This is a genomic window from Chryseobacterium sp. VAUSW3 (assembly GCF_002205795.1).
GTDB classification, from domain to species: domain Bacteria; phylum Bacteroidota; class Bacteroidia; order Flavobacteriales; family Weeksellaceae; genus Kaistella; species Kaistella yananensis.
Genome location: NZ_NIUY01000004.1, coordinates 1 through 115343, shown reverse-complemented (window position 1 = coordinate 115343; position 115343 = coordinate 1). Strand labels below are relative to the sequence as shown.

General features: G+C 40.8%; 107 protein-coding genes and 1 tRNA gene (1 of these 108 running past the window's edge). 49 read left to right on the top strand and 59 right to left on the bottom strand.

Annotated features, from left to right (window positions below):
- Window positions 1-912: the 3' portion of a type I glyceraldehyde-3-phosphate dehydrogenase gene (gene gap, locus CDW55_RS11780; RefSeq protein ID WP_088469970.1), read on the top strand. The gene continues 93 nt to the left of window position 1, outside the view; 912 of the gene's 1005 nt are visible here — the last part of the coding sequence; its start codon lies beyond the left edge, outside the window; the stop codon is at window positions 910-912.
- Between the two features lie 66 nt (window positions 913-978).
- Here the strand turns inward: gap and CDW55_RS11775 are convergent, their stop codons facing one another.
- The gene (locus tag CDW55_RS11775; protein ID WP_088469969.1) at window positions 979-2121 is read right to left on the bottom strand and encodes a DEAD/DEAH box helicase; all 1143 of its coding nucleotides are present in this window, start codon (window positions 2119-2121) and stop codon (window positions 979-981) included.
- A 160-nt stretch (window positions 2122-2281) separates the two neighbouring features.
- Here CDW55_RS11775 and CDW55_RS11770 point away from each other — a divergent pair, with 160 nt between their 5' ends.
- The gene (locus tag CDW55_RS11770; protein ID WP_088469968.1) at window positions 2282-3487 is read left to right on the top strand and encodes an oxygenase MpaB family protein; all 1206 of its coding nucleotides are present in this window, start codon (window positions 2282-2284) and stop codon (window positions 3485-3487) included.
- A 52-nt stretch (window positions 3488-3539) separates the two neighbouring features.
- Here the strand turns inward: CDW55_RS11770 and CDW55_RS11765 are convergent, their stop codons facing one another.
- The 8 genes from CDW55_RS11765 to aceB all read right to left on the bottom strand — a co-directional run bounded on the left by CDW55_RS11765 (window position 3540) and on the right by aceB (window position 13215).
- Window positions 3540-6410: an alpha-amylase family glycosyl hydrolase gene (locus CDW55_RS11765; protein ID WP_088469967.1), complete on the bottom strand. Its 2871-nt coding sequence runs from the start codon at window positions 6408-6410 to the stop codon at window positions 3540-3542.
- Between the two features lie 125 nt (window positions 6411-6535).
- The gene (locus CDW55_RS11760; RefSeq protein ID WP_088469966.1) at window positions 6536-7264 is read right to left on the bottom strand and encodes a DUF4230 domain-containing protein; all 729 of its coding nucleotides are present in this window, start codon (window positions 7262-7264) and stop codon (window positions 6536-6538) included.
- A 77-nt stretch (window positions 7265-7341) separates the two neighbouring features.
- Window positions 7342-7881 (bottom strand): hypothetical protein, encoded by a 540-nt coding sequence (locus CDW55_RS11755; RefSeq protein ID WP_088469965.1) that lies wholly within the window; start codon window positions 7879-7881, stop codon window positions 7342-7344.
- A 12-nt stretch (window positions 7882-7893) separates the two neighbouring features.
- Window positions 7894-8919, bottom strand: a complete 1026-nt coding sequence (locus CDW55_RS11750; protein ID WP_088469964.1) for an acyl transferase — start codon at window positions 8917-8919, stop codon at window positions 7894-7896.
- 4 nt (window positions 8920-8923) lie between these two features.
- The gene (locus CDW55_RS11745; RefSeq protein ID WP_088469963.1) at window positions 8924-9706 is read right to left on the bottom strand and encodes a UDP-2,3-diacylglucosamine diphosphatase; all 783 of its coding nucleotides are present in this window, start codon (window positions 9704-9706) and stop codon (window positions 8924-8926) included.
- A 30-nt stretch (window positions 9707-9736) separates the two neighbouring features.
- Window positions 9737-10183 carry a 6-pyruvoyl trahydropterin synthase family protein gene (locus CDW55_RS11740; RefSeq protein ID WP_088469962.1) on the bottom strand — a complete coding sequence of 149 codons (447 nt, stop codon included), beginning with the start codon at window positions 10181-10183 and terminating at the stop codon, window positions 9737-9739.
- Window positions 10184-10322: 139 nt separating this feature from the next.
- Complete coding sequence (aceA, locus tag CDW55_RS11735; protein ID WP_088469961.1) at window positions 10323-11609, bottom strand: isocitrate lyase; 1287 nt, start codon at window positions 11607-11609, stop codon at window positions 10323-10325.
- 28 nt (window positions 11610-11637) lie between these two features.
- Entirely contained in the window at window positions 11638-13215 is a 1578-nt protein-coding gene (gene aceB, locus CDW55_RS11730) for a malate synthase A (RefSeq protein WP_088469960.1), read from the bottom strand.
- 179 nt (window positions 13216-13394) lie between these two features.
- Between aceB and CDW55_RS11725 the strand changes: the two genes are divergently transcribed.
- Entirely contained in the window at window positions 13395-14864 is a 1470-nt protein-coding gene (locus CDW55_RS11725) for a helix-turn-helix domain-containing protein (RefSeq protein ID WP_088469959.1), read from the top strand.
- Window positions 14865-14912: 48 nt separating this feature from the next.
- Window positions 14913-15563 carry a ComF family protein gene (locus CDW55_RS11720; protein ID WP_179285946.1) on the top strand — a complete coding sequence of 217 codons (651 nt, stop codon included), beginning with the start codon at window positions 14913-14915 and terminating at the stop codon, window positions 15561-15563.
- A 19-nt stretch (window positions 15564-15582) separates the two neighbouring features.
- Here the strand turns inward: CDW55_RS11720 and upp are convergent, their stop codons facing one another.
- The 6 genes from upp to CDW55_RS11690 all read right to left on the bottom strand — a co-directional run bounded on the left by upp (window position 15583) and on the right by CDW55_RS11690 (window position 20878).
- Window positions 15583-16233: a uracil phosphoribosyltransferase gene (upp, locus tag CDW55_RS11715; protein WP_088469957.1), complete on the bottom strand. Its 651-nt coding sequence runs from the start codon at window positions 16231-16233 to the stop codon at window positions 15583-15585.
- A gap of 84 nt (window positions 16234-16317) precedes the next feature.
- On the bottom strand, window positions 16318-17628 hold the full coding sequence (gene der / locus CDW55_RS11710; RefSeq protein ID WP_088469956.1) for a ribosome biogenesis GTPase Der: 1311 nt from the start codon (window positions 17626-17628) through the stop codon (window positions 16318-16320).
- 292 nt (window positions 17629-17920) lie between these two features.
- Entirely contained in the window at window positions 17921-19228 is a 1308-nt protein-coding gene (gene murA / locus CDW55_RS11705; RefSeq protein ID WP_088469955.1) for a UDP-N-acetylglucosamine 1-carboxyvinyltransferase, read from the bottom strand.
- 3 nt (window positions 19229-19231) lie between these two features.
- Window positions 19232-19885 (bottom strand): DUF4290 domain-containing protein, encoded by a 654-nt coding sequence (locus tag CDW55_RS11700; protein WP_088469954.1) that lies wholly within the window; start codon window positions 19883-19885, stop codon window positions 19232-19234.
- Between the two features lie 106 nt (window positions 19886-19991).
- Complete coding sequence (locus CDW55_RS11695; protein WP_088469953.1) at window positions 19992-20399, bottom strand: thiol-disulfide oxidoreductase DCC family protein; 408 nt, start codon at window positions 20397-20399, stop codon at window positions 19992-19994.
- Entirely contained in the window at window positions 20396-20878 is a 483-nt protein-coding gene (locus CDW55_RS11690; RefSeq protein ID WP_088469952.1) for a heme-binding domain-containing protein, read from the bottom strand. Before CDW55_RS11690 ends, CDW55_RS11695 begins: the two co-directional genes overlap by 4 nt.
- A gap of 183 nt (window positions 20879-21061) precedes the next feature.
- On the opposite strand from CDW55_RS11690, the gene CDW55_RS11685 reads away from it, so the two are divergent.
- From CDW55_RS11685 to CDW55_RS11675, 3 genes are read left to right on the top strand one after another with little or no spacing between them, the layout of a single operon-like run.
- Window positions 21062-21700 (top strand): peroxiredoxin, encoded by a 639-nt coding sequence (locus CDW55_RS11685; protein ID WP_088469951.1) that lies wholly within the window; start codon window positions 21062-21064, stop codon window positions 21698-21700.
- Between the two features lie 16 nt (window positions 21701-21716).
- Window positions 21717-22025, top strand: a complete 309-nt coding sequence (locus CDW55_RS11680) for a thioredoxin family protein (protein ID WP_088469950.1) — start codon at window positions 21717-21719, stop codon at window positions 22023-22025.
- Window positions 22025-22273 (top strand): DUF6952 family protein, encoded by a 249-nt coding sequence (locus tag CDW55_RS11675; RefSeq protein ID WP_088469949.1) that lies wholly within the window; start codon window positions 22025-22027, stop codon window positions 22271-22273. The genes CDW55_RS11680 and CDW55_RS11675 overlap by 1 nt, the downstream gene beginning before the upstream one ends.
- 59 nt (window positions 22274-22332) lie before the next feature.
- Here CDW55_RS11675 and CDW55_RS12670 read toward each other — a convergent pair whose 3' ends face one another.
- From CDW55_RS12670 to CDW55_RS11630, 10 genes are all read right to left on the bottom strand, one after another.
- Window positions 22333-22842 carry a hypothetical protein gene (locus tag CDW55_RS12670; protein WP_228399650.1) on the bottom strand — a complete coding sequence of 170 codons (510 nt, stop codon included), beginning with the start codon at window positions 22840-22842 and terminating at the stop codon, window positions 22333-22335.
- 82 nt (window positions 22843-22924) lie between these two features.
- Complete coding sequence (locus CDW55_RS11665; protein ID WP_088469948.1) at window positions 22925-23422, bottom strand: GNAT family N-acetyltransferase; 498 nt, start codon at window positions 23420-23422, stop codon at window positions 22925-22927.
- Between the two features lie 99 nt (window positions 23423-23521).
- Window positions 23522-26353, bottom strand: coding sequence for an excinuclease ABC subunit UvrA (gene uvrA / locus CDW55_RS11660; RefSeq protein WP_088469947.1), 2832 nt, complete (start codon window positions 26351-26353; stop codon window positions 23522-23524).
- Window positions 26354-26661: 308 nt separating this feature from the next.
- Window positions 26662-26841 carry a transposase gene (locus tag CDW55_RS12665; RefSeq protein WP_410492783.1) on the bottom strand — a complete coding sequence of 60 codons (180 nt, stop codon included), beginning with the start codon at window positions 26839-26841 and terminating at the stop codon, window positions 26662-26664.
- Window positions 26842-27202: 361 nt separating this feature from the next.
- Window positions 27203-27276: transfer RNA gene (locus tag CDW55_RS11650), tRNA-Ala, on the bottom strand.
- 112 nt (window positions 27277-27388) lie between these two features.
- Entirely contained in the window at window positions 27389-28189 is an 801-nt protein-coding gene (locus CDW55_RS11645; protein WP_088469945.1) for a class I SAM-dependent methyltransferase, read from the bottom strand.
- 134 nt (window positions 28190-28323) lie between these two features.
- A complete protein-coding gene (locus CDW55_RS12515; RefSeq protein ID WP_179285945.1) occupies window positions 28324-28488 on the bottom strand; it encodes a hypothetical protein in 165 nt (54 codons plus the stop codon).
- 132 nt (window positions 28489-28620) lie between these two features.
- Window positions 28621-29976 carry a histidine--tRNA ligase gene (gene hisS / locus CDW55_RS11640; RefSeq protein ID WP_088469944.1) on the bottom strand — a complete coding sequence of 452 codons (1356 nt, stop codon included), beginning with the start codon at window positions 29974-29976 and terminating at the stop codon, window positions 28621-28623.
- 180 nt (window positions 29977-30156) lie between these two features.
- Complete coding sequence (locus CDW55_RS11635) at window positions 30157-30606, bottom strand: HRDC domain-containing protein (protein WP_088469943.1); 450 nt, start codon at window positions 30604-30606, stop codon at window positions 30157-30159.
- 77 nt (window positions 30607-30683) lie between these two features.
- Complete coding sequence (locus CDW55_RS11630; RefSeq protein ID WP_088469942.1) at window positions 30684-31013, bottom strand: single-stranded DNA-binding protein; 330 nt, start codon at window positions 31011-31013, stop codon at window positions 30684-30686.
- Window positions 31014-31333: 320 nt separating this feature from the next.
- Between CDW55_RS11630 and CDW55_RS11625 the strand changes: the two genes are divergently transcribed.
- The 8 genes from CDW55_RS11625 (at window position 31334) to CDW55_RS11590 (ending at window position 41028) form a co-directional block, all read left to right on the top strand.
- Window positions 31334-32461, top strand: a complete 1128-nt coding sequence (locus CDW55_RS11625) for a hybrid sensor histidine kinase/response regulator (RefSeq protein ID WP_088469941.1) — start codon at window positions 31334-31336, stop codon at window positions 32459-32461.
- Window positions 32462-32470: 9 nt separating this feature from the next.
- On the top strand, window positions 32471-36052 hold the full coding sequence (locus CDW55_RS11620; RefSeq protein WP_088469940.1) for a response regulator: 3582 nt from the start codon (window positions 32471-32473) through the stop codon (window positions 36050-36052).
- A gap of 15 nt (window positions 36053-36067) precedes the next feature.
- Entirely contained in the window at window positions 36068-36442 is a 375-nt protein-coding gene (locus CDW55_RS11615) for a response regulator (protein ID WP_088469939.1), read from the top strand.
- A 1-nt stretch (window position 36443) separates the two neighbouring features.
- Entirely contained in the window at window positions 36444-37274 is an 831-nt protein-coding gene (locus tag CDW55_RS11610) for a CheR family methyltransferase (protein WP_228399649.1), read from the top strand.
- A complete protein-coding gene (locus CDW55_RS11605) occupies window positions 37271-37834 on the top strand; it encodes a chemotaxis protein CheB (RefSeq protein ID WP_179285944.1) in 564 nt (187 codons plus the stop codon). The genes CDW55_RS11610 and CDW55_RS11605 overlap by 4 nt, the downstream gene beginning before the upstream one ends.
- 14 nt (window positions 37835-37848) lie before the next feature.
- On the top strand, window positions 37849-38211 hold the full coding sequence (locus tag CDW55_RS11600; RefSeq protein WP_088470025.1) for a response regulator: 363 nt from the start codon (window positions 37849-37851) through the stop codon (window positions 38209-38211).
- A 135-nt stretch (window positions 38212-38346) separates the two neighbouring features.
- A complete protein-coding gene (locus CDW55_RS11595) occupies window positions 38347-39486 on the top strand; it encodes a vWA domain-containing protein (protein WP_088470024.1) in 1140 nt (379 codons plus the stop codon).
- Window positions 39487-39573: 87 nt separating this feature from the next.
- On the top strand, window positions 39574-41028 hold the full coding sequence (locus CDW55_RS11590; protein ID WP_088469937.1) for a sigma 54-interacting transcriptional regulator: 1455 nt from the start codon (window positions 39574-39576) through the stop codon (window positions 41026-41028).
- A 23-nt stretch (window positions 41029-41051) separates the two neighbouring features.
- Here CDW55_RS11590 and CDW55_RS11585 read toward each other — a convergent pair whose 3' ends face one another.
- Window positions 41052-41834 carry a glycosyltransferase family 32 protein gene (locus tag CDW55_RS11585; protein WP_262484633.1) on the bottom strand — a complete coding sequence of 261 codons (783 nt, stop codon included), beginning with the start codon at window positions 41832-41834 and terminating at the stop codon, window positions 41052-41054.
- Window positions 41835-41972: 138 nt separating this feature from the next.
- On the opposite strand from CDW55_RS11585, the gene CDW55_RS11580 reads away from it, so the two are divergent.
- A complete protein-coding gene (locus tag CDW55_RS11580; RefSeq protein WP_088469935.1) occupies window positions 41973-43346 on the top strand; it encodes an alpha-amylase family glycosyl hydrolase in 1374 nt (457 codons plus the stop codon).
- A 110-nt stretch (window positions 43347-43456) separates the two neighbouring features.
- On the top strand, window positions 43457-44437 hold the full coding sequence (gene rlmF, locus CDW55_RS11575) for a 23S rRNA (adenine(1618)-N(6))-methyltransferase RlmF (RefSeq protein ID WP_088469934.1): 981 nt from the start codon (window positions 43457-43459) through the stop codon (window positions 44435-44437).
- A gap of 59 nt (window positions 44438-44496) precedes the next feature.
- Here the strand turns inward: rlmF and CDW55_RS11570 are convergent, their stop codons facing one another.
- Window positions 44497-44943, bottom strand: coding sequence for a KTSC domain-containing protein (locus CDW55_RS11570; protein WP_088469933.1), 447 nt, complete (start codon window positions 44941-44943; stop codon window positions 44497-44499).
- 234 nt (window positions 44944-45177) lie between these two features.
- Between CDW55_RS11570 and CDW55_RS11565 the strand changes: the two genes are divergently transcribed.
- The 7 genes from CDW55_RS11565 to CDW55_RS11535 all read left to right on the top strand — a co-directional run bounded on the left by CDW55_RS11565 (window position 45178) and on the right by CDW55_RS11535 (window position 53495).
- Window positions 45178-46626 carry an FAD-dependent oxidoreductase gene (locus CDW55_RS11565; protein ID WP_088469932.1) on the top strand — a complete coding sequence of 483 codons (1449 nt, stop codon included), beginning with the start codon at window positions 45178-45180 and terminating at the stop codon, window positions 46624-46626.
- Window positions 46627-46727: 101 nt separating this feature from the next.
- Window positions 46728-48023 carry a tyrosine--tRNA ligase gene (gene tyrS / locus CDW55_RS11560; RefSeq protein ID WP_088469931.1) on the top strand — a complete coding sequence of 432 codons (1296 nt, stop codon included), beginning with the start codon at window positions 46728-46730 and terminating at the stop codon, window positions 48021-48023.
- Between the two features lie 124 nt (window positions 48024-48147).
- Window positions 48148-48900: an acyl-CoA desaturase gene (locus CDW55_RS11555; RefSeq protein WP_088469930.1), complete on the top strand. Its 753-nt coding sequence runs from the start codon at window positions 48148-48150 to the stop codon at window positions 48898-48900.
- A gap of 599 nt (window positions 48901-49499) precedes the next feature.
- On the top strand, window positions 49500-50138 hold the full coding sequence (locus CDW55_RS11550; protein ID WP_088470023.1) for an alpha/beta hydrolase: 639 nt from the start codon (window positions 49500-49502) through the stop codon (window positions 50136-50138).
- Window positions 50139-50141: 3 nt separating this feature from the next.
- A complete protein-coding gene (locus CDW55_RS11545) occupies window positions 50142-51269 on the top strand; it encodes an alpha/beta hydrolase (protein WP_088469929.1) in 1128 nt (375 codons plus the stop codon).
- 208 nt (window positions 51270-51477) lie between these two features.
- Window positions 51478-52104: a hypothetical protein gene (locus tag CDW55_RS11540; RefSeq protein ID WP_088469928.1), complete on the top strand. Its 627-nt coding sequence runs from the start codon at window positions 51478-51480 to the stop codon at window positions 52102-52104.
- An 8-nt stretch (window positions 52105-52112) separates the two neighbouring features.
- Window positions 52113-53495 (top strand): lectin-like domain-containing protein, encoded by a 1383-nt coding sequence (locus tag CDW55_RS11535; protein ID WP_088469927.1) that lies wholly within the window; start codon window positions 52113-52115, stop codon window positions 53493-53495.
- A gap of 54 nt (window positions 53496-53549) precedes the next feature.
- Here CDW55_RS11535 and purE read toward each other — a convergent pair whose 3' ends face one another.
- Entirely contained in the window at window positions 53550-54050 is a 501-nt protein-coding gene (gene purE / locus CDW55_RS11530) for a 5-(carboxyamino)imidazole ribonucleotide mutase (RefSeq protein WP_088469926.1), read from the bottom strand.
- Between the two features lie 94 nt (window positions 54051-54144).
- Here purE and CDW55_RS11525 point away from each other — a divergent pair, with 94 nt between their 5' ends.
- Window positions 54145-55065 (top strand): DMT family transporter, encoded by a 921-nt coding sequence (locus CDW55_RS11525; RefSeq protein WP_088469925.1) that lies wholly within the window; start codon window positions 54145-54147, stop codon window positions 55063-55065.
- Between the two features lie 46 nt (window positions 55066-55111).
- Here CDW55_RS11525 and CDW55_RS11520 read toward each other — a convergent pair whose 3' ends face one another.
- Together CDW55_RS11520 and CDW55_RS11515 are read right to left on the bottom strand one after the other, a co-directional pair.
- A complete protein-coding gene (locus CDW55_RS11520; RefSeq protein WP_228399648.1) occupies window positions 55112-55489 on the bottom strand; it encodes a CBS domain-containing protein in 378 nt (125 codons plus the stop codon).
- Window positions 55490-55557: 68 nt separating this feature from the next.
- Window positions 55558-56670 carry a 5-(carboxyamino)imidazole ribonucleotide synthase gene (locus tag CDW55_RS11515; RefSeq protein WP_088469924.1) on the bottom strand — a complete coding sequence of 371 codons (1113 nt, stop codon included), beginning with the start codon at window positions 56668-56670 and terminating at the stop codon, window positions 55558-55560.
- 159 nt (window positions 56671-56829) lie between these two features.
- On the opposite strand from CDW55_RS11515, the gene CDW55_RS11510 reads away from it, so the two are divergent.
- Window positions 56830-57915, top strand: a complete 1086-nt coding sequence (locus CDW55_RS11510) for an endonuclease/exonuclease/phosphatase family protein (RefSeq protein WP_088469923.1) — start codon at window positions 56830-56832, stop codon at window positions 57913-57915.
- A 7-nt stretch (window positions 57916-57922) separates the two neighbouring features.
- Here CDW55_RS11510 and CDW55_RS11505 read toward each other — a convergent pair whose 3' ends face one another.
- The 10 genes from CDW55_RS11505 to CDW55_RS11460 all read right to left on the bottom strand — a co-directional run bounded on the left by CDW55_RS11505 (window position 57923) and on the right by CDW55_RS11460 (window position 67241).
- Entirely contained in the window at window positions 57923-58471 is a 549-nt protein-coding gene (locus tag CDW55_RS11505; RefSeq protein ID WP_088469922.1) for a DUF1543 domain-containing protein, read from the bottom strand.
- A 3-nt stretch (window positions 58472-58474) separates the two neighbouring features.
- Window positions 58475-58852 carry a VOC family protein gene (locus tag CDW55_RS11500; protein WP_088469921.1) on the bottom strand — a complete coding sequence of 126 codons (378 nt, stop codon included), beginning with the start codon at window positions 58850-58852 and terminating at the stop codon, window positions 58475-58477.
- 9 nt (window positions 58853-58861) lie between these two features.
- On the bottom strand, window positions 58862-59833 hold the full coding sequence (locus tag CDW55_RS11495; RefSeq protein ID WP_088469920.1) for a chorismate-binding protein: 972 nt from the start codon (window positions 59831-59833) through the stop codon (window positions 58862-58864).
- 2 nt (window positions 59834-59835) lie between these two features.
- On the bottom strand, window positions 59836-60264 hold the full coding sequence (locus tag CDW55_RS11490; RefSeq protein ID WP_088470022.1) for a PaaI family thioesterase: 429 nt from the start codon (window positions 60262-60264) through the stop codon (window positions 59836-59838).
- An 11-nt stretch (window positions 60265-60275) separates the two neighbouring features.
- Complete coding sequence (locus CDW55_RS11485; protein ID WP_088469919.1) at window positions 60276-60842, bottom strand: 1-acyl-sn-glycerol-3-phosphate acyltransferase; 567 nt, start codon at window positions 60840-60842, stop codon at window positions 60276-60278.
- A gap of 346 nt (window positions 60843-61188) precedes the next feature.
- Window positions 61189-62892 (bottom strand): PspC domain-containing protein, encoded by a 1704-nt coding sequence (locus CDW55_RS11480; protein WP_088469918.1) that lies wholly within the window; start codon window positions 62890-62892, stop codon window positions 61189-61191.
- Between the two features lie 4 nt (window positions 62893-62896).
- Window positions 62897-63268, bottom strand: a complete 372-nt coding sequence (locus CDW55_RS11475; protein WP_088469917.1) for a PadR family transcriptional regulator — start codon at window positions 63266-63268, stop codon at window positions 62897-62899.
- Between the two features lie 274 nt (window positions 63269-63542).
- On the bottom strand, window positions 63543-65897 hold the full coding sequence (locus CDW55_RS11470; protein WP_088469916.1) for a GEVED domain-containing protein: 2355 nt from the start codon (window positions 65895-65897) through the stop codon (window positions 63543-63545).
- A 139-nt stretch (window positions 65898-66036) separates the two neighbouring features.
- Window positions 66037-66324 (bottom strand): chaperone modulator CbpM, encoded by a 288-nt coding sequence (locus CDW55_RS11465; protein ID WP_088469915.1) that lies wholly within the window; start codon window positions 66322-66324, stop codon window positions 66037-66039.
- A complete protein-coding gene (locus CDW55_RS11460) occupies window positions 66321-67241 on the bottom strand; it encodes a DnaJ C-terminal domain-containing protein (protein WP_088469914.1) in 921 nt (306 codons plus the stop codon). Before CDW55_RS11460 ends, CDW55_RS11465 begins: the two co-directional genes overlap by 4 nt.
- 75 nt (window positions 67242-67316) lie before the next feature.
- Here CDW55_RS11460 and CDW55_RS11455 point away from each other — a divergent pair, with 75 nt between their 5' ends.
- The 5 genes from CDW55_RS11455 to CDW55_RS11435 all read left to right on the top strand — a co-directional run bounded on the left by CDW55_RS11455 (window position 67317) and on the right by CDW55_RS11435 (window position 72641).
- Complete coding sequence (locus CDW55_RS11455) at window positions 67317-69392, top strand: TonB-dependent receptor (RefSeq protein ID WP_088469913.1); 2076 nt, start codon at window positions 67317-67319, stop codon at window positions 69390-69392.
- The gene (locus CDW55_RS11450) at window positions 69389-70033 is read left to right on the top strand and encodes a hypothetical protein (protein WP_088469912.1); all 645 of its coding nucleotides are present in this window, start codon (window positions 69389-69391) and stop codon (window positions 70031-70033) included. The genes CDW55_RS11455 and CDW55_RS11450 overlap by 4 nt, the downstream gene beginning before the upstream one ends.
- A 48-nt stretch (window positions 70034-70081) precedes the next feature.
- On the top strand, window positions 70082-71311 hold the full coding sequence (locus CDW55_RS11445) for a dicarboxylate/amino acid:cation symporter (protein ID WP_088469911.1): 1230 nt from the start codon (window positions 70082-70084) through the stop codon (window positions 71309-71311).
- 110 nt (window positions 71312-71421) lie between these two features.
- Window positions 71422-72252, top strand: coding sequence for a hypothetical protein (locus CDW55_RS11440; RefSeq protein WP_088469910.1), 831 nt, complete (start codon window positions 71422-71424; stop codon window positions 72250-72252).
- A 23-nt stretch (window positions 72253-72275) separates the two neighbouring features.
- Window positions 72276-72641: a DUF2200 domain-containing protein gene (locus CDW55_RS11435; protein ID WP_088469909.1), complete on the top strand. Its 366-nt coding sequence runs from the start codon at window positions 72276-72278 to the stop codon at window positions 72639-72641.
- A gap of 53 nt (window positions 72642-72694) precedes the next feature.
- Here the strand turns inward: CDW55_RS11435 and CDW55_RS11430 are convergent, their stop codons facing one another.
- The 8 genes from CDW55_RS11430 to CDW55_RS11395 form a co-directional block, all read right to left on the bottom strand.
- Entirely contained in the window at window positions 72695-74020 is a 1326-nt protein-coding gene (locus CDW55_RS11430) for a hydroxymethylglutaryl-CoA synthase family protein (protein WP_088469908.1), read from the bottom strand.
- 101 nt (window positions 74021-74121) lie between these two features.
- Window positions 74122-76632 (bottom strand): M1 family metallopeptidase, encoded by a 2511-nt coding sequence (locus CDW55_RS11425; protein WP_088469907.1) that lies wholly within the window; start codon window positions 76630-76632, stop codon window positions 74122-74124.
- 114 nt (window positions 76633-76746) lie between these two features.
- Window positions 76747-77541, bottom strand: a complete 795-nt coding sequence (locus CDW55_RS11420; RefSeq protein ID WP_088469906.1) for a thymidylate synthase — start codon at window positions 77539-77541, stop codon at window positions 76747-76749.
- Between the two features lie 50 nt (window positions 77542-77591).
- Window positions 77592-78032 (bottom strand): hypothetical protein, encoded by a 441-nt coding sequence (locus CDW55_RS11415; RefSeq protein ID WP_088469905.1) that lies wholly within the window; start codon window positions 78030-78032, stop codon window positions 77592-77594.
- Window positions 78033-78122: 90 nt separating this feature from the next.
- A complete protein-coding gene (locus CDW55_RS11410; protein WP_088469904.1) occupies window positions 78123-79475 on the bottom strand; it encodes an alpha-amylase family glycosyl hydrolase in 1353 nt (450 codons plus the stop codon).
- Between the two features lie 122 nt (window positions 79476-79597).
- Window positions 79598-80176 (bottom strand): IS1096 element passenger TnpR family protein, encoded by a 579-nt coding sequence (locus CDW55_RS11405; RefSeq protein WP_088469903.1) that lies wholly within the window; start codon window positions 80174-80176, stop codon window positions 79598-79600.
- Window positions 80177-80301: 125 nt separating this feature from the next.
- Entirely contained in the window at window positions 80302-81336 is a 1035-nt protein-coding gene (locus CDW55_RS11400) for a sensor histidine kinase (protein WP_088469902.1), read from the bottom strand.
- A 9-nt stretch (window positions 81337-81345) separates the two neighbouring features.
- The gene (locus CDW55_RS11395; RefSeq protein WP_088469901.1) at window positions 81346-82023 is read right to left on the bottom strand and encodes a response regulator transcription factor; all 678 of its coding nucleotides are present in this window, start codon (window positions 82021-82023) and stop codon (window positions 81346-81348) included.
- Between the two features lie 192 nt (window positions 82024-82215).
- On the opposite strand from CDW55_RS11395, the gene CDW55_RS11390 reads away from it, so the two are divergent.
- Entirely contained in the window at window positions 82216-84816 is a 2601-nt protein-coding gene (locus tag CDW55_RS11390) for a TonB-dependent receptor plug domain-containing protein (protein ID WP_228399647.1), read from the top strand.
- Window positions 84817-84847: 31 nt separating this feature from the next.
- A complete protein-coding gene (locus CDW55_RS11385; protein WP_088469899.1) occupies window positions 84848-86068 on the top strand; it encodes a hypothetical protein in 1221 nt (406 codons plus the stop codon).
- Window positions 86069-86148: 80 nt separating this feature from the next.
- On the opposite strand, the gene CDW55_RS11380 is transcribed toward CDW55_RS11385, so the two are convergent.
- The 4 genes from CDW55_RS11380 to CDW55_RS11365 all read right to left on the bottom strand — a co-directional run bounded on the left by CDW55_RS11380 (window position 86149) and on the right by CDW55_RS11365 (window position 88518).
- Entirely contained in the window at window positions 86149-86448 is a 300-nt protein-coding gene (locus tag CDW55_RS11380) for a barstar family protein (RefSeq protein ID WP_088469898.1), read from the bottom strand.
- 71 nt (window positions 86449-86519) lie between these two features.
- Window positions 86520-87047 (bottom strand): ribonuclease domain-containing protein, encoded by a 528-nt coding sequence (locus CDW55_RS11375; RefSeq protein WP_088469897.1) that lies wholly within the window; start codon window positions 87045-87047, stop codon window positions 86520-86522.
- Window positions 87048-87145: 98 nt separating this feature from the next.
- A complete protein-coding gene (nadE, locus tag CDW55_RS11370) occupies window positions 87146-87934 on the bottom strand; it encodes an NAD(+) synthase (RefSeq protein WP_088469896.1) in 789 nt (262 codons plus the stop codon).
- A 41-nt stretch (window positions 87935-87975) separates the two neighbouring features.
- A complete protein-coding gene (locus CDW55_RS11365; RefSeq protein ID WP_088469895.1) occupies window positions 87976-88518 on the bottom strand; it encodes a GNAT family N-acetyltransferase in 543 nt (180 codons plus the stop codon).
- A 143-nt stretch (window positions 88519-88661) separates the two neighbouring features.
- Between CDW55_RS11365 and CDW55_RS11360 the strand changes: the two genes are divergently transcribed.
- The 5 genes from CDW55_RS11360 to CDW55_RS11340 all read left to right on the top strand — a co-directional run bounded on the left by CDW55_RS11360 (window position 88662) and on the right by CDW55_RS11340 (window position 92553).
- Entirely contained in the window at window positions 88662-89639 is a 978-nt protein-coding gene (locus CDW55_RS11360; RefSeq protein WP_088470021.1) for a gliding motility protein GldB, read from the top strand.
- Window positions 89640-89678: 39 nt separating this feature from the next.
- Entirely contained in the window at window positions 89679-90005 is a 327-nt protein-coding gene (gene gldC / locus CDW55_RS11355) for a gliding motility protein GldC (protein ID WP_088469894.1), read from the top strand.
- A gap of 132 nt (window positions 90006-90137) precedes the next feature.
- Complete coding sequence (locus CDW55_RS11350; protein ID WP_088469893.1) at window positions 90138-91277, top strand: cystathionine gamma-synthase; 1140 nt, start codon at window positions 90138-90140, stop codon at window positions 91275-91277.
- A 168-nt stretch (window positions 91278-91445) separates the two neighbouring features.
- A complete protein-coding gene (locus tag CDW55_RS11345) occupies window positions 91446-91949 on the top strand; it encodes a DinB family protein (RefSeq protein ID WP_088469892.1) in 504 nt (167 codons plus the stop codon).
- 229 nt (window positions 91950-92178) lie between these two features.
- Window positions 92179-92553 carry a YchJ family protein gene (locus tag CDW55_RS11340; RefSeq protein WP_088469891.1) on the top strand — a complete coding sequence of 125 codons (375 nt, stop codon included), beginning with the start codon at window positions 92179-92181 and terminating at the stop codon, window positions 92551-92553.
- A gap of 1 nt (window position 92554) precedes the next feature.
- Here the strand turns inward: CDW55_RS11340 and CDW55_RS11335 are convergent, their stop codons facing one another.
- Window positions 92555-92818, bottom strand: a complete 264-nt coding sequence (locus CDW55_RS11335; RefSeq protein ID WP_410492780.1) for a VF530 family DNA-binding protein — start codon at window positions 92816-92818, stop codon at window positions 92555-92557.
- Between the two features lie 106 nt (window positions 92819-92924).
- On the opposite strand from CDW55_RS11335, the gene CDW55_RS11330 reads away from it, so the two are divergent.
- From CDW55_RS11330 to CDW55_RS11320, 3 genes are all read left to right on the top strand, one after another.
- On the top strand, window positions 92925-94130 hold the full coding sequence (locus CDW55_RS11330; RefSeq protein WP_088469890.1) for an exonuclease SbcCD subunit D: 1206 nt from the start codon (window positions 92925-92927) through the stop codon (window positions 94128-94130).
- Window positions 94131-94133: 3 nt separating this feature from the next.
- The gene (locus tag CDW55_RS11325) at window positions 94134-97172 is read left to right on the top strand and encodes an AAA family ATPase (protein WP_088469889.1); all 3039 of its coding nucleotides are present in this window, start codon (window positions 94134-94136) and stop codon (window positions 97170-97172) included.
- Window positions 97173-97237: 65 nt separating this feature from the next.
- Complete coding sequence (locus tag CDW55_RS11320; RefSeq protein WP_088469888.1) at window positions 97238-97786, top strand: L-threonylcarbamoyladenylate synthase; 549 nt, start codon at window positions 97238-97240, stop codon at window positions 97784-97786.
- On the opposite strand, the gene CDW55_RS11315 is transcribed toward CDW55_RS11320, so the two are convergent.
- The 3 genes from CDW55_RS11315 to CDW55_RS11305 form a co-directional block, all read right to left on the bottom strand.
- Entirely contained in the window at window positions 97787-98248 is a 462-nt protein-coding gene (locus tag CDW55_RS11315; RefSeq protein WP_088469887.1) for a DUF1801 domain-containing protein, read from the bottom strand.
- Between the two features lie 76 nt (window positions 98249-98324).
- Complete coding sequence (locus tag CDW55_RS11310) at window positions 98325-100466, bottom strand: S9 family peptidase (protein WP_088469886.1); 2142 nt, start codon at window positions 100464-100466, stop codon at window positions 98325-98327.
- A gap of 67 nt (window positions 100467-100533) precedes the next feature.
- Complete coding sequence (locus CDW55_RS11305) at window positions 100534-101229, bottom strand: phosphatase PAP2 family protein (RefSeq protein WP_088469885.1); 696 nt, start codon at window positions 101227-101229, stop codon at window positions 100534-100536.
- A gap of 214 nt (window positions 101230-101443) precedes the next feature.
- Here CDW55_RS11305 and CDW55_RS11300 point away from each other — a divergent pair, with 214 nt between their 5' ends.
- A complete protein-coding gene (locus tag CDW55_RS11300; RefSeq protein ID WP_088469884.1) occupies window positions 101444-101953 on the top strand; it encodes a YceI family protein in 510 nt (169 codons plus the stop codon).
- Window positions 101954-102037: 84 nt separating this feature from the next.
- The gene (ygiD, locus tag CDW55_RS11295) at window positions 102038-102865 is read left to right on the top strand and encodes a 4,5-DOPA dioxygenase extradiol (protein WP_088469883.1); all 828 of its coding nucleotides are present in this window, start codon (window positions 102038-102040) and stop codon (window positions 102863-102865) included.
- A 101-nt stretch (window positions 102866-102966) separates the two neighbouring features.
- Here ygiD and CDW55_RS11290 read toward each other — a convergent pair whose 3' ends face one another.
- Together CDW55_RS11290 and CDW55_RS11285 are read right to left on the bottom strand one after the other, a co-directional pair.
- Window positions 102967-103572: a hypothetical protein gene (locus tag CDW55_RS11290; RefSeq protein ID WP_088469882.1), complete on the bottom strand. Its 606-nt coding sequence runs from the start codon at window positions 103570-103572 to the stop codon at window positions 102967-102969.
- Between the two features lie 22 nt (window positions 103573-103594).
- Window positions 103595-105223 (bottom strand): acyl-CoA carboxylase subunit beta, encoded by a 1629-nt coding sequence (locus CDW55_RS11285; RefSeq protein ID WP_088469881.1) that lies wholly within the window; start codon window positions 105221-105223, stop codon window positions 103595-103597.
- Window positions 105224-105576: 353 nt separating this feature from the next.
- Between CDW55_RS11285 and CDW55_RS11280 the strand changes: the two genes are divergently transcribed.
- From CDW55_RS11280 to CDW55_RS11265, 4 genes are read left to right on the top strand one after another with little or no spacing between them, the layout of a single operon-like run.
- Window positions 105577-106476 carry a DMT family transporter gene (locus tag CDW55_RS11280; RefSeq protein WP_088469880.1) on the top strand — a complete coding sequence of 300 codons (900 nt, stop codon included), beginning with the start codon at window positions 105577-105579 and terminating at the stop codon, window positions 106474-106476.
- The gene (locus CDW55_RS11275) at window positions 106476-107555 is read left to right on the top strand and encodes a PorV/PorQ family protein (RefSeq protein ID WP_088469879.1); all 1080 of its coding nucleotides are present in this window, start codon (window positions 106476-106478) and stop codon (window positions 107553-107555) included. The genes CDW55_RS11280 and CDW55_RS11275 overlap by 1 nt, the downstream gene beginning before the upstream one ends.
- Before the next feature lie 12 nt (window positions 107556-107567).
- The gene (locus tag CDW55_RS11270) at window positions 107568-110405 is read left to right on the top strand and encodes a T9SS type A sorting domain-containing protein (protein WP_088469878.1); all 2838 of its coding nucleotides are present in this window, start codon (window positions 107568-107570) and stop codon (window positions 110403-110405) included.
- Window positions 110406-110438: 33 nt separating this feature from the next.
- Window positions 110439-111227 (top strand): hypothetical protein, encoded by a 789-nt coding sequence (locus CDW55_RS11265; protein WP_088469877.1) that lies wholly within the window; start codon window positions 110439-110441, stop codon window positions 111225-111227.
- Here CDW55_RS11265 and uvrC read toward each other — a convergent pair.
- Entirely contained in the window at window positions 111214-113007 is a 1794-nt protein-coding gene (gene uvrC / locus CDW55_RS11260) for an excinuclease ABC subunit UvrC (RefSeq protein ID WP_088469876.1), read from the bottom strand. The genes CDW55_RS11265 and uvrC overlap by 14 nt on opposite strands.
- 161 nt (window positions 113008-113168) lie before the next feature.
- On the opposite strand from uvrC, the gene hutH reads away from it, so the two are divergent.
- Window positions 113169-114656: a histidine ammonia-lyase gene (gene hutH / locus CDW55_RS11255; protein ID WP_088469875.1), complete on the top strand. Its 1488-nt coding sequence runs from the start codon at window positions 113169-113171 to the stop codon at window positions 114654-114656.
- A 229-nt stretch (window positions 114657-114885) separates the two neighbouring features.
- Window positions 114886-115029, top strand: coding sequence for a DUF2059 domain-containing protein (locus CDW55_RS12660; RefSeq protein WP_410492782.1), 144 nt, complete (start codon window positions 114886-114888; stop codon window positions 115027-115029).
- Window positions 115030-115343 lie beyond the last annotated feature (314 nt).

Sequence of the window (115343 nt, the reverse complement as noted above, 5' to 3'; positions counted from 1 at the left end):
GGAATCAACGACCTTATCAATGCAGAATACATGGCTTATATGCTGAAGTATGATTCTGTACACGGCGAGTTTAAAGGGACTGTTTCTGTAGAAGGAAACGACCTTATCGTAAACGGTAAAAAAATTAGAGTTACCGCCGAGAAAGACCCTAACAACCTGAAATGGAACGAAGTAGGTGCAGAATATATCGTAGAATCTACAGGATTGTTCCTTTCTAAAGAATCTGCGCAGGCTCACATCAATGCAGGTGCAAAAAAAGTAATCCTTTCTGCTCCTTCAAAAGATGATACGCCGATGTTTGTGATGGGAGTAAATCACAAAGAATTAACAGACGATATCAAAATTTTCTCTAACGCTTCATGTACCACCAACTGTCTGGCTCCATTAGCAAAAGTAATTCACGATAATTTCGGAATTGTAGAAGGCTTAATGACAACCGTTCACGCAACTACAGCTACTCAGAAAACCGTTGACGGACCATCAATGAAAGACTGGAGAGGAGGCCGTTCTGCTTTGAACAACATTATTCCTTCTTCTACAGGTGCTGCAAAAGCAGTAGGAAAAGTAATTCCTTCACTAAATGGTAAACTTACAGGAATGTCTTTCAGAGTTCCTACCGCCGACGTTTCTGTTGTGGATTTAACAGTAAGATTAGAAAAACCAACTTCTTACGAAGAAATCTGTGCAGCAATGAAAGCCGCTTCTGAAGGCGAACTGAAAGGAATTTTAGGTTACACTGAAGACGCAGTGGTTTCTCAGGATTTCGTAGGAGAAAAAAGAACTTCTGTATTCGATAAAGACGCCGGAATTATGCTTTCACCAACTTTCGTGAAATTAGTTTCATGGTACGATAATGAAATGGGATATTCTAACAAATTGGTAGATATGCTGGTTCATTCCGCTTCTTTGTAAGAACTGAACAAACAATCCAAAACAATAAAAACCTCTCAGCTTTGAGAGGTTTTTTATGTTTTTCGGTTAATATCCGTGAAGATTAATGTCTTCCGTTCTTATAAGTTCTACCCGTTTGCCCATCTTTTTCTGGATCACCCGGAAATGCTGCAGTTCGTCGTCCGTCAGCAGAGTAATTGCAGTTCCGGACTCCAACGCACGGCCGGTTCTGCCGATACGGTGCACATAATCCAACGGTGAACGTGGTAGCTCGTAATTGATGACATATTCTAAAGACTCAATATGAATTCCACGCCCAATAAGATCTGTAGCGACAAGGATTTGAGTTTCGCCTTCTTTAAAATCTCTTAAATTTCCGGATCTCGAACCCTGGGATTTTTTACCGTGAACAGCGGTTGCAGGAATTTTATTTTTCTTGAGTTTTTCTGCCAGATTGTCGGCACTTCTTGTGGACGAAGTAAAAACTAAAGCCTGCCTGATATTTTTTTCTTTTAGTAAATATCTTAAAAACGGACCTTTTCTTTCTTCAGCAACATGATAAACAAGTTGCGTAATCTTATCGAGATCAACTTCTTCGGCTTTAATTTCTACGAGGACCGGATTGATGGTCAGACGTTTTTTGATTTCTTCGACTTTATCGTTGAGCGTTGCGGAAAATAAAACCGTCTGTTTTTTGGAAGGCATCATGGCGAAGAGCTTATTCATTTCCTCTTCAAATCCTAACTGGAACATTTTATCGGCTTCATCAATAACGAGGTGACTGATTTTAGAAATACTCAATGCTTTATGCTCAATTAAATCAAGCAATCTTCCCGGTGTTGCCACCAAAACCTCTACGCCGAACATTCCTTTCATTTGCGGATTGATTGAAACCCCGCCGAAAACTGCCATGGTACGGATTTCCCGCCTCAGATTTTCGGTAAAAGCCCTGAAAACCTCATCAATCTGAATCACCAGTTCCCGTGTCGGCGCTAAAACCAAAATCTGAATATTTCTGTCTTTTTTCACTTCTTCGTCCTGAAGTTTTTCCAGAATTGGCATTACAAAACAGGCCGTTTTACCCGATCCTGTTTGGGCAATTCCCATCAGGTCTTTCCCCGATAAGATCACCGGAACGGTTTGCTCCTGGATTGGAAAAGGTTTCAGAAAACCAAGTTTTCTTACCGATTTTATAATATTGTGTGACAAGCCTAAAGATTCAAAAGACATATAATTTTAGTTTAATTTGCAAAGATAACCTATTCAAAACAGCATTTCTGCTTTTAGCATTTTACTTTACTAGAGTATCAATAATTTGTAACTTTAATGGCTTGAAGATTGCAATCCTGTAATTTAATTTTTTGAACCGAAATTGTAAAAACACGAATTAATGAAGGCTGAACCCCGATTTCACAACGCTCCGCATTTCAAAAATTTTTGGGAAAAAGGCAATGGAAAAGAACTTTTGGATTGGGCAGATGTTACACCCGATCTCGGTAATTTTGAAAAATATGCGTCACTTTATCATGAGGTGGATGATTTGAGTGATGATCTGGTGAAAGAAACCTACCTGAAACTTCCTTATCCGGAAGCCAGTGCCCTGATTAAGAAATATTCAACCTCAAAGATCTCCGAAAACGCTGATGAGCCGGAAAGTTTAAAAAGATTTTTTCTCCAGATGCAGGAGGTCCCAAACTGGTTTGATGAAGATTTAGCCAACAACGGTGCAAGACTCTGCATGAGAAGCGGAACCAACGCACTGATTATTCTTCGCGATTTTGTCCTCATGGGCGGCTATGATTATGCTTATCTCAACAAACCCTTAATTTTTACGGGAGCACTTAAAAAAGGCGCCGTAAAACGTCTGAAAGATACGCTCGAATTCTGGGTTCATGTAACCCGGGAAGATGCTCTGAAAGTCAATTCTGAAGCCTACCAGCTCATTATAAGAACAAGACTCATGCATTCTTACGCAAGACTGAAAATTAAAGAAAAAGGAAAAGACTGGGATTACGAAATTTGGGGCGAACCGATCAACTTCTGGGACATGATTGCGACTTATACGGGCTTCAGCCTCGTCTTGATGCAGGGACTTAAGAAACTCGGCGTTAAGATTTCGGAAAAAGAAGAAGGAGGTGTTTTTCATCTCTGGAAATATATTGGTTATCTTCTCGGGATTCCCACGGAATACCTTCCGGAAAACAGGCAGCAGGCCGTGGAACAGCTCTATTTATGGAGCACCCTTCAGGATCAAGGCGACGAAGATTCTGTACAGCTTGCTCAGGCACTTCTGGCAGAAAACCTGGAAAGCACCATTTACAAATATCCTTTTCAGCGCAAACTTCTGCTGAATCTTCACCAGAGCATGAACTGGTTTCTGCTCGACAGGGAAATTAACGAAAGGCTGCAGATTCCAAAGGTGGCGGTGACTGCGGTTTTTCCTAAATTCATCATTAAAGCCAATCAGATTGCACAGCAGATTTATAATCTTGACGATCCCAGGAAAAACAGAAAACTGGTTGAAATTGGCCATAAAGACCAGATGAAAGTCCTGGAAGACTATATCAAACACACTCCAAAAGATTTTCAGTATTAAAAAAAACGGTCCGCAAATCTGCGAACCGTTTCTCTCTTTTATCTTAAGATGATTATTTCACCATCATTTTGGTAACAGCAACTCCTTTGTCGGATTTCAGCTGAATTAAATACATTCCTGATTTCAATCCGCTGATGGAAATAGCTTCATCACCGTTATCTTTCGTTACTTTCAGTGTTTTTACCAAAGCGCCGGTTAAGTCATAAATGGCCACTGTTCCGTTTTTCGCGTTGGTATATCTCAGGTTTGCTGTTCCGTTCGTTACCGGATTCTGAGTCAAGGTTAAAGAAACTTCATTTTTAACAGATCCGGCTTCATCCGTTGCCAAAGCAGAGGCATTTCCGAAAATCCTGAAACCTCCCGGCTCAATCGTAATCGGTGCCGTGGTACTTGAAACAGAAACTGAAGTATTGTCCATTAAATTCACCCAACTTCCGGTATAAGGAAAATCCGGAACGACGTTTTGCGGCGTTAAAGTAAAGTTGGCAAGGATCACTACATTTTTCAGCGCACTGGCTGCAGCGTTATTCCAGATATAAATCCGCGGCATAAGATTACCGGATTCTACCGTGAAAGTTTTTGTATTGAAAACTTCGTTGGCAAGTCTGAGTTCCAAAATTTTCGCCCAGGTATCGTAAACCGATTTTCTTGCAGCATCTGTATCATAACCCAAACCAAAAGCGGTGGGTTTCGGGCTTAGTTTACAGTCGCCGGGAATCGCATCGGATTCAGTGTTTACGGTAACGCCGTCTTCACAGGTATAGATGCTTTTATCAAAACCTAATTCAGCGAACTGCCAGATCATTTTCGGTCCCGGAACAGTTAAGAACACGGCACCATAAGCTTTCTGTCTTTCCAGCGCATTGTTAAGGTCTCTGGTGCTGTAACCCGCGGTAGAAGCGCCGAAATTGATGTTTTTGTACATGATTCTTTCTTCATCATGACTTTCGCCATAACTCATCGCTCTTCTCTCGGAGAAACCGTGGGCTTCAAAATCTACCCTGCTGAAATTGCTGCTTGCGGCAAATCCCATGGTATTCTGGTTATAAGCGTTCGTATGTTTATCCCACATCATCACTCCTTTTCCCTCTGCTATGCGGTAATTTGCCCATTGCGCTTCTTCAGAATCCGTTCCTAAATGTTCAAAAATAATATAGGAAGTAGGATCATAGCTCCACTGTTTGTCAGCATATCCTCTTAAAATATTCACCCTGTCCTGTTGGTAAGCGTTGGTACACGCATCATCACCTGCAGTACAGTTTTGCGTAAATCCTTTCGTTAAATCCCAACGGAATCCGTCAACTTTGTATTCTTTAATCCAATGTTCAATAACACGGTCTACATAATATTTGGTTTCAGCTTTTGAGTGGTTAAAGTCATTAAATACGCTGTAAGAATGTTTTGCTACCTGGTTGAAATAAGGATTATCCGCAGCAGGATCACCAAAACCGTCGCCATCAGGATCTACCATCCACATTCTTTCGATAGGGCTACGTCCGGTCGCATGATTCAATGCAATATCAAGAATAACTGCTATACCGTTCTGGTGGCATAGATCGATAAATTCTTTGAATTTTTCCGGAGTTCCGTACGCTTTGTCAAGGGCATAATGGAAACCGGTATTATAACCCCAGGAATTGTTCCCGTCGAATTCCATCACCGGCATCAGTTCCACTGCGTTAATTTTCAGGGATTTTAAATATGCAATTTTATCAATCAGAGACTGCCATGTTTTCTGAGTAGTGAAATCCCTTACCAGAAGTTCATATACAATTAAATTCTCTTTTGCAGGTTTATTGAAATTGTTTACGACCCACGGATAAGCCGGTTTTGCAGTCTGAATTACAGAAACTTCAAAACTTTGTCCGGCAGGATAAGCTGGTAAATCAGGATAAACCATCGCGTTCTGATTGATATACGGATCATCGTAAGGCGACAGCACCAAAGGTGAATAAGGATCCGCAACCTTAATTCCGTCGGCAGTTCTGTACTGGAACGTATAAATCTGCTGCGGTGTAAGACCGGTAATTTCAATCCAGTAAAGATTAGAATTGGTCGTATCTCTTTTCATGAGATAATTCGCACTCACCGTCCAGTTATTGAAACTTCCGATGACGTGGACATAAGCTTTGCCGGGAGCATAAAGCGCAAGACCAACTTTGGTGGGGTCTGCAGGATCATAACTGATTCCCTGTTTCATATACGCGGGAATTGGTGCCGTTTGCACCGGAAGCGCCAGCGAAACTGTAAAAGTTTTTGCAACAGAACTCGCGTCAACTGGATTGGTAGCGGTAACTTCCATTGTTGCATCCTGGGTAACAGTGTACGGAAAATTCAGTGTGGTAGATGGCGCAGCGCTGGTATAAACCACAGCACCATTAGCTTTTACCTGGTAATTCGCAGCCAGAGAAGAAGTTCCGGTGATATTAATCACGGTACCGGAATTTACAACATTGGTACTTCCCGGTTGCGGATTGGTAAGGTTAAACTGAAACTTTCCTACATTCAGCACGATATCCTGGGACTGAACCGACCCATCTACCGTTTTTACCAGAAAACCGATTTTTGAAAGTGGATTGGTACGGTTTCCATAAAAAGATTTCACGGTATTCATCGTGAAAGTATAAGTTCCTGTTGTTCCCGAACTCGAAACATACGTGAGTTTATTGGCAGGATTAGAGGCCGACCAGGTTCCGTTCGTCGGCGCATCAGCATTTACATTGTTCGAATCGTAAGACCACGCCCATAAGTAAAGCGCATGCGAAGTTCCTACGCCGAAATTGGCTTCATTTACCGTAAAAGTTACGGTAATCGCATCGGTTTCATCAAAAGTTGCCGGATTTACCGAATACGAAACAACTTGCTGTGCGACAGCAAAATACGGTAAAAGTAGGGCTAAAATGAGGGTGTAAAAATATTTCATTGTTGATAAAATTTTAGGATGTAAAAGTAGTGAAAGTTATGACAAAACAAGCATTTAAACATTAATATTCCAAAGCAGTTTAATACTGCTTTTCATCATCTAAATAAGTACGTACGCTGCTGCACTTACTGGCTGCCGTTCATCTTTCTGTAATCGATCAGATTCTTGGTTTCAGCGATTTTAGCAGGATTCTCCAGAACAAAATTTTTACCAGCCAACAGTTCGGTAAGCAACGTGCGCATCTGTTCGGCAGCGACCTCGGGAAGGTGAGATTTTTTCGCAGCTTCAATCACCTGCTGTTTGCCGTTTTGCTGAACTTTTGCGAGATCATCTTTGCTGAAAAGATTAAAGAACTGCTCTTCAATATTGTAATATTTGTAATCGGTTTCGGTAGAAATAATCTCTGGTGCAGGAAAATCCACAAGTTTCACGGTACGCTTCTGTTCATCGATCTGCCATTTGAATTTCTCGAAATCGTAACCTACCAGAACTTTAGCCTGAACAATGACCAGCGCTTTCTTTTTCGACGGTATAAAGTTGAAAATCTTCGAACTTTCTTCGTAATTGTAAATTTCATTAAAATGTCCCTCCGCAGAAACGATTTTGAAAACCTTTCGCATGCTTTCGGCAACCGTATGCGAACTTTCTTTTACTACAGCGGGATCGGCAGTTAATTTTTTAGAAGCCAGAAAAGCGATCACACCGCCAAGAATCAGTCCGAGAACCAACATCACCAAAGTCATCACTGAATTTACCGATTCGGCCTGCGTTAACTGATAAAGAAAAAAACCTAGAAAAATCAGCAGTAAAATCCCGACTGACCAAAGTATAATCCTGAATTTATTTGAAGCCATGCTGTGCGTTTTATTGTAAAGTTAGTAAATACATACTTTTAAACATCAAAAGCAGTGCTACATTTGCCTGGGAAAGTTTATTTTTTTCCGGAGACAGGAGGTGGCAAAATCAGTTCCTCCAGTTTCCCCTTCACTTCGAGCTTTTTGTAATAGTAATTACGCGCCATCATTTTAAGCATCAAATCTTTATCCACGAGATTCCAGAATTGTTCTTCGTGAACTTTTTTGGGTTTCCGGATTTCATGAAAAGTGGTTTTCCAACTGTCAGGATTGTGGTCAAATTCGATGATTCCGCAGTGTTCAGGAATCAAATCTGCATCAATCATTCCCATGGGCAAAAGGAAACTGAAGTGGTTGCAGATATAATCTCCACAAGAAATTTTATCGTGTTTCAGAAACTTTTCCTTTGTCTTGGCATTCTTGTAATGTTTTTTGAAATCATTTTTGAAATCGGCTTTCGAGAATTTAATTTCAAACTCATGACTGAAACCTTCGGAACTTACGACCATAATATCCGCTTCCCAATCGGAATGAAAATGATTGGTCAGCACCAAATCTTTCTCGAAATCATAAAATTGGGAAATGAAATTATAGGTAAGCTCTTCTATTTTAATCATCAAACTAAAGAATTAAGACACCAAAAGGCTGCACCCGCGAATATCCGAATGATCGATCCTTCCCAAAACCTGAAATTTGCCATTGCGAAGAAACGAAGTTGATGAAGCCATCTCAAAATCGTTTATGATTTTGCCTAAATCCTGGGTCGCAATAAAACTGCAGGAATGGATATTCGCCAGATCGATGATGTTGATAGCACCGGTTCGGCCCGCGTCAAGGTAAGAAAACGGATCTTCGGTGTTGCGGATTAAAATGCGAATCCATTTCGGACTTTCGTAGATATTTTCTCCCAGCGAATAAGCCTGCGACAATAATTCCGTCATCGAATACTCAGAATAAATCTTTTCGGTTCCGAAACCGTTCTGCAAAATCCGGAGCAGTTCGTCTTTCGTCATTTCCTCTTTACGGCCTTTCATTCCGCCCGTTTCAATAACGGTTAAATTCTCCGAGTTTATATGTTTAAGTAGTTCCGCATCACAAAAATCCAGATAATCGAGCAACGCGAAAGAAACTCCGAACAGAATAACTTTCTTGTTCTCGGTTGAAAGCTGCTTCAGCAAATCAAAAAGTTCCTGATGATTATACAGAAAGTAGCCGTTTTCCGGTTTAGCCGATTTCTTCATGAGAAAATCGACCATATAAATTAAGGAAGAATGCGGATTTTCAGAATAATTGGGCAGTAAACCCAGGAAAATATAGTCTTCCGGTTTACCGATAAACTGCGCGAAACTTTGGTAAATACTTTGTTCGTAAAGCCCAAAATCAGCAATAAAATGCCTGGAACGCGTCATTTGAGTCGTCCCGGAACTTTGAAAATAGTTTTCAGTCTTTGAATTTTTATCTAAAACCAAATGATTTTTGAACATCTCAATCGGCAGAAACGGAATTTTTTCCACGGCATCAATTTCCGCGGGATTAATGTTCAGATAATCGACAAATTTCCGGTAAACCTCCACGTTTTCATATTGATAACGGAAAGTTTCCAGACATTTTTTCTCAAAATCAGCTTCGGTTTGTATGTTGAAAACAGATGACATTAACTTAAACTTTGGTTATACTATCAAACGTTTTCAGTTCAAAATCCTCCTGAAACTCACCATAGGTAAAATACGAAATCCAGTCACCGAGGTTGATGTATTTTGCCGTCTTTTCATCAGATTTCAAATCCAGTATCATCGGTAAATGCCGGTGACCGTAGATGAAATAATCAATTTTTTCGGTTCTCAGTTTTTCTTTGGAGTAGATGATGAGAAACTCCTTGTCTTCTCCCATAAACTGCTTGTCTTCTTCCCCGGAAATCATTTTGTTTTTGGTAGAAAAATAAATCGCCACCTTCATCGCGATATCCGGATGAAGCCATTTGAATCCCCACTGCGCAAAAGGATTCGTGAACAGTTTCTTCATTCTCTTATAGCCTTTATCTCCCGGACCCAAACCGTCACCATGAGCAAGCAGGAAATTTTTTCCGTTAATCTCGAAGTACTGTTTTTCAAAAAAAACTTTGCAGCCAATTTCTTCTTCAAAGTAATTTTTCATCCAAAGATCGTGGTTACCGACGAACATATAAAGCTCAATCCCTGAATCTTTGAGTTCAGCCAGTTTGCCCAAAACCCGCACATAGCCTTTCGGGATTACGTGATTCCACTCGTGCCAGAAATCGAAAAGATCGCCCATGAGAAAAAGAACCTGTGCATCGGCTTTAATTTCATCGAGCCAGCGGATGAATTTTTCTTCCCGGATCTTGCTTTCTTTGGCTGTTGGCGCGCCGAAATGCTGATCGGATGCGAAATAAACTTTTTTATTGGGCTGTAAACTGATTTTCATACTTTTGATAATAGATCGAAATTTACCTTTTTAAGCTTGGTCTTCTGCAAACCATTCTCCATAGGAGTTTTCGGTTTCGTGAAGTTTGAGGTAAGCCAAAGTGACATCGCCCGAAAGTTTGTTCTTAATTTTTTCTGCAATATCGTAGAGCATATTCTCGCAGGTCGGCTGATAGTCGCAGAAAATTACTTTATGGCCTTTCTGTTGCAGATCTGAGCCCAGTTCTTGATGAGGAGAAGTACCGTTCACCAAAACTGCGTGATCCCAAACATCGATGATTTCAGATTTTACAATCTTCTTGATGTCGCCAAAATCCACAACCATTCCGTTTTTAGGATTTTCCAGATCGTTGATCGGCGTTCCTTTTACAGTAACAAAAAGCTTATAGGAATGTCCGTGCATATTTTTGCATTTACCGTCGTAATTGTAAAGGACATGTGCGGTTTCGAAGGTGAAAATTTTGGTAATTCTAATCATTTTGCAAAGATAAGATTTTGAGGTGATAATGTGATGATTTGGGATTTGATGATTTGTACAGGCAAGATTAAAGTCTAAAAAATCCTCCCACAAAAATGTGGGAGGATGAATTAACAATTACAAATTAAACGATAGTATCTTAATGGAACTGTGCTGTTTCGGTAGAATCTTTCATCGCAACTACAGAAGAATTTCCTGCTGTAATCACGGTTTGCAGTGCATCGAAATAGGAAGTTCCCACAAAATTCTGGTGTTTAACCGCACGGAAACCTTCTTTCTGCAACGCGAATTCTCTTTCCTGAAGTTCGCTGTAACCGGCCATTCCGCGTTTTTTGTATGCCAAAGCCAGCTCAAACATTGAAGTATTCAAGGCGTGGAAACCAGCAAGCGTAATGAACTGATATTTATACCCCATTTTCGCAAGTTCTTCGCGGAAGGTTTCCATTTCAGCAACAGAAAGTTTCGCAGCCCAGTTGAAAGATGGAGAACAGTTATAAGCTAACATTTTTCCCGGGAATTTGGCGTGGATTCCTTCGGCAAATCTTCTCGCATATTCCAAATCAGGATTCGACGTTTCCATCCAGATCAGATCCGCATAAGGTGCGTAAGAAAGACCTCTGTCAATACCCTGCTCTACACCGTTTTTCACTTCAAAAAAACCTTCCGTCGTTCTTTTCCCGGTTACAAATTTCTGGTCGCGTTCATCGATATCCGATGTCAGCAAATCAGCCGCATCAGCATCAGTTCTGGCTACCACAATCGTCGGAACTCCGCAAACATCTGCGGCCAAACGCGCAGCAATAAGCTTGTTGACAGCTTCCTGCGTTGGCACAAGAACTTTTCCGCCTAAATGCCCACACTTTTTAGCTGAAGACAGCTGGTCTTCAAAATGAACTCCTGCCGCACCGGCTTCAATCATCTGCTTCATCAGTTCGTAGGCATTTAAATTTCCACCAAAACCTGCTTCAGCATCGGCAACGATTGGAACCAAATATTCCTTTCTGTCCTCTTCTGCCACACCATTTACAGACTGAATCTGATCGGCCCTCAACAAAGCATTATTAATTCTTTTCACTACACTTGGGACAGAATTCGCAGGATAAAGACTTTGGTCAGGATACATTTCTCCGGAAAGGTTCGCGTCTGCGGCTACCTGCCAACCCGAAAGATAAATGGATTCCAACCCAGCGTCCACTTCCTGAACGGCCTGATTTCCTGTTAGCGCGCCCAATCCGGCTACAAAATCCTGATTGTTGAGTTTTTCCCATAATTTTTCAGACATCATTTTTGCGATGGTGTAATCGAGTTGGTAAGAACCTCTCAGTTTTAATACTTCTTCTGCGGAATATGGTCTTTCAACACCTTTCCATCTTGGGTTTTCGAGCCAGTCCTGTTCAAGCTGGCGAATTTGTTCCTGGTTTTTCATTGTATTTTGGATTTGATTATTATTGGATTTAAATAAAATTATAAGCTTTTAGGGTTAAAAATTCTTCAAAATCGTCATTAAGGACCAGATCATCGAAAATCTCGGTGGCTAAAGCGAATTTTCCGTTTTTGTAACGCTCTTCACCCACATAATTCTTAATATTTTGAAGTTCTTCTTCCTGCCATTTCAACACCATGTCTTTGGTTAACGTTCTGCCGTCATCAAGTTTTGCCTCATTTTTCAGCCACTGCCAAACCTGAGTACGCGAAATTTCTGCGGTCGCCGCATCTTCCATTAGGTTGTAAAGCGCCGCTGCACCCACACCCATCAGCCAGGATTCAATATAAAGAATTCCGACATTGATGTTTTTTCTTACGCCATTTTCAGTGATTGTCCCTTTTGGAATTTCGAGCAAGTCGCTTTCTGAAATCTGGTATTCTTCGAATTTTTTGTGAATCTGGTTTTTTTCAGGCATCAGGTCATCGAAGATTTTCTTCGCAACAGGAACCAGTCCCGGATGCGCAACCCAGGTTCCATCGTGCCCATTTCTCACCTCTCTTTCCTTGTCTGCACGAACTTTCGCATAGGCTATCTCATTCTGCTCTTCGTTATTTTTTACGGGAATCTGTGCTGCCATTCCACCCATCGCGTGAACATTTCTTTTGTGGCAAACCTGAATTACCCGTTTCGAATAAGCACTCATAAAAGGTGAAGTCATGGTCACCTGATCTCTGTCGGGAACGAGAAATTCGGGCAGATTCCTGAATTTTTTGATGTAAGAGAAAATATAATCCCATCTGCCACAGTTCAGTCCGGAACTGTGCTCTTTCAGTTCATACAGAATCTCATCGAGCTGAAAAGCCGCTGTAATGGTTTCAATAAGAACGGTTGCTTTAATGGTTCCCTGTGGAATCTTGAGGTAATCCTGAGAAAATTTAAAAACTTCATTCCACCATCGGGCTTCTTTGTAATGTTCGAGTTTTGGAAGATAAAAATAAGGTCCGCTACCGTTTTCAATCAGTTTCTTGGCATTTCTGAAAAAGTAGATTCCAAAATCAATTAAAGAACCCGAAGCTTTTTCTCCGTCAATTTCTATATTTTTTTCTTCAAGATGCAGACCTCTTGGACGAACCAACAGAACTGCAGTGTGGTCATTGAGTTGATAGGTTTTGCCGGCTTCATTTTCAAAACTGATGGCGCGGTTTACAGCATCAGAAAGATTTATCTGTCCTTCCATGCAGTTTTCCCAGGTCGGCGAGTTGCTGTCCTCAAAATCTGCCATGAAAGTTGAAGCGCCTGAATTTAGGGCATTGATGATCATTTTACGTTCCACCGGACCGGTAATTTCCACTCTTCTGTCGAGCAAATCTTCAGGAAGCGCGCTGCATACCCAATCCGTTTTTCTGATTTCTTTGGTTTCAGGTAAAAAAACGGGAAGCTGATGATGATCGAACTCAACCTGTTTCATTGTTCTGGCAGCAAGGAGCTTTTTTCTTTCTTCATAGAATCTTACATGAAGTTCGGAAAGAAACTCAATCATTTCCGAAGTGAAAATATCGTGATGAAGTCTGTCTGCCAGAATTTTAAATGTTGTTGCCGTCTCCATATCAATTAATATTTTGTGATTTTGATTCAACAAATCTAAATAAAATTTTTCACCTGCAGCGAACGTTCGCTATTTTTTAAAATAAATAATTATGCGAACAACAGTTCTTTTTTAATTAACTTTGTATCCATCGTATTTTCTAAAACTATTTAGAAAGATTATAAATTTAAAACGCAACCATGACGCACGACGGCGAATTCATAAAAACCGTTTTTGGACTGAAAATGAAACAGTTCCGGCAGAAAAGAAATATTTCTTTGCAGGAACTTTCAAATCAAACCGGATTATCAAAATCGTATCTCAATGAGATCGAAAACGGAAAAAAATATCCGAAACACGACAAAATTGCCCAGCTTGCCACCGCACTGAACTGCAGCTATAACGATTTGGTGTCCACAAAACTGGATAAAAGCCTGTCACCGATTGTGGAAATCATACAGTCGGATTTTTTCAAGGAAATCCCGCTGGATCTTTTCGGAATCAACAAAAACAACCTCATCAGCATTATCAGCGACGCACCGAAAAAAGTGACGGCTTTTGTTAACACACTCATCGAAATTTCCAAGAACTATAACCTGAGCAAAGAGCGGTTTTACTTTGCGGTGGTGAGAAGTTTTCAGGAACTTTATGATAATTATTTCCCTGAAATCGAGGAAAAAGCCGCTGCCTATTCTATCGAAAATCAAATTCCACATAAACCAAACTCCAGTGATCTGGAAAAAATTCTGACGGAAAAACTTCAGTACGAAATCAGAAATCTGGATTTTGAAAAATATGGCGCAACCGGAAAACTGCGGTCTCTTTTTATCCCTGAAAAGAAACTGCTGTTACTGAATGAACTCTTAGACGAAGACCAGAAAACCTTCATTTTTGCCAAAGAAATCGGCTACAACGTCTTAAATCTCAACCCCAGACCCAACACGTATTCCTGGCTTGATTTTACCAGTTTCGAGGAACTGCTCAGCAATTATTACGCATCGTATTTCGCAGGCTGTCTGCTGATACACAAAGGAATTTTAACGGAAAAAATTTCAGCTTTTTTTAAATCCCATGAATGGGAACCACAGAATTTTGAGAATCTTATCGAGGAATTTACAAATTCTCCGGAAACTTTTTATTACCGGATGACCAACATTCTGCCTCAGGAGCACGGAATTAAAGATCTTTTCTATCTGTGTTTTACGAAGAAGAAAAATTCAGATAAGCTTGAAATTTTAAAGGAACTTCACCTGAACCAGCAGCAGGCACCACATGCCAACGCGACCAACGAACATTACTGCAGAAGATGGATTGCCGTGAAAAACCTGATGAATCTGAAAGAAAACGAAACCGTAACCGATGCTCAGATTTCCCATTATAAAGACAGCGGACTTACTTATCTGGTCCTGTCAACGTCGCAGAAAAATCCGTTCTCTGATGGAACAAACAGGAGTTACTGCCTCGGAATTTTACTGAATTCAAACTCTTTAAAGAAGATAAATTTTGCGAAAAGCGACCGGATTAAAACTGTGAATGTAGGCGTAACCTGCGAATTCTGCAGCATCCCGAACTGCGAAGTTAGGCAGGCACCGCCGCTCCGTCTGGAAAAAGAACTTTTCAATGAAAACATGAAGAAAGCCATCCAGATGATTAAAAAAGAGATGATGTAGATCGTGGTAAAGTAAAATTTGTAACTTTAAAATACCTAAACAATACATGTGATTTTAAATTTACTTTTCCCCAACCGCTGTCTGGAATGTAGCCGAATCATCGGTTCCGGTGAATTGGTTTGTGGGATCTGCATCGGTCAGGTTCTTTTTACCCATCACGATTTTTCCCGGGAAAACCTTTTAAAAGAGCGTTGCTCCTTACTTTTTCCTGTGGAAAATGCATTTGCGCTGATGCAGTTTGAGGAAGAAAGTGTAAGCCGCAAAATTGTTCACCAACTTAAATACGGAAGTCGCGAAAAGACAGGAAAAATACTGGCGGAATGGACTGCTGAAAGAATAAAATTTCCCGAGGACAAACCTGATCTTCTGGTTTCCGTGCCGTTACATCCGAAAAAACTGAAGGAAAGAGGTTACAACCAGCTTCATCTTTTTACCGAAACCCTCTCAAAAAAGCTGGATATTCCTTTTGACCATCAGGTAATCAAAAGAAATTTTTACCGCAAAGCCCAAGCTCAGAAAGACAAATCGCATCGTACAGAAACCGAAAATCTTTTTTCACTTACGCAGGAAATTTCAGACAGTCATGTGTTACTGATCGATGATGTTTTCACCACAGGAAATACGATGAGTTCTGTTGCGTGGGAAATCCTGAAAGCAGGAAACAATAAAGTTTCGGTTCTCGTAATGGCGGTGGACTAAGTCCGAGTTGAATTAAATATTATCGCTGGAGTTTTTCGCCATAACTTAAATCGCCGGCATCGCCAAGGCCTGGAGTAATATAACCTTTAGAAGTCAGCTGCTCATCAATAACTCCCACCCAGATATGTGCATCTGGATATTCATTTTTGATGGTTTCTACGCCCTGATTCGAAGCAATGGCTGCCACGATATGAAGTTGAGAAGGTTTTCCGTGATTCAATAAATCTTTAATCGCTTCAATTAGACTTGCTCCTGTAGCCAACATCGGATCGGCAACAATTAATGGTCTTCCGTCCACATTCGGACAGGTTAGATAATCCTGTTTGATAGAAAAATAATCGTTGGCATCGTGCTTTCGGTAAGCGGCAACGAAACCGCAGTCTGCTTTATCAAGATAATTCAGAATTCCCTGGAACAGCGGTACACCAGCTCTTAAAATGGTTGTAATTACGGGCTGCACCGCAACTTCTTTTACTTTTAGTTTATCCAGAGGCGTGGTAATTTCTATTTCTTTCTGCTCCAGACTTTTGCTGATTTCAAAAGCTGCAATTTCGCCAATGCGCTCCATATTTCTACGGAATCTCATTCGGTCATTTTGCACTTCAACATTTCGGAGTTCATTGATCCAGGTATTGACAAGGGAGAATTGATCGGATAAAACAGTAACCATAGTGCTAATTTATGCTGTAAAGTTCGGGAAAATATAATGTATTAAAAAGCCCTTCAGAAAAATTCTGAAAGGCCTAAGTTTTTTTTACTTTTGACGGAAATAGATTTCAATAGGAACACCGGTAAAACCAAACTCTTTTCGAAGCTGATTTTCGGTAAATCTCTTATAACTTTCTTTTACGTATTGTGGTAAATTACAGAAAAATACAAACTGTGGACTTGGCGTAGGGAGCTGTACACAGTATTTAATCTTCACGTATTTTCCTTTAATCGCCGGTGGCGGCGTATGTTCGAAAATCGGAAGCATCACTTCATTTAGTTTTGAAGTTTTAATTTTCTTCGCGCGGTTTTCGTAAACTTCCATGGCTACTTCCACAGCTTTCAGGATTCGCTGTTTTGTAAGTGCGGAAATAAACAAAATCGGAATATCTGTAAACTGACCAATCCGTTCTTTAATCTGGTTTTCGAAATCGCGGGTACTGTTGGTGCTTTTATCTTCCACCAAATCCCATTTATTCACCAGAATTACAATTCCTTTTCTGTTTTTCTGAGCCAATCCGAAGATATTCATATCCTGAGACTCCCATCCTAAAGTAGCATCCACCATGATGATCACCACATCTGAATATTCGATAGAACGGATAGACCGCATCACGGAATAAAATTCCAGATCTTCTTTCACTTTGGCTTTACGGCGCATTCCCGCGGTGTCTACAAGGACAAACTCATGTCCGAATTTGTTATATAAAGTTTCGATAGAATCTCTTGTGGTTCCTGCGATGTCGGTCACGATATTTCTTTCAACATCCAACAAAGCGTTAGTCAAGGTTGATTTTCCCACGTTCGGTCTTCCCGCAATGGTAATTTTTGGCAGACCTTCGAAAGGATCTTTGTATTCGGTTGTTGGAAATTCTTTAACAATATCATCCAGCAACTCGCCGGTTCCGGAACCTGTGGCAGAAGATAAAGTATAGTATTTTTCGATTCCTAACTGATAAAATTCGGTAGCCGCAAGTTCTTCAGTGGCAGAATCTACTTTGTTTACCGTTACATACACCGGCTTGTTGGAGCGACGCAGCATTTCGAAAATCTCCTGATCTGTGTCCGTTAAACCTTCTTCTACATTCAGCATGAAAATTATGGAAGTAGCTTCATCAACTGCCAGCTGAACCTGTTTGGAGATTTCTTCCTGAAAGATATCTTCGTTATTTACTTCGTAACCACCGGTATCAATCACGGTGAATTCTACTCCGTTCCAGTCAGATTTACCGTAATGGCGGTCTCTGGTAACTCCGGAAGTAGAATCTACGATAGCTTCTCTTCTTTCTAAAAATCGGTTAAAAAGGGTTGATTTTCCTACGTTGGGGCGCCCAACGATCGCAACGATATTGCTCATTAAATTTTGTTTAATAATGTAATTATTAATGGGTTACTCGAACTTTTCGAGCCCAAAAATTTTTGCAAAGATAGTTTTTTTAAATTTAGGATTACAGAAGGAATCTACTAAAACTTGATAGCCCCGATGGAAACGGCATCCTTTTTTGGTGATAGAGCGGAAGCGAAATCACCAAAAAAGATATAGTGGACAGCGGGTGAAGCCTTGAAGAGAGAACTAAACCTTGTTGCTCCCCATAAAAAAAAGCCATTTCACTGAGAAAATGGCTTTTTATGTTTAATGAATTTCTGAACTAAACTCTCTCGATTTCTGCGCCGAGTGCTTTCAGTCTTCCGTCGATATTTTCGTACCCACGGTCGATCTGCTCGATGTTGTGGATGGTTGAATTTCCTTCTGCAGAAAGTGCTGCGATCAGCAGGGCGTTGCCGGCTCTGATATCAGGGGAAATCATCGTTGTGCCCCGAAGTGGAGATTCGTGATTTAAACCTACCACCGTTGCCCTGTGCGGATCACACAGAATAATCTGCGCGCCCATATCGATGAGTTTATCAACAAAGAACAGGCGGGATTCAAACATTTTCTGGTGAACCAGAACGGTTCCTTTTGCCTGTGTAGCTACAACCAGAATGATGGACAGCAAATCAGGTGTAAAGCCCGGCCACGGTGCATCAGAAACTGTTAAAATAGAACCGTCGATAAATTTCTGTATTTTGTAATTTTCCTGTGCCGGGATAAAGATATCGTCTCCACGTTTCTCCAGCTGGATTCCTAATTTCCTGAAGGTATTCGGAATTACGCCGAGTTCATCCCAGTGTACATTTTTAATGGTGATTTCAGATTTTGTCATTGCGGCAAGACCTATCCAGGAACCGATTTCAACCATATCAGGCAGCATGGTGTGTTCTGTTCCGTGAAGCGTATCAACTCCCTCAATGATGAGTAAATTTGAACCAATTCCGGAGATATTGGCGCCCATCCTGTTAAGCATTTTACAGAGCTGCTGCAGATAAGGTTCGCAGGCCGCGTTGTAAATACTGGTCTTCCCTTTCGCCAGCACGGCAGCCATCACGATATTTGCTGTTCCGGTAACCGAAGCTTCTTCCAAGAGGATAAATTTCCCGTGAAGTTCTTTAGCTTTTAAGGAGTAGAGATATTCTTTTTCATCGTAATGAAATTCCGCACCCAGTTCTACAAATCCCTGGAAATGCGTATCAAGACGTCTTCTTCCGATTTTATCACCGCCCGGAGTCGGCATATAAGCTTCGCCAAATCTTGCTAACATGGGGCCGAGAAGCATAATGGAACCTCTGAGTTTGGAACCATCTTTCTTAAAATCATTTGATTTAATATAATCAAAATTTACAGCATCTGATTTAAAAGTGTAATCACCATGAGCGTTTTTCGTAATCTTTACGCCAAAATCGCCCAGGATTTCAATCAGTCGGTTAACATCATGAATATCGGGAATGTTTTTTACCCTTACTTCTTCGTCGGTAAGTAAAACCGCACATAAAATCTGAAGCGCTTCATTTTTCGCTCCCTGTGGAGTGATTTCACCATGCAGCCTTTTCCCGCCTTTTATTTTAAATGATCCGCTCATCTTTTACTTCCGGTTTTTATTGTTGTGAAAATTTCTTCTTTTGTTCTGGCTGTTCTGTGCCTGGTTTTGGTTGGTTCTCCCGTTATTTTTGTTGGTTCTTCCGCTTGCGTAGTAAATCTTGCTTTTCTCCAGCGAGTCCAGACCGGTAAGATCAAGACGGTTTTCTGATAGATCCTTCAGATGCCTAAAAATTACTTCATCCTGCACATGTTCTTTATTATAAACATTGTAAGATTTTTTCATATTGTTTGCAATGACCTGAATGAGGGCGTCTTTTTCGTCGCCTGCTTCCAGTTCAATGGCTTTTTCGATCAGCTGAAGAATACTTTTGCCGTAAAATTTAAAATCTCCCTGAAGTTTGGGATATTCCATTTTCTTGGGTTTTTCATTAAGTTCTTCCACCGTGGGGAAAGGATAAGGGGAATCTACATCCAGATCGTAATTGGAAAGAATAAAAAGATGGTCCCAAAGCTTATGTTTATAATTCTCTTCGTCGCGAAGTTGGGGATTTCTCTGCCCCATAAAATCTACTATTGCTACGGCCATTTCGTTCCGCTCTTCTTTTGTAGCCAGTTCTTTGCAGCGCTCAACAAGCTGCTGTATAATTCTGCCGTATTCGGGCATGTGCAGCTGTGGTCTGTTGGTATTGTATTCCATGGGTGCAAATATAAGAATTAGTTTATGGTTTTTTGCTGACGGGGCAGCGTAATTTTAGACCTTTTTCAAGCCTGAATTTTTAAGGAGAATCAACACTTCTGCGATGTTATTTTTCGATAAACCGACCCTGTTCTTCCGCCGTTGGCAAAGCACATTGCTGAACTGAAAAACGCTTTCTGTTGGCGGCAACCCGGTCATAAAAAAAATCGGTCACCGGCCTGGGCAATGCATTCAGATATCCGAGAAGAACATATTTTCCGCCGAGAATTTTTGCAATCTTAAAAACTGCATGTGATTTTGTTTCGTAAAAAGCGTTGGGCTTCCAGAGATATAAAGTATTAAGCTGCTGGTTATCTAAATTTCTTTCATTTAAAAATTTTTGCCCAAACTCCGACTGCAGGGCAGAAAAGAGGAACTGTTTCCGGTGGTCGTTTTTCAGAATCCACTGGACCCAGTAGTTGCACATGCCGCAATCGCCATCGTAAAAAACATAATATTTGGAAGAATCTGTCATTTTTTTGCAGTTTCAGCCGGCAGATCATTCATAACGCGAATTTCTTTTTCCAACGATTTCAAATATTGGATCACCTCCTGCTTTTGTGCTTCAGTGTATTTGGCTTCCGGATGGGCTAAAATATAAGAATCAAGAGGCATTTCGCCTTTTTCAATCATGTCTACGGCTTCAAAAAGTTTATGTGCCTGACGTTTGGGTTCATAAGTCGCAAAGGTAGAGAAATTAAGTTCTTTTCTCCCTTCATCAATATGATCTTTAAGAAACCACGCAATAGGCTGTACATTGGAATACCATGGATATTTCGATTCGTTGCTGTGACAGTCGTAGCAACCGTTTCTGATGAGTGTCGCAGTGGCTTCCGGCGTGTTTTTAATCTTTAATAAATCCATGCCCGGTGTGGGTGCTGGATTATTTTTATCAATCGGAAAAAACTGAATGAGCACCAGCGCTACTAAGAGAATGACCAGTATTTTTTTCATAGCTTTTTATTTTTATTTAGTGAATTTACTCATTTATTTTCAAACTTTAATGAGAATATAAAAACATCAGAGATTCCTTTTATGAAGAGATTCATTCTAATAGATTTTATAAATCGAAACTTACTTTTTTAATTGATAAAAACATGGTATCTTTGCACCATAGAAATTTAAAAACAATATAATATGTCATTAGTAGGAAAAAAATTCCCAAACATCGAGATTGATGCAATGAGTGAAATGGGTGATGATTTAAGAATTAACATCTTTGAAGAGGCTACAAAAAACGAGCAGAAAGTATTATTGTTCTGGTACCCGAAAGACTTTACTTTCGTTTGCCCGACTGAACTTCACGCTTTTCAGGAAGCTTTGGGTGAATTCGAAAAAAGAAACACAAAAGTAATCGGTGCTTCATGTGACACCAACGAAGTACACTTTGCGTGGTTAAATACCGCAAAAGAAAACGGAGGAATCGAGGGCGTAACCTACCCGATCCTTGCAGATACCCACAGACAGCTTGCCAACATCCTTGGAATCGTAGATCAGGATTTCGAATACGATGCAGAAGGAAACGAAATCTTCACAGGTTCTAACGTTACTTACAGAGCAACTTACCTGATCGATGAAACAGGAAAAATCTTCCACGAAGCGGTAAACGATATGCCTCTGGGAAGAAACGTAAAAGAATTCTTAAGACTGATCGATGCTTACACCCACGTTCAGAAACACGGTGAAGTTTGCCCTGCTAACTGGGAAGAAGGTAAAGATGCAATGCAGGCTAACAGAGCTTCAACCGCGGAATACCTTGCAAATCACCAAAACTAATTAAAAAACAGCTGAAATGTACACAGAATTAACAGAAGACGCTTTGCAGCAGATTGTTGCAAATAATGAAAAAGTAGTGGTACAGTACGGTGCAACATGGTGCGGAAACTGCAGAATCATGAAGCCGAAGTTCAAGAAGCTTGCCGCCGAAAACGAAGATATTCCGTTCTATTATGTAGACGCAGAAAAACTTCCGGAAAGTAGAAAACTGGCGAAAGTTGACAATCTGCCGACCTTTGCAATCTTTAAGAACGGAGAACTTGTAAACCAGGTTCAGACCAACCAGGCAGAAAGCCTTATTAATCTTTTTAAAGAATTAAATTAATGAAACTACCTATAATCAGACAGTTTTATCAGACCCAAAGTGCTGAAAATCTCGAAAAAACTTTGGAAGTTTTGGAGGCATTTACAGAATTCCGCGGAACAACCGAAGAAGACTTAAATGTTGCGGGAGAATTAATTACCAATATTTGCGGAGCGCTCGAAGTTCACAGCAGCGTAAATAACGGAATGACGGAAAGAGATGCACTGAATGGTTTTGCCCAGAAAGTACTGGGTTCCATCGATAAATAAGCAAAGTCTTATACAGAAAAATGGCGGGAAATTTTCCCGCCATTTTTCTTTTATAGCTGTTAATCGTTACGTTTGCCTTTCCCTTTCTTGAATTTTTTATTGTTCTTGTCAGACTTGTCACTGAATTTTCTGTACTCTTTGGTGTTTTTCCTGTCGTCATCATATCTCCAGTCCTCATTACGGTTGTTATTCCAGTTAGCGTTTCTTTTTTTTACCTGACCGGGCGCATAATCTTTAGCATTTCCACCGTAGATTTTCTTAGCCTGTCCCGGAGGCAGATTCCGGTTATTACGCGGATAATATCCTGTATTGTCACCTCTTCTGGTAATGATTCCCGGTCTGCCGTATACATCACCTGTTCTTACAACCCTGCCGTTCTGGTAAACGTTTCCGTTACGATCCCGGTACACATCGCCCTGTCTGTAAACGGTACCGTCCGGAGTTCTGTAAACACCACCGTTGGGATAATTGTTTGGATAATTGTTTCCGTAAACATCATTAGCAGCACCACAGGAGGCTAAAGTAAAAGCAAGCCCTGCCGCTGCTATTATTTTAAATAGATTTTTCATTTTTTATGAGATTTAATTTAAGATAACATCTCAATACTAATGCCAAACTTTAAAATTTATTGTGCACACAGAAAAAATCATGCTAAATTCCTACCACAGAACTCCGTCTTTCGAGGAGAACCACGTCGCGCCATACACCGTTCATCTGCGCCAGACGCTCGCGTCTGCCCACTGTTCTGAATCCAAATCTTTCATGAATAATAATACTAGGCTGATTTTCCGGGAAAATGCTGGCCTGCAGCATCCAGAATTCCTCTTCTTCACTGGCGAGAATCAGTTTGTAAAGCATCATAGAGCCTAAACCTTTACCCTGGGCAGAGTTCCGGAGGTAGATACTCACTTCTGCCACGCCTTTGTAACAGTCGCGCGCGCTGATCGGCTGCAGCGCTGCCCAACCCATCACCTCATCATTGACATCTTCCAGAACGAACCGGCAGCTCTTGAAGTATTTATCGTCCCAAGCTTCCCACGAAGGTGCATGCTGATCGAACGTGGCATTTCCACCCGCGATTCCTTCCTCAAATATGGCAATGACAGCAGCGCCATCCTCAGGCTGCATGCTTCGTATTTCGTAACTCATCCCTCAATTTTTTTCTCGTGATTAGCGGGAATAAAATTAAATAAAAAACCGGAACTGATGCTCCGGTTTAAAGATATTACGCTACCTGTTGATTGAATTTTATTCAAGTTCCCTCTTCAGGAATCTGGCGGTGAGGCTCTTGCGGGATTTCGCGACTTCCTCCGGTGTTCCTTTGGCGATAATTTCACCGCCTTTGTTACCGCCTTCCATACCGACATCGATAATGTGGTCAGCAAGCTTGATGACATCCAGATTATGCTCAATTATTACAAAAGAGTTTCCTAAATCCACGAGTTTATTGATGGCTTCCATAAGCACTTTTACATCTTCAAAATGGAGTCCGGTGGTCGGTTCATCCAGGATATAAAGGGTATTTCCGGTCTGTCTTTTCGCCAGCTCCGTCGCCAGTTTAATCCGCTGCGCTTCCCCGCCCGAAAGCGTGGTCGACTGCTGCCCGAGGGTAATATAACCCAACCCTACATCCTGCAAAGTTTTCACTTTGGCGTAGATTTTCGGCAGGGGCTGAAAGAACTCCGTAGCTTCATCAATCGTCATATCCAGCACATCGGAGATCGATTTACCTTTATAACGCACTTCCAGTGTTTCGCGGTTGAAACGTTTTCCGTTGCAGGTCTCGCAGTGTACATACACATCTGGAAGGAAATTCATTTCAATCACCTTCAGACCTCCGCCTTGGCAGGTCTCGCACCGGCCGCCTTTTACGTTAAAGGAGAAGCGTCCGGGTTTATAGCCGCGGATTTTCGACTCCGGATGTTCAGCGAAGAGGTTCCTGATGTCGGTAAACATGCCGGTATAGGTAGCGGGGTTCGAGCGTGGCGTTCGACCGATTGGGGCCTGGTCCACATCCACGATCTTGTCGATATGCTCGATTCCTTCAATCTTTTTATAGGGTAATGGCTCCTGTACCGCCCTGTAGAAGTGACGGTTAAGGATCGGGTACAGCGTCCCGTTGATGAGGGACGACTTTCCACTGCCTGAAATACCGGTGACAACCACGAGTTTCCCCAGCGGGATTTCAAGCGTGACGTTTTTCAGGTTATTGCCCGTGGCACCTTTCAGGACAATGGATTTTCCGTTGCCTTCGCGGCGGGTTTCAGGGATTTCAATCTTCCGCTTACCGGTCATATAATCCGCCGTTACGGTATCTGCTTTCAGCAGGTCCTTCGGATTCCCCTGCCAGAGAATTTCTCCGCCAAACTTCCCTGCACGTGGCCCAATATCCAGTACCTCATCGGCTTCCAGAATCATGTCTTTATCGTGTTCAACTACAATTACCGAATTACCGATATCGCGCAGATTTTTAAGCGAATTGATGAGTCTTTCATTATCCCGCTGGTGGAGTCCGATCGAAGGTTCATCCAGGATATAAAGCACATTTACCAGTTGGGAACCAATCTGCGTTGCCAGACGGATTCTCTGTGATTCACCGCCGGACAGGGTGCGCGAACTCCTGCTCAGACTCAGGTAATCCAGCCCCACATCGAGGAGGAACTGAAGGCGGGTCTTGATCTCTTTGAGAATCTCGTGGGCAATGACTTTATTCTTTTCACTGAATTTGTCTTCAACTTCATTCAGCCAGTCCATTAAATCAAGCAGTGAAAGGCTGTTGATTTCAGCGATGTTTTTACCGTCGATCTTAAAACTTAAGCTTGAAGGCTGAAGCCGGGTACCTTTACACTCTGGGCAGACTTCTTCAGTCGTGAAATGTCTTTCGAGAAGAATAGCATCGTAGCTTTCCTTGTCTTCGATCATTTCGTTGATCAGGGGAACCAGACCATCGAAGTTCACTTTTATCTTCTTGGTGATTCCTGCGTATTTGAGGTCTTTACTGAACTCCTTATGGCAGCCGTGGTAGATATAATCCAGGGCTTCGGCAGGAATATCGTTAAAGGGAGTCGCCAGCCCGAGTCCGAAGATCTCGAGGATATTTTTAATCTGGCCAAGAATCCATTTGTTTGATTTAATATCCTCTAATGGAAGCAGACCACCCTGATTGATGGAAAGCTTAGGATTTTCAACAAAGTAATCCGTATTGACTTTTTTTACAGTCCCAAGGCCTTTACAGTAAGGGCAGCTGCCTTTGGGGGAGTTGAATGAGAAGGTATTCGGTTCTGGGAGGGCAAGAGAATGCCCGCTCTCCGAATCCATTAAGTTTTTGGAGAAATATTCGATATCTGTGCTGCCAAGAATCTGAATCCCAATTGTTCCCTCGCCCATCTGCATGGCGGTACGCAGGGATTTTTCCATCCTGTTTTCGGAAGCGTTTTCACCGATGATCCACCGGTCGATCACAATGTCGATATCGTGGGTCTTATAGCGGTCGAGTTTCAGGTCGGCTTCAATATCCACCAGTTCACCGTCGATCCTTGCCTGGCCGTAGCCTTTTTTGGACATCTGGATGAAGAGCTCATGGTAATGACCTTTACGGGAACGTACCACGGGTGCCAGTAGCATGAGTTTCTCGCCGCTGTAGTTTTCCTTGATAACCTCAATGATCTGCTCTTCGGAATAGCTGACGAGTTTTTTACCTGAAGTAAGGGAATACGCGTCGGAAACCCGGGCAAAAAGCAACCGGAGAAAGTCGTATAATTCGGTCACGGTACCTACCGTGGAGCGCGGGTTTTTATTGGTGGTTTTCTGCTCAATGGCGATTACAGGAGAGAGACCGTCGATTTTATCGACATCGGGTCTTTCGAGGCCACCGAGGAACTGCCGTGCGTAGGCAGAAAAAGTTTCGATATACCTCCGCTGACCTTCAGCAAAGATAGTATCAAAGGCAAGGGAAGATTTTCCGCTGCCGGAAAGTCCGGTAATCACCACGAGTTCATTGCGCGGGATTTTGACGGAAATATTTTTAAGGTTGTGTTCACGGGCACCGTAAACTTCAATATATTCTTTGGAATCTTTCATTTTTAAGCTCCCGGTATCTGGATATTTAGGATTTGCAAAAATACGGAATTTTTAGCGCATACTCAACTGAGACTTACAATTGTAAATAAAATAAACGCGGAATTTCCCTCCGTATTTTCTAAAGGCACAGTCCAAAAACCATGCTGAATAATTGGCATGCTCCTAAGCAACGTCATCCTGAAGAACTGTTTCCCATCAACGAGATTAAATATTTCCGTGCACCGCGTGTCTCCACAAAAGAACTCTGCGGTATGAAGGTTCAGCTGATTTAATTTCAAGCTGCTTTGCGGAAGAAATTCGGGATCTGATCAGGCGTGAGCCCCAACTACTCGGATACCTTTTTGCAGTTCTTTCATTTTAGCGAGTTGCTGTACATCCAATCCGCCATATTTGCTTTTCCATTTATAAAAAGTAGGCTGACTGTTACCGTGTTGCCGGGAAATCTCATTCACTGTTTTTCCTTGAATTTGTTCAGATAAAACCTTAATGATCTGAACTTCTCACTAAAGACGTAAATAATACTTCTACCCTTTTATTATAACTTTACAGCCGAAAACACCGCATATAATAACATCTATTTAATACAAGAAGAACCAAGGAATTAAATAGCTTATTGTGAGGAGTTTTTTTTAGAATCAGTAAAATTGATGAGGATTCTTCAACAAAAATTACGGAAATTAGTAATAATAAAGAATTGTAAATCTGCGGAACCACCCATTAGCAGACATTTTACAGAGACAAAAAAAATAAACCAACACATGAAAATAGTAAAAAATAGTAAAAAAAACATGTGTTTTTAATCATATTCAATTACCATAACTTACTGATTATCAGTGTTGGTTTATTCAGTGGAGGATATCGGGATCGAACCGACCACCTTTAGACTGCCAGTCTAACGCTCTAGCCAGATGAGCTAATCCCCCGTTTTCTGCAATTTTAGATTATAAATTCTAAATTTTAGATTTGCAATAATACAAATTTTTATCATAAATCGTAAGGGTTAGTGGATTTTTTATTGGGAAAAGTGGGTTAAGGTTAAGGTTGAGAAAACTTCTTTTCGGCGACGAGAGAAAATACATGTGGCACCTTACTCCCAAACTGAGGAATCCGGTACTTCCCTTTCTCAAATTCTTCGTTATGTCGGAAGCAGGCATAAGGTGACCAGTTGTACTCGAGGAAGCATTTAATTTCCAGACTGTGGGCAATAAGGCTGGTGAGAACTTCTGAAGTGTCGTGGTTCCACATCACGTAATCCTGCACGAGAGGGGCCGACGGGTCGGCATAGGTACCTTCGTAAGTTTCTATAATGGGTTTTTCGTTGAAATACGAGTATTTGATGTGCGTGAAATCGTCATCATACATCCACACCACGGGATGAAACTCCACGAACACCAGTTTGCCGCCGGGTTTCAGGAAGTGGGCAATCACCGCCGCCCATTGGTCGAGATCGGGAAGCCATCCGATGATTCCGTAACTGGTGTAAACGATGTCGAATTCGCCTTCCAACACGTTCGGAAGTTCATATACATCGGAAACAATAAATTCGGTATCGGTACCGCACTGCGTGGCGAGATCTTTGGCAGTTTCAATGGCTTTGTCGGAAAGATCGATGCCCGTAACTTTCGCGCCCAGTCGGGAAAGCGAAATGGAATCCTGCCCGAAATGACACTGAAGATGAAGAATCTTTTTGCCGCGGAGGTCGCCAAGAAGATCCACTTCGATGGAGTTAAGGGAGCTGCGGCCTTTGAGAAACTCGTCCACGAAGTAGAAGTCGGATTTGAGGTGAGGTTCTACTTTGGCGTTCCACGATTTGCGGTTGATTTCGAGGTAGTTCATGGTGAGGTTGAGGTTTAAATTATCATCCCGACGAAGGAGGGATCTTCAAGCTTTTAAAGTTAAGCGTTATTTATTTCCAGATTAAAAACAAGCAAAGCATCGAGCTACCACATTGTTAAGATTGTGATAAATAGTTAACGAAACACGAAATAGTACAGCAAAACCCACATGGAAATAAAAACCAGCCCGGGATACAGCACCGCGCGGAATTTCATGATATCCCTTTTCCAGAAAAACAGATAGACCAGATATGCAATATAAACTACCGTAAGCAACGCAGGAAGAATCAGGTAAACCATCGTAAATTATTTATGGATCGTGAGATAAATATAGGTTTTTCTGCGGAATAATCTGTTGATTTTCCGTAAAATTTATTGATCCTATAAATGCTTCCTGGCCGGATTCGGGGCTGATCACCAGAGTTTAGGCGTTTACTTTACCCCAAGAAAATCAGAAATAGAGCTGGTTTCCTGTTCTCCGGTGAGAAGGTTTTTTATGGTAACATTCCCCGCTTCGATTTCCTGATCGCCGAAGAACACCAGATTCGGGATTCCTTTCTTTTCGGCATAGGTAAACTGTTTTTTCAGTTTTGCAGCTTCGGGATAAAGTTCAGCTGCTGTACCGTTTCCGCGGAGCTGCGCAATGATTTTTAAAGCCGCAACGGACTCTTTTTCTCCGTAATTGGCAAAAAGATATTTCACCGAACTTTCTGCACTGTCGATAAACATTCCGAGTTCTTCCATCACGAGGTAAATCCTGTCGAGGCCGAAAGAAATTCCGATTCCGGGAATGTTTTTTACACCGAAAACTTCCGTAAGGTTATCATACCTTCCGCCGCCACCGATGGATCCCATGGCCACACCGTTTGCCTTGACTTCGAAGATCGCTCCGGTGTAATAGTCGAGACCTCTGGCCAAGGTGATATCGAACTTCAGGTTTTCTGAAGAAATGCCCAAATCCAGACATTTTGTAAGCACGAATTCCAGTTCATTTACGCCGGCAGTTCCTGTTTCAATTCCGGCAAATTTTTCTTTGAGCTGAAGAACATTTTGCAATGCATCTTCATTTTCGGTAAAAAGAAAATCGAGTTTATCAATAGAATCCTGCGAAATATTTTTTTCCAGAAGTTCCTTTACGACACCTTCCTTACCGATTTTATCCAACTTGTCCAAAGCAACGGTAAAGTCGATCAGCTGATCAGAAATTCCCGCATATTCGGCTAATCCCGAAAGTATTTTCCGGTTGTTGAGATGAATGGTTACGGGGATTTTAAGTTCAGAAAATGATTTTAAATAAAGCTGCACAAGCTCTACTTCCTGCCAAAGGCTTTCGCTGCCCACCACATCGGCGTCACACTGGTAAAACTCTCTGAACCGGCCTTTCTGCGGTCGGTCGGCTCTCCAAACCGGCTGAATCTGGTATCTTTTGAAGGGAAAAACCAGATGCCCGTGATTCATCGCTACAAATCTTGCAAAAGGTACGGTAAGGTCGTAACGGAGGGCTTTTTCAGAGATCTGCGAAATGAGTTTCTGGGAATTCTTCGCCTGCCAGTCTTCTTCTTTTGTTTTTGAAGCATAGTCGCCTGAATTCAGGATTTTAAAAATCAAACGGTCGCCTTCTTCCCCATATTTACCGGTTAATGTGGAAAGATTTTCAAAACTTGGAGTCTCTAATGGTTGGAATCCAAAGAGTTCAAAGTTCCTTTGTAAAGTATTGATTATCAACCTTCTGTTGATAATTTCCTTTGCGGTAAAATCGCGCGTTCCTTTTGCTAAACTTGGCTTCATGCTGTTTTGTAATACGTAAAGATTAATAAGCAATTTCGAATTGCTTTTCGGTCGCAAAAATAAGGATTTGCAAAGGATTTTTCATCACAAAAGCCGAAGAATACCATCAACGGCTTTAATAAAATATATAGGAATTTGTGTTTTTGTGGAGCTAAAGCAAAATAAAACAAGATTATTACCCTAGACCGATTCTAAAATCTCAATAATTTCTTCGCCGTAGTTTTCGATCTTGTGCTTGCCAAAACCTTTGATATCGAGCAGTTCCTCTTTCTTTACCGGTTTGTATTTGGCGATGGAAAGCAGCTCTTTATTGGTGGCAATAAAATACACCGGGAGATTTTGGTCTTTGGCTTTTTCGGTACGCCAGAGTTTCAGCGAATCGAGGATTTTAATTTCGTCAGCATTCAGTTCGGCATCATTTTCTGCCGAATATTTGGGCGTTTTGGAATCATTGACGGTCATTTTCAGTTCTTCATAATAGAGAATCACCGACCAGTAACCTTCATCGTCTTTCACAAAGGCTGATTCGAATTTCAGGACATTATTTTCCCTCAGAAAACGGTCGAGTACCTTTTGGTCGTGCTCAATGAAATCATCAGACAGGCGGACTTTTAAAACTTTAACTTTCATGACATTGTGTTTTTTGAGATTAAAAAAGCTTCCTCAAAGTTAATCCGGAAAACCAGGTCCTCTGAGGAAGCGCAAATTTATTTACCGCCCAGCAGTACGAGTTCTTCCACACGGATTTCGGTGATATAATGTTTTATTCCTTCTTTGTCGTCCCAGCTTCTGTACACGATTTTGCCTTCTACCGCGATTTCCTTTCCTTTTTCTACATATTTTTCGACGATATCTACTGTTTTTCCGAAAAACACCAAATTGTGCCATTGGGTTTCTTCCACTTTTTCGCCGAGTGCGTTGGTGTAAAAATCGCTGGTTGCGAGACTTACTTTACCAATTCTTCCGTTTTCGAATTTTACAAATTCAACGTCTTTTCCTGTTCTACCAATTAAGGTAACTCTGTTTCTTAGTGACATGGCTTTAAAATTTTATAATTAAACATCAGAAACGGGTCTCACTGATTTTTCCCCGAATCTCTGATGCAAAGATTCAACGGGCCTCAAAATATAGCCGGTAAAGAATTGCTTATTACCGTTTACAGTCGTTTGCAACGGATATATTATTGATTTTCAAATAAATAAAAATAACAATAGTAGCTGACTCTTGCGTCAACATTGAGATATTAACCTCTCCGCTTACCAGCTGCAGCATTTAAGGCTGTAGGGATGAACTTTTAATACATTTAAATTTCAAAAACATTATATTTGTCAACTTCTGTAATTAAACCAGTAACAAAATGATCCTGATTGTTGACGATGCTCCGGAGAATATAATTTCCCTTAAAAAAGTACTTGAAGTAAACGGCTTCGAGGTAGACACCGCTTCATCAGGGGAAGAAGCACTGAAAAAAATCCTTAAAAAATCCTATGTCCTTATCATATTGGATGTACAGATGCCTGAGATGGACGGCTTTGAAGTAGCAGAAGCCATTTCCGGTTACAGCAAGGCCAAAGAAACGGCCATAATCTTTCTTTCCGCTGCCAGCGCCAATGTGAACCTCATCACCCGCGGATACTCCTCCGGAGGTTTGGATTATATCAGCAAACCGGTTGACATGAATATTCTGTTGCTGAAAGTGAAAACCTTTTACCGCATCTACGAACAGAGCCGCGCCCTGAACGAAATGCAGACCAAACTTCTGGAAGAAATTGAGTTCCGCAAAGAAGCCGAAAGAAAAAAAGACGAGTTCATCAGTATTGCCAGCCACGAACTGAAAACGCCCATGACGAGTATCAAAGGATATATTCAGCTGCTTGAGCGGAGCCTCAACAAAGAAGATCTGGAAACTACCAGAATCCGCCTGCACAAAGTACAGAATCAGGTTGAAAAACTGAACCTGCTTGTTGCAGACCTGCTCGATATCTCTAAAATTGAAAGCGGCAAACTCAAATTCAATAAAAAATACTTCAGTTTCGATAAGATTCTAGATCATATTGTGGAGATCATGCAGCAGGCCAATCCCAAAGTGAAGTTCATTAAAAAAGGAGGTATCGATACTGAAATTTTTGGTGACGAAATGCGGATTGAGCAGGTCATCATTAATTTTATGACCAACGCGATTAAATATGCACCCGACAGCGACGAAGTTCACCTCACAGCAGAACGACGTGGAGATGAAATTTATTTCTCGGTAAGAGATTTTGGCATTGGAATGGCAAAGGAACACCAACAGCAGATTTTCGGTAAATTTTACCGCGTGGAGGAAACTTCCGAACGCTTCCAGGGGCTGGGCATCGGCCTCTATATCTGTCTTGAAATCATCGAAAGACATCAAGGCAAAATTGGCGTCAACAGTGAGCCAGGCAAAGGTTCTGAATTTTATTTTACAATCCCCGTACATCCCGAAAAGGATGCGAACTCATAATTAAAGTGTATGAATTTTAAAAACAACCTTCTTTACGGACTCGGCTTGTCGATGCTGCTTTTGCTCATAAGCTCCACGGCCTCTTTTATCAGTATTAAAAACCTGATCGAGAGTTCGAAAATGGTGCGCGAAAGCAACGAAACCATAAAAAATCTGGGCAACGTTTTCTCTCTTGTTAAAGATGCCGAGACCGGCCAGCGCGGGTATCTTCTTTCCGGCGACGAAGCTTTTCTCACACCTTATAATAATGCCAAGGCTAAAATTGCGCAGGCAATTACAGAGCTCAAAAGCGAAATTACCCCATCCTTAGTACAGGCCCAGAATCTTGAACACCTAAGGGTAAATATCGAATCCAGACTGGTGATTCTGGACCAGAATCTGGAACATAAACGTAAAGCGAATCTGGAAGTAACAGCAGAACAACTGCTGTCGGGTAAAAAACACATGGACGCGATCCGCGCCACGGTAGGTGCCATGCAGACTGAAGAAGAAAGGCTTCTGCAGGAACGTACCGATACCATGAATACATTTGCTGCATACACCCCTTTCCTCATCATTGCTTCCGCACTGCTCGCCATTCTCATTACGCTGGTATTCTTCCGTAAAGTGCTTCAGGATTTCAATGAGAAAAACAAACTGACCAACGAACTCGAAGAAAAAAATAAAGAGACCGTAAACCGTCTGATCGCAATCGAGAAAGTAACCGCACAGATCTCGAACGGTGATTACGATATTCTTTCAGACGACAACGCGCAGCATAGTCTTGGGAACGTGGCCCACCCGCTGAACCGTATGGCCAAATCGCTTCAGACCTCCTTCAACTCACTGGAGGAAAAAGAATGGCTGAGCACCTCGATAGCCCAACTGAATGACCGCATGATGGGCGAAAAAACCATCAGTGTGCTTGCAGCAGAAATTTTAAACCACATCACTGATAAAACCAAAAGCCACGTGGCAGCTCTCTACATACAGCAGGAAGACAACCGCCTTCATCTCGAAGGAAGCTATGCCCTCGCCGAGCGGGACACCAGAAGAACTCTGCAGATCGGCGAAGGAATTGCCGGACAGGCATTCCAGTCCAGACAGCAGCTTGTTGTTGAAGATATCCCGGACCGCGAAACCACCATCAGTTTTGCGACCGGAAATACCAGACCCCGCAACATTGTGGCCGTACCGATTACAAGATATAACATTCCTTTAGGTGTACTGGAACTGGGCAGCACCCAGGAATATACTCCGCTGCAGCTCGAATTTCTTTCCTCTGTTGCCGGAAATATCGGTCTTGCATTCTACAGCGCGCAGAGCCGTGTAAAACTTCAGGAACTTTTGGAAGAAACCCAAGCACAGTCCGAAGAATTGCAGTCCCAGCACTCCGAACTCGAAAACATCAACGCAGAACTCGAAGCCCAGTCTCAGAAACTTCTGGCTTCGGAGGAAGAACTGCGCGTGCAGCAGGAAGAACTTCTGCAGAGCAACCAGGAGCTTGAAGAACGTACAAGCCTCCTCGAAGAAAAGAACGCGCTGATCGAAGAACGGAATATCGATATTCAGCAGAAATCCAGAGAGCTGGAACAGAGCACCAAATACAAATCGGAATTCCTCGCCAACATGTCGCACGAACTCCGCACCCCGCTGAACTCCATTTTACTGCTTTCGAAACTGATGTCGGAAAGTGAGGATCTTGATGAACAGTATGTAGAATATGCAGAAGTAATGCAGAGTTCGGGTCAGGGCTTGCTCACACTGATCGATGAAATCCTGGATCTTTCAAAAATTGAATCCGGAAAAATGACGCTCGAATTCAATGATGTTCCTTTAATGGAAATTACGAAAGACATGCGGATGCTTTTCAGCCCGATTGCGAAGGATAAAAACCTGGATCTCAACATCGAAACCGATACCGACGCTGCGCAAATGCTGCGAACAGATAAACTCCGCCTCGAACAAATCCTTAAAAATCTGCTTTCCAACGCGATTAAGTTCACTTCTGAAGGAAGCATCACGCTGAAGGTTTCAGCGGATCCATCGAAGGATAAAGTCATCTTTAAAGTCATCGACACCGGAATTGGCATTGCTAAAGATAAGATGAGGCTTGTTTTTGAGGCTTTCCAGCAGGCGGACGGATCAACACAGCGTAAATATGGCGGTACCGGACTGGGACTCTCCATCAGCCGCGAACTGGCAAGGCTTCTTGGCGGAGAAATTACCCTGGAGAGTACCGAAGGCAAAGGCAGTGAATTTGCCCTTATCGTTCCTGTAGACTCAGAAAAAGTACAGGACACCGAGCCGGAAACACCAAAAGAAACCGCAGTTTACATCCCGGAAACGAAACTACAGCCCGAACGTTATATCTCCGACAGGATTCCTGAATCCATCGATGACGACCGGGAAAATATTCAGGCGGGCGATAAAATTATTCTCATTATTGAAGACGATACGGCTTTTGCCAAGATTCTCGTAGATTTTTCGCGCACCAGAAATTATAAAGTATTGGTTGCCGTTCGCGGAGATGAAGGCATTGAAATGGCCCAGCATTTTAAACCGCTCGCCATACTTCTCGATATTCAGTTGCCAATAATGGATGGCTGGCAAGTCATGGAAGCCCTGAAATCCAATCCTGAAACCAAACCTATTCCGGTACATATTATGTCTTCAATGAAGTTCCGCCAGGAAAGTTTACTCCGTGGCGCGGTAGATTTCATCAACAAACCCTTTGCCCTGGAACAGATGCAGGAGATTTTCAAAAAACTCGAAAACGTACTGACCAAGGGCCCGAAAAAAGTGCTGATTGTAGAAGAAAACGAGCAACATGCCAAAGCGCTCAGCTACTTTTTAAGTGCCAATAACATCAATACCGATATCGCCAATAATGTATCGGACAGTATCGACGCGCTTCAGAACCGTGAAATCGACTGTGTGATTCTCGATATGGGCGTACCGGATAAAACTGCTTACGAAACCCTGGAGACCATAAAGCAGAACAAAGGTCTGGAGCAACTTCCGATTATCGTATTTACAGGAAAAAACCTTTCACAGGGTGAAGAAAAAAGGATTAAAAAATATGCAGATTCCATTGTTGTGAAAACAGCATATTCTTACCAGCGTATTTTAGATGAAGCGGGTCTTTTCCTACACCTGGTAGAAGAAAAAACGAAAAAGAACAAGCAACAGATGGGAGGCTTCGAAAATTTAGGCGAACTCCGCAACATCCTCAAAGACAAAACCGTACTGATTGCAGATGATGATGTAAGGAATATCTTTTCACTTACCAAAGCCCTGGAACTGCACGGCATGAAAGTGATTCCTGCGATGGATGGCAAAGAAGCACTGAATACATTGAAAAAAGATCCATCAATCGACGTGGTGCTGATGGACATGATGATGCCCGAGATGGATGGATACGAAAGTATCCGCGAAATCCGCACCATGACTGAGTTTAAAAACCTGCCGGTGTTGGCGGTAACCTCAAAAGCGATGATGGGAGACCGCGAGAAATGCATCGCAGTAGGCGCATCAGATTATATTTCGAAACCTGTAGATATCGATCAGCTGATTTCCCTTCTCCGGGTTTGGCTGTACGATAAAATTTAAAAATTCCTTATTATAATGAATACCGAAAAGGAAATACTTATCATCGACGACGACAGCCGAAATATCTTCGCGCTCACCGCAGTACTCAAAGCTAAAAAGTACCAATGTCTTTCCGCGTTAAGTGCAGTGAAAGGACTGGAACTTCTGGAGGAAAACAAAAATATCGGGGCTGTACTCATGGACATGATGATGCCTGAAATGGACGGTTATGAAGCCATCGGTAAGATGAAAAGTGATACGGCGCTGCAGCATATTCCCGTAATCGCCATTACCGCTCAGGCCATGACGGGGGACCGGGAAAAATGCCTGGAGGCAGGTGCCGACGGCTATATCAGCAAACCCGTAAATGTAGAAGAACTGCTTGTATTACTGAATAAACTAATTGACTGAAGTGTTGAAATCAACAGAACATAGCGATGAACTCATAGAAATTCTGCTTTCGGATGTGCTGGAAGTGTATGGCTACGATTTTACAGGCTATTCCAGAGCTTCCTTGAAACGAAGGATTCTGAGACTTTATGAAATGGATAAATTCGTGAGTTTTGCCGAATACCGGTACAAAATAAGAACCGAACCCGGCTATTTCAAACGTTTTCTTGAGGAAATCACGATTAATGTAACGGAAATGTTCCGCGACCCGTCTTTTTATAAAACCTTGAGAACCGAAATCCTGCCCAGACTCGGCACCTATCCGTTTATCCGAATTTGGGTCGCAGGCTGCAGTACGGGAGAAGAAGCGTATTCTGTAGCGATTTTCTTAAAAGAACTCAATCTGCTGCACAAATCTCTCATTTATGCAACAGACATCAACAGTGAGGTGCTGGCAACGGCAGGCCAGGCGATGATTCCGCTCAATAAAATAAAACTCTACACCGAAAATTACATCGCAGCAGGCGGAAGCGAACACTTTATTGATTATTATACAGCAAATTATTCTCTGGGGAAACTGAAAGATGAACTGAAATCAAAGATTATTTTTTCGACCCACAACCTCGTGACCGATAATTCCTTCAATGAGTTTCAGCTGATCCTCTGCAGAAATGTCCTCATCTATTTCGACCGCCCCCTGCAGAATAAAGTTTTTGAACTCTTCAACAACAGTCTGGAAAAATTCGGCTACTTGGCTTTAGGCACCAAAGAAACACTCGAGTTCTCCATCGTTGCCAAAAACTTTGAACGGTTGAAAGGTGAAAAAATCTGGCGCAAAATCCATGAATTATGAAACACTGTGAAGCATTGCTTATTGGCGGATCAGCCGGCAGCCTGGAGGTCATCCTGAAATTGCTTCCGGGACTGAACCCTGCACTTCGTTTCCCCATCATTCTGGTGTTGCACCGCAAACCCGGAAAAGACGATATTTTAACGAATCTGCTGGCTGCAAAAACCGAAATGAAGGTGAAAGAAGTGGAAGAAAAAGAAGTGATGCTGCCCGCAACCCTTTACATTGCGCCACCCAATTACCATCTGCTCATTGAAAATGACCACACTTTTTCTCTGGATGCCTCCGAAAAAGTAAACTTTTCACGGCCCTCGATTGATGTCACGTTCGAAAGTGCTGCGGAAGTATTTAAAGAAAACCTTGTTTGTCTTTTGCTTTCGGGAGCTAACAGTGATGGAACCGCAGGACTGAAAATTGTGAAGGAATTTGGAGGCATGGCCCTTGTGCAGGACCCGGCGACAGCGGTGGTAAGCTTTATGCCCGAAGCTGCCCTGGCCAATGTGGACGTAGATGCTGTGCTGAAATCCAACGAAATGTCGGAATATATTAATAACTTACCTTAATGACTGAATATCCTATGAATAAAAAAGTATTTATTTTTGATGACAATATTGAAATTCTGGAGCTTTGCACAGAAATTCTCGAAGATCTTGGCCTGGAAGTGAAAACTTCGCCCACCACCAACAGTGTAGAAGAACAGGTCAGCAATTATATGCCCGACCTGATTTTCATGGACAATTGGCTGCCGGATATCAGCGGAATTGAAGCCACAAAGTTGATCAAAGCCAACGAAACACTGAAACACATTCCCGTGATCTATTTTTCAGCGAACAGCAACATCAGCGCACTGGCCAGTGAAGCCGGCGCAGACGAATTTCTTGCCAAGCCTTTCGATATCGATCTCTTCGAAAAAACAGTGAAGAAATATACCGGAGATTAAGTTGAAATTGAAATGAAGATGTAGTTTTCAATTTTAACTTTCACAAATAATCGTCATTTCGAATATCTATGCAAGCGAAGAATTTATGGAACAAAATTTCCATAACTTTTCCGGATCAATTGCAAGATTATAATGATGAAAAAAGAACCCAATTCCTTAAACGGTTTTATATTTAAAAAACATACGCCGGAAGAAATCTCTCACTTCGACCGGGTTTTTGATGTCTTCAAAGATCTTCTCACCCACACTTCCGGCGATATTGAAGAAGCTTTTGAATGGCTTGAAATGCTCGATAAGGAATATGACATCTTTACCAATGAATATACGCTGGCCGATTTCGAAGAAGACCTGAAAAAACGTGGCTATATCAAAGAAGAAAAAGAACCTGAAGAAGGAAACACCGGAACAGGAAAGGGCAAAAACGTTTTAACACCCAAGCTTGAAAAAGCTTTGCGCGAATTTGCCCTAGATCAGATTTTCGGTAAACTGAAAAAAACCGGCATCGGTAATCACCGTACCTCCAAAATCGGGGTTGGCGATGAACGTGATGGAGAAACCCGCAACTTTCAGTACGGCGACGATCTGAACACGGTAAACATGACCGAAAGCCTTAAAAATGCCCAGATCAACAATGGCATCGCCGACCTCAGGCTTACTGAAGATGATTTGGTGGTAGAGGAAACCCGTCACAAAGCCCAGATGAGTACTGTACTCATGATCGACATCAGCCATTCGATGATTCTCTACGGTGAAGACCGCATCACGCCCGCCAAAAAAGTAGCCATGGCATTGGTAGAACTCATCAAACGTAAATACCCAAAAGATTCGATTGATATCATAGTGTTTGGCAACGAAGCCTGGCCGATAAAAATAAAAGACCTTCCTTATTTAAACGTCGGCCCGTACCACACCAATACAGTTGCCGGACTTGAGCTGGCGATGGATATTCTGCGAAGAAAACGAAATACAAACAAACAGATCTTCATGATTACCGACGGCAAACCCAGCTGCATTAAACTGCCAACCGGCGAACTGTATACGAACAGTTTTGGCCTCGATGAGATGATTGTTTCCCAATGTCTGACTAAAGCAGCACAGGCCAGAAGACTGAAAATACCCATCACCACCTTTATGATCGCCCAGGATCCTTATCTCCGGAAATTTGTGGAGGCGTTTACCGCACAAAATAAAGGAAAAGCATTTCTTACCGGACTTTCTAATTTGGGAGAAATGATTTTTGAGGATTACGAAAGAAACAGAATCAGAAGACTTTGAGAGGATGGATACTGGATGCTGGATGACCGAAGTTCAGAAACATAAAAATTAGAAAGCTCTCATTACAATAATTATTACTTAACCGAAATGAAAAACGATATTACATTTAAAGAATTAAAAAATTCCGGCTATACCCATAAAACCATCAGTCAGGAAATCCAGGCAAACCTTATCGCGAAGATTAAAGCCAAAGAACCTGTATTTGAAGGGCTTTGGGGATATGAAGGCACCGTAATTCCGCAATTGAAGAAAGCCCTGCTCGCAGGTCACCACATTAATTTGCTTGGTTTGCGCGGGCAGGCAAAAACCCGTATTGCCAGAAGCATGGTGAGCCTTCTGGACGAATATATGCCGATTGTAAAAGGCTCTGAAATTAACGACAGTCCGTTTCAGCCTATCTCAAAAATGGCCCGCGACCTTATTGCCGAAATGGGCGATGAAACTCCTGTTTCCTGGGTTCACCGCAGCGACCGCTTCTTCGAAAAACTCGCCACGCCGGATGTAAACGTGGCAGATTTGATTGGTGATATCGATCCGATTAAGGCTGCGACGCTAAAATTACCTTATTCTGATGAACGGGTGCTGCATTACGGCATGATTCCAAGGGCGAACCGCTGCATCTTTGTTTTGAATGAATTACCGGATTTGCAGGCAAGAATTCAGGTTTCCCTTTTCAACATTCTACAGGAAGGTGATGTACAAATTCGCGGTTTCCAGCTCAGGATGCCACTTGACATACAGTTTCTGTTTACAGCCAATCCCGAAGATTACACAAACCGAGGCAGTATTGTAACTCCGCTCAAAGACAGAATCGGTTCTCAGATTTTCACGCATTACCCCAAAACCATCGCGCTGGCGCGGCAGATTACCGAGCAGGAAGCTCTGGTTTCCGCCGAAGATAAAGCACAGATTATGGTGCCCGGGTTGGCAAAAGACCTTTTGGAAGAAGTCGCCTTCGCAGCTCGTGAAAGCGAATATGTGGATGCGAAAAGTGGCGTAAGTGCACGGCTCACAATTTCTGCGATGGAAAATCTTATGGCTGCCGCAAAACTCCGCCTCATTGAATCGGATGTAGACAGAACCACTGTAAGACTTCTGGATTTCATGTCTATCATTCCTTCGATCACCGGAAAAATTGAACTGGTTTACGAAGGCGAACAGGAAGGCGCGGACCACGTCGCGAAACTGCTGATCGATCAGGCGGTAATGGTTCAGTTTGAACAGCTGTTCCCGCGCATCCCGAAACTGGAAAAAGAAGGCATTAAAACTCCGTACACGGATTTGATCCAGTGGTTCAACCAAAATACAGTAGAACTAAATTACACCGATACTGATGAAGAGTTTTATAACAAACTTGAAACCATAAAACCACTAACTGAATTTGTTAAGGAGTACGCCGATCAACTTGGCCACGAGGACCAGAACTTCAGTAAAGAACTGATTCTATGGGCACTTACCGTGAGTAAAAAACTGGACCGGCTTGAAAACCATCATAACTTTACTTTCGATTCAGCGGGAATTGGGAAATATTATAAAAATTAATTGATAAGAACTGAAGAACGTGATCAGGGATTTTCCGAAAGGTAATCCCTGATTTTATTTTTAGGAATTATATCCAGTAATTTTTTAACATCGATAATGCGGTGCTCGTCAATAATACTTTTCACTGCTTTTTCAGCATCAGGGTAGTTAACCAGACGCTCTAGAAGGCCATAAATATTGACCATCTTCTTATGCGTATTTTCCGCATCGCCACCAAACCAGGAGCCATTGAAATGATGACTCACATAATTTTTCGGCAGATCCTGAGAAAAATAAACGGACGGATAAAGCGTAACGCCATGTTTGAGATGCTGAACCGTATCGCTGAACCGGTCGGCACCGTAATTCTTCTCGAGCATTTCTGAAAAGATATCGGTGTTGATGCGCTCCTTGAAACCCTTCTGCCTGTCGTACCATTCTACAAAATCCTTTGCGAGCTGATGCTTTGGCTCGGCCATCCAAAATGCAGAATACGGAACACCTTTAACCTCGAAACCGCATACTGCCTTTTCGTTCAGGAATTCCTCGAGCGGGAGTTTCAGTTCCATATCCGTATCCATATAAATTCCACCATGTTCGTACATGACTTTGGATCGCACATAATCGGAAACAAATGCCCATTTGCCCTGCTCAAAAGCTTCTTTCACATAATTATTGTCTTGAAGCGGGGAATTGCTTTCGTTCCATTCTATAATTTCAAAATCAGGATGAATGCGCTTCCAGGAAGCAATGCAGTGTTCGGCCAGTTCATGTTTCGGCTGTCCGCCAAACCAGCAGTAGTGGATTTTTTTTGGAATCATAGAGATTTTGAATTTTAGTTTATAAATTTTAGATTCATTTTACTTAAGAGTTTCAGCAAAGACTACACCTAAATTTTATGAAGATGGAAATGAACAGTGATTACGAATTAAATACTACATTTATTCATTGAAAAAATCAACATCATGACACACGTGATTACCGTCTTTTTAGCTTTTTTTTATCTCAACATGAATGCACAGCCAACCGATTCCCGCTACCAGCCAAAGAAATATGTCGAACTCACGAACCCAGAATGGGTGAAAAATGCTACAGTCTATGAACTTAATATCCGTCAGTTTTCACCCGAAGGAAGCTTTAATGCAGTGGAAAAACAACTGCCACGGCTTAAAAAAATGGGTATTGACATTATCTGGCTGATGCCGGTACAGCCGATTGGCATCGTGAACAGAAAGGGAAGTCTGGGCAGTTACTATTCGGTAAAGGATTACCTGAAAGTAAATCCCGAATTTGGAACTGAAGCTGATTTCAGAAACCTTGTAAAGGAAATCCATGCCCAGGGAATGTACGTAATCCTGGATTGGGTGGCGAACCACAGCAGTTGGGATAACGCGCTGGCAACCGAACATCCCGAATGGTACAGCCGGGGAAGAAACCGAAAATTTCAGTCCACACCATGGCGCGATTACGATGACATCATCGATTTTGATTACAGCCAGCCGGGTTTAAGAAAATACATGACCGACGCCCTGAAATTCTGGGTAAAAGAATATGATATCGATGGCTACCGATGCGATGTGGCGAGTTTTGTTCCCATTGATTTCTGGGAAAATGCCCGTGCAGAACTCGAAACCATAAAACCGGTATTTATGCTGGCGGAAGCAGAAGACAAGGAACTTCACCGCAAAGCTTTCGATGCCACCTACAACTGGACGCTCTGGAATATCCTGCACCAGATCGCCATTAACAACAAAAGTGTAAAAACGCTGGGCGAAGCCTATATTGCAGAACATGTTTCCATTTTCCCGAAGGAGGGAATTAGAATGAATTTCATTGACAATCACGACAAAAATTCGTGGGAGGGAAACCAGTACAGCAATTTCGGACCGGCATTGAAATCCGCGATTGTGTTCACTGCGCTCATGGACGGGATGCCGCTCGTGTACAGCGGTCAGGAAGCGGGTCTGGACCGCTCTCTGAAGTTTTTCGACCGCGACCCTATAGAGTGGAAAAAACACGAAAACGAAGTGCTCTACACTACCCTTTTTAACCTGAAGCATCAAAATCAGGCGCTCTGGAACGGAATGCATGGCGGCGAAATGGTGAGAATTATGAACGATAAAATGGATCAGGTTATTTCTTTTGTGCGCGAGAAAAATGGTGACAAAGTAGTAGCCTTTATGAATTTGAGCAAAGACCCAGTGCAAGTGAATCTTGACACCCATTTTGATCAGGGAATGTACACCAATCTTTTCACCGGAAAACCGCAGGAAATAAAAGCTAACACCATTTTTTCGCTGGCACCGTGGGAATATGTGGTGCTGCACAACACGAAATAAACACATTTACCGTAGATCGGGAATTAAAATTATTCATGAAATATTTCATATGTATCTCAGGTCGGGTTGCGATTTCGTAGCTTAGCCGATTCAAATTTTACGTAAGCAATATGTCCACAGAAAAAAATACCGGTGAAAAAACCAGACTTCATATCCGCAACAAAAACCGCGACCTCTATGATCTGCAAGCGCTGAAGACTGCCGTTCCCGAACTTTCAAAACACATCAAACCCAATAAATACGGAAATGATTCCGTAGATTTTGCCAATCCCGAAGCAGTAAAGCTGCTGAATAAAGCCCTGCTGAACCATTACTACGGCATTAAAAACTGGGATTTCCCTTCAGAAAATCTTTGTCCACCAATTCCGGGCAGAGCAGATTACCTGCATTATATGGCAGATTTACTGAGCCAAAGCAATTTTGGGAGGATTCCGTCCGGAGAGAAAATTACGGCGCTGGATGTGGGCGTGGGTGCCAGCTGCATTTACCCGATCATTGGAGTCACTGAATACGGGTGGAGCTTCATCGGTTCCGATATCGACCCAAAATCGGTAGAAGCGGCAAAAAATATTGCAGCCTCGAACGAGTCATTAAAAGACCATATCGAAATCCGCCTTCAGGAAAATCCAGAACTGTTTTTCAAGGGCGTGCTCAAGGCTGATGAAAAAATTGATTTCACACTGTGCAATCCACCTTTTCATTCTTCTGCGGAGGAAGCTGAAAAAGGAACCCAAAGAAAGGTTCGGAATCTTACCGGCAAAAAGACTGCAGCGGCTGAACTCAATTTTGCGGGCATCAGCAACGAACTGATTTATCCCGGTGGCGAGATTGCCTTTATCCGCAACATGATCGCAGAAAGCAAGGATTTTAGCAAAAACTGCTATTGGTTTTCGACTTTGGTTTCGAAGGAATCGAACCTGAAAAAAATTTATAAACTTCTGGAAGAAGCCGATATTTTCCACCTGAAAACAATTCCATTAGGCACAGGCAACAAATCCAGCCGCATCATTGCATGGACGTTCCTGAACAAAAAGGAACAGCAGGACTGGCGCGAGAAGCATTGGGCAGATACAAAAGAAAAGAACCAGTAAAGTTCAGTTCAAAAAAAACCTCTTTTAAATGATTTAAAAGAGGTTTTTTTACCTGTAAATTAATCTACCATGGCCTCGCCGGCTTTTCTGTAGACAAAATTTCCGTAGATATGTCTTCTTGCAAAACGGCTTGGCGAATCAGCGTTCACCATTTTGATATAAGTATTTCTTGGAACGCCAATGTATTCGAACATTTTACCGTTCAGGTGCTGAATTTTCAGGATCTGCTTTTCATATTCAAAATCCTGAATGTTTGATTTGGAAGTAGTTTCGATGTATTCCTCTCTGTATTTTTCCTGTGTTTCCGGGTTGATGCTCACGAGAAAGTGGTATGCTTCAATCACCGATTTGCTTTTCTCTTCAGCCTCGAGTTTTCCTGCTTCATCATTCACAAATTTATCAGGATGCGCGTCTTTCATCGTGTTTCTGTAAATGGTTTTTAACTCTTTTAAAGTCGCGGTTTTGTCAACGCCAAGCAGTTTTCGGTGTTCGCCAATTCTTTTCATATCTGAATTTTTATCGATTTATAATTAACAAGAATGGCTACCGGAATGCTTTACATTTAACGACAGGTTCTTATCTGAATTTCGGGGTGCAAAATTAGGCTTTTAAAATTTAATGAAAAACTTAGGAAACTGATAGTGTGGAATAAGATTAAAAATCTTCCGCAAGCAAAATATTATCTTTGCTGAAATTTCTGAACAGATGTCGAACCCATGCTTTAAAAAACACCGGTCATAATGGAACATCCAACACAATGCTGGACGGTTTGTACAGAATGCGCCGGGCAAGGCAAAAAAAAGCAGCGCATCCGAAAAAGTGTAAGAATCCGGTACGAAAAAGCCCTGGAAGAATATGAAAAATCCGATGGAGCAATTCCCGAGCCTGTGCGTCCGCACGCCCATCTTTATCCCTGTGCTACCTGTTCCGGAACGGGACTGATTCCTGCGGAAGATTTTCCTGTTCCCGATTATGAAAAATTTCCTCATGTTGCGGTCATTGGCGGCGGAATTGGCGGAACTGCGCTTGCGGTTGCGTGTCTGCACCGCGGTATCCCTTTTACGCTTTATGAACGTGACCAGAGTTTCGGTGCGCGGTCTCAGGGATACGGTCTTACGCTTCAACAGGCCAGCAAGGCAATTCAAGGGTTCGGAATACAGAAACTGGAAAAAGGTGTGATATCTACACGACATTTGGTCCACACACCGGAGGGAAAAACAGTCGGCGAATGGGGAATGCGAAAATGGCTGGAAGGCAGCAACAAACCTTCTGCCAGGAAAACCAATGTACATATTGCCAGACAGGCGCTGCGTTCATCATTGATGGAACAGCTTGGCAACACAAATTCCATTAAATGGGGATACCAGCTGACCGGTTTTGAGGAAAATAAAGAGAACGGCATGAACCTCAGTTTTCTCGTCAACGGCGAAACGGTTGTGGAAAAAGCTGATCTCATTGTAGGGGCCGACGGAATCCGGAGCACCGTCCGGAGTCTTTTGATTGGAGATAAAATTTCTCCGCTGCGCTATCTGGACTGCATTGTTATTCTGGGCATCTGTCCGCTGAGGGCGGTTGGCCTTCCCCACCATTCTTTGCTGGATTCGGCGACGGTGTTTCAAACCGCCAACGGAAATGAAAGAATTTACATCATGCCTTATGATGCCGAATCGGTCATGTGGCAGCTGAGTTTTCCCATTCCTGAAGATGAAGCCAAAATCCTGAGTACAAAAGGCGCCAAAGCTCTTAAAGAAGAAGCCATGCGCAGAACACCCTGGCACAGTCCGGTTCCGAAAATTTTAGCAGCTACGGAAGAGAGATTCATTTCCGGCTATCCCGTTTACGACCGGGATTTACTCAGTTCCGAATCATTGGTGCGTGCAGGATCTGTTACTTTAATTGGTGATGCCGCGCATCCGATGAGTCCGTTTAAAGGTCAGGGTGCCAACCAGGCACTTCTGGATGCTCTGTCGCTGGCGCGTGAAATCTATAAAAAGTGCAGTACGGGAATCAACTGGCGGGAAAATGGGCTTCGGGAATATCTATTAAATCCCTTTGAAGCTGAAATGTTGGAACGCAGTGCGGTAAAAGTCAAAGATTCAGCTGCAGCGGCTGAGTTTCTGCACTCCGAAATTGCGCTGTATGAAGGCGACGAACCGCGGGGAAAAGTCCTGAAACGAAAAGAGCGCTGAATTTTCCACAGATTTGCAATCGGGCTGAAAATCCCCCTCTAAATCCGGCCCTAAAATTTCCTTCAAAAATCCTATCTTTGCCTCTTAAAATTTTTTAGAAGATGAATCCCTTTATTGAAGAACTGAAATGGCGCGGCCTGTATGCCGACATGATGCCCGGAACCGATGAACAACTGAATAAAGAAATGACTACGGCGTATATAGGCTTCGATCCTACGGCGGATTCTCTGCATATCGGAAGTCTGATTCCGATTAAAGTTCTGGCCCATTTTCAGCAGCACGGTCACAAACCTATCGCGTTGGTGGGTGGCGCCACGGGAATGATCGGCGATCCCTCCGGAAAATCTACTGAACGTAATGCGCTGGATGAAGAAACCCTGAACCATTATGTTTCGTGTCTGAAAACGCAGCTTTCAAAATTCTTAAATTTTGATGGAACTGAAAGCAACAGCGCAGAACTTGTGAACAATTACGACTGGATGAAGGAATTCTCTTTCCTTCAGTTCATCCGCGATATCGGCAAAAACATCACTGTAAACTACATGATGGCCAAAGAATCGGTGAAGAAAAGAATCACCGGTGAAGGCGGCGCAGAAGGAATGAGTTTCACTGAATTTACCTATCAGCTTTTACAGGGTTACGACTTCCTGCACCTGTATAAAGAGAAAAATGTAAAACTTCAGATGGGCGGTTCAGATCAGTGGGGAAATATCACCACCGGAACTGAACTGATCCGCAGAAAAGCAAAAGGTGAAGCATTTGCGCTGACTGTTCCTTTGATCACAAAAGCGGACGGATCCAAGTTTGGAAAATCTGAAAGTGGTGAAAATTACTGGCTCGATCCAAAAAGAACGTCGCCTTACAAGTTTTACCAGTTCTGGGTGAATTCCACCGACGCCGATGCTGAAAGATTCGTTAAGTTCTATACTTTTTTAAGCAAGGAAGAAATTGAAAATCTTATCGCAGAACATCAGGCCGCACCGCACGAAAGAAAACTTCAGAAAAAACTGGCTGAAGAAGTGACAATTTGGGTTCACAACCGCGAAGAATATGAAAAAGCAGTGAAGGCTTCGGAAATTCTTTTCGGAAGATCCACGGCTGAAGATTTGGTGAATCTGGATGAAGCGACTTTCTTGGAGGTTTTTGAAGGCGTTCCGCAAAAGGAAATCGCCAAAAGTGAAGTGGTTGGCAGCAATGTGATCGATTTAATTTCTGAAAAATCAGGCTTTCTGAAGTCAAAAGGAGAAGCCAGAAGAGAATTGTCCGGCAACGCAATTTCCATCAACAAAGACAAAGTAAACGACACTTTCGAAGTTGCGGAAAAAGATTTAATCGACGGAAAGTTTCTGCTTTTGCAGAAAGGCAAGAAAAATTACTTTATCGTGAAAGCGGTATAAAGCACAAATCCGGAAGAATCTTCCGGATTTTTTATTATTGATATAGCATTTATCTAAGGGTGCGCTGTTTTGCAGTGATTTGTTCTTTTTTAAATTCGTACTTTTACGCCTAAATTTTTTTTTAATGGTTATTATCATCTTTATTGCAGTCCTTTGGTACTCAGGACTTTTTTTTCAGACTTTTTTCCTGCACCGGTATGCTGCGCACCAGTCTTTTAAAATGTCGCGCTTCGGCGAAAAACTTTGTTATGTTCTTACCTGGCTCACCCAGGGATCGAATTATCTCTCCGCGTACGGATATGGCGTAATGCACCGCATGCACCACGCGTATGCCGACACCGAAAAAGATCCGCACTCCCCAAAATACGACCACAACCTTTTCACGATGATGTGGCGCACGAAATCGATTTACCAGCAGATCAACCAGCAGAAGGTAAAAATAGAGGAAAAATTTACGAAGAACGTTCCTCAGTGGGAAGGTTTTGATAGGTTTGCAAGCTCTTGGGGTTCCAGGCTTGCCTGGGCAGTTGCCTATACCGCATTTTTCTATTTCTTTGCAACGGCGTGGTGGCAGTGGATTCTGCTGCCGGTTGCGTACATGATGGCACCAATTCACGGCGTGATCATCAACTGGTTCGGACATATTTACGGCTACGTGAATTTTAAAGTTTCAGATACCTCTAAAAACCTGTTCCATTTCGACTGGCTGATGATGGGCGAAGGCTATCACAACAACCACCACAAGCACGGCGGAAGAGCAAATTTCGGTGGGGTAAGATGGCACGAAATCGATGTGACTTATCTGATTATGGTTTTACTGGATAAAATGAAACTGATCAGATTAAAACCTGTTGCTGTGGTAAAAAGAGAAATCTAAAGCCCAGCTTTACAAATATTGAACCGGATTTTATATCCGGTTTTTTTTGTGTTAATCTGAAAATGACTGATGAAAACAAAGGTCTTAAAATTCTGCCTCTTTTATTTTCCTATGTTTTATAATTTAGTTTTGATGTAAAATATTATGGACTGAAAGTAGAAGATAATCTTAAAATCACACTTCATTTATACACAAGAGAAGCTGAGATTCGCAAATATTTTCAGACCATCTTTAAGACAGATTTTTACATGGGTTCTACTTAAAATTTTGCCCGATACAAATGTAAAACAGGTGAATATATATTTAAAATTAATTAAAGTAAATTTTAGAATTTGATTATAAATAATTATTAATCAAATGTTAAAGCATCTTTTAATTAAAGTTTAACTTAATATGAAACATTTTCTATGATATTACAGAATATTATCTTATTCGGAGGATGAAAAATCGTTCTTACAGCAGCGATGGGAGCACATGTCAGAGCCAGATTAATAGTCCGCTCCGCCGCCGCAGAATTTGGAGAGCGCAGAAAGCCTGACGTGAAGCCAAAAGAAAAACCAACCCTTGTTGCTCCTGAAAAAATAGAATATCTTTGTTCTATGGATTTATCTTATCTGGTTCGCGAACCACAAAATATTACACCCGAAACGCCACTTTTAATTTTACTTCACGGATACGGAAGCAATGAACAGGATTTATTTTCTTTCGTCCCTACCCTGCCGGAAGATTGGCTCGTGGTGAGTTTCCGTGCACCGCTTGATTCACAGTACGAAGGTTACTCGTGGTACGACATCGACCTTATGAATACCGAAAACCGAATTGATGTTCCGCAAGCCAAAGCATCGCTCGACGGACTGCTGCAGAACATCATGAAGATTACCAATCATTACGGACTTACCGAAAATGAAACCCACCTCTGTGGCTTCTCCCAGGGTGGCATTCTTGCGTACGCCTTAGCGCTGCAAAACCCACTGCTGTTTTCGAAGGTGGCATGCATGAGCGCCTATCCGGAAGAAAAACTGATGGAGCACATGGTGAAAGATAAAAAGCAACTACAGCACCTTCGGTTTTTCATTTCCCACGGAACTGATGATGCAGTGATTCCATTGGAGTGGGGCCGTAAAGCGGCGGATCTCCTCTATGATTTAAGCTGTTATTTTACCTTCCGTGAATATATGAACGGGCACGGTGTGAACCAGAAAAATTATATGGATTTGATGGAATTCTTCAGAAAATAAACCATGAAATATTTTGTTTTCATCCTTCTGAATTTTGGAATTCTGAATGCGCAGGTAAAACTTGTCGTTACCACACCGGAAAACACGCCGGAAGATGCCAGAATTTTCATGGCTTCTTCACTTAACGGATGGAATCCTCAGGACCCGGCATTCGAACTGAAGAAAAGCAAAAACGGAACCTATGAAATTGAAATACCTGAACAGGCCGGAAAAGCAGAATATAAATTCACTTCAGGAAGCTGGGAAACCGCGGAAGGAAATAAAGAAGGAAAAGGAATTGAAAACAGAACTTTCACATTTACGGGAACACCGCAAACACTTGAAAACACCATACTTTCCTGGGCTGAACCTGAGCAGAAAAAGCATACCGCATCAAAAAACGTAAAAATCCTTAGTGAAAACTTCCCCGTTCCGCAACTCGGTACAACAAGGAAAATCTGGATCTATCTTCCTGAAGATTACGATGCCTCGAAGAAGAAATACCCTGTGATTTATATGCAAGACGGGCAAAACCTGTTCGATCAACTGACTTCCTTTTCAGGTGAATGGCAGGTAGATGAAACCATGGATGAGTTCTTCCTCGAAGGTAAAAAACAGGCCATTATTGTAGGCATCGACAATGGCGGTAGCGAAAGACTGAATGAATATTCGCCCTGGAAAAATGCAAAATACGGCGGCGGAAAAGGCGATCTGTACGCTGATTTTCTGGCACAAACCCTGAAACCTTATATCGATAAAAACTACAGAACGGCTTCTTCAGCAAAGAACACCGGATTAATCGGCTCTTCGATGGGCGGGTTGATTTCCTTCTACACAGGCCTGAAATATCCTGAGAAATTTGGGAAACTGGGCGTGTTCAGTCCGAGCTTCTGGTTTGCGAAGGAAGATTTGACTCTTTATCTAAATGAGTATTCAAAATCTTTAAAAAAGACCAAAATCTATCTTCTGGCGGGCAGAAAAGAGTCAGATGAAATGGTCACCGACATTGAAAAAGCAGTTCCGTTACTGATGAGCAAAGGAATTCGCAGGAAAAACATCAAAACGAAATTTGATGATTACGGAACCCATTCTGAAAATTACTGGGCAAAAGAGTTTCCGGAAGCTTACATTTGGCTATTTTCACTAAAATAAATACGCCATAAATTCCAAAACACTCACTACTTATGAAGTTGAGCGTTTCCAATTCTAAAAGATAGAAATCATATGCTTAACATCATATCACTGATGATTTCTAAATATTGTGTGTAAAATAGTAAATTAACGAAATTTAACGTTTATTCTCTTTTGTACCAGGGTTTTTAATTATATTTGCACTCCTTTAAAAACAAAAAACAGATAAATGAAGAAAATTTACTTCCTGCTTGGATGTACTGCATCCGTTATGGCAACCGCTCAGGTTGGTATCAATACTAGTGCACCCTCTACAACATTTGACGTTAGAAAATCCACTGTAAACACTGTTCCCGAAGGTGTACTTATCACTAGAATGTCTGGTGATGAACTGAAAGCAAAAGATGCCTTATATGGCAGCAGCCAACACTCAACACTGATTTATGCTACGGCAGTTCCGGGATCAGCGAGTACCAAGACTTCAAACATCAAAGCTCCGGGATTTTACTATTATGATAATGGTACTGGGAAATGGGAGGCTGTGATTAAGGAAGCTGTGACTCCAAAATTTTTCTACATGCCTTCAGTCCTTGTCAACACCACTACCTTGGGTGTAAAAACAATGGATCTCCATGCAGTTTATACCAGTCAGTTTACCAATCCACCGGTAAAAAGCACAGGTTCTGCAGGATCAATTCCCACTCTTGCAAAAGATAAACTGGAGTATTATATTACATATTATGACACTGCGTTGCTAAGAAATGTAACCATCGATGCCAATGGACTGATGAGTTATGAGGTATATGGCAATGCCAGCGACGCGAGTTTCATGAATATCGTATTTGTTGTAAGATAAGACAAGTGATGAAAAAAAATAAATTACTGTTACTGACAGGCATTCTGCTTGGCTGTAGTCTGAACAACGCACAGTTTACTATTACCAACAACTTCAGAACCAATGATTCCAGCGGGCTGAAATTGGGCGACAATGCCACGCTTACGGCAGCTTCCGGCGTAGATCCAAACGGTGAAGGCTGGTTACGGCTTACAAATGCTGCTACATATCAAAAAGGTTATATGTATATCCTGCAATCTTTTCCTACTGATTTGGGGGTCCTTGCGGATTTTGAGTACAAAGCATGGCGGTCCAGCAACGACGGATACAACGGAGCTGACGGATTTTCCGTATTCCTTTTCAATGGAAATGTAACCGAAGCTGAGTTTAAACTAGGCGGATTCGGCGGTTCACTGGGTTATGCTACCTACAACAATCCTGCAGGAACAACAGGCTTGAGTGGCGGTTATATCGGCGTTGGTTTTGATGAATATGGAAACTTTGCACGCGCAAATGAAAACAGAAATGGCGGAACGAATGTTGAAGTTCCCAACTCAGTCGTTTTAAGAGGTCCTACCTCTGCGACTTATAACCTGTCTAACCCTTATTTTGCTCATACAGCGCTCGGAGACCGAACAGGAACACTGGCTCAAATCAGAAACCGAAACGAAATCGATTATAACACTATTACACCCACCCGCCCTACCGACAATCAATTCTACCGCAGATTCCAGCTGGAAGTTAAAAGAGTTGGCGCCGATTATCAGGTAAACGTGAAGTGGAGAAAACAAGGGGAAACAACTTTCACCGAAATTATTACGCATACAATCAACAGCGCAACATATCCTATTCCGCCGACTTTAAAGGTGGGTTTCGCAGGTTCCACCGGCGGTGGTTACAACTTTCACGAAATCCGCAATATTTTGCTTACAACTCCTGGAAATATCCGCGTGGACAGCCGTTCTGATATGGCGATCTTATGTAATGACAAGAAAACACGGGTTACTCTAAATATTGAAGTGACAAATGATACACCCATTGCACTCAGCAATATTAATTTCAGCAATGAAATACAGAATTCCGCAGGAACACTGCTCAATACTTCGCAGTTTAAGATTACATCATTATCAACCACTGGATTTTCCGCGAGTAATCTACCCACCACATCATTCCCAACCAATAGAGTAAGCGGCAAAGTTGGCTTGCCGGCAAACCGGTCAGGAATTGTGACCATCACGGGAGAATATTATCCGAAAGCACTTAAAAACAATGAGAGTTTTAAAAGTGTAACTATTGTCGACACCTCGGAAGTTACCGACACTGACAATTCAAACAATTCAGCAACCTCAGTTATTGCGGTTAGAAAATGTAATTTTATTACTAACCCTTCACTCCCGAGCTATAATAAATAGAAAAAACCTGCTGACAGTAACGAACGCACCTCATAGAAGTGCGTTCGTTTTATTTTAATCGAAGTTGTTCGGATGAATCTGCCGTATATCTTCTACCGTTCCCAATACTTTATCTTTCAAAGAATTCTGATAATGCTCTAATTTTCCAGAAACATTCTCATCTGAAGTTCCGATGATTTTAGCGGCTAAAATGCCGGCATTGGTCGCGCCATTCAGTGCTACGGTAGCTACAGGAATTCCCGACGGCATCTGCAAAATAGAAAGTACAGAATCCCAACCGTCTATTGAATTGGAAGATAAAATAGGAACGCCAATCACAGGTAAAGTGGTACAACTAGCCACCATTCCCGGTAAATGGGCTGCGCCACCAGCTCCGGCGACGATGACTTTCAGGCCACGGGATTTTGCCGTTTTTGCGTAATCAAACATCCTTTCCGGAGTTCTGTGTGCTGAAACTATCGTTAATTCATAGGGAATTTCGAGTGATTTTAGAAAATCCGCTGCCTGTTGCATAACGGGCAAATCGCTTTGGCTGCCCATGATAATTCCGATCATTTTTTACTTTTTTTGAAGTTTTAAAGATAAGAATTTTATAATAACAATTCTTCCTCCGACCCGTAAAAGCAGCAAAAAAGCGTACTTTTGCACTGTGAAATTTCCCAAAGACCCCAAACTCATTATTGCTATTTTAACCGTTGCCATCGTTTGGGGAACCACTTTTCTCGGCATCCGTATTGCGGTGGAAACTATTCCGCCCTGGTTTGTTGCGGGAATCCGACAGGTCATCGCGGCCGGATTATTATTTATCATTCTGCTGTTTTCAAAACAACTTCGATGGATCGGGTGGAAAAATCTAAGAATTCAAATCATTTTTTCCGTACTGATGCTGATTGTAGCCAACGGAATGACGACCGTTGCAGAAGAGCATCTTTCGAGCAGTTTGGCTTCTTTAATCAGCGCCACTTCTCCGCTTCTTGTATTTCTGGGAAGCATATTTTTTGGTCTTCAGAAATTTACATACCGTTCTTTACTGGGAATATTAATGGGCTTCAGCGGGATTCTTCTGATTTTTAAAGATGGTATTCAGGATTTACTGAATCCGGATTACCGCATGGGCGTCATCTTTATTTTTATTGCCATCTGCGGTTGGGCTTTGGGATCAATTCTAACCAAAAAAATGAAACTTCAGCATCAGAATATTTCGTTGAACCTCTTTTATCAGTTTGCTTTTGCGGGAATAGCGCAGATTGCATTGGCTTTTATGCTGTCTGATAAAATTGAGGTGAATTCCTGGTCGTTCAAAAGCATCGCAGCAACCGTTTATCTTGCGGTTTTTGGCTCTGTAGCGGCTTATTTTGCGTTTCACTTTGCTTTAAAGAAGATTTCGCCAACCCAGGTTTCCCTGCTTTCTTATGTAAATACAGTGATTGCAATATTTTTGGGATGGCTGATTCTGGATGAAGAAATTTCGGCAGCATTTATTACCGCCACTGCGCTTATTATCTGCGGCGTTTTTATCACCAATTACCAGAAGGGAATGTTCCGGAGGAGAAAACAAAGCATTGATTAACCCTGGATATATTCTTTCAGCTGTTTAATGACTTCTTTCTGATCAATTACTTTTTCGCGGATGACATCGGTATCGAAATAATACCGTTCATTTTACCCTCTTCCATCACCGGCAGATAGCGCACATTGTGATCGGCCATCAGTTGCATACAGTGATTCAGGGTGTCGAGCGGTTTAATTTCAGGAAGATTTACCGACATTACTTCCTTCACCTTTGTTTCTGAAGAATGCCGGTTTTTAAGAATAACATTGCGGGAATAATCTCTTTCGGTAAAAATACCATGATAAGTGTCGGCATCGTTTACCACCACTGCACCAACATTTCTGTCAGCCATGAGCTGTAACGCTTCCAGAACGGTCTGTTCCGGATTCACGCTGACGAACGAATTCCCCTTGCGGGCCAAAACTGTTGCTATATTACTCATAATCAAATATTTTGTATTAAAGTTATTACAAAATATTTAATTAAAAAATACAATTTTAAACGAAACGCTTAATGCCCGGAAACGACCTTCACAAGTGATTTTACGTGAATGAGTTTTTCTAAAAGTTCTTTTCGTGAGTTTGCCAGAATATTAATGTGACCCATTTTCCTTCCGGGTTTGGTTGCTGTTTTTCCGTAAAGATGAACGTAGGTTTTGGGTAATTTCAGTACTTCATCCAATCCTTCATACTTTACTTTTCCCGAGAAATTTTCTTCACCTACCAGATTCAGCATTCCTGAAAATCCGAAAGCATCGGTATCCGCGAGCGGAAGATTTTTTAAAACGCGGTAAAGCTGTTCGAACTGTGAATTTGAGTTTCCTTCCTGCGTCTGATGGCCCGAATTGTGCAGTCTCGGCGCGGTTTCATTTACCCAAACCTCATCTTTCTTATCGAGGAAAAGTTCAATGGCAAAAAGTCCCGGAGAATTAGCCGCCTTGATGAATTTCTTCACGATTTGCTGAATTTGTTGCTCTACATGTTCTGAAATATGCGCCGGACAGATATTAAAATCCAGAAGATTAAGTTTGGGATCCGCCACCATTTCAGTGACCGGAAAAGTTTTGGTTTCACCGTTTTCGTTGATGGCAACAATTACAGAAAGTTCTTTTTCGATATCAACCAGACTTTCCAAAACCGAAGGCACGTTCCACAATTTTTTCAGATCTTCATCGGTTCTGATGACCTGTACGCCTTTACCGTCGTAACCACCGGCATTCATTTTCTGCACGAAAGGCAGCGGAAAATTCGCTTCGGATGTATTCTGGATAATCTGAAATTCCGGACTTGGAATATCGTGTTTTAGATAAAATTCTTTCTGGAGAATTTTTTGCTGGATAATCTGAATGATTTCGGGACTTGGAATTACCTTAATACCACATTCGCGGAGTTCGTAAAGCGCATCAACATTCACATGCTCGATCTCGATGGACACTACATCCTTCCCTTTCCCGAAATTGAACACCGTATCGAAATCATCGAAATTTCCCTCGGTAAAGTTAGATATTGCATGGCAGGGCGCATCTTTGGCAGGATCGAGGGTAAACCATTCGTCATCATATTTTAATGCTTCCTGAATAAGCATCCGGCCCAACTGTCCGCCACCGAGAATTCCGATTTTCATATTTTCACTTTTTTCTTTATTGATTTATATTCCTTCCCGTGAGGTGGGGAGTTCACAAAATTACGAAAAGCAATTCTTAGGGCATAAAAATGGCTTAATTATTTAATTGAAAAGTATGCAGAATAATACTTTTTAGTTTTACTTTGTATGAAATAAACTATGGAAATATTTCTCGCTATTTTGTCGGTATTGCTTATTATTCTGAGCATTCTTCCGTTTTTCAGGAGCCAGCACTGGGTTTTCCGTGTCCCGGAATTCATGAAGATTCAGATTCTTGTACTGCAGGGAATCTCATTTTCATCGTCAATTATTTTTGCTGAAAAAAACTTTTGGATGTGGCTCTTAAATGCCGCGCAGTTTATCTTGATTCTCTATCACCTTTATATTTTAATCCGCTACACCAAATTTTACAAAAAGAAAGAAGTAAAAAAGGATTCTACTGCTTCGGCGACGGTTAAAGTCATTTCGGTGAATGTTTATCAGTTCAATAAAAATTTCCAAAAACTGCATCAACTTATAGCGAAATACAGTCCCGACATTTTCATCACGATGGAAAGCAACGCTGATTGGGAACAGGCCAACCGCAAACTTGAAAAAAACTATCCTTACACAGAAAAGGTAACCCTGGAAAACACCTATGGAATGCATCTTTATTCTAAAATTCCGTTTGTAGAATCTACTGTACATTTTTTTGTAGCAGATGATGTTCCAAGCATCGAAGCACGGTTTCAGACCGCTGACGGACATGATTTTGTGGTTTTTGCCGTACATCCACCGCCGCCAAGTCCTACGGAAGAAACCACTTCGAAAGAGCGCGACGGTGATTTGCTGTGTGTGGCTAAAAAAATTAAAGAAAACCAGATTCCGTCTTTGGTAATCGGCGATTTCAACACGGTAGCGTGGTCGGTAACTTCCATTCTTTTCCGTAAAACCAGTGAACTGATTGATGCGCGTGTAGGAAGAGGGATTTTAGCAACATTCCATGCGAAATACTGGTTTTTCCGGGTTCCGCTGGATTTGCTTTTCCACTCACCAGAAATTTTTGTCGAGAAACTCGAAACTTTGGAACACATCGGTTCCGACCACTTCCCTATTCTCTGCCAATTTCACATTAATCTTTACGACACCAAACAGGAAGAGGAAGTAAAAACCCTGAAACCTGCAGATGAAATAGTTGTGGAAGAACTGATTGAGGAAGGCATAAAAGAAGAATCAGATAACCGCGAAGAGATCGCAAAAGAATAAGCTTATTCTAAATTTTATCGATTTTAAGATATTTGAGTTTGATGAAATTCTTCTGCTCAATTTCACCAGACTTTTCCAGAACCAATGAATATTTTTCCCTCATTTCCTGAGGCAGAAGATCATTTACTTTGAAAATATCATCAACATCAACGCCGTGTTTATCGTCAACATGGCTTACCGCACCTGGGAATCCCATCGTTTTATAAAATTCGGTCTGCTTTGATCTTTTGATGACCTCCGACATTTTTTTGCCCACCATCAAATGCTGTTCATGAAATTCCTCGAAAAAACCGGCTTTATAGCCGCCAAGATTGATGAAAAATAAATGATTTTCCGATTTCTCACTGCCTTTTTCCACAATTTTAATTTCGTAGCCATCGACAAATTTCACTTCCTGATAAGCATCAAGATGAAGATCGCTGCCCGCTTCCGGCCAGAACTCTTTAATAGCAGGCGCTAAATCTTTAAGCTTTTTAGCGATGCCAAAAAACACATCATGCTGCTCAATCGTTCTGCCATGGACTGAAGCGCCGAGAAGGATATAAAACAATTTCATCTTTTAAGCTTCGTAAAATTCCAGCGGCAAAGCATCGGGATCCTGGGTGAAAAAAAATTTCCGGTCTGTAAATTCATCCACGCGGATTTCCTCACATACCAAACCTTTTTTCATGAGTTCATCGCGCTTTTCCTCCACATTCTTCACAGAAAAAGCTAAATGACGCAACCCGCAGCTTTCGGGGCGTGAAGGTCTTGGCTGTGGATTGGGAAATGAAAAAAGTTCAATCACATAATGCTCACCAATTCCCAGATCGAGTTTGTAGGAATCCCGCTCTGCACGGTAAACTTCGCGTAAAATCTGAAGCCCTAAAATTTCGGTATAAAATTCTTTCGAGACCTGATAATCGGAACAGATGATGGCGATATGGTGAATTTTCATATTAAAGATTTATTTAAAACTGAGATTTTTCAGGATGGCCTCCGACTTCAGTTCGGTTTCGCGCCATTCTTTTTCGGGTGAACTCTCAGATGTAATTCCACCACCAACATAAACTAAAGCTGCATTCCTAAAGAATTCGGCGCAGCGAAGATTTACAAAATACTGAACATTTTCTTCGGTTTCGACTTTAATATAACCGGCATAGAAATTTCTTGGATGCGGTTCAAAATTTTCGATTGTATTTCTGCACATTTCCTTTGGAATTCCACATACCGCAGGCGTAGGATGAAGTTCTGAAATAATCTTTTCGAGATTTTCCTCTTCTATTTTCGCGTTGAAATCTGTACGCAGATGTTTGATGTTTCCGGAAATATGGTCGTAAGTGTCGCTTTTATGAACTTCAGAAGCATAATTTTTCAGCGTATTAGAGATAAAAACTGTTACCGGTTTTTGTTCTTCAATTTCCTTATCTGTCCACTTTTCGTCCACAGGTATCGTTCCGGCAAGACTCATGGTTTGAAACTCCGACGTTCTTTTATCAAATTTTCCTAATAATTCTGAAAAAGCGCCCAGCCAGCATTTTCCGTCTTTAATAAAAAAATACACAAAAGCGTTTTTGTAGGCTTCGCAAAGATTAAGAAATGTTTGGGAAAGACTGAGTTTTGAACCGTTGAATTCTACCAGTTTTCTTCTGGAAATTACCAGTTTGGAAAGTTGATTTTCTTTAATGAAGTCCATTACATTCAATAACGTCTTCTGATACTCTTCCGATGTTTCCTCTTTAAAATCAAGGAGTTCCATTTTCAATTCATCATTAAAGACTTCATGATTTAAAAAATAATTTACTGATATTGCTTTGATATTTCCTTTAAAATCTAATTTTTCTGACTGATCGAATGACAGAAAAGACACTGCCTCAGAAGCCGAAGTTTCGCCGATAGTGTAAATAATTTCGGAAAAAGGAAATCTAAAGAAAATCATTTTTATCTGGGACGTGGAATGATATTATTGGTCATGGTAGTGTGATTGATCAGGTTACCATGTTCGTCGCGGATATCGATTTCGGAGACATGCATGGTGTTTCCTTTGCGGATAAATCTCGCAGTTCCGGTGACCATTCCGTCTTTTTTGCTGCGTAAATGATTGGAATTGATATTGGTTCCCACAGGCACCACTTTCTCCGTATCTACGTGCAAAACAGAAAGACAGGAGCCAAGCGTTTCGGCCAGAACACAGTTTGCACCGCCGTGAAGAATGCCGAAAGGCTGATGAACTCTTGGCGTTACGGGCATAGTGGCAGTAAGGGTATCATCGGTTACATCAGTGAAAATAATTCCCAGTGTTTTACCTAAATTATCGCCGCCCCAATTGTTGAGCCTGTGCAGAATTCCGTTCTTTTTATCTTCGGTCATTATTTTGCTATTTAATAAATTTTTGGATTCCATTTTTCAGGATATTTGGGTGTAATTTTTTTGTAATAATCTTCCATTTCCTGCATAATATCTTCGAAAGAGCGGGTTTCGAGATCTTTCACCGAAATTTCATAGCCCAAATGAATCTGTTTCGTTCTGAAATCGCCTGCTGCCACAATAATCGGAACTTTTGCCGCCATCGCCATGTGATAAAAGCCTTTGCGCCATTTCGGCACCCAGCTTCTTGTTCCTTCCGGGGTAATCACCAGACTGAAATCTTCTTTTTTGAACTGATCAACCACAAATTTCACGAGGTCGTTTTTCTGGGAACGGTCGATCCCAATTCCGCCCAGCGCTTTTACCACTCCGCCGTACCAGGCTTTTGTGTGCTGATCTTTGATAATGATTTTCAACGGTTTATCGAGTGCCCAATAGGCAAGATTGCCAAGAAGATATTCCTGATTGGAAGTATGTGGTGCAACGACAAGAATACAACGGTTAAGATTATTTACATCGCCTTCGAGAACAATTTTCCAGCCGATAAGTTTCAGGATGAGTTTTCCGATGAGTTTTTTCATATCAATTGATTCCGGGAAAGGAATTTAATTTTACTGTTTCTTATTAAACAAAAAAGTATAACCAAAGGTATTGGTTATACTTTACAAATATATTGAATTAAAATTCTTACTAAAATAAACTGCTAACGAAATCAATGATTCTCATTGCGATTTCTAAAACGAACTGTACCATGATTGAGGTTTTTGAGTGTGATTACTAACTTGATTAAATTCGCGTTACGAAATTAGTATTTTTTTTAATGAAAATACCAATCCGGATGTTAAATTTTGGTTAAACCTGAAATGAACAAGCGAAAAGCGGATTTTTCTGTGGAGCAGATCCTCCGCCTTTGCTCATCCACTCTCATTATTTGGTTTTAATGGATATTTCTTTCTTTCCGTCTTTAATGGAGATGTCAACATTTTCCATTTTGCCCATATTTGTTTTCATGGAATCGATGATTTTATCGGCCTCTGCTTTCGGCATTTTGGTCCCATTGATAATGACGCTGTCTTTATCTGAGGAACTGTACTGAATGGTAGATCCGTTTATTTTGATCTTATTTTTCTCGATTACTACGCCATGCGCATCGTCGTCATCGTCTTCCACTCCGTCGCCATCCAGATCACCATCCAGATTCAGTGCATTTTCTTTCACTTTGAAAACCTTGGTGCTCATCGGAACTACCAGTTCATAGTTTACATTGTAATCGCGGAAGCGGTCCTGGTAAGGGTATTTTACAAAATTCGGCAGCAAGATTTTGTTATCCTGAATTTCTACCGCTACATTCAGCTGGATCGGAATATTATAGCCCTTCCCTTCTTTTTTTATGATTAAATATGGCGCCGTAGCAGTTGCGCTTCTTGTTACATCAACATAAGGATAATCTTCTTCGTAAACCATCTGCTTGTCTGAAAAAATATCGTCATCGTAAGCGGTGAAGTTCTGCGGAATCGTGATTTGCTTCACGTCAATATACAGACTGTCGGAAGTGGTGTTGATGGCCACATTCTCGGTATCTTCTTTATGACCTTTGTAAATCATGTCCTTTTTAGCCATGTTAATTCCGAAATAAGTTCCGAAAGCGATAAGAATCAGCAATAACGCACCGAGTACATATCCTACATTTCTGAGCTGTGTTTTAGGAGAAATGAGTTTAATGGAAAGTAAACTGAAGAGAATTGCCGGGATAAGTGTCCCGATCAGCATCATGGCATACAGCACATTGCTCATTCCGCCATCTTCGAAAAGGAAGTTGAATTCACGCATCGGTGAGAGCTCCATACTTCCGAAAAGTCCGAAGATAAAGAATGCTCCAATGATGCAACCTAATGCCATCAATCCGAAGATTCCGCCTAGAATGTAACGGATTACATTCCAGATTCCGCTTCCCGCATTGTTGATGTAAGGTTTGTTTTCTTGATAAATCTCTCCGACTCTCTGTGTAGATTCATTGGCAAACTGAACCAGTTTGTTGGATTCGTTTTTCAGATTGTCGAAGTTCATGGGCTTTCCCTTCATTTTCAGGAAATCTGTTGCGGTTTCTGCTTTTGGCAAAACGATCCACAGAATTACATAAATCAAAATAATCAGTGAAGTTGAAATTGCTGCCGTGAAAACTCCAAGGATTGCGATTCCTAACCAAATGGCGCGCATGGCGCTTACATCCATCCCAACGTAATGTGCTAAACCTGCGCACACGCCTGCGATTTTCTGTTTTTCAGGATCGCGGAAGAGCTGTTTCTGGCCGGTGAACGTTCCTGTAGTTTTGTGGTCTCTTCTTGAAGATTTGTCAGAAAAGTAAGCCTCTTCCTGTTCTTCGATCTGCTCCGGCTTACCGATTTGTGAAATTACTTTCTCCACATCGGTATCGTTGATGACTTCACGTTTTCCTAAAGTGTCCTTAAAGATTTCAACCATCCGGATTTCGATGTCGTGCATTACCTCATCAGCTTCGTTTGCATCCAAAGAGCTTCTGAGCGCCGCAAGATAATCGCTGAGTTTAATATATGCGTGTTCCTCGATGGTGAAGGAGAAACCTGCAAGTCCTATTGAGAGTGTCTTGTTCATAGTTTTAAGAATTTGGGAGGAACGAGCTTTCAGGTGCGTCCGTAGGGTTATTGTTTTTAGTAATTTGGTTTACAGAGTCGGTTAGTTCTTTCCAGGTATTCAGCAGTTCGGCAAGGAATAACTTACCTTTTTCAGTTATCTGGTAGTATTTTCTTGGCGGCCCGCCGGTAGATTCTTCCCATCGGTAAGCGAGAAATTCGCCGTTTTTGAGTCTTGTGAGTAGCGGGTAGAGCGTCCCTTCCACCACATCCAGTTTTCCTTTTTTAAGTTCATCAATCAAATCGGAAACGTACATTTCTTTTCTGTCGATCAAACTCAAAATACAGAATTCCAGAATTCCTTTTCGCATTTGCGCTTTGGTGTTTTCTGTGTTCATATTATTTTAGGTTATTAATTGGTTCAAATTCGGAAAGGATTTTTCATCCTATCAATCTTACAATGCAAAGATATATAATTAATTTAGTATTATGCAATACAAAGTAGTAAAAAATTTAAAATTTTTTAAAAATTCTTTCTTGATGTATTTTTGAAAACCTTTAAAAACTAATATAATAAGCACTTTGAAACGATTTCACCATTTAGATTAAACAAAAAAAATCCGCCTCATTAATGAGGCGGATCTATTTATTTAGTAAATAAACATTTAAATATTACTTTTTAATGGCTTTGATTGATTTTACTGAACCATCTTCCATGTGTAATGTCACGATATAAAGACCGGTTTTCAGATCTGAAAGGTTAAGATGAGCCGCCGCCTTCATTGTTTTCACCTGTCTTCCGGCAACATCGCTAACTGAAACAGATTTCACTCCCTTGACATCAGAAATATTTAAAACATCATGGAATGGATTAGGATATACAGAAACCTTGGCTTTATCAACATTAGATGTTCCCTGAGTCGCTGAATTCACCTGAATCGTATAATCTTCAACCTGTCCAAAGCTGGAGCCCGTGGTAACACATGCATTGGCAAAATTACTCAGGTTAGGTTCTGTATTTGGGCCCGTACTACCGTAATAAGCAGATTTAACCCTCATTCTTGTCTGTCCTAATTTTGCATCTTCAGGAACTACGATAGATCCTACTGCCGGAGTTCCATTTACTCCATCCGAGCCCAATACAAATTTAAAGGTTTCAGGAGTTGTAAAATATTTTTCACCAGCATCATCAAAATCGCCGTCCTGATTCCAGTCGATAAATACAGCAAAGAAATGTCTGAATGTAGTCCCGTCTGTATTCGCATTCATTGAAATAGGATAAGTCGTATTTGTCAACACCGTCCCTATTTTATCCAGGAAGAATTCGTGGGCAGGGCTTCCGCCTACCGTTGCAGAAGTTGTATTGTTAATCCCTGCAAAAGTTACGTTCGTTGTAGGCTCCACTGTAGAATATGTTAGTGGTCCGCAATACTGAACTGTGGTAGTGGTGAAACTGATCTCTGTACATCCTGCAGCGTCGCCAACAGTGTTATACGGTACTACCTTTAAGTAATACATGGTGTTAGCCTGTAATGCTGGTTTGTATGTGGTACCAGTAACGACAATTCCGTTTGCAATGTCGGTTCCTCCAGGGGTCGTACCAATATATACTTTATATCCCGCTGCGTACTGAACAGTATTCCACGTAATAGTTCCGTTTGCCGGGAAATCTGTTGATCCGGAAACTGGCAGACTAACACTTGCACAAATTGGAGCTGATGGCGGATTCAGTAATGATAGCGTGTAATCTTCAACCTGCCCATTTCCTAAATTAGCACATGGGTTTAGTAAAGCGTCGATCAGTGCAGTTGTAGAACTGTTGAAATTGTATTTGATTCGCATTCTCTTATTACCCAAACTTACCCCATTCGGTACTGCAATATTTCCTGCCAAATTTACTGTTGCACCTGTTCCTCCAACCAATGGTGGTGTGGTAAAGTACTGTTCACCGCCATCATTAAAATCTCCGTCGTTATTCCAGTCGATAAACACGGTCATCCCAAACCTGTTTGTTCCCAGACCTGTCGCTGCTACTGTAAGTTGGTTAGGAATACCAGCATATACAGGTAGAACAATCGCTGTAAAATCTTCGTGTGCAGGTGCTCCTGTGGCAGCCGATGACGTATTGGTTACACCGTTAAGAGAAACAGAAGAAATAGGATACGTAACTGCTGATGCAGTAATTGGACCGCAATAACCGATATCATTATTTGTTGTAAACGATATTTCAGTACATCCCGCAGCGCTTCCGTTCAGGTTCTTAGGAGTAACTTTTGCATAATACGTAGTGTTGGTTGCCAAAGTAAGGTTGGTTGTAGTACCTCCAACTGTAACATTTACAAGATCTGATCCTCCCGGAGTCGTTCCTACCGTCACATCATAACTTACTGCGGTTGGTACTGCATCCCATGCCAAAGATAGATTTCCTGCTGATATGGTAGATCCGTTTGCAGGATAATTGATTGTAGTACATGCAGGAACAGTAGTAACAACTTCCTGATTAACTGTAATATCGTCTACATAAATATTTCCGGAAGTAGATCCGCTTCTTACAAACCAAGCACCTACTCCGTAAACCTGCCCCGGCTGAATGATACCGGCAGGGATTGTACCGCTTAAAGTAGCGCAAGTTGTGGTTGCGGCAGAAGTTAAAGTAACCGGAGTTCCGAAAGTATTTACCGACCACTGATTTGTCGCCGTGTTCAGAACAAAATAGGCTAAGCTTAAGGTACCCGTAACCGTTGATGCCTTTTTATAACCTACGCTTACGTCAATTTTTTGTCCATTTCCGGTTTGTCCTATTTCGCTCAGATCGATCATATAACCTGTTTGTGTTGCCGATGAGCTGATCGCGAGTTGCCCCCCGTTTGTTCCGTTACATGCAGCTGCAGTGGTTCGGCTTCCGCCACCAAACTGTTTGTAAATGGTCGTATTGTAACCCGGATCTTCAAAATTGCCTACATAGGCGTACTGTGCATTTGCACCAAATCCCAATGCCAAAAAGCATGAAAGTAAAAATTTCTTCATAATATTTAATTGTTAATGGACACCAAATTTAAAAATTAATTTCAACTAAAAGCCAAAATCTTTTGTAAATTTAAAACAAAACCCCAATAAGGTTGTCAATTCCAAAAAAAACCTTCAATGAATAGATTTTTAACTGAATCTAATAAGAATCACTCCCCATATGCTGCAGCAGTCTTCTGTTTTCTGCCGTAAGCTTTTCCATTTTCTGAAGGAGATGGTGGATCACTTCCACACCGGGGAGATTTACATCAAGATCATAATGCCAGTTCGCAAACCTTTCGAACAATTCAAGTTCATCATAAAGCAGATATTTTACTTCATTTTCGGTCACGGTCTTTAGCAGCCCCGCTTCTTCAAGAGAATCAAAAAAAGTAATTTCTATATTATAAATCTTTACGAGTTCTTCCCGTGATATTCTCTCGCTCATCGCTGTAAATCTTTTAGTTGTTGGAATAAATCTTTTTCTTTCTCTGATAGATTTGTAGGAATTTTTACGTGGTAAGTAACCACCAGATCTCCATACTCTCCTTCTTTTTTATACACCGGAAAACCTTTTCCTTTCAATCGCGCTTTTGTACCGTTCTGTGTTCCGGGTTTTACTTTAAGGTTTACACTGCCATCCAAAGTTTTCACGATCACTTCGCCACCCAAAACAGCCGTATAAAGATCAACAATCACCTCCGCACTCAGTTGGTCGCCATTTCTTTTAAAATGAGGGTCTTCTGCAATATTGAAGGTAATATACAGGTCTCCGTTCGGGCCGCCGTTATAACCGGGGCTTCCGTGGCCTTTCAGTTTAATTTTCTGTCCGTCGGCAATTCCGGCCGGAATCGTAATCCGTACTTTCTTACCATTAATCTCAAAAGTTTGCTGATGAGTGGTAGCCGCGTCGCGGAGATGAAGATTCAGTTCTGCAGAAATGTCCTGACCGCGAAATTTTCCGGATGTACTTCCCCGCGCACTTCTGCCAAAACCGCTACCTGCGCCTCCACCAAACATGCTTTGGAAAAAATCTGAAAAATCCTCACCTTCGCCGAAATCTGCACCTGAAAATCCACCATAACTCGCACTCTGTTTCGAATGCTGTTGTTGCTGTCTGGCCTTTTCATATTCTTCGCCATATTTCCAGTGTTCACCGTATTTGTCATATTTTTCGCGGTTTTCCGGGTGGCTCAGTACTTCATTGGCTTCATTGATTTCCTTGAATTTCCTTTCAGCTTCCTTATCGCCGGGATTCACGTCGGGGTGGTATTTTCTGGCAAGTTTGCGGTAAGCTTTTTTAATATCTTCGGCCGACGCGTTTTTATCGATTCCCAAAATCTTATAATAATCTATATAAGCCATAGTATCATTGATTTATTCAAATTTAGGAAATTTTGCTGCAATCTTAATTTAAAGAACTGTTAAACTTTAAAGTGAATGTTTTATTTTAGCTCAAAAATCATCTCATTGTTTTTCAAAGGCTTGCCATTATTTTTCCTGATTTTTTATGTACCTGTTTTCTCACAGGTGCAGGATTCTGCAATGCTTATTTCTGAAGTTCAGCTTGATGTCTACCGTAAACCGGCGAAACTCATCACGGCTACCAAATCGGTATCTGTAGCGAATCCAAATTTTCTTTTACAGAACGCACCCGGCCGCCTTTTGGAATCATTAAATCTCTTGCCGGGAAGTAAAATGGAAGAACGATCCCCCGGCAGCTACCGTTTTTCGATTCGGGGAAGCACGCTGAGGTCTCCGTTCGGGGTAAGAAATGTGAAAATTTATCTTGATGATTTCTCCCTCACAGACGCTGCGGGAAATACGTATCTGAATATTCTGGATCCGGAAATCCTTCAATCAATTGAAATTTACAAAGGTCCTGAAAGTGGAGATTTCGGAGCGGTAACAGGCGGAACAGCTTTGCTTCAGACAAAAAATTCAGAAGAAAAAAGTTTTGGCATTTCAGCCGGAAGCTTCAGTCATTATAAAGGAAAAATTCGATTCGCTGAGCAGTTTAAAAATCATTTTCTGCAAGTCTATACCAGTTACGAAACCACAGATTCTTACCGTGACCACGCTGCATTGCAAAGAAAATTCATGTTTCTGAACGACCGGTATCGCTATGGCCAAAACAACCAGTTCCACGTGCTGCTCCTGCTCTCCAAGCTTCATTACGAAACTCCCGGTGGATTAACACTTGCCCAAATGCAGGAAAATCCCAGGCAGGCCAGGCCAAAAACTGCCACACTTCCGGGAGCCGCGGAACAGCAGGCCGGTATTTATAACAAAATGATTTTCGCCGGACTGTCTAATCTTATCAATTTTACTGAAAATTTCAGTCATTTTATTGTGGTACACGGAAATTATAATGATTTCCGGAACCCTTTTATCACCAATTTCGAAAAAAGATTTGAAAACAATTTTACCGTTCGTACCCATTTAAATTTCGCTGAAAAATCGCTGAATTCCGTTTATGAAACACGTCTGGGTTTCGAAGGTGCGGCCGCAAAAGCAATCATCAGAAATTTCGATAACAGGCTTGGAGTTCCGACGAATCCGCAGAATTTTGATAATATATCTGCCAACAGCGGTTTTGTTTTCCTTTCCCAAAAAGCTGTCTTCGGAGAAAAACTGACGATCGACCTTGCCGGAAGCCTAAACTTAATGAAGTACCGTTGGGAAAGCATTTTTCCGGAACAAACATCAGGCAACAGAAAATTTAAAAATGAATTTCTGCCGAATTTAGGGATTTCATATCTGTTGGGAAATAGTTTTTCTGCCCGCGGAAAAATTGGCAAGGGAAATTCTGCTCCCACAACCGAAGAACTCCGCTCTTCAGCGCAGGAAATCAACCGCAGTCTGAATCCGGAATTTGGGTGGAATAAAGAAATCGGCATCAGAAAACAGTGGGGAAATTTACTGTTTACTGAACTGAGTTTTTTCGATTTCAGGCTTAAAGACGCGATTGTAAGGAGGGAAAACGACAACGGTCAGGAATATTTTGTGAATGCCGGAGAAACGGTTCAAAAAGGAATTGAATTTGTTGCAGAAAGCCGAAAAATTCACATCAACAACAAATTACTGAACAGCATAAAGTTCTATCTCGCAGGTAATCTTTATGATTTCAGCTTTAAAAATTACATCAAAAACAGCGCTGATTTTTCAGGTAATCAACTCACCGGCGTTCCCTCCACCTCTTTGCAAAATCTGATGAATATTGAACTGTTGCACGGTTTAAAAATAGATATCGCACATTTTTACACCTCGAAAATTCCACTGAACGATGCCAATTCTGTCTTTGCAGAACCCTCTTTTATAGGCAATATTTCTGCCAGCTATCTTTTGAAATCAAGAACTTTCAATGGAAGTTTATGCATGAGCATTCAGAATATTTATAACACGCCGTACAGTTTGGGCTATGACACGAACGCTTTTGGCAACCGGTTTTATAACCCTGCGGCGGGCAGAAATTATCTGCTTGGCATAAATTTAACGCTAAACTCACCGCTATGAAAAAACTTATTTACACCATGCTGATCACATTATTTGCCAGCTGTACCAAAGAAAAACCAAACTCACAACCTGCACAGAATAATTCGGCAGATGTTCCGGTAACTGGTTCTTTAAAATCCGTTCGAGAACCCATAAAACAGACGAAAGAAAATATCTTGAAAAACATCAACGCCGAAATTATATCTTCTTTAAAATCAAACGATTACACACGTTTTTCGCAGTTCATACATCCACATAAAGGCATACGTTTTTCGATGTACGCGTATGTGCAGCCTGAAAAAGACAAACATTTTTCCCGGGAAGATTTCAACAGATATATTTCAATGCCTACGAAATTTACCTGGGGAGAAAAAGACGGAACAGGCGATCTGCTTGTGGTTTCGCTGCAAAATTATTTACAACAGTGGGTTTTTAAAAGAGATTTCACGCAAGCTCAATTTTATTTGAATGAATTTAAGGGAAAAGGAAATATACTCAATAACTTGTTAAAGATTTATCCTAACGCTGATTTCACTGAAAATTACATTCCCGGATCTGAGAAATACAGCGGCATGGACTGGAATTCTCTGCGTTTTGTTTTTGAGGAACTTCAGGGCAAATATTACCTTATAGCCCTCATTAATGATGAATGGACTGTTTAATTTCCCGAGAAAAGAAATTTACCAATATCTTTGATTAAATTTTAAAACATGAAAGACGTTCTAAAGAACTACTCGGGAATTATTCTGCTTCTGACAGGAATTACTGCAGGCAGTTTTATCGGCATTTTTTTTCCGGCTGCGGTCATTTACCTGAAACCTCTGGGTGATATTTTCCTGAATTTACTTTTTGTGAGCGTGGTACCGCTGGTATTTTTTGCAGTTTCCAATTCTATCGCATCGTTAGAGCAACAGTCGAAATTCGGGAAAATAATTTTTTCTATGATTTTTACATTTCTGCTTTTCATCATTATTGCTGCTCTGTTTACCATTGCGGCAGTTTATTTTTTTCCGACAGAAGCTTTACCTTCCACTTCTGGTGAAACAATCGATACCGGAGCCGAAACTTCGTGGGGCGACCGGATTGTAAGCTTTTTTACCGTGGGTGAATTCACCGAACTTTTTTCCCGAAAAAACATGCTGGCTTTGTTAATATTTGCTTTTCTTACGGGAACTGCGGTGAGAAAAACAGGTGGTTCTGGGGCACCGTTCCGGCAATTTCTTGCTTCAGGCTACGAGGTAATGAAAGAGCTGCTACTCATCGTCATGAAAGCCGCTCCAATTGGTTTGGGTGCGTATTTCGCATATCAGGTTGCGACCGTCGGGCCTCAGCTTTTCGGATTTTATGCGAAGCCGCTCGGACTTTATTACATTGCCGGAACGGTTTACTTTCTCCTGTTTTTTACAGTTTACGCTTTCATGGCGAAAGGGAAAGATGGCGTTCAGAAATTCTGGAAAAACAATATTTATCCGAGTTTAACGGCCATTTCAACCTGCAGCAGTTTCGCCACAATGCCTGCCAATTTACAGGCCGCCGCAAAAATCGGTGTGCCGGATGCAGTTGCCAATATTGTGATTCCCATCGGAAGTACGCTGCACAAAAACGGTTCCTCCATGTCGTCGATCATTAAAATTTATGTAGCGTTTTTAATTATCGGCGAAAATTTCTTCGATCCGATGAATCTGCTTCTCGCAATTGGAATCACGATTTTTGTAAGTATTGTAGCCGGCGGAATCCCGAACGGAGGTTATATTGGCGAAATGCTCATGATTTCGGTATACCAGCTTCCGGTTGAGGCGATTCCCGCGGTAATGATTATCGGAACATTGGTAGATCCCTTAGCAACTGTGCTAAATTCAACCGGAGACACCGTCGCAGCTATGTTTGCGACAAAAATTTCTGGTGAAAAATTTGAGGAACCAAAGGAGTTTTCTTTATAAATTTGAAAATTCAACCGTCTCCGAATATAAATTTTGAAGATTTGAAAAATATGTGCATATTTGAGATGCTGTAAGCAAACCTACAAACCCAATTCCTTACAGCACAATTTATGACGAAATTTTCCACTTTTGCCCTGCTTGTAAGCTTCGCTCTATTTACAGGTTGTGATTTCATTAAAAACACTTTCACTTACAAAGACAAAACTGAAAATTTTGTTGAAGCCCTAATGGATAAGAATTACGACGAGTGTATCAATCTGATGGCAACGGATCACGAGACGGCAAAAAAGACAAACCGGGATTCACTGAAATCTGGTTTAGATCAATTCAGGGCAGTGATAGGCAGCAATTTTGGAGATGGAAATTTTGAATATACGTTCATGAATGCCGAAAAGAAACGCTCTACCGTAGCCGCCGAAAATACACCACCCAATACCACACTGGCTCACATTGAATTTTCAAATGGAAAAAATATTGGCGTCTTTCAGATTTTATTCGATGACACCTCCAATAAAATTATTAACATTCATACCCTTGATGTAAAAGCAGAGAAACCCAATATGTTGCTGTTCTGGCTTTTCGGAATTCTGCCATTAACTGTTTTATTATTCAATATTTATGTCATCAGAAAAATAAAGAAAAGCAATTTAAAGAGAAAATGGATAAAATATCTTGCTGTTATCGTTTTGAATGTACCGGCTATTTCTTATGCTGCTGTTGACGGACTTTCCTATAAGCTTCTAAATTTTCAAATCTTGTTCGGCGTTGGATTTTCACTTATGGGTTATCTGGGTTCGGTGTGGACTTTCGGAATTCCGTTAGGTGGAATTTACTGGTTATGGAAGCTGAATCAACAGAAAAGTTTACGCATTACTACCAAACGCACTCCTCAGAATGTATCAGATTCACACGAAAGTACACCTGAAATAGAAAATCTTTAATTTCATTTTAAAATCATCCACAAATGAAAACCACGCCAGAGCACAACGCAAAAATCGCGAATATGATCTTCGCATCGGTGTACCCCCATTATGTAACGAAAGTGGAAAATAAGAACCGAACAAAAGCCGAACTTCATCAGGTTATCGAATGGCTGACGGGATACAACGAAGAAAAAATTCAGGAACTTATTGAAGAAAAAGCGACTTTCCAAGAGTTTTTCAACCTTGCAAAACTAAATCCCAACGCCCATCTGATAACGGGTATGATTTGCGGTTACAGAATCGAAGACCTCGAAAATCCTGTTACACGTCAGGCAAGATATCTTGATAAACTGGTTGATGAACTTGCAAAAGGCAGGAAAATGGAGAAAATTCTCCGTAAAGAATAAGTATTTATAAATTTAAAAGCTGCTCCTTTTGGAACAGCTTTTTTTATAAAATTTTATCGGTAATCGTAATATCGTGCTCCGACCGACACTGGATTTTCCGTTTCAATCCGACTCAATCCAAAACCTTGATAATGTAGATTCACCGAGGATTCAAGTTGTTTTCGGTGAAGTTTTTCGTAGGTTTCAAAATTGATGGAAGTTCTGTTTTTTAAGTTTTCAAAAATATTCCATTTTTCAACTACATTTCTCCAGGACTGCCCCACTTTACCTGCAAAAACCTTCGCTTTCGAACCACTTCCGTACGCTAAAAAACCGATTTTCTGACCCTCCAAATCTTCATGATTATCATAACTCACCTGCATCGCCGAAAGCAACGCCATGAAAACAGAGGCAGTATACATATTGCCCACTTCGGATGATGCACGCTGCGAAGGCTCTATTTTTCGTTTGATGAAGCTTAAATATTCTTCGGATTTCGCAACAGCTTTCTGCTCGTCGGGAGTTCCGTACGGAAGATTGTTCTCGAGGCTGAAAAGTTCGGTAAAAACTCTTTTCCCGTGAAACGCATAGGGTAAATGGAAAATTAGGTAACGCCAGTTTTCATAAGGTTTTTCGAGTCCTGTTTGCTCTTTGTAATGTTCGTAAGCTTCGCGAATTCTGTCCTGATAACACTGGTTGGAATATTGCCCATCAAAAACCGGTTCGTCAGTAAAAATTTCAATTTTATCGGGCATGGATGTTGCGGCAGATTTCAGATCAGATTTCAACGCTGCCCTTCTTGGTTTAAAGAAATCGAAAACACTTTCTGTGGCTACACCGTACACATTTTCAATTTCCAAAAGTCGAGGATTATTGGACAAAAGAACTGCAACCGCGCCTCCACCCTGGGTATATTCGCCCGAGCTTTCCAGCTCATATTTTGCATAATCTGATGCGATTACCACAGCTTTTTTACCAGGATTTGCACGGCAGAAATCCAGGCAGTTCTGCAAAGCGTCCACAGCGCCTACACAAGCGAACGTCATATCAACCACATCACAGTTTTTGAAACATCTTGCTCCGAAGTCCTTTTCCAGAACTGCTTCCACCATTTGCATCGCATAGGTTGCGGTAGGTTTTGCTGCATCCAGGGCACTTTCGGTACCGAGATAAATGCGGGAAATTTCTTTTGGATTGAGGTTGTAATCTTTAATCAGTTTCAGTAAAGCTTCCGCAGCAAAAGTTGCTGCATCTTCATGCACATCCGGAAAAGCCATTTTGTGTAAGCCCAAACCTTTCTCGAGTTTCGCGGGCTCAATGTTTCTTTTTTCTGCTAAATCTTTAATTTCTAAATAAAGGGAAGGAACGTGGAAGCTTGCCGCTTCAATACCATAAATCATACTGCTTAATTTTATACAAATCTCCGAAAATTATCTTCCATCAGAAAATAAAAAATGCCGGAACTGCTGCTCCGGCAAAAATTTTAACACTATAAATAAGTTTATTTGTAAGCTTCAATCGTTTTATTAATCAAATCGATCTGCTGATTGATGGTCGGGCTGGCAGGATTTGCCTTCAACACAGCCATTTTTTTAGCCAGACCTTCTTTCAGAATCTGAACAATCATCATTTTTGCCTGCGGATTATTACCGAGCTGGCCTTTTACCTGAGTTAATATTTTGGTAACATTTTCAGTCGCTTTCAGGTTATCGGAACTCATGATCCAGTTATAGCCATCTTCGGCAGCGGCTCCCAATTCAGGATTCTGAAATTTCAAAAACGGATAAAAAGCTGCCGTAGAAGCAATCGCAGGCATTTGCTTTTCAATTTTGTTTTTCACAATAATGGGTAAAAGTTCTGCAATTAAATCTTCACTTGCTCCATCAAGATCAATGCTGCTGGCCAAAGTCGCGACTTTTGAAGGATCAACCGCTGCAATCCCGGAAAGTGAACTGCCCTTTACCGCATTGGAAACTGCATTCATGCCCTTTTCAAAAACTGGGAGATATTTTTTGTCTTTTGTTTTTGCCAGTGCTGAGATCGCTGCTGCCTGAACCAAAGTTTTCGGATCTTCGGAAGCCATTTTTTCCACTGTTGCCAACGCTGCTTTTGCCTGATCAGGTTTTGATAAATCTAATCCACTCAACGCTTTCATTCTGATTCTGAAATTGGAATCTTTCAAAGCTGCCACCAAAATTTTCAGTGCCGCAGGATTGGCGCCTTTATTCTCTGCAGCATGCTCTACCGCTTTGTAACGGCTCAAAAATTCCTTGGAATTCGAATACTGTGCAAAATACTGCTCCGATGTTTTCTCGCCAGTAAATTCTCCCAGTAGTACGCCATCAGCATTCAGATTGATGAAATCGGGGTTTTTGGAAACCGGGAAGGTGAAAACATTTTTATCTTTCGCAGAAACCCAAACATTTTTTCTGGCAGGTTTTCCGTTTTCGTAGATATCAAGTGCCAACGGAAACTGGAAATTACCGCCCAACTGGTCCTGACTCACTGTAATTTTCACTTCTTTTTTCACCGGTTCAAAGGTTGTGGTGTAAGAAACTTTCGGGTGTCCGCTGTTGAAGTACCACTGATTGAAGAACCAGTTCAGGTCTTTACCCGAAACTTTTTCGAGCGACAGACGGAACTGATGCGCTTCGCCAGTGCCGTATTCATTGGTTTTCAGATAATCGTGCATTCCGGCCCAAAACGCTTCGTCACCAAGATAATTTCTCAACATGTGAAGAATAGAGCCGCCTTTATTGTATGAAACCGCATCGAACATATCTTCTTTGTGATGGTAATTAAACCTTACCAAATCTTTGGTAACATTGGAAGGATCGCGGAAATAACCTTCAGCAGCCTTCATCAACGTATAATCTGCGAAATCTTTTCCATATTTATATTCGTTCCAAAGATATTCGGAATAGTTGGCGAAAGATTCGTTTACGGTAAGGTTGCTCCAGCTTTCGGTGGTTACCAGATCGCCAAACCAGTGGTGAAACAGTTCGTGCGAGATTACATCTTCCCAGCGGTTTTCGTCGATCAGGTCGCCAGGTTTTTGCTGGGCAGATTCCTGGTGAAGAACTGCAGTGGTATTTTCCATCGCACCGGAAACATAGTCTCTGGCGGTAATCTGCGCATATTTGGACCACGGATAATCGTAATTCAGTTTTTTAGAAAAGAATTCCAACATTTCCGGCGTGTTTCCGAAAATCTGTTTCGCGTACGCTTCATATTCTTTTTCAACATAATAATCTACCGGAATATTTCTCCATTTATCTTTCACCACGGCATAATCTCCCACTCCCATGAAGAACAAATAGGGTGCGTGTTTCTTATCCATCACCCAGTGATCGGTACGCAGTCCGTTGCCTTCCTTAACCGACGATTTCATTAATCCGTTGGATAAAGTGACATATTTATCGGGCACGGTCATATAAATTTCCTGAGTGGTTTTCTGGTTGGGTTTGTCGATGGTGGGGAACCATGCGGAGCTAGCCTCTGTTTCGCCCTGCGTCCAGATTTGGGTAGGTTTATCAGCGTCTTTTCCCTGTGCGTTAACAAAATAAAGACCTTTCGCGTCTGTAATTGCTGCGCTACCTTTGTCTTTCACTTCGTTGGGACGTGCTGTATATTTAATGTAAACCGTATAATCCTGGTTTCGGGTATAGGTTTTATCTAAAGTGATTCTTAGCATATCGTCTTTGTACGCGTACTTCAATGGAGTTTTGGCTCCGTTTTTATCCAAAGCAACCTCGTGGATAAGCATCGCTTTTGCATCCAGAATCAGGGAATCCGAAGGATAGAAATGCGGACTGGCAGTTAACCATTCTTCCCCATTCATCTGCTCTTTGGCATAATCGAAATTTACTTTGAGTTTGGTATGCTTAAGTTCTGTAGACTTAGTGTGGGTTTGTCGATATTCGGTTCTGCCCGAAGTTTCGGTTTGTGCAAAAATGGCGTTGGAACTGAATAACGTACCAAGAAACAAAGCTGCGATAAATATTTTCTTCATAATATTTTGAAAGATTTTTTCGGTGTAAAATTTAAAAATGATAGGTCACATTTTCTGAATGAAAGTTACAAAAAAAGTGAAGCCTGCTGCTCCACTTTAAACTTTGAATAATTCTTAAACCGCAACCGGCGCCTTAATTCCGGGATACGGTTCGTAATTTTCAAGTGTGAAGTCTTCAAAACCGAAATCAAAAATATCTTTGATCTCCGGATTAAGTTTCATTGTTGGTAAAGCTTTTGGAGTTCTTGAAAGCTGTTTTTTCACCTGCTCGAAATGATTGTTGTAAATATGTACATCGCCGAAAGTATGTACATAATCGCCCACTTCTAAATCACAAACCTGCGCAACCATCATCAAGAGCAATGCATAACTTGCAATATTAAACGGAACTCCCAGGAAGACGTCGGCACTTCTCTGGTACAGCTGAAGCGACAGTTTTCCATCGGCAACATAAAACTGAAACATCGCATGACAAGGCGCTAACGCCATATTGGGAATTTCAGCCACATTCCAGGCAGATACAATTAGTCTTCTGGAATCCGGATTTTTTTTAATCTGATCGATGACCTCCGAAATCTGATCGACAATTTTTCCGTCTGCGCCGGCCCAGCTCCTCCACTGTGCTCCATACACAGGTCCAAGATCACCGTTTTCATCGGCCCATTCGTTCCAGATCGATACACCGTTATCGGTAAGATATTTAATATTGGTATCGCCATTCAGAAACCACAGCAGCTCGTAAATTATTGATTTTAAATGGACTTTTTTGGTGGTCACGAGCGGAAAACCTTCAGATAAGTTGTACCGCAGCTGATATCCGAAAACACTTCGGGTGCCGGTGCCGGTTCTGTCGGTTTTATCGGTTCCGTTATCTAGAATATGCTGGAGAAGATCGTGATAGTTTTGCATTTTTAGGAGAAAATTTAAGCAATATGTATGTTTCAAAAATACGCAAATTTTCACCAAAGATTGATGATGCTTTGCTTTAAATTATTCAGAATAAATTCGTCTCCTTTGCTTTTTCCCTGCATTGCTTTAGCCAGAGGGCTTTCGGTAGAAATTACAAAAAGCTTCTTTTCGTGAAACCTGATTTCTCCCAAAGAAACCGCAATATAAAAAAAGCCTTTTTCAGTTTCAAGCAGCGAACCCAAACCAATAACCGAATGTTGGTTGGTGTTGATTAATTTTAAAGAATTCAGTGCTTTTAAATTTTCATTAAGCTGAACCTGAAGGTTATTAATTTCCTGCTGCACCATCTCGCGTGAGGTTTCATACTTATCGCCCATAGAACTTTTGGTTTCGTTGTTGGCGGCGCGGGTTTCGGAAATCAGATGTTCTAAATAATCAGTTTTCTCTGATAATTTCCCGCGGATGATTTGAAGGATCTCGGATTTATTCATGATTATCTTAATTTTAGCTAAAGCCTTACCACTGAATTTAAAAAAACGGGCTAACGCCCGTTTTCATTCATCATTACTATGAACTGATGATTATTTTTCGAATACGGCGTAACCGCCAGCGTTCAGCACAAAACCTTTGTCCTGTGAAAAATCTCTTGTTTTCTTTTCGAAAATATCTTTGTAAACGCCCGCCACTTTGTCATCGGTAATCTGGAATGTTACTGCTTCTTTAGACATGTTCAGCACGGTTAAAACCTCATCTTTTCCGTTTTTTCTGAGGTAAGCCATTACTTTATCATCTGCAGAAGTGCGCAGGGCAATAGTTTTTGCTTCCGGATCGCCACCGCGTAAAGCAGGATTGCTCGACTTTAGATTCAACAATGTTTTATAAAAATCGTGAAGTTCATACGTTCCGTTCCATGGAATTGGATCTTTGGTAAAAAACTCCAGTCTCTTGCTTTTTAAAGGAAGTTCCTGACCGTTGTAGATCAAGGGAACACCGTTCCATGTAACTGAAAATACCGCTAGAGGTTTTGCAAGTAGACCATATTTTTCATACTCGGTTCCGTTCCAGGTGTTTTCGTCGTGGTTGGAAGTAAACCAGGCGCGCATGGAATTGTCGCCAATTGCGGTATATCTTCCGAGTAGATTTTTTAAATCGCCGAAAGAAGCCTTGTCTTCGTTATAATCTTTGGTTTTGTGCATCCAGTTCCAGATGTAACTTGCATCAAACACTTTACCGTAATCTGGATTATCGAGTTCATCGAATTCGCCTAACCAGAATAACGGTTTCACTTTCTCAACCTCAGGTCTTGCCTGCTGCCAGAAATCCACTTCTACCCAGGCTGCCAAATCGCAACGGAACCCGTCGATATTGGTTTCACGCACCCAAAATTTCATGGCTTCGATCATGGCCAATCTCATCTGCGGATTGCTGTAATCGAGTTCGATGATATCATCCATTCCGGAAGCAAGCTGGAAATCGTTTGTTTTTGGATCTTTTAAATAAAACTCAGGGTTTGTTTTGGTCCATACATGATCCCAGCCGGTGTGGTTGGCTACCCAGTCGATGATGACTTTGAAACCCATTTTGTGCGCTTCGTTTACCATGTGCTTGAAATCCTCCATCGTGCCGAATTCCGGATTGATCGCCGTATAATCCTGTGCTGCATACTGGCTTCCTAAAGGTCCTTTTTTATTTTTCTGAGCAATTGGAGTGATAGGCATAAACCAAAGCGTTTTTACTCCCATTTCTTTCAGTCGCGGCATTTCTTTTTCGAATGCGCGGAAGGTGCCCTCTTCGGTATATTGTCTTATATTAACTTCGTAAATATTTGTGGTGTGTTTCCATTCGCTGGGCAACTCGTTCATTGTTGTAGATTTTTGTGTGGTACAGGATGCGATTCCCAGTCCTATGATTGCTAAAAGTATGAGTTTTTTCATGCTGATGATTTGCTAGCAAATATACTGGTTTTTTTATTAAATTCGGGTTGCGGAAGTAATCTTTTGAAGGAACTGAATGTTAAAAGTCATTAAAAAACCCCGGGAATTCCGGGGTTGTATTTTTAAACTTCATCAGTATCATCTTCTTCAAAGAAATCATCATCGAAGTCATCTTCTTCATCATCGAAATCTTCGTCTTCGTCGGCAAAGTCACCGGTATTAAAATCGTCGCCAAAGTTTTCGAAATCATCTACAAGAGGTATTGCTGAATTTTTCTGTGCTTTCTTTCCAGATTTGCTTGGTGCTTTCAGCGGCATGTTTCCGAAACGGAAAACAGTGATGGGATAATTTACGGCAGGCTTCTCGTCGATAATTTCGATCAGCTCGCAGAAGAACTCCCAAAGATCCATAAAACCGTACTGGAAATGTACTTTGTCTCCTACTTTTTCGAAGGCTTCGCTGATATATACATCCGACATTATTTCGCCGTCACCGTCGTCACTCATGTCTTCCAGCGGCACCGCTTTAACCACCATTCCCTCTTCATCAAGAATATTGAAAAGCGACAAATCCTCTCCCATGAGGGTAAATGCGCTCTTGATTCCCAAATGCAGATTCCAGAGATTCTGTTTATCCTTGATCTCAACATCGCGGAAGATATCATCTTTGGTATCTAAAATAATACGGATTTTATAAACCATTTTTAGTTTAAATTTAGATAGATTTTAGAATTAATTTACGGGTACAAATATAAAACAATTGCATTTTGACAAAAAAGAAATCGCAGCGTTTTTATTAAAAAAGTTTTGCTTACATTTTGCGTTTTCTAATTGCTTTTTTCCAGTAAAAAAGTAAACCGTGTACCTTCCAAATATACACTTTCTACGGAGATATTTTCGCCATGTGCATCCAGTATATGCTTTACGATCGCAAGGCCCAGCCCCGAACCTCCGTCGTTGCGGTTTCTACTGGTTTCTACACGGTAAAATCTTTCGAAAATACGTGGCAAAACTTCGGGCTTAATTCCCATTCCGTTGTCCTCTACTGTTACCAGGACTTTGTTTTTAAGAATGGTGGTTTTAATGGTAATCTGCGCCTTGTCGCGGTTGGCGTAATGAATGGCATTTGAAATTAAATTGATAAGAACCTGAGAAATTTTCTGCTTGTCGGCATTCACAAAAATCTGTGGCGACACGGTCTGCAGCTGTACTCTGGCGTCTTTTCGTACCGCTTCCAGGTCAAGAAGATCGATGATTTCGCGTATAACACTGTTAATATCGAAACTGGAAATATTGAGCTTGATTTCGCCGGATTCGTATTGGTTGATCATGTCCAGATCCTTTACAATATTAAGGAGTCTCTCGACAGATTTATCGATTCTTTCCAGATATTTGTCCCGGATGGCCAGATTTTCTACGCCGCCATCCATAAGTGTTTCCACATAACCCTGAATGGAAAAAAGCGGTGTTTTGAGCTCGTGGGATACATTCCCGATATATTCTTTCCGGTAGGTTTCCATCTCTTTCATGGTTCCCATTTCGGTGGCATTTTTCTGGCTGAATTCGGAAACCCGTTCACCGAGTTCGCGCAGATTCATCTCATTGGCGGTATCGGGATTAATTCCTTCGGGAAGTATGGTCGAAATTTCTTTTACCTGCCGTTTGCCGTAAACATTAAAGAGGTAATCCAGAATCACATAATTCAGCACAAAAATAAGCACCACACAGGCAAATAGCGTAAGGTAAAAATTATTCTGGTTCTGAAAAGCTACACTATTAGAATATTCGAAGAGCAGCGCTACCAGAGACATCGCCACGGTTAAAAATACAGAAGCGACCAAAGTAAGCCGGTGAAACCTCATGTTACAAATTTACACAACTAATTTGTAACCGATACCTTTCAATGTCTGAATCGTACCGATGCCGAGTTTTTCGCGCAGTCTTCGGATATGTACGTCGATGGTTCTTTCGCCCACAATGACATCGTTTCCCCAGACTTTTTCGAGGATTTCTTCGCGTTTGAAAACTTTGTTGGTGTTGGAAGCCAGCAGGTAAAGCAGATCGAATTCTTTTTTCGGGAGCAGAAACTGCTGTCCGCCTTTAGAAACCCGGAAGTTGTCTTTATCAATCATTAAATCTCCCACCGTAATATTCTTTGTAGTATCCGAAACCTGCGAGGTTAGCTGCAGTAAGGCATTTACCTTAGAAATAAGGATTTTCGGCTTGATGATCTTCACGATATAATCGTTGGCACCTGCCTGAAAACCTGCGAGCTGCGAAAATTCTTCACTTCTTGCCGACAGAAACACGATAAGGGTTTTCTGGAGTTCTTTAATCTTTCGTAAATCCTGGCAGGTCTCGATACCGTCTTTTTCGGGCATCATCACATCCAGTAGAATAAGATCCGGGATAATCTGTTTGGCTTTTTCAATCCCTTCATTGCCATTGCTGGCGGTATAAACTTCGTAGCCTTCTTTTTCGAGATTGTAGGATAAAATTTCTAAAATATCCTGTTCATCATCAATCAAAAGAATTTTTTTCTGATTCATCTTTACTATTTAACCTTTCAAAGTTAATCAATTTTGAAAACAGGTGTTCACTTAACGGTAATATTCACAATAAGTTAATATTTGCGGTAGTATGTTCAGAATTTCTTAAAACAAACTTAAGACTTTAGCAACACCAAAAGGGTGAGTTCTTTATTCCTTTGCAGCGAGAGAAAATCTAATTAAAAAATGAAAATGAGAAAACTGAATATTGCGGTTTTGTTCCTAACCTCTTCAGCCACGCTGTTTTACGCACAGGAAGTAAAGAAGGATACGTTACAAAAGGAACAAAATGTTGAAGGCGTCGTTATAAAGGCATCCAGCAATAAAATTTCGGAGACCGCGATTTTGGGCGACCAGAAGAAAGCGATTATCCAGAAACAGTCTATGGGTGCAGAAGAAATTTCGAGAAAAGGAATTTCGAATGTACAACAGGGTTTGGTAAAAGTTACCGGAATCACAACCGTTGAAGGTCGCGGCCTGTTTGTAAGAGGTCTGGAGGAACGCTATAACACTTTATTGATTAACGGCCTGGGATCACCATCAAACAACCCGTTTCAGAAAATTATTGCACTGAAACAATTTCCGACGGATGTAGTTGGAAAACTGAATATCTACAAAACATTCAATTCCAACTTATATGCAGATTTTGCGGGCGCAACTTTCGATATTGAAACTCTAACGATCGACAAAGCGTTCTCTAAAATAGAATTCGGGTTCGGGTACAATACACAAACCACATTCAAAAACTTCAAGATTAATCCTAATGCCAACACGATGAACGGTTATTTCGGATTAAATTCCAGAGACCGACAGCTTCCGAATGAGGTGAAGGGTTATGTTCCGACCAATTACAATTTCACCCAACAGGAATCGGTAAATTCATTTAAAGACGGCTGGAACGCAGATAACATAAAAGCTTTACCAAATACAAGCATCGGATTTACCACTGCGCAGAAATTTAAATCTGGTGAAAATGGTGAAATGGGACTTCTGCTCTCCCTGAACCAGGGCAGTAAGTATGAATATACCGAGGGAGAGAAAAACCAGTTCATCTCTCTGCAGACCGAAGGTAAAATGAATAACGACCTGAACCGGAAAGAATATTCGTATGAGCTGGAATCTTCAGCACTTGTAGGCCTCAGCTACAAAAACCGGGGTTTAAATGTTGCATTGAATACTATATTTTTACAGAATTCTGCCAACGTAATTACCGATTTCCTGGGTTATAAAGACCAAAAGGAACAGGATGCAGGAAGACGTTTTTTCCGTGTAGACCAAATGGATTTATCTAAATTCCTGGATGTTCAGTTGCTCGCAAGCCAGAAAATTGGCGACCGCCATCTTTTCAAAGCAGGCGGAAGTTGGGTGAAAAACAATTTTCAGCAGCCGGACCGCAAGATTTCTGAAGGATTCATCACCGGAAGACCCAACGAAGTGGAAATGACTTTTGGTGGGAACAACCTCATCCGACAGTATCTTGATGTGAATGGGAACAATTATCTTTCGGGATTTGCAGAATACTCGGTTTTTCTTGGTGATAAAGGGGAAAAGAAAAATTATCCGTGGCAATTGGCTGTCGGATATAACGGATTCTTCGATCACCGCAGCAACTCATACCGCTTTATTGCATCGAATATCGATAATGTAGACCTAAGAACTGTAGTAGTTGACATTGATAATCCACAGCAGACTTACAATAATTATATCATGAACGGTGCGTTCCATTTCAAGGAAGAAACCAATGAAAATGATTACCGCTCTAATCTTTATCAATTTGTAAACGCCGGATATCTGAACTTAAATTATAAACCAAACGATACCTGGGATATTTTAGTAGGAGGGCGTGTTGAAAATAACATCAACATTACCCGATATAAAGAACAGGGAGATTCGGAGTTCAATAATCTGAGCAGAAACCAGTACTTTATTTTACCGTCGTTCTCGGTTAAAAAGTCGCTCAATAGTAAATCCAACATTCGTTTTGCAGCCAGTAAAACCATTACAAGACCAATTCTTATTGAGTATATGCCGATTACCTACATTAATCCGGATAACGAAAACATCATTGGTAACAAAGATCTTAAGAACAGCGAAAACTATAATCTTGATTTGAAGTATGAGATCTTCCCAACCAATAAGGAACTTTTTTCGGTGAATCTTTTTGCTAAAAAAATCGACAATGCCATCGAACGAGGTTACACCGCATCCGGAAATTCCAACGGTGTGGCGATTACATTTTTCAATGCTGAAAACGCAGTTTTAGCAGGCGCAGAAGTGGAAGGTATCATGAATCTGTCCAGAATTTCAGAATCTCTGAACAAATGGAGTTTAGGCGCAAATGCCACCTTCATGTACTCCAAAGTTGACCGAAGCGCAGAACAGCTCGAGCAGGAAAAGCCCGTCAACTTTTCGGAATCTTTAAAGGATAGAAAACTTCAGGGTGCCGCACCTTGGGCCGTGAATGCGGATTTGAAATATGAATATAAAAACGGGCAAAACCTGCCACAAACAATGTCGCTGGTTTACAATGTCTCCGGGTCAAAAATATTTACAGTAGGAACTTCGGGCTTGGATCACATTTACGAAAGACCATTTCACCAACTGGATTTTGTGTACAACACCCAGATTACCAAAAACTGGAATCTGAAATTTGGAGTACTGAATTTACTCAACAGCACCTACAAACTCGAACTCGGAGAAGACGGATACATTCCTTTGGATGTAAGAACCGTTACTCATACCGATTTTAAACGCGGAACAACTTTCAACTTCACCGCAGGATATACCTTCTAAAATAATCATTAATATAAAACTTAAAAGTAATATGAAAAAGAACATTTTAAATCTACTGTCGCTTGCAGCCGTATTTGCAGTAACATCTTGTACAGTAGAAATCAGAGAAGAGGCCGATATCAACGGTGGTGGAACCGGAACCGGAACAACTACCGGAGCGGTGCTCAGCGGAACAGGAACTTTAACAGGAACCCTGAAACAGAATACCGTGGTAAAAAAAGGAACATATGCTCTTGAAGGTATTGTAAAAGTCCCTGAAGGAGTTTCCCTAACCATTGAACCCGGCGCAACTTTTACCGCAAAAACTTCTGTAGGAAGCAGTCTTGTTGTTCTACAGGGAGGCAAAATCTATGCTGAAGGAACCGCTTCAGAACCCATCGTATTTACATCCGACAACAAGAAACCGGGCGACTGGGGCGGCGTTACCATCTATGGAAATGCCCCGATCAAAGCTATTAACGGCGCATCAAAAGCACTTTCTGAGGACGGAAACAATGTATATTATGGTGGCGACAATCCCAACGATAACTCCGGAAGTTTAAAATATGTGAGAGTAGAATACGGCGGCAAAAAAATCGGCGACGGAACTTCTGAAACCAATTCCATGACTTTCTATTCCGTTGGAGCGGGAACAGTTCTTGAAAATCTGGTTGCCTACATGGGAACCGATGACGGTTACGAATTCTTCGGCGGAACCGTGAGCGGAAAAAATCTTGTGGCGTATGGCAATTACGATGATTCTTTCGACTGGCAGGATGCATGGAGCGGACAGAACAACAGCAACTGGTTCGCTTACCAGACAAGCATCGGAAATTTCGGGATGGAAATTGAAGCGTCTGGAAACGCAGACAATACCGCGCCAAAAGTAAACGGACTCACGTTAATTAGAGCTGCAGGAACAAAACCTGAAACTGCAGGATCCATTGAAGTTTCGGCAATTCAGTTCAAGAAACACGGCAACGGAATCTTCAGCAATGTATTTATCGACGGCTACAAAGATACAGACGGTAAGAAAGCATATGCGGTTCTGATTCAGGATGCCGCTACAGAAACTGAGCAGGTTAACAAAAACAAAATAAGTGTTTCTCCTGTAAACCACACCGGTTCAGATAATCAGAACATTTGGGGTTATGCTTACACGCCAAACGGAGCAAAAACTTTCACCAGCGATGCGACAGTAAAAAAAGTTAATCTCACTTCCGGAAACTGGGCAACAGTGAATGGAGTTGATCTTTTATCAGCTTTAAAATAATTATTTCTTCATCAGTAATTCATATCAAATTATAAAACCACCGAAATTCGGTGGTTTTTATTTTTTTAGCATTTTTGAAGTTACTCTTCAGCATCTTCTTCATCTTCGTACTGCTCCAGATAATACGCGAATGTAAAATCATCAAACTCATCTTCTGCATCTTCAAGCGTTACAAGCAAATCTTCGAAAATTTCGAGCTGGTCAACACTCATATTTACAAATTCGATATGAAGCGGAAGCTCCACAAAGCCGGTCAGCGAATCGTAAAGCGCGTCTAAATTATCTCCGAAAAACTCCGGAAGCGTCAGTTTTTCTTTCAGTTGCGCATAAAAATCATCGTAATCGCCGATGTCTGTAAAATCGATAAATACAGTGTTCATAGTTGTTGGTTTGTCAGTTGTTAGTTATTGGTTATTGATTTATACTAAACTTTTTACCTGGCTCTTCACTACTATTGTTTTTGGAAGCTTTTGTAATGATCGTGAGTCAACCAGACATCACCGTTTTTGGTGAAGACAATTCGGTCGGCATTTCTGCGTCCGCAGTTGTAATTTACATCGGCCTCAAAATATTGCGCTCCTGTCGGTAAAGTCTTTTCACGGTTGCTGAATTTATCGCCACCAATCGCACGACCAGGCAAAACATCGCATAAATTTCCCTTTGATGCTACCCAGCCCTGGCTTCGGGCTTCACCTTTGGTTATGTAATAATCCGGGAGTTTTCTGTTGGCTTTCACATAATCAATGACGAGGTTTTCTTCGGTAAGATTATCAATGTCTCCAGATTGAGTTGAAGAATTTCTTTCCTGATTATCATTAAAACTTTCGTTTCTGGTTTGCTGTTTCACAACAACGTTTTCCTGGTTTTCAGGCTGTGGTTTTTTTTCGATTTTATAATTCTCGAAAAGATACATTACCAAAAACGCGCTCAGCATTCCGATGATAAAAAATAAGACAAGCTTAAAGTTCTGTCTGTTCATATTTTAATTTTAGATTAAGTTCAATATTCTTCTTTAAACTTGAATCATTTCTCTTGATTCTTTTTCCCTTGGCTCTTTTTACTTTTTACCTGGCTTTTTTATCTCCATTCTTCTGGAATATCGCAAACCGGGATTGGCTGCATTTTGTGCTGTGCAGCTTTATTCATTCTGCTGAAAATTTTATACACTTCCAAATCTCTTCCCGAGTAATCCGCTTCTGTTTTTGTTCCCCATTCTTTCTGAATTTTTTCCAACTCCGGATAAGTTGCGCCAATCTGCTGCTCATCAGTTCTTTCCACATCCCAAAGTCCGTCGGTTGGAATTGCGTTCTGAATGGATTCTACCAGATTCAGCGATTTCGCCAGTGCGTAAACCTCGGTTTTATAAAGATCGGCAATCGGCGAAACATCTACTCCACCGTCGCCATATTTGGTGTAAAAACCAATCCCAAAATCCTCAACTTTATTACCGGTTCCGCAAACTAAAAGTGAATTGATTTGTCCGTAATAATAAAGCGTCAACATTCGCAAACGACTTCTTGTATTGGCAAATGCGAGTTTTTCGGAAGGAAATTCGTCATCTTTTACATCGAAAGTTTTGTATAATTCCTCAAAAGCGGGAGTCAAATTCACGCTCATCGCTTTTGCGTTTGGAAATCTTTTGGTGATGTCGTTCATGTGTTCCCAAGCTCGATTCACCTGATCTTCATTCTGGCGAATCGGCATTTCGAGCATCAGCAAATTGAGTCCCGTCATTGCGCAAAGTGTAGAGACCACTCCAGAATCTACTCCACCCGAAACTCCGATGACGTAACCTTTCACGCCTGCTTTCGTGGCGTAATCTTTTAGCCACGAAACGATTTTATCTATTATTTTTTCTGTTTGCATAAGAATTGTTTAAATTGTTCAAAGTTCAAAAACAGTTCAAATTACCGTTGAAAATCTTCTTTTCTTAACTCATACCAAAAGCATTCTTCATGATCTAAAGGATCAATGAAAGTTCCTTTCTCTGTAAAACCCATTTTTCGAAGAACGTGATTGGAACCATCATTATCAATCGTTGCAGAAGCATAAATTACCTCGACATCTAAAATATTGAAACCGTAATTCAAAGAAGCTCTCGCCGATTCTGAAGCGTAACCTTTTCCCCAAGATTCGGGAAGAAAACGATAGCCTAATTCATACACATTTTTGAAGCCGTTGATTTCTTCGGTCAAAAATTTCAAGCCGCTCCAACCAATTAAGAGATTTGATGATTTTTCTACAACCGCCCATCTTCCGATTCCGTTTTCGCGGTACTGTTTTCTAATTTTTTCAATAATTTCGCTGGATTCTTCAACTTTAGTTACAGTATTTCTTCCGAGAAACCTCATCACTTCGGGATTACTGTCGAGCAAAAACATTCTTTCAGCATCTTCGGGAACCAATTCCCTCAAAATAAGCCTTTCTGTTTCGACGAAGATTTTTACCATTATTTTTCCTTATTTTTGTACCTCAAAATCTGCTGTAAAAATAGAAATAAATTTTTCTACAAGGAGCGGCGAAGCCGCGAAATGTTAGTAGATATTTTAATCCAAAAAAAAGGAAGCGGCGAAGCCGCGATATGTTGGTTCAAATGAAAAAAATATTTTTTTTATTCTTTGTTGTTTCCCTTCTTCTCTTACAAAATTGCAAGAAGGAAAACCAAATTCCATGGAAAATAGAAATTAAAAATCCTGCCCAAAACGTGGAAGTGACCGATATTTCAAAGGAATTTTACGACACAAATGTACCTCTTGAAGAATTCAAACAGAAATATCCCTGGTTTCAGGGCAGTGTTTCAGATGAAGATTACAGCACAAGACGCGCCGATACGGCTGAAGTTAAGATTTATAAAGAAGCTATTTCTAAGATCGACATCGCAAAACTCAACAGCGATTTAACGGATTTGTTTTCTCACATCAAATACTATTTCCCAGAATTTAAAACACCCCAAGTCTATCTTTTTTCCTCTGTTTTGAGCGGAATTATGGAACCAATTTTTTACAGAGATGACGTGAATATGCTTTTCATCGACATTACCGGATTTATGGGCGAAAACAATCCCAATTATAAAGGTTTGGAGCAGTATTTCCAGACTTCGATGAATCCGCAGAATATCGTTCCTAAAGTTTCTGAAGTTTTTGCAAATTATTTTGTGCAGCCGAATCTTAATCACCAGAAATTTATTGATGAACTCATTTATAACGGTAAAATCATGACGCTTCAGGATGCTTTTTTACCGGATTTCCCCGATTATCTGAAAATGCATTATTCCCAGAAACAGTACGAATGGGCCAAACAAAACGAAGTGAATATCTGGAATTATTTCGTGGAAAACAACCTGATTTTCAGTGACGATCTCCGGCTAAAAGAGCGCTTCATCAATCCGGGGCCGTTTTCAAAATTCTATACTGAAATCGATAACGAATCTTCCCCAAGAGTCGGAATTTTCACCGGATGGCAAATCACCAGAAAATTCTTTCAGCAAAATCCTGAAACCAAACTTACCGATTTCCTGAAAATGAACGCTCAGGATATTTTCAACCAAAGCAATTATAAACCTAAATATTAAAAGAGTTCGCTTCACCGCGACTCCGTAACCCAATAAATCATGAGAAAAACCCAGATTACCATAGACGTAGAACTCGACGAAAACCACATTCCCGAAACCATGACATGGAACGCACAGGATGGCGGAATCGAAGCCCAGGAAACCAAAGCCACTATGATCTCCGTATGGGATGATAAAGCGATGGAAGCCCTGAGAATTGATCTTTGGACGAAAGATATGCCTGTAGACCAAATGAAAATGTTCCTTCACCAAATCCTCGTGTCATTGGCTAATACTTATGAACGTGCGACCGGCGAAGAAGATGTTGCAAAATGGATGGAGGAAATGGCCGAAGAATTCGCAGCCAAATCGGCAATAAGAATGTAAATAAGCAATAAGCGGTATGCGATAAGCTTTAAGCTTTTTTGCATGCAGCTTATATTTTTTTTAATCATATTTAAGTTTTAAAGCAGTAAAAGCCTATTGCTTAAAGCTTAAAGCCTAAAGCAATAAAAAATCATGAATTTCAATACCAAAGTAATCCACGGTGGTCAACACCATGAATCCGCAACAGGATCGGTGAATGTACCCGTTTTTTTAACCTCAACTTTTGCGCAGAAATCTCCGGGAATTCATTCCGGTTACGAATATTCCAGAGCGGCAAATCCTACCAGACAAGCATTGGAAGATAGTTTGGCTAGCATTGAAAACGGCGCGCGAGGTTTAGCTTTCGGTTCCGGTTTGGCGGCAATCGATTGTGTTCTTAAATTATTAAATCCGGGCGATGAAGTAATTGCGGTTGACGATCTTTACGGCGGAACTTACCGAATGTTCACCCGCCTTTTCGAAAAATATCAACTGAAATTTACCTTCGTGAATTTTGACGATGTTTCGAAAATTTCAGATTTAATTAGCGATCAAACGAAATTAATCTGGATTGAAACTCCAACAAATCCATTGATGAAATTGGTTGACATCAAAGCAGTAACCGATTTAGCAAAAGGAAAAGATATTTTGGTTGCGGTGGATAATACGTTTGCGACGCCATATTTGCAACGACCAATTGATTTAGGTGCTGATATCGTGATGCATTCCGCGACAAAATATCTTGGCGGACACTCCGATGTGATTGCAGGAGCACTGATTGCTAAAACTGCTGAACTTGGCGAAAAATTACATTTTATACAATTTGCAAGTGGTGGAATTCTAGGTCCACACGATTCTTACTTGGTTCTTCGTGGAATTAAAACCCTGGCATTACGAGTACAGAGACATTCGGAAAACGGACTGGCTGTAGCAAAATATCTGGAATCTCATCCTGCCGTGGACAAAGTGATTTATCCAGGTTTGGAATCTCATCCTCAACACGATTTGGCAAAAAAACAGATGAAGGATTTCGGTGGAATGGTTTCGTTCACCTTTAAATCTGGAAAAAAAGAAGATGCCATCAAGTTTTTAGAAAAAGTAAAAGTGTTCACGTTGGCAGAATCTCTAGGCGGTGTAGAATCTTTGGCAAATCATCCTGCGTTGATGACTCACGCATCGATTCCGGCAGAAAAACGTGCAGAATTAGGCATTACCGACGATTTGGTAAGACTAAGTGTAGGTATTGAAGATGAAGCCGATTTAATTGCCGATTTGGAAAAAGCTTTTTCTTAACATTAATATTTTTTAACCACAAAGTCACTAAAGTTGTTTTTTGAAAAGATGAATTAATTCTTTTTAAAGCGCAGAAAGTTGAACTTATTTTTACTTTAAAAAGTTAAATAAAACGGCTTTCATGTAATTAAGATTTTGTGACTTTTGTGGTTTTTTTATCATTCACTAATGACAGAATTTCAAAAATACATTCAACGATATTTAGACCTTATTCCAACTGAAAATTGGCTGGAAGAAATGAAAAAAACCGGTGAAAAAACCGTTTCACTTTATTCATTTTTAGCTGAAGATCAATCAAATTTTGCATACACAGAAGGAAAATGGACGCTGAAAGAACTTTTGCAACATTTAATTGATGCGGAAAGAATTTTCGCTTACCGCGCACTTCGTTTTGCCAGAAAAGACCGAACCGAACTTGCGGGTTGGGATGAAGAAACCTACGCAAAACATTATTTTTCTACTGAGAGATCGTTGCAAAGTCTTATCGATGAATTTGAAACCGTGAGAAAATCTTCAAGTCTTTTTTTTGAAAATTTAAATGTAATTCAGCTTTCGGAAACAGGAATCGCGAACGGAAATGAAATTTCGGTAGAAACGATAGGGAAATTAATAGTAGGTCATACGATTCACCATTTGAATATTATTGAGGAAAGGTATTTATCAAAATTTTAATATTTTTATAAGTTTGGCTAAAGCCAAATTAATCCGCAAATTAAGGTCGGCTAAAGTCCACCGCTATTTAAACTTTTTCAATTAGAAACTGAAGGTTCGGTTGAAATTGTAATCATTTTTTTTTCGATTATATGATTTGCAAAATTCAATTGGAACGGGCTTTAGCGCGTTTATTTTTTAAAATGAGCATTAGTTTTAGCCGAAACTTATTTTTAAAAAATTACAAAACATGAACTGCCCCTGTTGCTCCGGAAAACTTTACGAAAATTGCTGTAAACCCTTTCACTCGGGAGAACAGCAAGCTCCCACTGCGGAAGCTTTGATGCGTTCGAGATTTTCGGCTTTTGCAATTCCGAATGGTGAATATTTAATGGAAACAACACTCCCTACAAAAAGAAAATTCCATAACAAAAAGGATTTGCAGGAATGGGGAGAAAGCAATGAATGGACGAAATTGGAAACCTTGAAATCAACTTTAAACCAAGTAGAATTCAAAGCTTACTATAATGATGAAAATGGGAAACCGCAAATTCATCATGAACATTCGCTTTTTGAAAATGTGAACGGAAGATGGTATTATGTTTCTGGAAAATTTATAGATTAATTTATGGTTTCCTTTTCGCCTGCTTCTTTTTCTGTCGTAGGACATAGAGATAAAGACTTTCCACTTTCGATCTGGCCCAATCAGTTTTTCTAAGGAATTTTAGCGAGGAATTGATACTCGGATTATCGGTAAAACATTTGATATTAATTTGTTTTCCTAACTCTTCAAAACCTCCGTAATATTCGACCAATTCTTCTAAAATTGCATCTAAACGTTTTCCGTGTAAAGGATCTTTATGTTCCATAATGCCCGTAAAAGTAAACATTACAATTTATATATGCGGTAAAAAGTAAAAAATCACTATTTTTTGTCCTTACATTTGAGACGGGAAATCGCTACAGATTACATTTCATCATTAATTTTTTCTGAACATGAAAATTCTGCATACAGCCGACTGGCATTTGGGTAAACGGCTGGACCGTTTTTCGAGACTCGAAGAACAGATTCTGGTCATGAATGAAATCGTAGAAATTGCCGACGCACAAAATGTTGATCTTGTTCTGGTTGCCGGCGATCTTTTCGATAATTTCAATCCAAGTGTTGAAGCCACCGAACTTTTTTACAAAACTTTGAAACGTCTATCGCTGAACGGGAAACGCCCGGTCATCGCAATTTCCGGCAATCACGATTCGCCAAACCTGATTGATGCACCCGATCCGCTGGCCCGAGAATGTGGCATTGTCTTAATAGGTCATCCCAAAGCAGCGGTAAATCCTTTTGAACTCGATGGGTTTAAAATTACGTGTTCGGTTCCGGGTTTTATAGAAATAAAGCTCAAAAATCAGGAATTTCCGGTAAGGATTCTTCATACTCCTTATGCAAACGAAATCCGCCTGAAAGAATATTTCGGTGAAAATAAAGAAGAAGATCTTAATCAGGTATTGGCAGAAAACTGGCAGCGTTTGGCTGATGAATTCTGTGATAAAGCAGGTGTAAACCTTATGACGGCGCATCTTTACATGAACAGAAAAGGAACACCGCTTCTGGACGAACCTGAAGGTGAAAAACCTATTAAAATCGGGAATGCTGATCTTATTTTTTCAGATAGCATTCCACCTCAGATTCAGTACACGGCTTTGGGACATCTGCATGGTTTCAGAAATATCGGGACGGCTGAAAAACCCGTTGTGTACTCCTCTTCCCCACTTTGCTACAGTTTCAGTGAAGCCGGACAGACCAAATTTGTTTCTATTATCGAGGCACAGCCGAATCAGCATGTTTCTTTTGAAAAAATTGCCTTACAACAAGGGAAATCTTTGGTAAGAAAAACCTTCAACAATATAGAACACGCTGTTGAATGGCTCAAAGAAAATCAAAATACTTTGGTGGAACTCACTCTGGAAAGCGAAACTTTTTTGAAAGCGGAGGACCGCAAAAAAATTTATCAGGCTCACCCCGGAATTGTCCATTTAATTCCTAAAATGAAAAATGAAGAATTCAGTGAAAGTCAGTTGAGAACCATCAATTTAAATCAGGATATCCAGGCGCTTTTTAAAGATTATTTCAAAACTAAAAACAACGGCCAGGCACCGAACGATGATCTCATCGAGCTGTTTAACGAAATTAAAAACCTTTAAATTATGATTCCAGTTCAGCTCACCCTTGAAGGTTTGTACTCTTATCAGGAGCGGCAGTCCATTGATTTTTCCCATCTTACGGAAGCCGGACTTTTCGGTATTTTCGGGGCTGTCGGTTCCGGGAAATCTTCCATTTTAGAAGCCATCTCTTTTGCATTGTACGGCGAAACCGAACGCCTCAATAAGCAGGATAAAAGGGCGTACAATATGATGAATCTGAAAGCGAATAAGTCCTTTATTCAGTTCGATTTCATCAATCACGAAAATAAAAATTTCCGCGTTCAAAGGGAATTCAGACGGAATTCTAAAAAATTTGACGATGTAAAACCCGTCCAAGCAACGTTTTACGAAAAACACAACGAAAACTGGATTCCTTTGGAGCATTCGGATTGCGAAAAAATTATTGGACTGAGTTATGCGAACTTTAAACGCACCATCATTATTCCTCAGGGACAGTTTAAAGAGTTTCTCGAATTGGGTGCAACAGAACGCACGAATATGATGAAGGAAATTTTCAGTCTTCAGCAATATGATCTGCAGAATAATGCCTCAATTTTAAACAATAAAAACACTGCAGCGCTCAATCAATTGGAAGGTCAGCTAAAAGGTTTTGAAGATATTAATGAAGAAAACATCTCAATACAAAGAGAATTACTTCAAACAGAAAAGCAGAAATTCGAAAACATTAATATTGAATTTAAAAAAGCAGAAGATCATTTCCGGCAACTAAAAAATCTGAAAACCGATTTCCAACTGCTCAATTCGAAGAAAGAAAACTTCGCAAAACTTCTTATCGAAAAAGAAAAAATTGATGCACTGGAAGCAAAAACGGATTTGTATGATAAAATTTCTTGCGCGTTTAACCCATTAATTTCAGAGAAAGAAAAACTTCAAACGGAATTACACCATCTTCAAAAAGAGCAGACTTCAAATGCAGAACTTTTAAAAGAAACCTTATCAAAAGTTGATCAAAATAAGAAGGAATTTGAAACTGTTTTGCCGAAATATGAAACATTAAGTGATTCCAAAATTCAGGAAAATGACTTGAATCTGATTTTTCAGATGCTCACGTATTCAACTGACATTAAATCTCTAAAAGAGCGCACAGAAAACGGCTTTGCGAAAGTAAAGGAAGTCGAAAATTTTCAAAAAACAATCAAAGAAAAAATCTCCGGATTACATGCTCAGCTGGAAAATCTGAGACCCAAAAAACTCGACACCAACTTGCTGCTGAACGTTGGGAACTGGTTTTCTGAACAAAGAAACTTAAGCGATTCTTTTCAGAAACAAACCAGTAAAATCACTGAAATTAAGGCCGGACTTCTGAAAATTGAAGAAGAATTACAGCCTTTCAACATCGATCCGGAAAACTTTCCTCAAGAGTTTCGGTTGAAAATGGATCGGCTTGAAAGTGATAAAACCAAAAGTTTAGCAAAGAAAAGCCAGCTCGAAGTTCAGCAGCAGTTGGCCCATTTTGTGGACGAACTTCATGACGGAAAATCCTGTCCGCTTTGCGGCTCACTGCAGCATCCGCATATTGTGGAAATTGATGATGTTACCGCTGAAATGAATTTATTAAATGAGCATTTGGCGCAAATTGATTTCCAGCAAAAAGAGATTCAGTCTCAAATTTCAGTAGTCGAAAAAATTCTGGAAAGAAAGAAATTACAGCAATCTCAGCTAAATACTGAGGAGGAAAATTCAAAAGATATAAAAATACAGATTGAAAACCATCAAAATCTATTCATCTGGAAAGAATTTAATCCTCAAAATGAAACAGAATTCTTGAGTAAAAAATCTGAATCTTTTGCAATCGAAAAACAGATCGACGACCTTCAGAAACAGATTTCAGCAGAACAGGAAAACCTTGAAAAATCTCAGAAACAGTTGGACAAATTCAATGAAGCACTTCAGGATTTTAAACTGAAAGAACACGAAGTTGAAACCAAAATCACGACCAATGAAGCGAATCTGAAGGTTTTACGCTGGAATGATTACCGTGAAAAAAGTGTGAGCGAAGTCGGAAAATTACATTCCGATTTATCAAAAACTAATCTCGAAACTGAGCAGAATTACCAAAATTTAAAGAAACAGGAACAGGAACTTGCGGTAAAACTTTCTGCTGAAGAAACGACTAAAAAAGAACTCGAAAAAAGGAGTTTATCTTTAAATGAAGAGATTTCAAAAAACAACAACCAGATTAACAAGGCTTTAACCGAAAACAAATTTGCGTATCTTCATGAAATTGAACCTGTTTTAGCGCAAAAAATTGATGTAGCAGCAGCAAAAAATCAAATCCAAAAATTCAGGATTGAGTTCGAAACGCTAAAAAACGGAATCTCTGAGCTCGAAACCAAACTCGAAGGATTTAATTTTGATGAAAACCGTTTCACAGAAGCCGAAACGCAGTTCAAAACCCTTGAAAGCGAAAAAACAAACGCCAACAATGCGGTTATAAAAATCAGTTCAGAGATTGACAGGTTAGTCATGGAGTTCAGTAAAAAAGAGAATTTACTGAAAGAATTTTCGAAACTTCAGAAGCGCGCTGAAAACCTAAAAATTATGACGAATCTTTTTAAAGGTGCGGGTTTTGTGCAGTATGTATCTTCCATTTATCTCCGTCAGCTCTGCGACCAGGCGAACATCCGTTTTCACCGCATGACGCGCAACCAGCTGAGTCTTCAGCTGAATGAAAACAACGATTTTGAAATCATCGATTATCTCAACGAAGGCCGCTCCCGAAGTGTAAAAACTTTATCCGGCGGACAGGCATTTCAGGTATCACTCAGCCTTGCTTTGGCACTTGCAGAAAGCGTTCAGACCAATGCGAGAGCAGATAAGAATTTCTTTTTCATCGATGAGGGTTTCGGAACCCAGGATCTGGAGTCTGTAAATGTGGTTTTCGAAACCTTAACCAGTCTGCAAAAGGAAAACAGAATTGTCGGAATTATTTCGCATGTGGAAGAACTGAAAGAGAAAATCCCGGTCTCCTTGAACATCCGTAAAGACGAGGAAAGAGGCAGTTTGATTGAGGTGATGTAAACCTTCGCACCGTTTAATTGAAATCTGAAAACAATATTTTAAATTTACGCCCACAAATATTTCTTATGCAAAACCTCATCGACACCCTGAAATCCGGCGGAACCATCCTTTATCCCACCGATACCATTTGGGGAATTGGCTGCGACGCGACGAATCCTGAAGCAATCAATAAAATCTTTGAAATCAAAAAACGGGAAAAATCAAAATCGATGATTATCCTGGTGGAATCGGAGAAAAGACTGCAGGATTTGGTGGAAGTTCCGGCACTGGCCTGGGAAATCATGGATCTGTCCGAAAAACCCGTGACTTTGATTTATGACAATCCTAAAGGTTTGCCAAAGGAAATCCTTGCGGAAGACGGCAGCATCGGAATCCGTCTGGTAAAAGACGATTATCTCAAAAAACTCATCGGAAAACTGAATAAACCACTGGTTTCAACCTCAGCCAACTTTAGCGGCGACAAATCACCCATGCAGTTCTCAGATATTTCCAAGGAAATCATCAGTTCTGTCGATGCAGTAGCTGAAGAAAACCACGACAAAATCTCACAATATTCAGGATCTTCGGTCATAAGAATGTGGAAGGATGGCCGTGTGAAAGTCCTCCGCGAATAATTATTTCTTCTTTTTATAAAGTTTTTCGTAAAGCGAAATCCACTCTTGTGGTGACATTTTTTGCAACAGTTCTGCAATTAATTCAAAAGGAATATCTTCAGGATTTTTGAAGCGGATGCACGATTTTCCCATATCCAGTTTCCGTTTGGAATGTTTCGGAAATTCATTCACAAACCAATCTAAAAGTTCTGGATTTGCATAAATTCCCATGTGATATAAGGCAATAAAATTTTTCTGCGATGCCAAATTGATGAAAGGAAGCGGCGTGTTTGGTGTGCAGTGATAACCGTCCGGATACGTTTCCAAAGGGACGCTCCACCCGATCATTCCGTAAGTTAAACTTTCCTGAAAACCTTTGGGAAGATGTTCGGAAATAGTTTTATACAACGTTGTAAATGCTTCTTTTCTTTCATCTGGTACATTTACAAGATATTCTTCAATTGAGGCTGCCGGAATTTGCATGGCTTTAATTTTTTACTAAAATACACAATCGAATCTTAAAATAAAAAATCCGGAAAAATTATTTCCGGATTTCTTTTTATTTTTTCAGATACTCATCAAAGTAATCGGTTACTTTCTGCATCAGGTGAACCCTGTCTTTGCCCATCACATTATGCGCATGGCCCGGATAAACAAAGTAATCAAGCTGAACACCGTTGTCAACTGCAGCTTTGAGAAACTTCATCGAATGCTGCAAAACAACAACATCATCCTGCGCGCCGTGAATCATCAGGAGTTTACCTTTCAGATTCTGCACTTTATCCAGGAGATTAGAATTTTTATATCCTTCCGCGTTGGTTTGTGGCGTATCCATATATCTTTCGGTATACATAATTTCATACATGCTCCAATCGATTACCGGCCCGCCAGCTACGCCAACTTTGAAAACTTCCGGATGTTTAAGCATGAAACTTGTCGTCATAAAACCGCCGAAACTCCAGCCGTGAATTCCCAATCTGTCGCCATCAACATAAGGAAGCGATTTCAGGTAATCTACGCCTTTAAGCTGGTCATTCATTTCAGTTTCGCCCAAATTTCTGAAAACTGCCTGTTCGAATTTCAGACCTCGGTTAGATGATCCTCTGCCGTCCATCGTGAAAACGATATAGCCGTTTTGCGCCATATATTCGTACCAAAGATTACCGGAAGCAGGAAAACTGTTCGTTACAAGCTGAAGGTGCGGCCCGTTATACAGGTAAACAATTGTCGGGTATTTCTTAGTGGCATCAAAATCTGTCGGAAGAATAATTTTTCCGAAAAGAGGCGTTCCGTCATCAGCCTTTAGCGTTACATTTTTAATTTCAGGCCTTTTATAATTTTTCAAAGGATTTTCTGAAGTCAGAATGTTTTTCGATTTTAAAGTCGCTGTGTTCAAAAGATTTATAGAGCGCGGCGTAGTTGCATTGCTGTAAATATCGTAAAGCTGTGTTCCGTCTTTGCTTAAAATCCCCGTATGCATGCCGGGAGCAGCAGATAATTTCTGGGTTTTGAAATTATTCCAGTTAATTCTGTAAAGATGTCTTTCCATCGGAGATTCCTGGGTGGAAGCGTAATAAATTTCCTTCTTTTTTTCATTAAAGCCTAAGATATCCGTCACCAGCCAGTCGCCTTTGGTGATCTGAGCGATCAGACCTTTTTCAAGACTGTAATGAAAAAGATGGTTGTAACCCGTGCGCTGACTTTGCCAGATGAAATCGGTGTTGGAGTTCGGGAAAAATAATAAAGGATGCTGAGGCTCTACATATTTATCCGAAGTTTCTTCGAATAACGTTTTCACAAAATTGCCAGAAACCGCATCGTACTGGTTCATTTTCAGATGATTCTGATCGCGGTTTAACACGCCTACAAAAATATACTTTGAATCGGGACTCCAGGTCACTGCGGTAAGATACTGCTCTTTATCTCCTTCAATATTTAGGAAGGTTTTTTTCTGGGAATTAATGTCATACACGCCCAAAGTCACCTGATGCGAGGTGTTTCCTGCCATTGGATATTTAATGTTGACATTTTTTGCAGGGGTCGAAGCCCAGTCGATGATCGGGTAATCGGTCACCATACTTTCATCCATTCTGTAAAATGCAATTTTATTATTATTCGGGGCAGCGAAAATTCCGCCATCAATACCAAATTCGCTTCGGTGTACGGCCTGTCCGTTTACAATGGCTGCATTTTCATCATCAGTAATGGCTACAGTTTTGCCGTTTCTGTTAACGAAAAGATTGTTCTTTACGGTATAAACGATGGTTTTGTTATCGCCGAGAACCTTTACATTTTCTGCGCCTTCATTCAGTGCAGTCCATTCTGTGATTTTCCAGTCCGAACCGGTTTTTTCAAGCCGGAAATACCTCCCTTCTCTGGTAAAATATCCTTTATCTTTTCCTGTAAACTTTACCTGCGGAAAAGATTTGAGTTTTTTATCTGCAGCAAGATTTTTATTGAGCTGATATAATGAAACTAACGTATCGGCTTTCATGCTCTGTACTTCAGTAATCAGATAAGCATTTTTGGTTCCCTGGATATAAGATTTCGCATCATCACTCCACGAAAACTGCGGAATACTTTTAATTGCCAGATTGCTGCGCAGTCCGTTCACTGCTTCAGCCATGGTATATTTTTGGTTCTGGGCAAACACTAAGCTCCCGAAACCAAGCACTAATAAAGGTAATTTTGAAAATTTCATTTCTTAAATTTAATGTGCTAAAAATAAGAAATAAAAACGAATCTGTTAAGGAATGTTAATTTGTGCGCTAGTAAATGATTCCGGCAAAAGGATCGCTTTCACTTTTTTGCCTGTTCCATCGGTACTGATGGGTCCAGTATGCGGCTTTTACCGATAAGATTCCCAAACCTGCACCGAACAGCACATCGGAAATGTAATGTTTGTTGTTTGCCATGCGCATCACACCGATTCCGCTGGCGAATGCATAAGAAACGTAAGGAACCCACTGATGATTTTCACCATACTCAATGGCAAGCATGGTAGCGCCCGCAAATGCGTTTGCGGTATGACCCGACGGAAAGGAAAATGCAGTGCCGTCCGGGCGCGTTCTTTTCAGGGTGGTTTTTAGGACATAAACCAAACCGAGGTTTACGAACTGGGATTTCATTAAAATCGCCGTACGGTTTTTCCAGTCGGTTAGGGGTTTCATGCCTGCCCATTCAAATCCGTATACTGCAAAAAAAGGCGCAAACTGGGCATAATCATCAAGATGATTGGTAAATCCGAAAAGATGCTCGTTACGTTCTTCTACCACCTCATTTTTCAGGGATTCCCTGCCGTTTCCATCGAAAATAATTCCGGAGGTCATCAGCGCAACCGGAACAATGGTTTTTTTCAAATTAAAACTCAAAGGACGGTTTTCTATCCCTAAGCTGTCTTTTTGCTGAGCATAATTCAGGATAAAAACGTTAAAGAAAAGAACAAACGAAAGCCAGCGGTTCATATGTAAAGTTTACTCAAAAATACTGAAAAGAAAACCTTACTGCGTTAAATAATATTAAATTTTCTTACAAATATGTTTTATTGGATAATTTTATAGTGTAAATAACCGCCTCATAAGATCAGTGATCTTTCTTATCTTACATCAATGTAGGAGATTGGTGCTGAAGGTATCTTTGCAGTATCAAAATTAAATAACAACCAAAAAATAAAATATTATGTCAACAAAATGGAATTTAGACCCGTCGCACAGTGAAATTACTTTCAAAGTAAGACACATGATGATTTCTAACGTAAAAGGTGAATTTAAAAACTTTAACGTAGATCTGGAAAGTGAAGACGAAAACTTCAAAAATGTAAAAGCAAGCGCAAGTATTGATACTTCATCCATCAGTACTAACAATACCGACCGAGACAATCACCTGAAATCAGCAGAATTTTTCAATGCGGAGGCTCATCCCCAAATTACCTTTGAAACCGATTCTTTAAATGATGAGGTTACCGGAAATCTTACGATTAACGGTGTTACAAAACCGGTGAAACTGGATGTTGATTTTGGTGGAATTAACGTAGATCCGTGGGGGCAGACCAAAGCTGGTTTCTCTTTCGAAGGAAAAATTAATAGAAGCGACTTTGGTCTTAACTGGAACGCAGCGCTGGAAGCAGGAGGTGTAATGGTTTCTGACGAAGTGAAAATTGCAGGTGAACTGCAGTTCGTAAAAGCATAAAAGTAATTCATAGTTTATTTTTTTTAGGGTTCACCAAAGTTTTATGCTTCGGTGAACTCTTTTCATTTTTAAATAATTATCAGGATGAACCTTAACGATTTAGAAAATATTTCTCAGCAGTTTAATAGCACTGAAAAAATGCCGGTTCTGTTTCTCGGGCATGGCTCGCCCATGAATGCGATTGAAGAAAACAAGTTTGTGCAGGGTTTCCGGAATATTTCACGCGAAATCCCAAAACCAAATGCCATTCTGTGTATTTCAGCGCACTGGTTTACCAACGGGACTTTTGTTACCGCAATGCAAAACCCGCAAACCATTCACGATTTCTATGGTTTCCCGAAAGAACTTTTCGAGGTGCAGTATCCTGCTCCGGGAAATCCTGAACTGGCTAAGGAAACCGCAGAACTCCTGCTTCCCGAAATCGTGGAAGAAGACCACAGCTGGGGCCTCGACCATGGTGCGTGGAGCGTTATTAAACATTTATACCCCAACGCAGAAATCCCTGTAATCCAGTTGAGTATTGATTACACCAAACCACCACAATATCATTTTGATTTGGCAAAAAAACTACAGAAATTAAGAGAAAAAGGAATTCTGATCATCGGAAGCGGAAATATCGTGCATAACTTAAGAATGATCGACTGGAAAAACATTAATACCGTTGGCGCAGGCTGGGATTGGGCTGTTGAGGCAAGAGAAAAAACCAACAACTGGCTTCTTGACGGTAATTTTCAGAATCTTATTGATTATCAAAAACAAGGAATTGCACTGCAAACCGCGGTACCAAGTCCGGATCATTACCTGCCGCTTATTTATTCTTTAGGTTTGAAAGAAAAATCCGAAAACCTCTCGCTGTTCAACGACGAACTTATCGGCGGAAGCCTGAGCATGACCAGCGTGCGGATTGGTTAAGAGGAATGTCAAAGGAATGTCAAACTAAGGTGTAAGTATACTTAATGACTATAAAAAAAGATTCAGAAATATTCCTGAATCTTTTTTTTGAATACTGAATTTTAATAAAACCGCCAGTAATTTGCATCGTAAGTCTTGGTGAAAGTACGCATACATTTCGAGGTATAAACTTTAAGGCTTACTGATCTGATGCCCTTCTCTTTCGAATAAGCAAACTGCGCAGCGCTCTCGGCAGATATTTTCTTTTCGCCATTGTCATATTCCGCTGTCCATTCATACTTCAAATGAGTTTCTGCTTTTGAGGGAACAAAAGAGACAGTTCCGTCGCTTATTTTCACTTCCTTAAAACCTTCCGTTCCAATATCGCACGCAGGGGAATTATAAATTTCAGCTGAAGGCTTGGGAACCACATCGATCACTTTGCTGCACTGCACCTTTCCGCGTGAACTAAGCATATCCATAGACAGAATAAACTGTCCTGCCCCATGAGCGTTTACTTTAATAATGCTCTGTTTTACATCACCCTGAAGGGTAACATTCCGTGCAAAAGTGCTCCAGTGATGGCAGTCAGTACATTGTCCCGCATTATTTTTTAGCGTATAAGTTTCCGTTTCCCCCACAGTTATTGAAGAATTACCTTCAATATAACACTGCGCAAAACCATAAGTGAAACTCAAAAAATTGAGTAAGAGTAGAATTTTTTTCATGTTGTTTGAGATATTTTATTTTTTAAACCTGAATAACGCCTAAATTGAATTTCTCCGTAATCGGCGCATGGTTGGCAGCTTCAATCCCCATGGAGATCCAGGTGCGCGTGTCGACCGGATTAATAATAGCGTCGGTCCAAAGTCTTGCAGCGGCGTACGTAGGTTCGGTCTGTTTCTGATATCTTTTCGAAATTGTATCGAGGATTTCCTTATGTTCTTCTTCGCTGATCTCCTTTCCCTGTTTCTTTAAAGTAGATTCCTGAATTTGGTCCAAAACTTTTGCAGCCTGGCTTCCACCCATCACCGCAAGTTCGCTCCATGGCCATGCAACAATCAGTCTTGGATCGTAGGCTTTTCCGCACATCGCATAATTTCCTGCTCCGTAGGAATTGCCGGTAATTACAGTGAATTTCGGTACCACAGAGTTGGCTACGGCATTCACCATTTTCGCTCCGTCTTTAATGATTCCGCCGTGTTCTGATTTGGATCCTACCATAAATCCGGTAACATCCTGAAGGAAAATTAACGGAATTTTTCTTTGGTTGCAGTTGGCAATAAATCTTGTCGCTTTGTCAGCAGAGTCTGAATAAATCACGCCACCAAACTGCATTTCACCTTTTCCGCTTTTCACCAGTTTTCTTTGATTGGCGACAATCCCAACGCTCCAGCCATCGATTCTTGCTGTGGCGCAGATAATGGTTTTGCCATAATCCGGTTTGTATTCCTCATATTCGGAATTATCGACAAGGCATTTAATAATATTGTAAGTATCGTACTGATCGGCTCTGGACGCCGGCATATGTCCGAAAATATTGCTGATATCTTCTTTCGGGGGGAAACTTTCAATGCGGTCGAAGCCTGCTTTCTCATAGCTGCCTATGGTTTTCATGATATTCTTAATGCGGTCCAGTGCGTCTTGATCGTCTTTGGCTTTATAATCGGTAACTCCGGAGATCTCGCAGTGCGTGGTTGCACCTCCCAAAGTTTCATTGTCGATGTTTTCACCGATGGCGGCTTTTACAAGATAACTTCCTGCCAAAAATATAGAGCCTGTTTTATCTACAATCATGGCTTCATCGCTCATAATCGGGAGATAGGCACCGCCGGCAACACAGCTTCCCATGACAGCCGAAATCTGTACGATCCCCATGGAACTCATTTTCGCATTATTACGGAAAATTCTTCCGAAATGTTCTTTATCTGGAAAAATTTCGTCCTGCATCGGCAGATAAACACCTGCGGAATCTACAAGATAAATTATGGGTAATTTATTTTCCATTGAAATTTCCTGGGCCCGAAGATTCTTTTTCGCAGTGATCGGAAACCAGGCACCCGCTTTTACCGAAGCATCGTTTGCCACGATAATACACTGTTTTCCTGATACATACCCCATCACGACAACAACACCTGCGCTTGGGCAGCCGCCCTCTTCTTCGTACATACCATAACCGGCAAATCCACCGATTTCTATGGATTCTGAATTTTTATCAAGAAGATATTCAATTCTTTCACGGGCAGTTAATTTTCCTTCGTCGCGCTGCTTTTGCAAACGTTTTTCGCCCCCGCCTTTTTTTATCTCTGCAAATAACCTGTTGATTTCTGCAAGTTTTAATTTATTTTGATCTTCTCTTTTATTAAATTCGATATCCATCCGTGAAAAAAATTTTTCTAAAGATAAGATTTTTAATTGTAATTCCTTTATTGATAATGCTTTGCAGTAAATATTTGAATCACAGAAAATTAATTATCATATTTTAACATTTAATAACCTTTGTTTGGAAAATATTTTCGCAGATTTCCCGTTACAGATTTACAAAACCTAAATAGTTTCATGAATTTTTTGAATTCAGTTCCTAATTTATTTTTTTAATAGTTTATTATTTGAAGGCCCCAAAAGTTCAACAGACTTTTGGGGTTTTTGCTCCTTAATTTATTGCTATCAAATTCAATATTTTAACTAAAATTTTAAAAGAGATTTGTAGATTTGCATGAATTGAAAAAATAATGGCAGTGTTAAAAAATTCCGCGCTTTTCAGGTTGCATCTTATCGTTTTTTTATGGGGTTTCACTGCAATTTTGGGAAAGCTCATTCATGTAAATGCACAGATCCTGGTTTTTTACCGAATGCTTTTTGCTGCGTTTTTTCTTTTTGTCTTCATCCGTTTCTTCAAGCGTGACAGTTTAAAAATCTCCCGGACACTTTTGATACAGCTTTCAATTATTGGTGGATTCATGGCTTTTCACTGGCTTTTTTTCTTTCATTCGATAAAAGTTTCTAATGTTTCAATTGCGCTGAGCTGCCTTTCGCTATCTACTCTTTTTGCGGCGGTTTTAGAACCCATTATTTTCAAACGGAAAATCGATATTTCCGAAGTCATCATGGGAATTGTGATCGTAATCTGTATGGGAATGATTTTCAAAACCGAATTCCATTACAAAGAAGGGATTTTCTTTGGTATCCTCACTGCCCTCTTTGGAACAATCTTTTCAGTTTTCAATGGTAAAATCTATGGAAAAACGAGTTCAGGAAATATCATCTTCTACGAAATTTTTGCAGGATTCCTTATTTTAAGTTTCTTTTATCTCGTTACGGGACAAATTACACAGCTTAATGAAATAAGTTACCGCGATTTATCGTTAATCATACTATTGGCAAGTGTTTTCACCGCTTTCCCGATGTTGGAATCGATAAAACTGATGAAATACATCTCTCCGTTCACTTTAATACTCACTGTTAATTTAGAACCTGTTTATGGGATTATTCTTGCTTTTTTTATCTTTGGTGATTCAGAGCAGATGAGTCCGGTATTTTATATCGCATCATTTATTATGATTTTAGCCATTATTGCCAATGGAGTAATTAAAGCCAGAAAAACAGCAAACACACAAAAAGTTGAAATTTGATGAAAAAAATATTCTTTGGACTCTTTATTTTTTCAGGAATTTTTTCTGATGCGCAGATCATCAGGAAATACTCCAACGAATTTCTTAATATTGGTGCCGGAGCCCGCGGACTTGCGATGGGCGGTGCGGTAATTTCGAACCAGAACGATGTGTATTCGCCTATGTGGAACCCGGCAGGTTTAATTGATATTGACCGTGACTGGCAGGGTGCTGCTATGCACGCCGAATATTTCGAGTCGATTGCAAAATACGATTATATTGCTTTTGCGAAGCCTTTGGATAATAACGGTGGTGTTTTCGCCATTTCAGTTGTTCGCCTTGGAGTTGATAATATTCTGAACACCACTCAAATGATCGATTCAGAAGGAAATATTGATTACGATAAGATCAGCAGTTTCTCACAGTCTGATTACGCGGCACTCCTTTCCTATGCATTCCGACCTGGCAGTCACCGGCTTTCAGTTGGTGTAAATGCAAAAATGGTTTACCGAAATGTGGGGAAATTTGCAAGCGGTTATGGGTTCGGTTTCGATCTGGGCGTACTTTATAACGCTGACAATGGCATAAATTACGGCGCCATGCTGCGGGATGCTACTACTACAGTTAATTTTTGGACGGTGAACCAGGATGAACTTTCGGCAGTGGTTAATGGCGAGGAATTCAATCCTGCACCGAAAGATAAAATGGAAATCACGATGCCGAAACTGAATTTGGGAATCAGCAAGAATTTTGAGATCAACCGTGATCTGGAACTGCAGCCCGAAGCAGGTTTAAATATCGATTTTACTAAAACAGCAGCGGTAATTTCCACAGATTTTGCGAGCATCACACCTTATGCGGGCGCGGAACTGAAATTTCAGGATATGATTTTTGTACGCGTGGGCGTCAACAGATTTCAGACTGTAACTGATATTGAAAATCTGAAGCGAAAAGTTTCTTTTCAGCCAAGCGCAGGAATCGGGATTAAATATCAGGGACTCACCCTTGATTACGCCATTACCAATTCCGGGATTGGCGGCTCTAATTTTTACTCCAACTTTTTCTCCTTAAAACTCGATATGGGAGATTTCCGAAACTAATTCCACTTTCCTATGAAAAAAATCTACATCCTCGTCCTTTCTGTATTTTATACACTCGGTTTTTCTCAACAGCTCGATGCTGAATTGTACGAAATCAATTACCAAAGTGGCTTAGATGCCCGGAATTTATTTAAATATAACGATCAAATTCTTTTCGCCGGTGCCAAAAACGATATGTCGCCAGGGTATTGGAATATGAATTACGAACTTTGGTCTTACAATTTCACCACAAAAAAAACAACGCTTCTGAAAGAGCTTGTGCCTTATGCGAGCTCACCTTTCGGGCGCGATCCCCAATTTCTTTTATTTAAAGGAAAAACCTACTTCCTCGCAGAAATAAACTCCAAATATGAACTTTGGGAAACTAATGGAACTACGGACGGTACCCGGAAGGTTTTCGGATTTCCCGATAATTATGTCATGCAAATGACTTCAAATACGGAAAAAATCATCATTACCGGAAATAAAACAGTTTATATTTCTGATGGTTCAACGGCAGGAACTCAACTACTTATGCCGACGGCAGGTGAACTAGAGAAAAAACCGTTTCCTTACCAGTCTTATTTTGTGTTTGCCGCAAAAGATGCATCGTATAAAAATGAACTTTGGATGACCGACGGCGGTACTTCGGGCACCTTTAAAATAAAATCTTTAGATACCAATGACCAGCTGACCGTACATGTAGATCTGGACTGTTATATTTTAAATGGTCAACTGTTTTTCTACGGCCAGGACTCAAGTGGAACTAGAAATGGTTTGTGGGCCCTGGATAATGCCACAAAAAAAGCAAAGTTTATTTTTAAGACCAATGGAGTGAATTCCGGCAAGGTTCTGAACAATAAGCTTATTTTCTTTGGTAACACCTCAACTGACGGTAATAATCTTTTTGCCACCGATGGAACTGCCGAAAACACGAAGGCTTTAAACGCTACCATGCATTTTGCAAGCTCGGTTAATGAAGGGACAGGTTTGCAGATTTTGGGAGATTCGGTTTACTTTTTCGCGAATATAAACGAACGGAACAGGCTGTGGAAAACAGACGGTACCATGGCGGGAACGGTTTCGACAAATATCATAATCCCGGATTATTCTCGCCCGAATTTTCTGAAATATTTTCCGGAAAATAAACTTCTGCTCCTTGAAAATGCCTCCCATAACTTATTTTATCTGCTTGATGAAAATCTAAATGTAACCGCCCTCAACGAAACACGACTGCACGATGCGGTTGAAAAGGACAACAAACTGATCTTTAATCTGTACACCAAAAAATTTGGTCTGGAGTTATCTCAGTTCGATCCGGCTACTGCAGAAATTTTACTTTTTAAAGACAGTCAGCATGAAATAGGAAGTTTCCCGTCGAACCTGCAGACCACGGCACAAAACTCTCTCATTTTCACCGCTAATGATGGTGAGTTTGGAAACCAGTTTTACAGCATTACCACTAAAGGTGACATCCCAAAAGTCATTAAGCAAAGTCCGAGCTGGAACAGCGTGCCAACGGGCGATCTTTTTAAAGTAGGCACATATTATTACGTAAAACCTTCGGAATATACGAGCGCTTTGGCAAAAACAAACGGTGAGGAAACGCAGACGCAGTTTTTATCGCTTCCTCAAACTTTTGATAGTTCTGCTTCTTTTGGAAATCTCAATGATGAAGCGCTCATCGTGACGACCTACAGCTCCAATCCGGAAAGAAACATTCGCGTCTGGAAAAACAATGTAGAGAGTAATACCGTAGAACTCATCAAAGAAATCCCGACTGGTTCCACAGTTCAAAACGCCAAAAGTATTTCGTACAAAGGCAATGTATATTTCACGGTGTATACGGCAGATTACCAAACACAGATCTGGAAAACCGACGGCACCGCGACCGGAACAAAAATCGCTTTCGACATTCCGGATAATGATTACTACAGCAATGTTCCACGACTTTTACAAGTCTTTGACAATCATCTATTAGTGGCTAAAAACACGAAACTCTGGGCCTTTAATGGAGATACCGAGCAGATAAAAGAAATTCCTTTCCCCACAAATGACTGGGGATACGGCGACTGGAATGTTGCCGACAATACGTTAATCGATGATGGGAAATTATATATTTTGTCTCAGCTCGGTTATGGAAGTGTTTTCAGATTTAATGATCTGCAGTCGGAGCCCACCAATCTGCTCAGTGCTAACTTTTTTGGGACCCAGACTTCCTTTAAAAAATGTGGAAATCAGATTTATGTCGGAAACGGAACATATGACGATAAGCTGCGCGTGCTTTGGAGCATTAATACCGCGACCTCTTCGGCTAAAGAAATCATCAACTATAATGCTAACGCTTCGATTTCGAATTTAACATGTGCGAAAAATTATCTATATTTTCTCCGGGAAAACAACACACAGCTTTGGCGGACAAACGGAACCGCTGAAAGCATAATTTCTCTGCCGATCAACGTTTTAAATGACGAACAGATCGCTTTTGATGATCAAATTTTAAAATTACATTCTTATGATGACTATATTTATTTTGTGGCAAAAACCAAAAGTTCAGGCACAGAACTTTATATTGTGAAAACCGAATTACCAGTTTATCTCAGTACAGGAAATGCAGCGACGGGAGGCGAAAAGATCAAATTAATCTTATACCCAAATCCAGCAACATCATTTATTAATATCAAAGAAAACCAAACCCCGCAAATCGAGACATACAAAATATTTGACACAACGGGAAAACAAATCCTGAGTGGAAAATACGCCGGTCAGCATCAATCCATCGATATTTCGCGATTGCTCACAGGAAATTACATTATCGAAATCACAACTAAGAACGGAAGCCGATTTTCTCAAAAATTTATTAAAAAATAAACATTCGTCAGTTTAAGTCAAACATAAATTATCATGAAAAAAATCCTGCACTTATCATTTTTCATTCTATTTGCTGCGGCTTACAGTCAGAATATTTCCAATTACGAATATGTTTCTATAGCGGCCAAAACGGGGAATTTCGAATCCGGCAAATACGGTTTGAATGGGATTTTAAACTCAAAACTGAAGGCCGGAAAATACGAGATCGTCAGTGAAAGCAGTGAATCCTGGCCTGATGCTGCTAAAAAGAATCCATGTGGTGTGCTGAAAGCAGAAATTGAGGATACCAGCACTTTCCTTAAAAACAAAGTTCAGGTAAACTTTAAAGATTGCAGCGGAAAAACTTTGGCTTCATTTGAGGGAAAATCGAACATTAAAGAATACGAGCCCGGATTTAAAGATGCTTTAAATATGGCATTAAAAAATTTACCCGCTTCAAATCCTGTAAAATTGGCTGTTATTACCGAAAATCCAAAACATACCGTAGCAGCCGAAGCCGACCCTGTGAAATCAACAGCAACCCAAACCCAAAACAACACGATAAAAACTGAAAATAAAGCAGAAATCTTCAGCAACGGAAAAATGATGCTGAACCGGATTTTTATTTCCGACAGTCAGTTTATTTTAGCCAACCCTAATAATTCGACTCCATACGCCATTTTTAAAGAATCTACTAAAAAAGAGGTGTACAGAGTTCAGCTTCAGGACGGAACCCAAACTTTAGGATACCTCGAACACGGAAATATCGTGATTGAATTGCCCAATGCTGACGGAAGTTACAGGAAAGAAATTTTTGAAGAGACTGTTATTATGGCGTATTAAAATACTCCCAAACCAATCTGCCACGGCTTTTACCCAAAATTTCCTCCAAAGTTTCCCTGGAAGATTCTTTTACTCTTTTTACTGATTTCAGTTTTGAAAGCAGAAGTTCGATGGCTTTTTCCCCAATTCCCGGAATTTCTTCAAGCTCAGATTTGATGGTTGAATTTTTCCGTCTTGTGCGATGATGTTTTACCCCAAAACGGTGAGATTCGTCCCGGACACGCTGTAAAATCTTAAGCGTTTCCGATTTTTTGTCCAGGTAAAGAGGAATGGAATCTTCCGGAAAATAAATTTCTTCCAGCCGTTTCGCAATGCCGATGATGGTAATTTTTCCATACAGGCCAAGAAGTTTCAGGCTTTTCACGGCAGACGAAAGCTGGCCTTTTCCTCCATCGATCAAAATCAACTGAGGTAACGGTTCATTTTCATCCAAAAGTCGTTTATACCGGCGGTAGATCACTTCTTCCATGGTTTTAAAATCATCAGGACCCACTACGGTTTTAGGGTGAAAAATCCGATAATCTGCTTTACTCGGTTTTCCGTTTTTAAATACAACGCACGCCGAAACCGGATTGCTTCCCTGGATATTCGAGTTATCAAAACCTTCAATATGTCGTGGTTCAGTAGGCATCCGCAGCAGTTTCTGCATTTCTGCCATGATTCGGTTGGTATGTCTTTCGGGATCTACAATCTGTACCTGTTTTAATTTTTCGATGCGGTATTCTTTGGCATTTTTTTCTGAAAGTTCCACAATTCTCTTTTTGTCGCCCACTTTTGGAACAATGAGTTTTACATTCGGAATCTGCAGCGTAAGATGGAACGGGATCAAAATTTCCTTGGAATCTGAGTTGAATTTCTGCCGGATTTCGATCATGGCTTCTTCAAGAATATCTTCATCGCTTTCTTCGAGAATTTTTTTAATCTCCGTCGTAAAACTCTGGATGATATTTCCGTTCTGAATTTTAAAGTAATTCACATAAGCCGCAGTTTCATCACTCGTCATCCCGAAAACATCGACATCATCAATATTGGGGTTAACTACGGTATGTTTATGCTGATAATTTTCGAGAAGATCAATTTTTTCCTTGATGATATGGGCATTTTCGAATTCAAGATTCTCAGCATACTTTGTCATTTGCTTTACCAGATACTCTTTCGCCTGACGGAAATCTCCCTTGATAATTCCCCGTATTGCATCAATTTTCTGATCGTAATTTTCTTTTGTTTCGAGCATTTCACAAGGACCTTCGCAGTTCTTGATGTGATATTCCAGGCAAACCTTATATTTTCCTTCTGCAATTTTTGCCGGGGCTAGATTCAGATTACAGGTGCGGATTTTGTAAATATGTTTAATGGTATCGAGTAAAACTTTTGCAGGACGAACTTTCGCATAAGGTCCGAAATATTCTGAACCGTCTTTAATCATGGTTCGGGTTAAAAAAATACGCGGAAAATTTTCGTTCTTGATGCAGATCCAGGGATAAGACTTATCATCTTTCAGCATCACGTTGTAAAACGGCTGGTGTTCTTTGATAAGATTGTTTTCTAGGAGCAGCGCATCATATTCACTCGGAACGATGGTGGTTTCTAGCCGGTGAATCTTACCAACCATGATTCTGGTTCTGTATCCTGAAAGATTTTTATTGAAGTAAGAAAGCACCCGTTTCTTCAGGTGTTTTGCTTTTCCGACATAGAGCAACTGTCCGTGTTTATCGTAGTAACGGTAAACTCCGGGTTCGGAAGGTAAAGTTTTCAGCTGAAGTTCAAGGTCAGGATTCATGTAACAAAAATAGGGAATTGATTTTTATTCGGGCGGTTTTTTCGCTCTTCCATTTCCCCTTTTCTGTAGGTCTTTTCTTTATAAAAAAGCGCTCTGTTCAGTCCTCGACGCATATTTCCACAATCCCGTAAAAAACTGTATTTTTAAAGAAAAATTTACCGATGATTTACGGCGTTGACCACTTTACCATTTCCGATGTAATGGAAATCTTAGCAAATCCCAATAATGCAAAACTTAATAAGGAATCAAAAGACAAAATTTTAAGATCTCAGAAAAACGTTCACCAAATTGTTGAATCAGACCGTACGGTTTATGGAATAAATACTGGTTTCGGACCACTTTGCGATGTGAAAATTTCAGAAGAAGAAACGGCGCAACTTCAGTACAATCTCATTATTTCTCACGCAGTGGGTGTTGGTAAACCAATTGCCAAAGAGTTGTCCAAAATGATGATGATTGCCAAAATCCACGCACTGTCGAAAGGATTTTCGGGAGTTTCGCTGGAAGTTATTGAAAGAATGATTCTGATGCTGGAAAAAGACATCATCCCTGCCGTTCCGGAACAGGGATCTGTAGGTGCATCCGGAGATTTGGCCCCTCTGGCACATTTGGTTCTGCCGCTTTTAGGTCTTGGAAAAGTATGGGAAAATGATTCCATAGTAGAAACAGCCAAAGTACTGAACAAACATGGATTAGAACCACTGATTTTAGGCCCGAAAGAAGGTTTGGGACTAATTAACGGTACTCAGTTTATTCTAGCTCATGCCATTTTAGGTCTTCACAAGTTTGAATATCTTTTAAATCTTGCCGACTTAACTGCTGCCCTCTCTTTGGAGGCATACCGCGGCTCTTCCAGTCCATTCAAAAAAGAACTTCACGATATCCGTCCATTTGATGGCAGTAGAAAAGTAGCTGGCAGAATGTTGACGTTTCTGGAAGGATCCGAAAACCTAAAGGAACACGAGTTTTGTGACCGCGTGCAGGATCCGTATTCAATGCGCTGTGTTCCACAGGTTCACGGGGCGAGCAGAAATGCCTATGAGCATCTTAAAAACTTAGCCGAAACAGAACTTAATTCGGTAACCGATAACCCGATTGTTTTAAGTGAAGAAGAATCCATTTCTGGCGGAAATTTCCACGGACAGCTGTTGGCATTACCTTTAGACTATGCTACTTTAGCAGCTGCAGAACTTGGCAATATATCGGACAGAAGAAGTTATCTTTTATTGGAAGGGAAATATGGTCTGCCAAAATTACTGGTTGAAAGTTCAGGATTAAATTCCGGATTTATGATACCTCAATATACATCGGCTGCCTTGGTAACCGAAAACAAAACACTGTGTTTTCCTGCTTCCGCAGATTCAATCCCAACAAGTTTAGGACAGGAAGATCATGTTTCGATGGGAAGTATTTCCGGAAGAAAATTCAATCAGGTTTTGGGGAATTTAGAAAATATTTTAGCGGTAGAACTTATGTTTGGCGCTCAAGGATTAGAGTTCCGAAGACCAGCAAAATGCTCGAATTATGTTGAAAATGCTTATAATCTCATTCGTACAAAAGTTGAAAAATTAGAAGATGACAGATTAATTGGTAAAGATATGTGGGCCATAGTGCAATTAATTCGTGAGAGAAAATTTGACGTAAATTAATAAAATATGAGAAAAAATATAATAGTAGCCGTTTTCTGCTGTTTAGTTTTATGGTAAATGCTCATCTAGTAAAAACACGAAGGTATCCGAACTGTTAGATTCGATGGGCAGCACATAACCGATGAAAACATCATATGAATATATGATAGAACAATATAAAAAGAACTAGGCCGATTTTCCAACTAAATATTGGGATAAAGCATCAAAATATGTCAATTATAATGAACTTATAGAAAAATTGATGCCCGTCTATACCAAACATTTTACTGAGCAGGAAATAGAAAGTCTCATAACATTTTATCGTAGTACAACAGGTGAGAAAATGGTTGATAAAAACCCCATTAATTCTACAAGAAAGCATGGAAATCGGTAAAATGTGGGCAGTTGAACTAACTCAAAAACTTGAAAAAGAAATCTCGTTTGCTACCAAAAAGGTATATCCATCGCCTCCTCCTCCGATGCCTTCTAAATAGTTAACTTACTATTAAAGATCAGATTATAATAAAAAGCTTCCACGAATTTATTGTTGGAAGTTTTTTTGTAATAAAAATTACACGATACTTTTTTTTGATTTAAAATTTCCTTTAAGTAAGTTTAACTGCATTTTCCTTTAGTAAGTTGTATAAACACAAAAAATCCTCAATCAAATACATGCATGAGGATTAAAAAAACAGGCGGCGACCTACT

Coding starts and splice junctions, on each gene's coding strand:
- CDW55_RS11380 (WP_088469898.1), bottom strand. CDS start 86,448: ATGAACACTGTATTTATCGATTTTACAGACATCGGCGATTACGATGAT.
- CDW55_RS11275 (WP_088469879.1), top strand. CDS start 106,476: ATGAAAAAAATATTCTTTGGACTCTTTATTTTTTCAGGAATTTTTTCT.
- CDW55_RS11550 (WP_088470023.1), top strand. CDS start 49,500: ATGGATTTATCTTATCTGGTTCGCGAACCACAAAATATTACACCCGAA.
- CDW55_RS11435 (WP_088469909.1), top strand. CDS start 72,276: ATGAAAACCACGCCAGAGCACAACGCAAAAATCGCGAATATGATCTTC.
- CDW55_RS12515 (WP_179285945.1), bottom strand. CDS start 28,488: ATGGTTTACCTGATTCTTCCTGCGTTGCTTACGGTAGTTTATATTGCA.
- CDW55_RS11740 (WP_088469962.1), bottom strand. CDS start 10,183: ATGATTAGAATTACCAAAATTTTCACCTTCGAAACCGCACATGTCCTT.
- CDW55_RS11310 (WP_088469886.1), bottom strand. CDS start 100,466: ATGAAATTTTCAAAATTACCTTTATTAGTGCTTGGTTTCGGGAGCTTA.
- CDW55_RS11445 (WP_088469911.1), top strand. CDS start 70,082: ATGAAAGACGTTCTAAAGAACTACTCGGGAATTATTCTGCTTCTGACA.
- CDW55_RS11265 (WP_088469877.1), top strand. CDS start 110,439: ATGAAAAAAATCCTGCACTTATCATTTTTCATTCTATTTGCTGCGGCT.
- CDW55_RS11350 (WP_088469893.1), top strand. CDS start 90,138: ATGAATTTCAATACCAAAGTAATCCACGGTGGTCAACACCATGAATCC.
- CDW55_RS11420 (WP_088469906.1), bottom strand. CDS start 77,541: ATGCAAAACTATCACGATCTTCTCCAGCATATTCTAGATAACGGAACC.
- CDW55_RS11770 (WP_088469968.1), top strand. CDS start 2,282: ATGAAGGCTGAACCCCGATTTCACAACGCTCCGCATTTCAAAAATTTT.
- CDW55_RS11510 (WP_088469923.1), top strand. CDS start 56,830: ATGGAAATATTTCTCGCTATTTTGTCGGTATTGCTTATTATTCTGAGC.
- CDW55_RS11515 (WP_088469924.1), bottom strand. CDS start 56,670: ATGAAAATCGGAATTCTCGGTGGCGGACAGTTGGGCCGGATGCTTATT.
- CDW55_RS11520 (WP_228399648.1), bottom strand. CDS start 55,489: ATGAGTAATATAGCAACAGTTTTGGCCCGCAAGGGGAATTCGTTCGTC.
- CDW55_RS11690 (WP_088469952.1), bottom strand. CDS start 20,878: ATGAAAAAAATACTGGTCATTCTCTTAGTAGCGCTGGTGCTCATTCAG.
- CDW55_RS11455 (WP_088469913.1), top strand. CDS start 67,317: ATGTTTTATTTTAGCTCAAAAATCATCTCATTGTTTTTCAAAGGCTTG.
- CDW55_RS11695 (WP_088469953.1), bottom strand. CDS start 20,399: ATGACAGATTCTTCCAAATATTATGTTTTTTACGATGGCGATTGCGGC.
- aceA (WP_088469961.1), bottom strand. CDS start 11,609: ATGAAAAACCAGGAACAAATTCGCCAGCTTGAACAGGACTGGCTCGAA.
- CDW55_RS11290 (WP_088469882.1), bottom strand. CDS start 103,572: ATGAAAAAAATTCTACTCTTACTCAATTTTTTGAGTTTCACTTATGGT.
- CDW55_RS11600 (WP_088470025.1), top strand. CDS start 37,849: ATGAATAAAAAAGTATTTATTTTTGATGACAATATTGAAATTCTGGAG.
- CDW55_RS11365 (WP_088469895.1), bottom strand. CDS start 88,518: ATGGTAAAAATCTTCGTCGAAACAGAAAGGCTTATTTTGAGGGAATTG.
- CDW55_RS11760 (WP_088469966.1), bottom strand. CDS start 7,264: ATGGCTTCAAATAAATTCAGGATTATACTTTGGTCAGTCGGGATTTTA.
- CDW55_RS11270 (WP_088469878.1), top strand. CDS start 107,568: ATGAAAAAAATCTACATCCTCGTCCTTTCTGTATTTTATACACTCGGT.
- CDW55_RS11635 (WP_088469943.1), bottom strand. CDS start 30,606: ATGAAAGTTAAAGTTTTAAAAGTCCGCCTGTCTGATGATTTCATTGAG.
- CDW55_RS11750 (WP_088469964.1), bottom strand. CDS start 8,919: ATGTCATCTGTTTTCAACATACAAACCGAAGCTGATTTTGAGAAAAAA.
- CDW55_RS11475 (WP_088469917.1), bottom strand. CDS start 63,268: ATGAACACAGAAAACACCAAAGCGCAAATGCGAAAAGGAATTCTGGAA.
- CDW55_RS11405 (WP_088469903.1), bottom strand. CDS start 80,176: ATGGTTTATAAAATCCGTATTATTTTAGATACCAAAGATGATATCTTC.
- CDW55_RS11555 (WP_088469930.1), top strand. CDS start 48,148: ATGGTTATTATCATCTTTATTGCAGTCCTTTGGTACTCAGGACTTTTT.
- uvrC (WP_088469876.1), bottom strand. CDS start 113,007: ATGAATCCTGACCTTGAACTTCAGCTGAAAACTTTACCTTCCGAACCC.
- gldC (WP_088469894.1), top strand. CDS start 89,679: ATGAGAAAAACCCAGATTACCATAGACGTAGAACTCGACGAAAACCAC.
- CDW55_RS11400 (WP_088469902.1), bottom strand. CDS start 81,336: ATGAGGTTTCACCGGCTTACTTTGGTCGCTTCTGTATTTTTAACCGTG.
- CDW55_RS11745 (WP_088469963.1), bottom strand. CDS start 9,706: ATGAAAATCAGTTTACAGCCCAATAAAAAAGTTTATTTCGCATCCGAT.
- CDW55_RS12670 (WP_228399650.1), bottom strand. CDS start 22,842: ATGAAAAATCTATTTAAAATAATAGCAGCGGCAGGGCTTGCTTTTACT.
- CDW55_RS11630 (WP_088469942.1), bottom strand. CDS start 31,013: ATGTCACTAAGAAACAGAGTTACCTTAATTGGTAGAACAGGAAAAGAC.
- CDW55_RS11415 (WP_088469905.1), bottom strand. CDS start 78,032: ATGAATAAATCCGAGATCCTTCAAATCATCCGCGGGAAATTATCAGAG.
- CDW55_RS11330 (WP_088469890.1), top strand. CDS start 92,925: ATGAAAATTCTGCATACAGCCGACTGGCATTTGGGTAAACGGCTGGAC.
- CDW55_RS11565 (WP_088469932.1), top strand. CDS start 45,178: ATGGAACATCCAACACAATGCTGGACGGTTTGTACAGAATGCGCCGGG.
- CDW55_RS11340 (WP_088469891.1), top strand. CDS start 92,179: ATGAACTGCCCCTGTTGCTCCGGAAAACTTTACGAAAATTGCTGTAAA.
- CDW55_RS11725 (WP_088469959.1), top strand. CDS start 13,395: ATGACGCACGACGGCGAATTCATAAAAACCGTTTTTGGACTGAAAATG.
- CDW55_RS11495 (WP_088469920.1), bottom strand. CDS start 59,833: ATGATTTTCTTTAGATTTCCTTTTTCCGAAATTATTTACACTATCGGC.
- CDW55_RS11700 (WP_088469954.1), bottom strand. CDS start 19,885: ATGGAATACAATACCAACAGACCACAGCTGCACATGCCCGAATACGGC.
- murA (WP_088469955.1), bottom strand. CDS start 19,228: ATGAGCGGATCATTTAAAATAAAAGGCGGGAAAAGGCTGCATGGTGAA.
- CDW55_RS11675 (WP_088469949.1), top strand. CDS start 22,025: ATGAAACTACCTATAATCAGACAGTTTTATCAGACCCAAAGTGCTGAA.
- CDW55_RS11425 (WP_088469907.1), bottom strand. CDS start 76,632: ATGAAGAAAATATTTATCGCAGCTTTGTTTCTTGGTACGTTATTCAGT.
- purE (WP_088469926.1), bottom strand. CDS start 54,050: ATGATCGGAATTATCATGGGCAGCCAAAGCGATTTGCCCGTTATGCAA.
- CDW55_RS11375 (WP_088469897.1), bottom strand. CDS start 87,047: ATGAACAGACAGAACTTTAAGCTTGTCTTATTTTTTATCATCGGAATG.
- CDW55_RS11360 (WP_088470021.1), top strand. CDS start 88,662: ATGAAAAAAATATTTTTTTTATTCTTTGTTGTTTCCCTTCTTCTCTTA.
- CDW55_RS11280 (WP_088469880.1), top strand. CDS start 105,577: ATGGCAGTGTTAAAAAATTCCGCGCTTTTCAGGTTGCATCTTATCGTT.
- rlmF (WP_088469934.1), top strand. CDS start 43,457: ATGTCCACAGAAAAAAATACCGGTGAAAAAACCAGACTTCATATCCGC.
- CDW55_RS11755 (WP_088469965.1), bottom strand. CDS start 7,881: ATGATTAAAATAGAAGAGCTTACCTATAATTTCATTTCCCAATTTTAT.
- CDW55_RS11625 (WP_088469941.1), top strand. CDS start 31,334: ATGATCCTGATTGTTGACGATGCTCCGGAGAATATAATTTCCCTTAAA.
- CDW55_RS11450 (WP_088469912.1), top strand. CDS start 69,389: ATGAAAAAACTTATTTACACCATGCTGATCACATTATTTGCCAGCTGT.
- hutH (WP_088469875.1), top strand. CDS start 113,169: ATGATTTACGGCGTTGACCACTTTACCATTTCCGATGTAATGGAAATC.
- CDW55_RS11680 (WP_088469950.1), top strand. CDS start 21,717: ATGTACACAGAATTAACAGAAGACGCTTTGCAGCAGATTGTTGCAAAT.
- CDW55_RS11645 (WP_088469945.1), bottom strand. CDS start 28,189: ATGAACTACCTCGAAATCAACCGCAAATCGTGGAACGCCAAAGTAGAA.
- CDW55_RS11570 (WP_088469933.1), bottom strand. CDS start 44,943: ATGAAAAGAATTGGCGAACACCGAAAACTGCTTGGCGTTGACAAAACC.
- CDW55_RS11325 (WP_088469889.1), top strand. CDS start 94,134: ATGATTCCAGTTCAGCTCACCCTTGAAGGTTTGTACTCTTATCAGGAG.
- CDW55_RS11595 (WP_088470024.1), top strand. CDS start 38,347: ATGAAAAAAGAACCCAATTCCTTAAACGGTTTTATATTTAAAAAACAT.
- CDW55_RS11390 (WP_228399647.1), top strand. CDS start 82,216: ATGAGAAAACTGAATATTGCGGTTTTGTTCCTAACCTCTTCAGCCACG.
- upp (WP_088469957.1), bottom strand. CDS start 16,233: ATGGTTACTGTTTTATCCGATCAATTCTCCCTTGTCAATACCTGGATC.
- CDW55_RS11305 (WP_088469885.1), bottom strand. CDS start 101,229: ATGAACCGCTGGCTTTCGTTTGTTCTTTTCTTTAACGTTTTTATCCTG.
- CDW55_RS11615 (WP_088469939.1), top strand. CDS start 36,068: ATGAATACCGAAAAGGAAATACTTATCATCGACGACGACAGCCGAAAT.
- CDW55_RS11590 (WP_088469937.1), top strand. CDS start 39,574: ATGAAAAACGATATTACATTTAAAGAATTAAAAAATTCCGGCTATACC.
- CDW55_RS11490 (WP_088470022.1), bottom strand. CDS start 60,264: ATGACCGAAGATAAAAAGAACGGAATTCTGCACAGGCTCAACAATTGG.
- CDW55_RS11285 (WP_088469881.1), bottom strand. CDS start 105,223: ATGGATATCGAATTTAATAAAAGAGAAGATCAAAATAAATTAAAACTT.
- hisS (WP_088469944.1), bottom strand. CDS start 29,976: ATGAAGCCAAGTTTAGCAAAAGGAACGCGCGATTTTACCGCAAAGGAA.
- CDW55_RS11460 (WP_088469914.1), bottom strand. CDS start 67,241: ATGGCTTATATAGATTATTATAAGATTTTGGGAATCGATAAAAACGCG.
- CDW55_RS11505 (WP_088469922.1), bottom strand. CDS start 58,471: ATGAAATTGTTTTATATCCTTCTCGGCGCTTCAGTCCATGGCAGAACG.
- aceB (WP_088469960.1), bottom strand. CDS start 13,215: ATGGAGACGGCAACAACATTTAAAATTCTGGCAGACAGACTTCATCAC.
- CDW55_RS11315 (WP_088469887.1), bottom strand. CDS start 98,248: ATGCAAATTCCGGCAGCCTCAATTGAAGAATATCTTGTAAATGTACCA.
- CDW55_RS11535 (WP_088469927.1), top strand. CDS start 52,113: ATGAAAAAAAATAAATTACTGTTACTGACAGGCATTCTGCTTGGCTGT.
- CDW55_RS11385 (WP_088469899.1), top strand. CDS start 84,848: ATGAAAAAGAACATTTTAAATCTACTGTCGCTTGCAGCCGTATTTGCA.
- CDW55_RS11395 (WP_088469901.1), bottom strand. CDS start 82,023: ATGAATCAGAAAAAAATTCTTTTGATTGATGATGAACAGGATATTTTA.
- CDW55_RS11470 (WP_088469916.1), bottom strand. CDS start 65,897: ATGAAGAAATTTTTACTTTCATGCTTTTTGGCATTGGGATTTGGTGCA.
- CDW55_RS11345 (WP_088469892.1), top strand. CDS start 91,446: ATGACAGAATTTCAAAAATACATTCAACGATATTTAGACCTTATTCCA.
- CDW55_RS11580 (WP_088469935.1), top strand. CDS start 41,973: ATGACACACGTGATTACCGTCTTTTTAGCTTTTTTTTATCTCAACATG.
- nadE (WP_088469896.1), bottom strand. CDS start 87,934: ATGCAAACAGAAAAAATAATAGATAAAATCGTTTCGTGGCTAAAAGAT.
- CDW55_RS11665 (WP_088469948.1), bottom strand. CDS start 23,422: ATGAGTTACGAAATACGAAGCATGCAGCCTGAGGATGGCGCTGCTGTC.
- CDW55_RS11485 (WP_088469919.1), bottom strand. CDS start 60,842: ATGAAAAAACTCATCGGAAAACTCATCCTGAAACTTATCGGCTGGAAA.
- CDW55_RS11540 (WP_088469928.1), top strand. CDS start 51,478: ATGAAGAAAATTTACTTCCTGCTTGGATGTACTGCATCCGTTATGGCA.
- CDW55_RS11765 (WP_088469967.1), bottom strand. CDS start 6,410: ATGAAATATTTTTACACCCTCATTTTAGCCCTACTTTTACCGTATTTT.
- der (WP_088469956.1), bottom strand. CDS start 17,628: ATGAGCAATATCGTTGCGATCGTTGGGCGCCCCAACGTAGGAAAATCA.
- CDW55_RS11500 (WP_088469921.1), bottom strand. CDS start 58,852: ATGAAAATTCACCATATCGCCATCATCTGTTCCGATTATCAGGTCTCG.
- CDW55_RS11775 (WP_088469969.1), bottom strand. CDS start 2,121: ATGTCTTTTGAATCTTTAGGCTTGTCACACAATATTATAAAATCGGTA.
- CDW55_RS11300 (WP_088469884.1), top strand. CDS start 101,444: ATGTCAACAAAATGGAATTTAGACCCGTCGCACAGTGAAATTACTTTC.
- tyrS (WP_088469931.1), top strand. CDS start 46,728: ATGAATCCCTTTATTGAAGAACTGAAATGGCGCGGCCTGTATGCCGAC.
- ygiD (WP_088469883.1), top strand. CDS start 102,038: ATGAACCTTAACGATTTAGAAAATATTTCTCAGCAGTTTAATAGCACT.
- CDW55_RS11685 (WP_088469951.1), top strand. CDS start 21,062: ATGTCATTAGTAGGAAAAAAATTCCCAAACATCGAGATTGATGCAATG.
- CDW55_RS11480 (WP_088469918.1), bottom strand. CDS start 62,892: ATGAACAAGACACTCTCAATAGGACTTGCAGGTTTCTCCTTCACCATC.
- uvrA (WP_088469947.1), bottom strand. CDS start 26,353: ATGAAAGATTCCAAAGAATATATTGAAGTTTACGGTGCCCGTGAACAC.
- CDW55_RS11440 (WP_088469910.1), top strand. CDS start 71,422: ATGACGAAATTTTCCACTTTTGCCCTGCTTGTAAGCTTCGCTCTATTT.
- CDW55_RS11320 (WP_088469888.1), top strand. CDS start 97,238: ATGCAAAACCTCATCGACACCCTGAAATCCGGCGGAACCATCCTTTAT.
- CDW55_RS11605 (WP_179285944.1), top strand. CDS start 37,271: ATGAAACACTGTGAAGCATTGCTTATTGGCGGATCAGCCGGCAGCCTG.
- CDW55_RS11620 (WP_088469940.1), top strand. CDS start 32,471: ATGAATTTTAAAAACAACCTTCTTTACGGACTCGGCTTGTCGATGCTG.
- CDW55_RS11545 (WP_088469929.1), top strand. CDS start 50,142: ATGAAATATTTTGTTTTCATCCTTCTGAATTTTGGAATTCTGAATGCG.
- CDW55_RS11335 (WP_410492780.1), bottom strand. CDS start 92,818: ATGTTTACTTTTACGGGCATTATGGAACATAAAGATCCTTTACACGGA.
- CDW55_RS11430 (WP_088469908.1), bottom strand. CDS start 74,020: ATGATTTATGGTATTGAAGCGGCAAGCTTCCACGTTCCTTCCCTTTAT.
- CDW55_RS11410 (WP_088469904.1), bottom strand. CDS start 79,475: ATGAAAAAACTCATACTTTTAGCAATCATAGGACTGGGAATCGCATCC.
- CDW55_RS11465 (WP_088469915.1), bottom strand. CDS start 66,324: ATGAGCGAGAGAATATCACGGGAAGAACTCGTAAAGATTTATAATATA.